At 65.8% G+C, this 115,343-nt stretch carries 89 protein-coding genes (2 of these 89 running past the window's edge); 53 read left to right on the top strand and 36 right to left on the bottom strand.

Annotation, left to right across the window (positions count from 1 at the left end; all coding sequences use genetic code 11):
• Positions 1 to 708: the 5' end (the start) of a SusC/RagA family TonB-linked outer membrane protein gene (locus tag HKW67_RS09730; RefSeq protein ID WP_206044668.1), read on the bottom strand. The gene continues 2,382 nt to the left of window position 1, outside the view; only the first 708 of its 3,090 coding nucleotides appear in the window; it begins with the start codon at positions 706 to 708; the stop codon falls past the left edge of the window.
• A 260-nt stretch (positions 709 to 968) separates the two neighbouring features.
• Between HKW67_RS09730 and HKW67_RS09725 the strand changes: the two genes are divergently transcribed.
• The 3 genes from HKW67_RS09725 (at position 969) to HKW67_RS09715 (ending at position 6,277) form a co-directional block, all read left to right on the top strand.
• The gene (locus HKW67_RS09725) at positions 969 to 4,352 is read left to right on the top strand and encodes an amidohydrolase family protein (RefSeq protein WP_171225201.1); all 3,384 of its coding nucleotides are present in this window, start codon (positions 969 to 971) and stop codon (positions 4,350 to 4,352) included.
• Positions 4,353 to 4,510: 158 nt separating this feature from the next.
• Positions 4,511 to 5,530, top strand: coding sequence for a fatty acid desaturase (locus HKW67_RS09720; protein ID WP_171225200.1), 1,020 nt, complete (start codon positions 4,511 to 4,513; stop codon positions 5,528 to 5,530).
• Between the two features lie 33 nt (positions 5,531 to 5,563).
• Positions 5,564 to 6,277: a DUF1499 domain-containing protein gene (locus tag HKW67_RS09715; RefSeq protein ID WP_206044667.1), complete on the top strand. Its 714-nt coding sequence runs from the start codon at positions 5,564 to 5,566 to the stop codon at positions 6,275 to 6,277.
• 4 nt (positions 6,278 to 6,281) lie between these two features.
• Here HKW67_RS09715 and HKW67_RS09710 read toward each other — a convergent pair whose 3' ends face one another.
• Both HKW67_RS09710 and HKW67_RS09705 read right to left on the bottom strand, forming a co-directional pair.
• Positions 6,282 to 7,205 carry a M23 family metallopeptidase gene (locus HKW67_RS09710; RefSeq protein WP_171225199.1) on the bottom strand — a complete coding sequence of 308 codons (924 nt, stop codon included), beginning with the start codon at positions 7,203 to 7,205 and terminating at the stop codon, positions 6,282 to 6,284.
• Positions 7,202 to 8,359 carry a flavin monoamine oxidase family protein gene (locus HKW67_RS09705; protein ID WP_171225198.1) on the bottom strand — a complete coding sequence of 386 codons (1,158 nt, stop codon included), beginning with the start codon at positions 8,357 to 8,359 and terminating at the stop codon, positions 7,202 to 7,204. Before HKW67_RS09705 ends, HKW67_RS09710 begins: the two co-directional genes overlap by 4 nt.
• A gap of 96 nt (positions 8,360 to 8,455) precedes the next feature.
• On the opposite strand from HKW67_RS09705, the gene HKW67_RS09700 reads away from it, so the two are divergent.
• Together HKW67_RS09700 and HKW67_RS09695 are read left to right on the top strand one after the other, a co-directional pair.
• Entirely contained in the window at positions 8,456 to 9,073 is a 618-nt protein-coding gene (locus HKW67_RS09700) for a superoxide dismutase family protein (protein ID WP_206044666.1), read from the top strand.
• 8 nt (positions 9,074 to 9,081) lie between these two features.
• The gene (locus HKW67_RS09695) at positions 9,082 to 9,753 is read left to right on the top strand and encodes a cyclase family protein (protein WP_171225197.1); all 672 of its coding nucleotides are present in this window, start codon (positions 9,082 to 9,084) and stop codon (positions 9,751 to 9,753) included.
• Between the two features lie 7 nt (positions 9,754 to 9,760).
• On the opposite strand, the gene HKW67_RS09690 is transcribed toward HKW67_RS09695, so the two are convergent.
• The 3 genes from HKW67_RS09690 to HKW67_RS09680 are packed head-to-tail and all read right to left on the bottom strand — an operon-like array spanning position 9,761 to position 12,009.
• A complete protein-coding gene (locus HKW67_RS09690; RefSeq protein ID WP_171225196.1) occupies positions 9,761 to 10,681 on the bottom strand; it encodes an L-lactate dehydrogenase in 921 nt (306 codons plus the stop codon).
• Positions 10,682 to 10,718: 37 nt separating this feature from the next.
• Positions 10,719 to 11,645 (bottom strand): alpha/beta fold hydrolase, encoded by a 927-nt coding sequence (locus HKW67_RS09685; RefSeq protein WP_171225195.1) that lies wholly within the window; start codon positions 11,643 to 11,645, stop codon positions 10,719 to 10,721.
• 13 nt (positions 11,646 to 11,658) lie between these two features.
• Positions 11,659 to 12,009 carry a hypothetical protein gene (locus tag HKW67_RS09680; protein WP_171225194.1) on the bottom strand — a complete coding sequence of 117 codons (351 nt, stop codon included), beginning with the start codon at positions 12,007 to 12,009 and terminating at the stop codon, positions 11,659 to 11,661.
• Positions 12,010 to 12,223: 214 nt separating this feature from the next.
• Between HKW67_RS09680 and HKW67_RS09675 the strand changes: the two genes are divergently transcribed.
• Positions 12,224 to 14,617 (top strand): glycosyltransferase family protein, encoded by a 2,394-nt coding sequence (locus HKW67_RS09675; protein WP_171225193.1) that lies wholly within the window; start codon positions 12,224 to 12,226, stop codon positions 14,615 to 14,617.
• Here the strand turns inward: HKW67_RS09675 and asd are convergent, their stop codons facing one another.
• Entirely contained in the window at positions 14,618 to 15,463 is an 846-nt protein-coding gene (gene asd / locus HKW67_RS09670; protein ID WP_171225192.1) for an archaetidylserine decarboxylase, read from the bottom strand.
• Positions 15,464 to 15,486: 23 nt separating this feature from the next.
• Between asd and HKW67_RS09665 the strand changes: the two genes are divergently transcribed.
• Positions 15,487 to 16,278: an energy transducer TonB gene (locus tag HKW67_RS09665; RefSeq protein ID WP_171225191.1), complete on the top strand. Its 792-nt coding sequence runs from the start codon at positions 15,487 to 15,489 to the stop codon at positions 16,276 to 16,278.
• On the opposite strand, the gene HKW67_RS09660 is transcribed toward HKW67_RS09665, so the two are convergent.
• Positions 16,275 to 16,763 (bottom strand): hypothetical protein, encoded by a 489-nt coding sequence (locus HKW67_RS09660; protein ID WP_171225190.1) that lies wholly within the window; start codon positions 16,761 to 16,763, stop codon positions 16,275 to 16,277. The genes HKW67_RS09665 and HKW67_RS09660 overlap by 4 nt on opposite strands.
• 204 nt (positions 16,764 to 16,967) lie before the next feature.
• Between HKW67_RS09660 and HKW67_RS09655 the strand changes: the two genes are divergently transcribed.
• From HKW67_RS09655 to HKW67_RS09640, 4 genes are all read left to right on the top strand, one after another.
• On the top strand, positions 16,968 to 17,795 hold the full coding sequence (locus HKW67_RS09655) for a hypothetical protein (RefSeq protein ID WP_171225189.1): 828 nt from the start codon (positions 16,968 to 16,970) through the stop codon (positions 17,793 to 17,795).
• 9 nt (positions 17,796 to 17,804) lie between these two features.
• Positions 17,805 to 18,815, top strand: coding sequence for an alpha/beta hydrolase (locus HKW67_RS09650; RefSeq protein ID WP_171225188.1), 1,011 nt, complete (start codon positions 17,805 to 17,807; stop codon positions 18,813 to 18,815).
• A 134-nt stretch (positions 18,816 to 18,949) separates the two neighbouring features.
• Complete coding sequence (locus tag HKW67_RS09645; RefSeq protein WP_171225187.1) at positions 18,950 to 23,113, top strand: serine hydrolase; 4,164 nt, start codon at positions 18,950 to 18,952, stop codon at positions 23,111 to 23,113.
• A 71-nt stretch (positions 23,114 to 23,184) separates the two neighbouring features.
• A complete protein-coding gene (locus HKW67_RS09640) occupies positions 23,185 to 24,726 on the top strand; it encodes an N-acyl-D-amino-acid deacylase family protein (protein ID WP_171225186.1) in 1,542 nt (513 codons plus the stop codon).
• Between the two features lie 10 nt (positions 24,727 to 24,736).
• On the opposite strand, the gene HKW67_RS09635 is transcribed toward HKW67_RS09640, so the two are convergent.
• Positions 24,737 to 25,957 carry a methyl-accepting chemotaxis protein gene (locus HKW67_RS09635; protein ID WP_171225185.1) on the bottom strand — a complete coding sequence of 407 codons (1,221 nt, stop codon included), beginning with the start codon at positions 25,955 to 25,957 and terminating at the stop codon, positions 24,737 to 24,739.
• Between the two features lie 2 nt (positions 25,958 to 25,959).
• Positions 25,960 to 26,490 (bottom strand): PAS domain-containing protein, encoded by a 531-nt coding sequence (locus tag HKW67_RS09630; protein WP_171225184.1) that lies wholly within the window; start codon positions 26,488 to 26,490, stop codon positions 25,960 to 25,962.
• A gap of 162 nt (positions 26,491 to 26,652) precedes the next feature.
• Between HKW67_RS09630 and HKW67_RS09625 the strand changes: the two genes are divergently transcribed.
• The gene (locus HKW67_RS09625; protein ID WP_171225183.1) at positions 26,653 to 30,189 is read left to right on the top strand and encodes an amidohydrolase family protein; all 3,537 of its coding nucleotides are present in this window, start codon (positions 26,653 to 26,655) and stop codon (positions 30,187 to 30,189) included.
• Between the two features lie 67 nt (positions 30,190 to 30,256).
• Here HKW67_RS09625 and HKW67_RS09620 read toward each other — a convergent pair whose 3' ends face one another.
• Positions 30,257 to 30,778, bottom strand: coding sequence for a pyridoxamine 5'-phosphate oxidase family protein (locus HKW67_RS09620; RefSeq protein ID WP_171225182.1), 522 nt, complete (start codon positions 30,776 to 30,778; stop codon positions 30,257 to 30,259).
• A 79-nt stretch (positions 30,779 to 30,857) separates the two neighbouring features.
• On the opposite strand from HKW67_RS09620, the gene HKW67_RS09615 reads away from it, so the two are divergent.
• Positions 30,858 to 31,667 (top strand): hypothetical protein, encoded by an 810-nt coding sequence (locus tag HKW67_RS09615; RefSeq protein ID WP_206044665.1) that lies wholly within the window; start codon positions 30,858 to 30,860, stop codon positions 31,665 to 31,667.
• 94 nt (positions 31,668 to 31,761) lie between these two features.
• Here HKW67_RS09615 and HKW67_RS09610 read toward each other — a convergent pair whose 3' ends face one another.
• Positions 31,762 to 32,982, bottom strand: coding sequence for an amidase (locus HKW67_RS09610; protein ID WP_171225180.1), 1,221 nt, complete (start codon positions 32,980 to 32,982; stop codon positions 31,762 to 31,764).
• A 121-nt stretch (positions 32,983 to 33,103) separates the two neighbouring features.
• Here HKW67_RS09610 and HKW67_RS09605 point away from each other — a divergent pair, with 121 nt between their 5' ends.
• The 7 genes from HKW67_RS09605 to HKW67_RS09575 all read left to right on the top strand — a co-directional run bounded on the left by HKW67_RS09605 (position 33,104) and on the right by HKW67_RS09575 (position 42,259).
• Positions 33,104 to 34,186, top strand: a complete 1,083-nt coding sequence (locus HKW67_RS09605; protein ID WP_171225179.1) for a beta-propeller fold lactonase family protein — start codon at positions 33,104 to 33,106, stop codon at positions 34,184 to 34,186.
• 9 nt (positions 34,187 to 34,195) lie between these two features.
• Positions 34,196 to 35,467 (top strand): TolC family protein, encoded by a 1,272-nt coding sequence (locus tag HKW67_RS09600; protein WP_171225178.1) that lies wholly within the window; start codon positions 34,196 to 34,198, stop codon positions 35,465 to 35,467.
• A gap of 68 nt (positions 35,468 to 35,535) precedes the next feature.
• Entirely contained in the window at positions 35,536 to 36,600 is a 1,065-nt protein-coding gene (locus HKW67_RS09595) for an efflux RND transporter periplasmic adaptor subunit (protein WP_171225177.1), read from the top strand.
• Between the two features lie 10 nt (positions 36,601 to 36,610).
• Positions 36,611 to 39,700 carry an efflux RND transporter permease subunit gene (locus HKW67_RS09590; protein ID WP_171225176.1) on the top strand — a complete coding sequence of 1,030 codons (3,090 nt, stop codon included), beginning with the start codon at positions 36,611 to 36,613 and terminating at the stop codon, positions 39,698 to 39,700.
• A gap of 84 nt (positions 39,701 to 39,784) precedes the next feature.
• Positions 39,785 to 40,111, top strand: coding sequence for a PepSY domain-containing protein (locus HKW67_RS09585; RefSeq protein ID WP_206044664.1), 327 nt, complete (start codon positions 39,785 to 39,787; stop codon positions 40,109 to 40,111).
• A gap of 32 nt (positions 40,112 to 40,143) precedes the next feature.
• Positions 40,144 to 40,836, top strand: a complete 693-nt coding sequence (locus HKW67_RS09580; protein ID WP_230981160.1) for a response regulator transcription factor — start codon at positions 40,144 to 40,146, stop codon at positions 40,834 to 40,836.
• Entirely contained in the window at positions 40,826 to 42,259 is a 1,434-nt protein-coding gene (locus HKW67_RS09575; protein WP_171225174.1) for a histidine kinase dimerization/phospho-acceptor domain-containing protein, read from the top strand. The genes HKW67_RS09580 and HKW67_RS09575 overlap by 11 nt, the downstream gene beginning before the upstream one ends.
• Here HKW67_RS09575 and HKW67_RS09570 read toward each other — a convergent pair.
• Positions 42,256 to 43,434, bottom strand: coding sequence for a YncE family protein (locus HKW67_RS09570; protein WP_171225173.1), 1,179 nt, complete (start codon positions 43,432 to 43,434; stop codon positions 42,256 to 42,258). The genes HKW67_RS09575 and HKW67_RS09570 overlap by 4 nt on opposite strands.
• Positions 43,431 to 45,464, bottom strand: coding sequence for an Ig-like domain-containing protein (locus HKW67_RS09565; protein ID WP_171225172.1), 2,034 nt, complete (start codon positions 45,462 to 45,464; stop codon positions 43,431 to 43,433). Before HKW67_RS09565 ends, HKW67_RS09570 begins: the two co-directional genes overlap by 4 nt.
• A gap of 195 nt (positions 45,465 to 45,659) precedes the next feature.
• Here HKW67_RS09565 and HKW67_RS09560 point away from each other — a divergent pair, with 195 nt between their 5' ends.
• The 4 genes from HKW67_RS09560 to HKW67_RS09545 are packed head-to-tail and all read left to right on the top strand — an operon-like array spanning position 45,660 to position 48,171.
• Positions 45,660 to 46,046, top strand: coding sequence for a VOC family protein (locus HKW67_RS09560; RefSeq protein ID WP_171225171.1), 387 nt, complete (start codon positions 45,660 to 45,662; stop codon positions 46,044 to 46,046).
• Positions 46,043 to 47,281, top strand: coding sequence for a hypothetical protein (locus HKW67_RS09555; protein WP_171225170.1), 1,239 nt, complete (start codon positions 46,043 to 46,045; stop codon positions 47,279 to 47,281). Before HKW67_RS09560 ends, HKW67_RS09555 begins: the two co-directional genes overlap by 4 nt.
• A gap of 54 nt (positions 47,282 to 47,335) precedes the next feature.
• A complete protein-coding gene (locus HKW67_RS09550; RefSeq protein ID WP_171225169.1) occupies positions 47,336 to 47,539 on the top strand; it encodes a DUF350 domain-containing protein in 204 nt (67 codons plus the stop codon).
• Positions 47,536 to 48,171 carry a transglycosylase SLT domain-containing protein gene (locus tag HKW67_RS09545; RefSeq protein WP_171225168.1) on the top strand — a complete coding sequence of 212 codons (636 nt, stop codon included), beginning with the start codon at positions 47,536 to 47,538 and terminating at the stop codon, positions 48,169 to 48,171. The genes HKW67_RS09550 and HKW67_RS09545 overlap by 4 nt, the downstream gene beginning before the upstream one ends.
• 1 nt (position 48,172) lies before the next feature.
• Here the strand turns inward: HKW67_RS09545 and HKW67_RS09540 are convergent, their stop codons facing one another.
• The 4 genes from HKW67_RS09540 to HKW67_RS09525 form a co-directional block, all read right to left on the bottom strand.
• A complete protein-coding gene (locus HKW67_RS09540; RefSeq protein ID WP_171225167.1) occupies positions 48,173 to 48,625 on the bottom strand; it encodes a hypothetical protein in 453 nt (150 codons plus the stop codon).
• A gap of 112 nt (positions 48,626 to 48,737) precedes the next feature.
• Positions 48,738 to 49,409 carry a TetR/AcrR family transcriptional regulator gene (locus HKW67_RS09535; RefSeq protein WP_171225166.1) on the bottom strand — a complete coding sequence of 224 codons (672 nt, stop codon included), beginning with the start codon at positions 49,407 to 49,409 and terminating at the stop codon, positions 48,738 to 48,740.
• A gap of 60 nt (positions 49,410 to 49,469) precedes the next feature.
• Complete coding sequence (locus HKW67_RS09530) at positions 49,470 to 50,849, bottom strand: carboxypeptidase-like regulatory domain-containing protein (protein WP_171225165.1); 1,380 nt, start codon at positions 50,847 to 50,849, stop codon at positions 49,470 to 49,472.
• Positions 50,850 to 50,875: 26 nt separating this feature from the next.
• Positions 50,876 to 52,261, bottom strand: coding sequence for an alginate export family protein (locus HKW67_RS09525; protein ID WP_171225164.1), 1,386 nt, complete (start codon positions 52,259 to 52,261; stop codon positions 50,876 to 50,878).
• A 96-nt stretch (positions 52,262 to 52,357) separates the two neighbouring features.
• Here HKW67_RS09525 and HKW67_RS09520 point away from each other — a divergent pair, with 96 nt between their 5' ends.
• Both HKW67_RS09520 and HKW67_RS09515 read left to right on the top strand, forming a co-directional pair.
• On the top strand, positions 52,358 to 54,271 hold the full coding sequence (locus HKW67_RS09520) for a glycoside hydrolase family 3 protein (protein WP_171225163.1): 1,914 nt from the start codon (positions 52,358 to 52,360) through the stop codon (positions 54,269 to 54,271).
• A 40-nt stretch (positions 54,272 to 54,311) separates the two neighbouring features.
• Positions 54,312 to 54,698, top strand: a complete 387-nt coding sequence (locus HKW67_RS09515) for a hypothetical protein (RefSeq protein WP_171225162.1) — start codon at positions 54,312 to 54,314, stop codon at positions 54,696 to 54,698.
• A gap of 29 nt (positions 54,699 to 54,727) precedes the next feature.
• Here the strand turns inward: HKW67_RS09515 and HKW67_RS09510 are convergent, their stop codons facing one another.
• From HKW67_RS09510 to HKW67_RS09490, 5 genes are read right to left on the bottom strand one after another with little or no spacing between them, the layout of a single operon-like run.
• The gene (locus tag HKW67_RS09510) at positions 54,728 to 55,705 is read right to left on the bottom strand and encodes an alpha/beta fold hydrolase (RefSeq protein ID WP_171225161.1); all 978 of its coding nucleotides are present in this window, start codon (positions 55,703 to 55,705) and stop codon (positions 54,728 to 54,730) included.
• Positions 55,706 to 55,710: 5 nt separating this feature from the next.
• A complete protein-coding gene (locus HKW67_RS09505) occupies positions 55,711 to 58,809 on the bottom strand; it encodes a WD40/YVTN/BNR-like repeat-containing protein (RefSeq protein WP_171225160.1) in 3,099 nt (1,032 codons plus the stop codon).
• Positions 58,810 to 58,813: 4 nt separating this feature from the next.
• A complete protein-coding gene (locus tag HKW67_RS09500; protein WP_206044663.1) occupies positions 58,814 to 59,899 on the bottom strand; it encodes a zinc ribbon domain-containing protein in 1,086 nt (361 codons plus the stop codon).
• Positions 59,899 to 60,612, bottom strand: coding sequence for an alpha/beta fold hydrolase (locus tag HKW67_RS09495; protein WP_171225159.1), 714 nt, complete (start codon positions 60,610 to 60,612; stop codon positions 59,899 to 59,901). Before HKW67_RS09495 ends, HKW67_RS09500 begins: the two co-directional genes overlap by 1 nt.
• A 4-nt stretch (positions 60,613 to 60,616) precedes the next feature.
• A complete protein-coding gene (locus tag HKW67_RS09490) occupies positions 60,617 to 61,402 on the bottom strand; it encodes an enoyl-CoA hydratase/isomerase family protein (protein ID WP_171225158.1) in 786 nt (261 codons plus the stop codon).
• Between the two features lie 62 nt (positions 61,403 to 61,464).
• Between HKW67_RS09490 and paaA the strand changes: the two genes are divergently transcribed.
• The 4 genes from paaA to paaD are packed head-to-tail and all read left to right on the top strand — an operon-like array spanning position 61,465 to position 64,048.
• A complete protein-coding gene (gene paaA / locus HKW67_RS09485; protein ID WP_171225157.1) occupies positions 61,465 to 62,436 on the top strand; it encodes a 1,2-phenylacetyl-CoA epoxidase subunit PaaA in 972 nt (323 codons plus the stop codon).
• A gap of 17 nt (positions 62,437 to 62,453) precedes the next feature.
• A complete protein-coding gene (paaB, locus tag HKW67_RS09480) occupies positions 62,454 to 62,741 on the top strand; it encodes a 1,2-phenylacetyl-CoA epoxidase subunit PaaB (RefSeq protein ID WP_171225156.1) in 288 nt (95 codons plus the stop codon).
• A gap of 7 nt (positions 62,742 to 62,748) precedes the next feature.
• Positions 62,749 to 63,549, top strand: a complete 801-nt coding sequence (gene paaC / locus HKW67_RS09475; RefSeq protein ID WP_171225155.1) for a 1,2-phenylacetyl-CoA epoxidase subunit PaaC — start codon at positions 62,749 to 62,751, stop codon at positions 63,547 to 63,549.
• A 10-nt stretch (positions 63,550 to 63,559) separates the two neighbouring features.
• A complete protein-coding gene (paaD, locus tag HKW67_RS09470; RefSeq protein ID WP_171225154.1) occupies positions 63,560 to 64,048 on the top strand; it encodes a 1,2-phenylacetyl-CoA epoxidase subunit PaaD in 489 nt (162 codons plus the stop codon).
• Between the two features lie 145 nt (positions 64,049 to 64,193).
• Here the strand turns inward: paaD and HKW67_RS09465 are convergent, their stop codons facing one another.
• The 3 genes from HKW67_RS09465 to HKW67_RS09455 form a co-directional block, all read right to left on the bottom strand.
• Positions 64,194 to 65,774, bottom strand: a complete 1,581-nt coding sequence (locus HKW67_RS09465) for an Ig-like domain-containing protein (RefSeq protein WP_171225153.1) — start codon at positions 65,772 to 65,774, stop codon at positions 64,194 to 64,196.
• Between the two features lie 192 nt (positions 65,775 to 65,966).
• Positions 65,967 to 68,105, bottom strand: a complete 2,139-nt coding sequence (locus HKW67_RS09460; RefSeq protein ID WP_171225152.1) for a transketolase C-terminal domain-containing protein — start codon at positions 68,103 to 68,105, stop codon at positions 65,967 to 65,969.
• A 49-nt stretch (positions 68,106 to 68,154) separates the two neighbouring features.
• Complete coding sequence (locus HKW67_RS09455) at positions 68,155 to 68,430, bottom strand: hypothetical protein (protein ID WP_171225151.1); 276 nt, start codon at positions 68,428 to 68,430, stop codon at positions 68,155 to 68,157.
• 157 nt (positions 68,431 to 68,587) lie between these two features.
• Here HKW67_RS09455 and HKW67_RS09450 point away from each other — a divergent pair, with 157 nt between their 5' ends.
• The 7 genes from HKW67_RS09450 (at position 68,588) to HKW67_RS09420 (ending at position 76,325) form a co-directional block, all read left to right on the top strand.
• Complete coding sequence (locus HKW67_RS09450) at positions 68,588 to 69,385, top strand: enoyl-CoA hydratase-related protein (RefSeq protein WP_171225150.1); 798 nt, start codon at positions 68,588 to 68,590, stop codon at positions 69,383 to 69,385.
• Positions 69,382 to 70,596, top strand: coding sequence for a 3-hydroxyacyl-CoA dehydrogenase NAD-binding domain-containing protein (locus tag HKW67_RS09445; RefSeq protein WP_230981159.1), 1,215 nt, complete (start codon positions 69,382 to 69,384; stop codon positions 70,594 to 70,596). Before HKW67_RS09450 ends, HKW67_RS09445 begins: the two co-directional genes overlap by 4 nt.
• Positions 70,596 to 71,015: a hydroxyphenylacetyl-CoA thioesterase PaaI gene (gene paaI, locus HKW67_RS09440; RefSeq protein ID WP_171225149.1), complete on the top strand. Its 420-nt coding sequence runs from the start codon at positions 70,596 to 70,598 to the stop codon at positions 71,013 to 71,015. The genes HKW67_RS09445 and paaI overlap by 1 nt, the downstream gene beginning before the upstream one ends.
• Before the next feature lie 10 nt (positions 71,016 to 71,025).
• Positions 71,026 to 72,249, top strand: a complete 1,224-nt coding sequence (pcaF, locus tag HKW67_RS09435) for a 3-oxoadipyl-CoA thiolase (protein WP_171225148.1) — start codon at positions 71,026 to 71,028, stop codon at positions 72,247 to 72,249.
• A 5-nt stretch (positions 72,250 to 72,254) separates the two neighbouring features.
• The gene (locus HKW67_RS09430; RefSeq protein ID WP_171225147.1) at positions 72,255 to 72,860 is read left to right on the top strand and encodes an acyltransferase; all 606 of its coding nucleotides are present in this window, start codon (positions 72,255 to 72,257) and stop codon (positions 72,858 to 72,860) included.
• Positions 72,860 to 74,917: a phenylacetic acid degradation bifunctional protein PaaZ gene (gene paaZ, locus HKW67_RS09425; RefSeq protein WP_171227607.1), complete on the top strand. Its 2,058-nt coding sequence runs from the start codon at positions 72,860 to 72,862 to the stop codon at positions 74,915 to 74,917. The genes HKW67_RS09430 and paaZ overlap by 1 nt, the downstream gene beginning before the upstream one ends.
• A gap of 70 nt (positions 74,918 to 74,987) precedes the next feature.
• The gene (locus tag HKW67_RS09420) at positions 74,988 to 76,325 is read left to right on the top strand and encodes an MATE family efflux transporter (protein ID WP_171225146.1); all 1,338 of its coding nucleotides are present in this window, start codon (positions 74,988 to 74,990) and stop codon (positions 76,323 to 76,325) included.
• 127 nt (positions 76,326 to 76,452) lie between these two features.
• On the opposite strand, the gene HKW67_RS09415 is transcribed toward HKW67_RS09420, so the two are convergent.
• The 3 genes from HKW67_RS09415 to HKW67_RS09405 form a co-directional block, all read right to left on the bottom strand.
• Positions 76,453 to 77,103, bottom strand: a complete 651-nt coding sequence (locus HKW67_RS09415) for a hypothetical protein (protein WP_171225145.1) — start codon at positions 77,101 to 77,103, stop codon at positions 76,453 to 76,455.
• A 188-nt stretch (positions 77,104 to 77,291) separates the two neighbouring features.
• Positions 77,292 to 78,443: an LIC_10091 family protein gene (locus HKW67_RS09410; RefSeq protein WP_171225144.1), complete on the bottom strand. Its 1,152-nt coding sequence runs from the start codon at positions 78,441 to 78,443 to the stop codon at positions 77,292 to 77,294.
• A gap of 1 nt (position 78,444) precedes the next feature.
• Complete coding sequence (locus HKW67_RS09405) at positions 78,445 to 79,191, bottom strand: TonB-dependent receptor (protein ID WP_171225143.1); 747 nt, start codon at positions 79,189 to 79,191, stop codon at positions 78,445 to 78,447.
• Between the two features lie 260 nt (positions 79,192 to 79,451).
• On the opposite strand from HKW67_RS09405, the gene HKW67_RS09400 reads away from it, so the two are divergent.
• The 4 genes from HKW67_RS09400 to HKW67_RS09385 all read left to right on the top strand — a co-directional run bounded on the left by HKW67_RS09400 (position 79,452) and on the right by HKW67_RS09385 (position 87,630).
• The gene (locus HKW67_RS09400) at positions 79,452 to 82,535 is read left to right on the top strand and encodes a SusC/RagA family TonB-linked outer membrane protein (RefSeq protein ID WP_171225142.1); all 3,084 of its coding nucleotides are present in this window, start codon (positions 79,452 to 79,454) and stop codon (positions 82,533 to 82,535) included.
• A 26-nt stretch (positions 82,536 to 82,561) separates the two neighbouring features.
• Entirely contained in the window at positions 82,562 to 84,130 is a 1,569-nt protein-coding gene (locus HKW67_RS09395; protein ID WP_171225141.1) for a hypothetical protein, read from the top strand.
• A 135-nt stretch (positions 84,131 to 84,265) separates the two neighbouring features.
• The gene (locus HKW67_RS09390; protein ID WP_171225140.1) at positions 84,266 to 85,267 is read left to right on the top strand and encodes a hypothetical protein; all 1,002 of its coding nucleotides are present in this window, start codon (positions 84,266 to 84,268) and stop codon (positions 85,265 to 85,267) included.
• Between the two features lie 29 nt (positions 85,268 to 85,296).
• On the top strand, positions 85,297 to 87,630 hold the full coding sequence (locus tag HKW67_RS09385) for a S9 family peptidase (protein ID WP_171225139.1): 2,334 nt from the start codon (positions 85,297 to 85,299) through the stop codon (positions 87,628 to 87,630).
• Positions 87,631 to 87,639: 9 nt separating this feature from the next.
• Here the strand turns inward: HKW67_RS09385 and HKW67_RS09380 are convergent, their stop codons facing one another.
• Both HKW67_RS09380 and HKW67_RS09375 read right to left on the bottom strand, forming a co-directional pair.
• Positions 87,640 to 90,603, bottom strand: coding sequence for a gamma-glutamyltransferase (locus tag HKW67_RS09380; protein ID WP_206044662.1), 2,964 nt, complete (start codon positions 90,601 to 90,603; stop codon positions 87,640 to 87,642).
• A gap of 5 nt (positions 90,604 to 90,608) precedes the next feature.
• Entirely contained in the window at positions 90,609 to 92,552 is a 1,944-nt protein-coding gene (locus HKW67_RS09375) for a peptidylprolyl isomerase (protein ID WP_171225137.1), read from the bottom strand.
• 145 nt (positions 92,553 to 92,697) lie between these two features.
• Between HKW67_RS09375 and HKW67_RS09370 the strand changes: the two genes are divergently transcribed.
• Positions 92,698 to 94,509 (top strand): M28 family peptidase, encoded by a 1,812-nt coding sequence (locus tag HKW67_RS09370; RefSeq protein WP_171225136.1) that lies wholly within the window; start codon positions 92,698 to 92,700, stop codon positions 94,507 to 94,509.
• 39 nt (positions 94,510 to 94,548) lie between these two features.
• Here HKW67_RS09370 and HKW67_RS09365 read toward each other — a convergent pair whose 3' ends face one another.
• Positions 94,549 to 95,220: an acyloxyacyl hydrolase gene (locus HKW67_RS09365; protein WP_171225135.1), complete on the bottom strand. Its 672-nt coding sequence runs from the start codon at positions 95,218 to 95,220 to the stop codon at positions 94,549 to 94,551.
• A 117-nt stretch (positions 95,221 to 95,337) separates the two neighbouring features.
• Here HKW67_RS09365 and HKW67_RS09360 point away from each other — a divergent pair, with 117 nt between their 5' ends.
• Positions 95,338 to 97,695, top strand: coding sequence for a TonB-dependent receptor (locus HKW67_RS09360; protein ID WP_171225134.1), 2,358 nt, complete (start codon positions 95,338 to 95,340; stop codon positions 97,693 to 97,695).
• Positions 97,696 to 97,855: 160 nt separating this feature from the next.
• On the opposite strand, the gene HKW67_RS09355 is transcribed toward HKW67_RS09360, so the two are convergent.
• Together HKW67_RS09355 and HKW67_RS09350 are read right to left on the bottom strand one after the other, a co-directional pair.
• A complete protein-coding gene (locus HKW67_RS09355; RefSeq protein WP_171225133.1) occupies positions 97,856 to 100,492 on the bottom strand; it encodes an alpha/beta hydrolase family protein in 2,637 nt (878 codons plus the stop codon).
• A gap of 218 nt (positions 100,493 to 100,710) precedes the next feature.
• Positions 100,711 to 101,502, bottom strand: coding sequence for a DUF2490 domain-containing protein (locus tag HKW67_RS09350; RefSeq protein ID WP_171225132.1), 792 nt, complete (start codon positions 101,500 to 101,502; stop codon positions 100,711 to 100,713).
• Positions 101,503 to 101,607: 105 nt separating this feature from the next.
• Between HKW67_RS09350 and HKW67_RS09345 the strand changes: the two genes are divergently transcribed.
• The 9 genes from HKW67_RS09345 (at position 101,608) to HKW67_RS09305 (ending at position 111,069) form a co-directional block, all read left to right on the top strand.
• Positions 101,608 to 102,066 (top strand): hypothetical protein, encoded by a 459-nt coding sequence (locus HKW67_RS09345; RefSeq protein ID WP_171225131.1) that lies wholly within the window; start codon positions 101,608 to 101,610, stop codon positions 102,064 to 102,066.
• A gap of 83 nt (positions 102,067 to 102,149) precedes the next feature.
• Complete coding sequence (locus HKW67_RS09340) at positions 102,150 to 103,253, top strand: S41 family peptidase (protein WP_171225130.1); 1,104 nt, start codon at positions 102,150 to 102,152, stop codon at positions 103,251 to 103,253.
• Entirely contained in the window at positions 103,240 to 104,409 is a 1,170-nt protein-coding gene (locus tag HKW67_RS09335; protein ID WP_171225129.1) for an NAD(P)/FAD-dependent oxidoreductase, read from the top strand. The genes HKW67_RS09340 and HKW67_RS09335 overlap by 14 nt, the downstream gene beginning before the upstream one ends.
• A gap of 233 nt (positions 104,410 to 104,642) precedes the next feature.
• A complete protein-coding gene (locus HKW67_RS09330; RefSeq protein WP_206044661.1) occupies positions 104,643 to 105,404 on the top strand; it encodes a hypothetical protein in 762 nt (253 codons plus the stop codon).
• A gap of 4 nt (positions 105,405 to 105,408) precedes the next feature.
• Positions 105,409 to 106,758: a hypothetical protein gene (locus HKW67_RS09325; RefSeq protein ID WP_206044660.1), complete on the top strand. Its 1,350-nt coding sequence runs from the start codon at positions 105,409 to 105,411 to the stop codon at positions 106,756 to 106,758.
• Complete coding sequence (locus tag HKW67_RS09320) at positions 106,755 to 108,332, top strand: hypothetical protein (protein ID WP_171225128.1); 1,578 nt, start codon at positions 106,755 to 106,757, stop codon at positions 108,330 to 108,332. Before HKW67_RS09325 ends, HKW67_RS09320 begins: the two co-directional genes overlap by 4 nt.
• A 12-nt stretch (positions 108,333 to 108,344) precedes the next feature.
• Positions 108,345 to 109,448 carry an aminotransferase class I/II-fold pyridoxal phosphate-dependent enzyme gene (locus tag HKW67_RS09315; RefSeq protein WP_171225127.1) on the top strand — a complete coding sequence of 368 codons (1,104 nt, stop codon included), beginning with the start codon at positions 108,345 to 108,347 and terminating at the stop codon, positions 109,446 to 109,448.
• Positions 109,445 to 110,215, top strand: coding sequence for a GIY-YIG nuclease family protein (locus HKW67_RS09310; RefSeq protein ID WP_171225126.1), 771 nt, complete (start codon positions 109,445 to 109,447; stop codon positions 110,213 to 110,215). The genes HKW67_RS09315 and HKW67_RS09310 overlap by 4 nt, the downstream gene beginning before the upstream one ends.
• Positions 110,215 to 111,069 (top strand): amidohydrolase family protein, encoded by an 855-nt coding sequence (locus HKW67_RS09305; RefSeq protein WP_171225125.1) that lies wholly within the window; start codon positions 110,215 to 110,217, stop codon positions 111,067 to 111,069. The genes HKW67_RS09310 and HKW67_RS09305 overlap by 1 nt, the downstream gene beginning before the upstream one ends.
• On the opposite strand, the gene HKW67_RS09300 is transcribed toward HKW67_RS09305, so the two are convergent.
• A complete protein-coding gene (locus HKW67_RS09300; RefSeq protein ID WP_206044659.1) occupies positions 110,995 to 112,299 on the bottom strand; it encodes a sigma 54-interacting transcriptional regulator in 1,305 nt (434 codons plus the stop codon). The two genes, HKW67_RS09305 and HKW67_RS09300, sit on opposite strands and share 75 nt — an antisense overlap.
• A gap of 506 nt (positions 112,300 to 112,805) precedes the next feature.
• Between HKW67_RS09300 and HKW67_RS09295 the strand changes: the two genes are divergently transcribed.
• Positions 112,806 to 114,485, top strand: a complete 1,680-nt coding sequence (locus HKW67_RS09295; RefSeq protein WP_171225123.1) for a beta-N-acetylhexosaminidase — start codon at positions 112,806 to 112,808, stop codon at positions 114,483 to 114,485.
• Between the two features lie 219 nt (positions 114,486 to 114,704).
• On the opposite strand, the gene HKW67_RS09290 is transcribed toward HKW67_RS09295, so the two are convergent.
• On the bottom strand, positions 114,705 to 115,343 hold the 3' portion of the coding sequence (locus HKW67_RS09290) for a DUF4249 domain-containing protein (protein ID WP_171225122.1). Its footprint extends 246 nt past the window's final position; 639 of the gene's 885 nt are visible here — the last part of the coding sequence; the start codon falls outside the window, past its right edge; its stop codon occupies positions 114,705 to 114,707.

Below are 115,343 nucleotides of genomic sequence, written 5' to 3'. Positions count from 1 at the left end.
CTTCAGCACGACCATGCTTTCGATGTCTTCCGGGTTGATGTCGGCGGCGCGGTTCGTGAAGTCGAGTCCGCGGTTGTTGAAGGCCGTGAGTGAGCCCGGCGCATCGGAGGCCAACGAGCCGGTGTTAAGCGTCTTGTTGTCCATCGGCAGGCCGTCGATGATCATGAGCGGCTGGTTGCTGCCGCTGATCGAGCTCACGCCGCGAATGGTGATCGACGACGAGGCGCCGGGAACGCCCGACGTGCTCGTGACTTCGACGCCGGCCACGCGACCCTGCAGGCCGTTGATGAAGTTTTCGCGGCCGGTCTGCGCCACGTCGGCGCCGGAGACGGTCTGTTGCGACGTGCCGAGGTTGCGTTGCGTGGTGGTCTGGCCGAGCGCGGTGACGACGACCGCGTCGAGGTTCGCGGCGGCCTTCGTCAGCTGCACGCTCATCACGTCAGCCGTGCCGACGGTGCGCTCCTGCGGGAGGTATCCGATGAGGCGATACTGCAGCACCTGGCCGACATCGGCGCGGATGCTGTAGTCGCCGCTGTTATTGGTCTGAACGACGGTCGGCGTGCCTTTCACGACGACGGAGACGCCGGAAAGTGGAACGCCGACGTCGCGGGTCACTTTGCCCGTCACGGTTTTCGTCTGGGCGAACGCCTGTGACGCGCACAGGAGTGTCCCCATGAACACCGTGAGTATTCGTTGCTTCATCATCATGAAGGGTGCCGGGTGGTGGTGATCAGCGAGTCGGGCGTGGCACGTCCGCGGAATAGCACAGGCGCTGAAGTCACTTTGGTGGGAGTACGATAGCCTAGGTTATCCCGGGACTAGAGGCCTGTCAAACGTGGGACAAACGGCTAAATGATTGTTGCGACACGTCTTTGCGGTGAGGGATGTGCCCCGTTGCTCTTACCGTGGTGTGTGACACGCGCGTAGCATTGGCGGAGTTTCGTCGCCCAACTCCACACCAGACGCTCATGCTCACTCGACGACTGTCCCCTCCCGTCGTGGCCTGCTGTCTCTCGGCTGTCACCCTGCTGGCGGGGCGACCGTTGGTCGCGCAGACGCCTGCGAGTGAAACAACCGCCCGCGCCCCATGGGACGTCACAGCGCCGCGGGGCACGACACGCGATGTCGATTTCTCGACCAGCGAGGGCACCTGGATGTCGGCCGATCTCTCGCCCGATGCGAGTTGGATCGTGTTCGACCTGCTGGGCCATGTGTACCGCATGCCGAGCACGGGTGGCGCGGCCACGGTACTCACGCAGAACAGCGGCGTGGCGCTGAATTTCCAGCCGCGCATCTCGCCCGATGGGAAGACGATCGCCTTCATCAGCGACCGGCGTGGGCAGTACAACCTTTGGGTCATGAATGCCGACGGCAGCAATCCGCGCCCCGTGTTCACTGATCTCAACGCCACGGCCTTCGAGCCGGCCTGGACGCCCGACGGGCGGTTCATCGTGGTCCGCAAAGGCGGACGCGGCGGTGGGGAAGGCGCGGCGCCCGCTGGCGGCCTCTGGATGTACCATAAAGACGGCGGCACCGGCGTCCCGCTCGTGGCTGCGGGGGCGGCCGGCGTGAACGGCGCACCAGCCTGGCCGTCGGTGTCGGCCGATGGGAAATACCTGTTTTATCAGGTGTCGATGCCGGTCGTACCGCGTGAGCCGCTGGGGGGCTCGATGCAGTTGCGGCGCTTCACCTTCGCCGACGGTGAAATACTCGACATCACCAACGGCGAAAGCGGCGATGCGGCCGCGTCCCGCTTCTCGAGCGGTGGTGGTGCGGCGCCGGAGATCTCCCCCGATGGGCGCTACCTCGCCTTCGCCCGCCACATCCCCGATGGCACGCTCGAATTCAAAGGACATCTGTTCGGACCGCGCACCGCGCTCTGGCTGCGCGACCTCAAGACGGGTGCCGAGCGGTTGCTGATGGATCCGATCGATCCGATGGTGGCGAGCGGATCCAAGACGTTGGGCGTATTGCCGCGCTACAAGTGGGCGGCCGATGGCAAGTCGATCGTGTTGGCGCAGGGCGGTAAGCTGCGACGCGTGGATGTGGCCACTCGCGTCGTGTCCACCATTCCGTTTACGGCAACGGTACATCGCACGCTCTCGCAGATGGCGCGGAAGGAGTTCCGCATCACCGACGACGCCGTGCAGGCGAAATTCTTCCGCTGGCCGTCGTCGAGCCCTGATGGTCGCGTGATCGCGTTTCAGGCGCTCGGCCGCATTCATCTGCAGAACGGCGCGACCGGCGCGCCACGTCGTGTCACGCCGGCGACCTTCGGTCCGTTGGAATTCGCGCCGGCTTGGAGCCCTGATGGGCGCAGCATCGCTTTCGTGACGTGGGATGATTCATCGCGCGGTCATGTGTGGACGGTGCCCGCCGCCGGCGGTGCGCCGAAGCGTCTGTCGCGCGATCCTGGCGACTACACGGATCCGACCTGGACGGCCGACGGGCGCAGTGTGATCGTCGCGCGTGGTGAAGGCGCGACAGCCCGCGGACGCACGATGACGCACAACGTCTGGTTCGACATCACGCGCTTCGATGCAATGGCGCTGGCAGCGGGTGATACGGGTCGCGCGATCGCGTTGATCAACCGGCCGTCGGGCGTCTCGGTGGGCGGCGAAGCACGTCGGCAGTTGCCGCGTCCGTCGGTCGGGCCCGATGGTCGCGTGTTCTGGCCGGAACAGCGCGCGGGTGGCAACGGACGCGCCAGTGGCACCACGCTCCGCTCGGTGAAGCTCGACGGCAGCGATCTGCAGGATCATCTCACCTTCCCCAATGCCGACGAAATCCTGCCGTCACCGAATGGCAGCTACGTGGCGTTTCAGGAAGGTGACAACGTGTATCTCACGCCGATGGTGTGGGGCGGTATCGGCAGTGCGGTGCCACGCGTGGAGAAACGCCGCGGACAGCTGCCGGTCACGCAGCTCACGCGCGATGGTGGTTTGTTTCCCCGCTGGCGCGACAGCCTTACGCTGGAGTACTCCAACGGTGCGGCGTATTACGTGCACCACGTCGCGACCGGGAAGACCGACACCCTCACGCTCAAACTGTCGGCGCCACGCGCCGTGCCGACCGGCACGATCGCTATTACCAACGCGCGCATCATCACGCTCAACAAGCGCGCGGTGATCGAGAACGGCACGATCGTCGTGAAGGGCAGTCGAATTGCGTGCATGGGCACCTGCAGCACGGCCGGCGTCGATCGCGTGGTCGATGCCGCCGGGAAGACGATCATTCCCGGCTTGGTCGACATGCACTCGCATCACTATCGCGAGTGGCGTGGCATGCGCCCGCGTCACGACTTCGAACAGGCGATCTATCTCGCCTACGGCGTCACGACGACGATGGACGTGTCGATGTACAGCCAGAACATGTTCCCGACGGCAGAACTGGTCGAAGTCGGCGAGATCGTCGGACCGCGCGGCTTCAGTACCGGCGACAACATCACCGCAGGAGATGCTGCGCGCGCTAACGAGATCAACAGTCCGCGCGATGCACTCGCCATGGTCACGAAGATGGCCGGTTGGGGCGCGACGGCGATCAAGCAGTACGCGCAGCCGCGTCGCGATCAGCGGCAGTGGACCGCCGAGGCTGCCCGTTCCGTCGGCACCAATCTCACCTCCGAAGGCGGCTTCTTTTTCGAGAATCTCGGCTTCATCATGGACGGGCAGACCGGCTGGGAGCACTCGTTCAGCGAAGTTCCGATGTACGGCGATGGCGCCAAGTTCCTGGGCAAGGCGGGCGCGACCTACTCACCCACGCTGGTCGTGGCGGGCCCGAGTGCCTGGAGTATCGAATACTGGTTTCAGGAATCGGACGTCTGGAAGGATCCGAAGCAGCGTAAGTGGTTCCCCTGGCGCGCGTTGGTACCCGATACGCGTGTCCGCACCCTGCGTCCAAAAACGGATTATTCCTATCCGCTGGTCGCGCAGTCGATGGCGGATATCATCGCCGAAGGGGGCTGGGGCGCGCTCGGCAGTCACGGTGAGCACCATGGTCTCGCACCGCATTGGGAGCTCTGGATGGGGGCGTCGGCGCTCGGCAATCATGGCGCGCTCGAAGTGGCGTCGCTGCACGGCGCGCGATTCCTCGGTGCCGACAAAGACATCGGGAGTATCGAAGTCGGGAAGCTGGCGGATCTCGTGATTCTGAATGGCAACCCTCTCGAGAACATCCGCGCCACCGCCGACGCGACGTTCGTCATGAAGGGCGGCACACTCTATGACGCCATGTCACTCGATCAGCTCTGGCCTAGGACCGTGCCGTTCGGACCAACCTATTGGGTGAACGACGATATGTTGCAGAACAACACGAAGCGATCCGACGTGTTCGATCGTGACAAACGACCGTAACTGTCGGGATTACGGGTGTATCACGTCAGCGGGAACCACTGGCGGCGCGTATTCCTTGCACTAGGACTATCGCCGAGTTCGGTGTTCCTGCGATAGTTCATACGTATCGGCGCGCCGTTGCTGCGCCTTCCCGCCCTCGTTTTCAGGTCATTGCCTGCATGGCTGAGTTGCTCCAGTCCCGCACGTTGGAGGTCCCCCGCTCGGAGTGGACCGCGATCGTTGCCAAGTATGCCGGTGCGGATGTCCGTCGCGCCTTGTGGCAAGTGGTGAATACGCTCGTTCCTTTGGGTGCGCTGTTGTGGGCGATGTACTACTTCATCGACGTCGCCCCCTGGGTTACGGCGTTGCTCGTGTTGCCCGGCGCCGGTTTGCTGGTGCGCACGTTCATCATTATGCACGACTGCGCGCATTCGTCGTTTCTCCCGTGGCCCAAGGTGAACGATGCGCTGGGCTTCGTGACGGGTGTGCTGACACTGACGCCGTTTGCGCAGTGGCGCCGTGACCACGCGTTGCATCATGCCTCGTCGGGTGATCTCGATCGTCGCGGTCATGGCGACGTACCCACGATCACGGTGAAGGAGTATCTCGAGCGCGATGCGCGCGGGCGCCTCATCTACCGGCTCATTCGTCATCCGCTGTCGCTCATGCTGGTCGGTCCGCTCCACCTCATGCTGAATCAGCGATTCCGTGGTCGCAGCAAGGCCACGAAAACCAAACAGCTGTACAGCGTGTGGTATACGAATCTGGCGATCGCCGCAGCGATCACCGTGTCGATTCTGCTGTGGGGGCCGCGCGCGTTCCTGCTGGTCTATCTGCCATGCATGTACGTGGCCGCCGCCGCCGGTATCTGGCTGTTCTACGTGCAGCACCAGTTCGAGGATGCATACTGGGAAACGCATGATGAGTGGGACTACGCGACGGCCGCGATCACGGGCAGCTCGCATTTGCGTCTCCATCCGATCCTGCAGTGGTTCACCGGCAGCATCGGCTTGCACCACGTGCACCACATCGGCCCGAAGATCCCGAACTTCCGGTTGCAGGAAGCGCACGACGACAATCCGATCTTCGAGGCCGCGCCCTTGATGACGATCGGCATGGGTGTGAAGGCGCTGCGTCTGGCGCTGTACGACGAGGAAACGAAGCGTCTGGTGCGCTTCAGCGACGTCCAGGCGGCGTAATTCCGTGATGCATGCCAACGCCGGAGCCGTCACGTGAAACCGCTCCGCGCGTTGGCTGTGCTGCTTGCGGTGGCCGGCATCGTGATGCTGGCCGCGTCGGGCCTGGGGACGCGCTTCGGTGTGTGGCACTACCGCACCGGGCTGTCGATGCTGCGCTACTCGGCCTACGTTGGCGTCGCGGCCGGCATTGCCTGTGTGTTGGCGCTGATCGTTACAAGGCGTAGCGGAAGCAGTCGTGTCGCGCTGGTGTTCGGCTTGGTGCTGGCGGGAATCACGATCGGCGTGCCGTATCGTTTTTCGCAAACCGCGAAGCAGGTACCGCCGATCCATGACATCACGACGGACATGACGGACCCGCCGGCATTCGTGGCGGTCTTGCCGCTGCGTGCGTCGGCCACGAACTCCGCCGTGTATGCCGGCGACAGCATCGCCGCGCTGCAGCGGGCGGCGTACCCCGACGTGCAGCCACTCATGCTGCCCGTGCCGCCGTTGGCCGCCTTCGAGCGTGCCGTCGCCGCCGCGAAGGTGATGGGATGGGAGATCGTCGCCGGAGACTCGCCCAGCGGTCGCCTCGAAGCCACCGCCACCACGACCTGGTTCGGCTTCAAGGACGACGTCGTCGTGCGTATCCGCGCAGAGAACGGTGGCTCTCGCATCGATGTACGGTCGGTGTCCCGCGTGGGCCGCAGTGATGTCGGCGCCAACGCCGCACGCATCGCGCGTTACCTGCGCGAACTGCAGCGCTAGTCGCTCAGCGCGAACGCGCGAGCGAGCTGAGTCCCGCCGGATCCACGGTGATGGTGCCGTAGCGCGCAATGAAGTGCAGGTGCGGCCCCGTCACGCGACCCGTGGCACCGACGCGTCCGATCGTGTCGCCACGCGCGACGGTGTCACCGACCGACACCAGTTGTTTACTGAGATGCAGATACGCCGTGACGAGTCCTTCGCCGTGATCGAGATAAACCACGTTGCCGCCGAGTGTGAACGCATCGACGATGCGGACCACGCCGCGGTTGGCCGCGCGCACCGGCGCGCCCACCGCGCCGGCGTAGTCGGTGCCCATATGACGACTGGTCACGGCACCGTTGAAGGTGCGACCGCCGCCGAACGGACTTGTGATGCGCGACGGCCGCGGCGCGAGAAATGCCGTCGACCAGAGTCGCGGCGTGTCGTGCGCGTTTCGTGAGACGGCGGCCGCACGCTCGGCTTCCACGCGCATGCGTTCGGCCGTGGCCGAATCGGGTGGCGCGCCAAAGCGCGGTGCGACTCGCAGGCGCTCGAGCGTGTAGCTCCCGGCGGTCGTCACGATGCGCACGTTCCCCCACGCCTCGCCAGCACAGGGCCACGCCATCGTGATGCCGGTCGTGGAATCAATCGGCACCGCCGCGATGGCGATGGCCGAGTCACCGGTGACGCGGAAGTGCAGGGGCTCACCGGCAATGGTGGCGGTGAGTGCCGTCGTCAGTGCAGCGCGTGTAGCTGCAAGCGTGCGCGCGGAGGTCGTCACGCGAAAGAGCGAGCCAGCCTTCGGCGACGCCGGTTGCCAGACGAAGTCGGAGGGCGCTGGACAGGCCGTCGTGCGTTCACGAAACGCAGGGTCGCTCGAGAGCCACATCGCGACCAACAGCGCGGCGGTGTGCAGCGGGGCGGTGTGCAGCGGGGCAGACACGTTCACGACGACTCGGCGAAGGAGAGCACTGCGCGAGCGGCGCGCGAACCCGACGCCACGGCTCCATCGAGATACCCGCCACCAATCGCGGAGGTTTCCGAGCCGGCCCAGATGAGGCGACCATTCCATGCATCGCCGCTGAAAAGCGCATGCCCGTAGTCGGGATGCGTAGACGGCGGCATCTCGTCGAGCGGTCCGCAGCTGAGCGGATCTCGCGTCCAGTCATACTCGTCATAGCCTATGGCGTTGAGCGCTTCCTGGCCGAATAACCGAGACAGTTGGGCCAACACCGCTGTGCGGCGTTCGTCGAGGCTCGCGTCGCGGAATGCCCGTGCGGCGACAGTGGTGCGCGCTGTCACGAAGCCCATGAGCGCGTAGCCGGCCGACGATCCGTCGTGCGGCGCCATGCACGCGTCGTGAATTTCCTGCAGCGGTCCGCCCCAGCTCACGGCGTATCCCGAGCGCCCTGCGTGGCGCCAGAACGGCGTGTCGTAGGTCACGACGCACTTCATCGCATGACCCATCCACGTCACCGTGTCGGTGAGCGTCGCCCGCATCGCGTCGGAGAGCGGCGGCGCGAACAGGATGTCACGCGCCACGACCCGCGGCGGAGCGGCGACGATGACGCGACGGGCCGTTGCGCTGAAGCCAGTGCCGTCGATGGTTACGCCGTCGGGTTGCAGGGTCAGCGTGTGCACCTCCGCGTCGAGATGCACGGTGACCGGTGTCGGCCCGGTCTGCGTGGCGGCATACAGCGCCTGCGTGAGCGCCGTCATGCCGCCGGCCAGGCGATACGACGCGTCGGACTGTCCTGAAGCATCGAACGACTCCGGGGCGCGTCCGGCTCCGGCTTCGTACCTCGCGAGCCCGTCGCGGTGCTGCGCGAACACGGGGAGCTCGAAGCGCGCCACGAGCGCGCGAATGTGCTGCTGATGCGGCCAGAACCACGCGGGGCCGAGATCCAGCCAGGCGCGGTCGGCGAAGGGGGCGGCCGGGACGGTCAGCACGCGGCCGCCAAGGCGCGATCGGGCCTCGAACAGGGTCACGCGCTGTCCCGACGCCGCGAGCTGCCAGGCGGCCGTGAGACCGGCCAGACCGCCGCCTACAACGGCGACGTCGGCGTGGACGGGTATGGATGCTGGGAGGCGGCTGTCGTTCATCGGGCGGGCAAGCTACCGCAAGTCGGCTCGCCTAGCACGGCCCGTGCAGTAGACTTGTACCTCTGCCCCCATCTCCCAATCAGCCAGGACACGCCTATGCGCCCCCACTCGCCCCGCTTCGCCACCCGCGCCACCGCCGCGCTCGGTGCCGCGCTCCTCTTCGCGGCCTGCAGCAAAGCCGAGGATGCCTCGGCCAAGGATTCGGCCATGGCGGCCGATTCCGCCGCGTCGCTGACCCTCGACTCCACCGCGACGGCAGGTGCCAGCACCGGCGTGACCGCGAAGGTCGTCGATGCCGGTGGCCGTGAACTCGGCGTGCTCACGCTCGCCGACGCGGGTGCCGCGATTTCGGTGGATGGCACGTTGCGCGGCCTGCCACCGGGCGTGCACGGCATGCATATCCATGCGGTCGGCCGTTGCGACGCTCCTGATTTCGCCAGCGCCGGACCGCACTGGAGCCCGACGCCCAAGCAGCACGGCAGCACGAACCAGGCTGGCCCGCATCACGGTGACTTGATGAATCTCACGGTCGGTGCCGACAGCAGCGTCGTCGTGAAGATGTCGACGCCGGCCGGTTCGCTGCGCGGCGAAAACCCGCTGCTCGACGCCGATGGTGCGGCCATCGTGATTCATGCGACCGCCGACGACTACAAGACCGATCCGTCGGGAAACTCGGGCGCGCGCATCGCCTGCGGCGTGGCCTCCGGCTCCTGAGCACGCCCATGCACACGCTGGTAGACCTGAGCCACGCGATCGAAGATGGTGTGGTGTACTACAAGGGTCTGCCAGCGCCGGTCATCTGCGACTACCTGAGTCGCGACGCGTCACGTGCGCTGTACGAGCCAGGCACCGAGTTTCAGATCGGTCGGGTGGAGCTGATCACGAACACGGGTACTTATATCGACTGCCCGTTTCATCGCTATGCCGACGGACGCGACACGGCGTCCATGCCGCTCGAGCGGTTCGTCGATCAACCCGCTCTCGTGGTGCGAGCGACCGAGCGTGATGGACGCGCGATCGATGTGGCGCAGCTGTCGGCGCTGCTCTCGCGGCCCGACGTGCGCGGCAAGGCGGTACTGGTGCATACCGGCTGGGACGCGCACTGGGGCACCGACGCGTACTTCGAGGGGCATCCGTATCTCACCGAGCAGGCGGCAATCTGGTTGCGTGAGGCCGGCGCGGTATTGGTCGGCATCGACTCGTTCAACATCGACAACACCGACGGCGGCTCGCGCCCGGTGCATACGGTGTTGCTGCGCGAAGAGATCCTGATTGCCGAGCATCTGTGCAACCTGCAGTCGCTGCCCGACGCCGGTTTCACCTTCACGGCCGTGCCGCCCAAGCTTGTCGGGGTGGGGACCTTTCCCGTGCGCGCTTTCGCGACGGTCGGCTGATAAGCCCCTAGGCGTCGCGCACACTCGCGTATGCATCGCGCAGCACCTGCGCCGAATGCTCGAGGCGCTCGCGTTCCTGCGGTACCATCGCGGGTTCGAGCACGAGCTCGGCGCCGCCGCTGCCCACGATGGTCGGCATCGACAGCGCCACATCGCGGACGCCAGACGCGCCCTCGTGCCAGCGTGACACCGTCAGCACGCGTCGCTCCCCGCGCAGCACGGTTCGGAGTAAGGTCGCCGTGACCAATCCGATCGCGTGATTCGTCGCGCCTTTACGCTTGATGATCTCGTAGGCGGCGGTGCGTACCTCGTTGGCCAGCGACGATTCGCGGTCGGCACTCCATCCTGGCCACTGCGCCAGCGGCACTCCGCCGATCTGCACACCGGACCAAAGCACCACCTCGGAGTCGCCGTGTTCGCCGACCACCTGCGCATGCACCGAGCGCGGATCGAGGTCGAGGGCGCGCCCGAGTGCTTCGCGGAGTCTGGCCGTATCGAGCATGGTGCCGGTGCCGATCACGCGAGCGGGCGGCAGCCCCGAGGCTTCCAGTACCACGCGCGTGAGTACGTCGACCGGATTGGTGACGACGACAATCACACCGCGCGCAGCCGAGAGTCGCGCGCCGAGTTCACGCGCGAGTATCGCGTTGTCGCGCAACAGGGCCAGTCGCGATTCGCCCGGCTTGCCGTTGCGCCCGGCCGCGATCACGACCGCGTCGGCGTCGATCATCTCCTCGATCGACGCCGTGCGCACGGTGGCGCCCGGATAGAACGAACTCCCCTGCGCGAGATCCATCGCCTCCCCCTCGGCGACCTCGGTGCGCGCATCGTACAGCAGGAGCTCGTCGGCCACGCCCAGCTGCAGCGTGGAAATGGCGACGCTCGATCCTACCCAGCCGGTGCCGATGATGGCGACGCGTCGAGCCATGGAATCTTCTCAGTGGGAGAGGCGGTGCGACACCCGCTTAGTTCGCGCCCCTGAGAAACCGGAGCAACGGAACCAGCGACGCGTCGGGGGACTCCTCGAACGGCAGATGTCCCACGTTGGGCAGCGGGACAAGCGTCGCATGCGGCAGCGCCTTCGTGTAGTCGGCGGCGTTGCTGAAGGGGATCATCGCGTCCTGCTGCCCCCACAACAGCAACGTTGGTGCCTGAATCTTTTGGAGCTGCGGCACGGGATCGGTCAGGATCGTCTGACGCATGCGCTGCAGCATCGCGTCACGGGCGCCCGGCGCGAGCATGAGGTCGTAATAGCGCGTCGCCAGACTGTCGGTCATGGTGCGGCGATCGGCATAGGCCGGTTCGAGACTCATGCGCAGCAACGGCATCGGCATCACGTACCGCATCATCGACAGCGCGAACGGTACCTCGGCGGGCTTCCCATACTCGAAGCCCGGACTCGCGAACCCGTCGGGCGAGATCAGCACCAGCTTCTCCACGCGCTCGGGATAGCGGGCGGCGAACGACCAGGCGATGCGGCCGCCCATCGAGTTGCCGATCAAGGTGGCGCGCCGCAGCCCAAGCGTGTCCATGAGCGTGGCCAGCAGCTGCATGCTGCGCATGTCGGCGTAGTCGCCGGTGGGATCAGGGGCGCTCAGGCCGCTGCCGGGCAAGTCGAAGCGAATCACACGATACGTGCTGTCGAGCGCGCGGGCCCACGGTTCCCACGTGTGCAGGCTCGAGCCGAAGCCGTGCAGCAGGATCAGCGCCGGCGCATCACGTGGTCCGGTATCGCGCACGTGCAGCGACGTACCTTCGATCGTGCGCAGGTCGCCGGGGCTCGCCAGGTAGCGGGCGCGCAGCGTGTTCTGATCGGCATCGGGGGTGTACAAGGCAACGCCGGCGGCGATGATGGCAACGGCGACGGCGGCTGCAAGAATGCGTCGTATCATAGTGCGGCGGAACTTACTCCACGCGCCACACGCGATTCCACCCGTCGGCGAAGGCATAGCAGCCGCAGCGAGCCACCCAACGTGCTGCCACACGCTGTCGCCGCTCGTGGCAGGTGCCGGCGAAGTTGCAGACCATGTCGGTCACGATGAGATCGCGCTGCGACTGCACCGGGGAGAGCGTGGAGTCGATGACCCAACGCGGCTTCTCGGCCGTCGGCGTCCAAGTCAGGCGACGCGGGGCGCGATCGGAGGCGCGATCGGAGGCGCGATCGGAGGCGCGATCGGGGGCACTGGAGCTCGGGCTGACGGAGACGCCGGAGCGGGCCAACGGGGCGTCGGCCACGCGGTAGGGCAGGTACCCCATTCTCGGCTCCCCCCGTGGAAGAGGACGAGAGGTCAGGCCTCCGATCGGCTTGGGCGCCGGTGCGGGCGGTCCGAATGCCTGTGGCCCCACGCTGCCCACGAGTGGCCGACTTTGGCCACCCAGCGAGGCGGCGGTCATGAGCCAAAGCGCGAAAACGGCGGCCGGTGGAGGGTAATGCATAGATGAATCATATATGGCGGTCTACTTTTCCCCGATGCCTTCCGCCAATTCCACGATTTCGACCTCGCCGAGCGCGGCTTCGCCGAGCGCCGGGCCGACGCGTTCGTATACGCTCGACCACACGCTTGCCTTTGCGCTTTGTCTTGGCGCGGCGATGCTGTTGCTCTGGCCGCTCCTCACCGGACAGATGCTGTTCGGCGGCGGTCGCTCCGACATGTTCATCGCCGGCTACTCGTTCCGGTTGTTCGGCGCCGAGTCGTTCCTGAAAGACGGCGCGATTCCGCAGTGGAATCCGTATCTGTTCGGCGGTCTGCCGTACATCGCGGCCATGCACGGCGACATCTTCTATCCGACCGCCTGGCTGCGATGGATCATGCCGGTGGACGTGGCGATCACGCTCGGCATGGCGATCCACTTCGTGTTGACCGGCTGGTTCACGTATCGCTTCTGTCGCTCGCTCGGACTCTCGTGGAATGCGAGCGTGATCGCGGGTGTGGCGTACGAACTCACGGGCATCGTGGCGTCGCAGATGAGTCCGGGGCATGACGGGAAGTTGTTCGTGTCGGCACTGACGCCGCTGGCCTTCTGGACGCTGCTGCACGCCATTCGTCATGCGAAGTTGTGGTGCTACGGTGCGTTTGCGTTCGTGGTCGCACTCATCGTGCTCGGCCACTATCACATGGCGTATTTCCTGTTGTTGGCGCTTGGCTTGTGGGCGATTTACCTCGCTTTCTTCGACGCGGAGCGGCCAGCTGATCTGAATCCGTGGAAGGCGCTCGGCTTCTCGGCGATCGCAGTGGCGGTCGGTGGCGGGATCACGGCATTACAGGTGATGCCGTTCCTCGAGTACATCCCGTTCTCGCCGCGCGCCGAAGGCGGTCCGGACACGGGATGGGAATTCGCGACCAGCTACGCGCTGCCGCCGTCGGAGATCTTCACGCTGCTCTTGCCGCAGTTCAACGGCGTGCTCGACCAGTACTGGGGACAAAATGCGATCAAGTTCCACACCGAGTACATGGGATTCCTGCCGCTCGCGCTAGCGGCGCTGGCGCTGGGTGACACGGCGCGTCGTCGGTTCGTGATTGCGTTCGGCATTGGCGCGCTGTTCTTCCTGATGCTGTCATTCGGCGGTTACACGCCGTTCTATCGTCCGTTCTACGAGCTGTTGCCGCTAGTAAAGAAGATCCGCGCGATGGGCATGGTGTTCTATCTGCCGGCGTTCATGCTGTGTGTGCTGGCGGGCGTTGGCTTCGATCGACTGCTGGCGCGGGCGGTGCCGATGCGCACGGTGTTGATCGTGGTGGGTGGCGCCGTGGCGTTCGCGCTGCTGGGTACGGTGGGTGGGTTGCAGGGGCTCGCCGAATCGTTGGCGATCCCTGAGCGGATCGATGCGGTGGCGGCCAACGCGCCGTATCTGCAGAGTGGCGCGCTGCGGTTGCTGGTATTCGTGGTACTGGGCGGCGCGGTGCTCTGGGCCGTGGCGGCGGGTCGCATCGGGGCGCGCGTGGCCACGGCGGCGCTGGTGGCGATCGTAGGGCTCGACCTGTGGAGCGTCGACAAGCAGTTCTACACCTTCTCGCCGCGTGCCAGTACGCTGTTCGCGGATGATGCGGTCACGACGTATCTGAAAAAAGTGCCGGCGCCGTACCGCGTGATCGACGGCGGCAACAGTTACGGGCAGTCGATCCTGATGGCGTATCGCATTCCGAACGCGATGGGGTACCACGGATTCCAACTGCGTCGCTACAACGAGTTGGCGGGAGCAAAGGAAGGATTCCGCAACCTGCTCACGCCGAACATGTTCGACCTGCTGTCGGTGCGCTACATCATTCTCCCCGACACGCAGCCGGTGCCCGGCTTCCATCAAGTCGTGCCGCCGTCACCCACGGCGTTCGGCACGACGGCCACGCTGTACGAGAGCGACGTCACGCCGGCGTATGCGCGTGTGCTGCCCGTGTCTGCCAAGCTCACCGAAGAGCAGGGGCTGGCCACGGTGATCGATCCGCGCTTCCCGATCAGCAACGTGGCGCTGCTGCCCGATACGTCCACGGCCACGTCGCCGAACGCCACGCCGCCGTTCCCCACGCCACAGGTGAAGGCGACCGTGACAGAGTGGAGCGCGGGCAAGATGCGCATCGCGCTCATTGGTGCCGACGCGGCCACCAGTCAGTTGCTGGTGTCGGAGAATTGGTATCCCGATTGGCACGCCGAAGTCGATGGCAAGCCGGGCATCGTGCGTCGCGCCGACCACACGTTGATCAGCGTGGATGTGCCGCCGGGTGCGAAGGACGTCCGGTTGTGGTTCGACTCGCCGACCTACGCGCGCGGCAAGATGATCAGTGTGATCTCGTTGCTGCTCGCGGCGGCGATGATGTTCGTGCCGATGTTCATGACTGGCGGCAGGAAGAAGACGGCGAAAGCCGCGTAATTACGGTCGGCTTCCCATCGGTTCACCCATGCGCACGGGCCGTTCGGCGGCCCACTGCGCGGTGAACGCGACGGTCTTCGGTGGGAAGAGCATCACCACCGTAGAGCCCAGCAGAAATCGTCCCATCTCGTCGCCCTGGGCGAGATGGATGGACTGGTCGGTGTAGTGCCACTCGCGCACCGTGCCCGGGCGCGGCGGGTTCACGATACCGTGCCACACCGTGGCCATGCTGCCTACGATCGTGGCGCCCACCAGCACCATCACGAACGACCCGTGCGCGCCCTCGAACACGCACACCACGCGTTCGTTGCGCGCGAAGAGTCCCGGTACGCCGCGCGCGGTGGTGGGATTCACCGAGAACAAGTCGCCCGGCACGTGGATCATGCGCACCAGGCGACCATCGCACGGCATGTGAATGCGATGGTAGTCCTTGGGACTCAGATAGATCGTGGCGAAGTCGCCGTTGGCGTAGGGCGCGGCCAGTGCAGCATCGCCACCGATCAACGCCGTGGTAGAGTAGCTGTGCCCCTTCGCCTGAAAGATCTGATCGCCGGTGATGGGGCCGAGCTGACTGATCGCGCCGTCCACCGGGCACACGAACTCGGCTTCGGCGATGGGTCGTGCGCCGGCCTTCAGCGCGCGCGTGAAGAAGTCGTTGAACGTGGCGTACGTGGTGATGTCGGGTTCCGCCGCTTCGCTCATGTTCACGCCGTACTTGCCCACGAACCAGCGGATCACCGAGGTCGTCTGTTCGCCGCGCTTGGCCCGCGCGAAGGCGCCGGCCAGCGACGTGAGGGCCTGCTTGGGCAGCAGGTACTGGGCGATGACGAAAAGAGGCGAGGACACGGGACAGAATGTAACGTACGGTCATGAAATATTGGCCCTATTCCGTTCTCGCGGCGGCATTGTTGATTACGGCCGCGTCCGCATTCCCCGACAGGCTCTCCGCTCAGGTCATCGCCGGCCGCGTGACCGACGACCGCACGATGAAGCCGGCCGTCGACTACGTCGTGCGCCTCGTGCAAATGGCGGACACCGGCCTGGTGGCGCTCGACGAAGCGACCACCGATACCAAAGGGCAGTTCACCGTGGTCGCGCCGAGTGCGGGGAGCTACGTGCTGTCGTTCGGGCGGACCGCGCCGCGCGTGCATCGCGTACCGGTCGAAGTGGCAGCGGGAGTCGCGCCGGCGCCGAAGGATTTCCCGTTGCCGATTCAGCGCGAGTCGGATACGCGGCCGTACGTGGATGTGGATGTGGACTCCGTACTTCTGCTGCAGCGCGGTTCCGCCGGCATTATGTATCCGCAGGCCAAGCGGGAAGCGATGGAGGGGGGCTCGTTGTTCGCCATGTTCGTGGTGGACACGACGGGACACGTTGAGAAGAACACAGTGCGTCTCTTCTCCGGGACGCACGCCGACTTTACCAATGCTGTGAACGAGTGGATGAGTAAGGCATGGTTTCGACCGCCCACCATTGGCGGTGTGCTGGTCCGCCGGCATGTGTGCCTCCCGCTGGTCTTCCGGCCCAGCACCGCAGGACGGCGAGTGGTCGCCAGTACGCCGCCACGCATCCCGGCGGCGGGGCTCTCCAACTCTGCCAGAGAGCTCTGTGCGCGTGCCCTCGAGAGCAACGCGACCATGACCGTCTTTACGCTCCGCTAGAAGTAGTTGCTCACGTACGCGAAGTTCGAGTCGGTCACGAACATCTCATAGAACCAGTACGGATTACTCATGCCGGCGTTGAGCAGGTAGCGATTCGGCGAGAGGCGAAAGACCACAATGCCAGGCAGTTGCGTGCGAAGTGCCTGGCGCTTCCGCGAGTCGGCCGGTTCGCTCAAGTTCGCGTAGGCGACAATGGCCGCCGCGCACGTGCTCGAGTCGGTCACGGCGACCACGTTCGCCGCACGCAGTCCCGTCAGGCCGAACCGGCTGAGGAAGTTCACATTTGCCGTGTCGGTGTTCGTCGGATCGAACCGCTCCTGAATCCGCGAAAGCGTGGACGCATGGAACTGGGGGTGCGTGGAACAGGGGTCGCTGGGCGAGACGCGCGTGGGCAGGAGCGCTTTCGTCGCGTGCATGGCCGCTCCCGCCGGCGCCACCGCCACGCCGATAAAGAGCACAAGCGCTCGAAGATCCAATCCGGTCATGGGAGTTTCGTGAGCGTGAGTGGCGTGGGGTCTGCGACGACGCGCCGCTTCGGACTCACGGGCGACGTGCGCTTGAATCCATATTAACGCCGTGCCCGGAGGCACGTTTATCACCGCGCGAACCGTATCCATCACGAGCTGGCCGTTCGCGCGAAGGCAGCGTGGCCGTTCGCGACACGCCGGCGAACGCGCTATCGTTCTCGCATGCCCTTCCGCCGCATCCAATCATTGCGTCCCGAATCGCGGCGGCTCGCCGTCGCCAGCCTGGGTGCCGCGTTCGGCGCGCTGTCCGCCCACGCGCTCCCGGCCCAGGTCGTCGCCGGCCGCGTGACCGACGACCGCACGATGAAGCCGGCCGTCGACTTCGTCGTGCGGCTCGTGCAGATGTCCGACACCGGCCTCGTAGCGCTCGACGAGTCGACCACCGATACCAAAGGGCAGTTCACCGTGGTCGCGCCGAGTGCGGGGAGCTACGTACTCTCGTTCGGGCGGACCGCGCCGCGCGTGCATCGCGTACCGGTCGAAGTGGAAGCGGGCGTGGCGCCGGCGCCGAAGGATTTCCCGTTGCCGATTCAGCGCGACTCGGATACGCGGCCGTACGTCGATGTGGATGTGGACTCGGCAGCCATTATGCCGGTCGGTGCTCGGGGCCCTGCGTTCCCGGACAATCGGCGAGCGATTGATGAGCGAGGTTCTGTGTTCGCCATGTTCGTGGTCGACACGATTGGCCGGCTCGAAAAGAACAGTCTGCGTCTGTTTGCAGGCACACACGCGGACTTCGTGCATTCGGTCGAACGGTGGCTAGAGGTCGGGAAATTCCGCGTCTCGCACGTGGGCAACGTCCCCGTGCGGCGACAAGTCTGTCTGGCCGTCGCGTTTCAAGTCGAGAACAACCCGCGTCAGCCGCGCCGACTCTCCAAGCCGGACGTGCCACCCGCAGGACTTGCGAACTCGTCTAGAGCATTGTGTTCGCGCGCGGTCGAGGGGCCGGGGATGATGACCATCACGGCCAATCCAGCGCCATCGCGCTAGAATAGCCGCATGCGCCGATCCCTCGCGTTCGCCCTACGCCTCCTGTTTCTCGCACTCTGCCTCCCCGCGACCGCCACCGCGCAGGGGCGTATTCTCGTCGACACCATCCGCTCGAAGGCCATCGCCGGCAACGCCATCGGCGACACGCCGAATCGCGAAGTGTTCGTCTACACGCCGCCCAGCTACGACCGCACGCCCAACCGCCGCTTTCCCGTGTTGTACCTGCTGCACGGCTTCACCTCGCATCCCCGCGAGTGGCTCGACGGATCGTATCAGGGACTCGACCTGCAGAAGACCATGGACAGTCTCTGGCGCGTGGACGCCGGCGACTTCCTGGTGGTGATGCCGAACGCCGACAACGCGATGGGCGGCACCTTCTACGTGAACTCGGCCGCCTTCGGCAAATGGGACGACTTCGTGTCGCAGGAACTGGTGCAGTACATCGACGCGCGGTATCGCACGCGCACCGATCGCGCGTCGCGTGGACTGGCCGGTCAATCGATGGGCGGCTTCGGCGCACTGTATCTCGCGCAGAAGCACAGCGACGTGTTCGGCTCGGTGTACGCCATGAGCCCGTGCTGCACGGGCATGGTGGGTGAACTCGCCCCGACGAGTGAGGTGTGGCGCTACCTGCGTGACTCCACACTCACGCCGCCACCAACGATGGCCGGCAGCGTACGCCTCGCACGCACGATGACCGCCGCGTTCGGCGCGCCGTACGACAAGGCCGGGGCGTGGTCGCCGTTTCTGCCCGTCGACATACTTACGAAAGATGCCTCCGGGCTGCGCCGCAGCTGCGCCGTGGTCCTCGAGTACGGGCTCGATGATGCGATCGCCAGTGTGCCGTTGGGATCGCGCGCCTACGCCGACGGACTGGCGCGCGCGAAGATTCCGTATCGGCTCGATGCGTTCGCCGGTGGGCACACCGATCGCACGCGACAACGGTTCGAACAGCGCGTGTTGCCGTTCTTCGCGCAGCAATTCTCCGGCGCGGCGCCGAGCGGGAGTTGCACGCCGTAGGCTGGACACCGTGAACGGTCTCCGCGGCATGACGTCAGACCTCGCGGCCTGGTGACAGACTCGTGATGCGCACACGGGCGCCGTACTTTGGTCCCATCCGCTCTCTTTCGCGTCCGACGCCAGCACCCCGCCGCATGAGCCATCGCCGTCGCTCCTTCGCCGCCACCGGCGTTACGCTGGCCAGCACGTTGTTGGTCAGTAACGTCGCCGCCCAGACACCCTCGACGCCGCCAACACGTTCGGTGGCCTTCACCACCACTGAAGGCACTTGGGTCTCGCTCGATGTCACCCGTGATGGCCGAGCGCTCGTGTTCGAGTTGCTGGGCGACATCTACCGGGTGTCGGTGGACGGGGGACGCGCGCAACCGCTGATCATCGGCCGCGCCTTCCAGTCGCAACCACGGCTTTCTCCCGACGGCTCGCAGCTCGTCTTCATCAGCGACGAAACCGGCTCCGACAATGTCTGGATCGCTTCCACCGACGGCCGCAACGCGCGCGCGGTGACGCAGCTTCCCCGCGCCGGCATGCAGTCGCCGGCATGGGCCACCGATGGGCGGTCGATTGTCGTGACCGTGACCGATCCGCATGTCACGCGTACCGCTGAACTGTGGCGCTACGACGTGGCCAGCGGTCAGGGTACCCGACTCGTGCCCAACGGCAACGGCCCGGCGCAACCGCTGGTCTCCTCACCGGCGCCGGGCCCGTATAGCGCCTGGCCCACCCCCGATGGCGCGAGCCTGTTGTTCACCGCGGTCACGCCGCGCCCGTATGGCAGCCGCAACGGCGCTACGAGTGCACTCATGCGCGTCCCCGTGAGCGGCGGGGCCGCCGAACCGATGGTGGTGGAAGGGCTGCCAGCCATGAAGCCCATGCTCTCCCCCGACGGGAGCACGCTCGTGTACGGCACCGTCCGCGAAGGGAAAACCGGCCTCCGTCTGCGCACGCTCGCCACCGGCGCCGAGCGATGGCTGGCGTACCCGGTGGATCGCAATCAGCTCGAAGCTCGCGCCTCCCGCGACGTGCTCCCCAACGCCGCGTTCTCCCCCGATGGACGCTGGCTATACGCGGCGTTCGGCGGCAAGATCCACCGGCTGGGGGTGCAGGACGGCAGTGATACCGCCATCCCCTTCTCCGCTGATGTCGCGCTGGAGGTCACCCCAACGCTGCACTTCCCACAGCGGCTGGCCACCGGGCCGGTGCGCACACGCCGGGTGCAGCAGCAGACCACCGCGCCCAACGGATACGTCGCCTTTTCGTCACTGGGGCGCATATGGATTGCCGACCTCACCGGCGCACCGCGCCGTCTCACCGCCACGGCGCGCGCCCGGGAATTCATGCCCGCCTGGTCCCCCGACAGCCGGTGGGTAGCCTTCGTGACCTGGGATGAAACTGGCGGCGCCCTCTGGAAAGCCCGCGCCGACGGCCGCGAGGCGCCGGTGCGTCTCACGACCGCGCCCGCGTGGTGGGCTGACCCTGCGTGGACGCCGGATGGTCGCACGATCATCGCCAGCACCGCGCCACTCCGCGCCACGCTCATGGCGCCGCCCGGCGCGCTTCCCCCAGACGCCCAACGCGCCGAAGTGCCCGCGACCGGCGGCCCCGTGCGCATCACCGGACCGGTGCCTCGGCCATCGGCCGCGGCGCCGACGCTCGGAGCACCGCTCCCCGTGCCGGCAACGCCGGCCGCCTCGGCGCGCACTTTCGAGGTGTCGCTGCCACGCGCGACCACGACCGGCACCATCGTGCTCCGCGGCGCGACGGTCATCACGATGCGCGGCACCGAAGTGCTCCGTGATGCCGACGTGATCGTCACCGACGGACGCATCGCGAGCGTGGGCGCGCGGAGTGCGACGACCACGCCCGCCGGCAAAACCGTGATCGACGTGACCGGCAAGTACATCGTGCCGGGCTTCATCGACATCCACGCGCATTGGGGCGGTGCCGGCGCCCTGTTGCAGCCCGAGTCCACCAACGGCTTCGCCAACCTCGCGATGGGGATCACCACCATCCGCGACCCGCAGGTCACGCCAGACATCTTCGACATCGCCAACCTCGTAGAGGTCGACGGTGTCCCGAGCCCACGCGTCTTCTCCACCGGCCCCGGCATTGGCGCCGGCACCAACTTCCAGTCGCTCGACGACGCCCGTCGCCTGTTGCGAATGTACCGCGACGACTACGGCACGGCGTACCTCAAGTCGTATCAAACGGGGACGCGTCAGCAGCGACAGTGGCTAGTGGAAGCCGCGCGCGAGCTGGGGCTGATGCCCACGACGGAAGGCGGCGCCGACGGCAAAGAGGACCTGACGCACATCATCGACGGCTTCAGCGGGCTCGAACATGCGATCCCGGAAGCACCCATCCATGATGACATCGTGCAACTGATGTCGCGTACCGGCATCACCAACACGCCCACCCTCGTGGTGGCGTTTGGTGGCGCGCTGCCGATCTATAGGTTGCTCGCCGAGGAACGGCCGCACGAGGATCCACGCATCAACCGCTGGTTCCCAGACGGCGCGCTGTTTCAGCGAACCTCCACGCGCTTGCTCTGGTTTCCGCCCGAAGAGTTCAACGAGCGCGAAGCGGCGGCCGGTGCGGTGGCTGTCCTGCGTGCCGGTGGCCACATCGGACTTGGCGGGCACGGTGAAGTGCAGGGGCTCTCCAATCACTGGGAGATGGGCTTGCTCGCCGATGGCGGCATGTCGCCGCACGAGGTCCTGCGCGTGGCTACCATCGAAGGCGCGCGTGCGATCGGACTCGACGCCGACCTGGGGTCGATTGAATCCGGGAAGGTCGCCGATCTGGTGGTACTCGACGCCAACCCGCTGCAGTCCATTCGCAACAGCCGCGCCATCGCGTATGTCATGAAGGGCGGCACGCTGTATCGCAGCAGCACGCTGGAGCGCGTTTGGCCGAACCCGGCACCACTCGTGCTGCCATGGTCGCTGCGCCGTGAGATGCTGCCGGCGGCCGCCGCGGTGGATACGCTGGTGCGACGCACGATGGAAACCGCTCGCATTCCCGGACTCGCGATCGCCGTGGTGCGTCGCGGCGAGCTGCTGGTGTCCCGTGGCTTCGGTGTGGCCGAACTGGAGAACCGTGCGCCCGTTACCGATGCCACGATGTTTCAATCGGGTTCGCTGGCCAAACAGTTCACCGCGGCCGGTGTGCTGTCGCTGGTCGAGGAAGACAAGATCGCGCTCGACAGCTCCGTGCGGCGTTATCTGCCCGAGGTGCCGGCCAGCTGGCAGCCCATCACCATCCGGCATCTGCTCAGTCACCGCGGCGGTGTTCCCGACTACACCAGCGATCGTTTTGATTATCGCAAGGACTACGGCGACGCCGAGTTGATCGCGATGGCGTCGGCGTTGCCGCTCGAATTCCCCGCTGGCACCCGCTGGAATTATTCGAATACCGGCTACGTGTTGCTGGGCATTATCGTGACGCGCGTGACGGGACGTCCGTATGACGAGTTTCTCCGCGAGCGGATCTTCACGCCGGCCGGGATGCCCACGATTCGCGTGATCACCGAAGCCGATGTCGTGCCGAATCGCGCGCACGGCTACCTGCTCACCGCCTCGGGGTGGGAACATGCCGCATGGGTCGCCCCACGACTGAATACCACGGCCGATGGATCGATGCTCGTCTCGCTGCGCGACCTCATCGCGTGGAACGAGGTGGTGAGCACACGACGAGTGCTGCGCCCGGAAAGCTGGACGCTGATGCTGTCGGCCAGCCGTCTTCCCAGTGGACGCGACTATCCCTACGCCCTCGGCTGGTTCCTGGGCGAGGCCGGCGGACATCCGATGCAGGAGCATGGAGGGACGTGGCAGGGATTCGTGTCACAGTACACGCGCTTCCCAGATCAGGACCTGGCCGTCATGGTACTCTCGAATGCTCGCGCCATGGCACCGGCCACGCTCGCCATGCAGGTCGCCGCGCTCTACGACTCGTCGCTGGTGCCCACGCGGCCACCCACTGCCGCCATTCCTGATCGCGAGCCGCAGGCCACGGCCGCCGTTCAGGCCATCCTCACGCGCGTTGCCGCCGGATCGCTGGCGCTCGATGATTTCGAAGTCGTGCGACAAACCATTTTCCCGCGCATGCGCGCCGCCCTCACCGCGACCGTGCAAGGGAAAGGCCCGCTCACCCGCCTCGAGCTGCTGGCGCGACGCGTGGTCGGTGACGATGTCGAACGACAGTACTTCGCCTGGTTCGGCACACAACGTTTCCGCGTGCTCGTCACCTTGGGACCGCTTGGGAAATTGACGGGATTGCGCATTGCGCCTGAGCAGCCGTGAGCATCGCACCCGTTGCAGGTACATCGCGCCACGGGCGTCGCGGCCGGACTCTCGTTGCGCTTCTGACCGCGATGAGTACAGCCTGTGGCCCGGCGGCACCGACGTACGATCTGCTGCTCGCCGGTGGCACCGTGGTCGATGGTACCGGCGCCCCGCGCCGCGTAGCGGATGTGGCGATCCGCGGCGATCGCATCGTAGACATCGGGGCATCGCTTCCGCGGCGTGGCGTGGCGCGCGTGATAGATGTGAGCGGACAGATCGTGTCGCCGGGCTTCTGGGACAATCACGCCCATCTCGTCACGCTCGCGGATCATGCGCTCGCCGAGAATTTCGTGCGGCAGGGGATCACCACCGTGCTGGCACCGCTGCATTCGCAGGATCAGCCATTCCCGATGGATCAGTATCGGGCACAGGTGAAGATGGCGCCGAATGTGGGGCTCTTCGCCGGTCACACGTGGATCCGGAAGCGCGTTATGGGTCTCGCCGACCGCGCGCCCACTGCGGCGGAATTGACGTGGATGCGCGCGTTGGTGGACTCCGCCATGACACAGGGCGCCCTCGGGCTGTCCACTGGACTGGAGTACGTGCCGGCGACCTATGCGAATGTCGACGAGGTGGCGGCGCTTGCCGAAGTGGCATCACACTACGGCGGGATCTACGTGACCCATCTGCGGGACGAAGGACCGGCGGTGATGGACGCGCTGCACGAAACGCTCGAGGTGGGGCGCCGTGCGCGGATCCCGGTGCAGGTCAACCATCTCAAGGTGACCGGTGCGGCGCAGTGGGGATGGAGTACGCGCATGCTGTCGCTGCTCGATTCCGCACGAAATGCAGGGATGGAGGTGGCCGTCGATGTGTATCCGTATACTGCGTACAGCACCTACTCCGACCTGATGTTTCCGCCGTGGGCGTTGGCCGATGGAGCACCGGCGTTCGCCGAGCGTGTGGCAGACCCGGCCACCCGCGCTCGGCTCGTGCAGGAGATGCGCGTCCGCTTTCCGCAGCAGGCTGGCGCTGAGCCGTCGTCGATTCAGTTTCGTGAAGTGTCGTTCGATGCCTCGCTCGCGGGGAAGACGCTGGCCGACTATCTCGTGGCCGCCGGACAGCCAGTCACGCTCGACGCAGCCGTCGAGGCATTGATCGCGTTGCAATTGCGCGGTGGCTTCATCGGGATCTTTCACGGTATGGACGACGCCGATGTGGCGCGCTTTCTCACGCACCCGGGCACCATGCTGGAAACCGACGGGGATCTCGTGACCTTTGGGCGAGGCTTTCCGCACCCACGGAGTTACGGGTCCTTTCCGCGCGTGCTGGGGACAAACGTGCGCGAGCGGAAACAGCTCACCCTCGAAGCGGCGGTGCAGCGCATGACCTCACTGCCTGCGCAGTGGCTCGGCATTCGCGATCGCGGCACGCTCGCCGTTGGCCAGCGAGCCGATATCACGGTGTTCAACGCCGGACAGATCGCCGATCGGGCGACGTACACCGCGCCGCATCACTGGCCCGACGGGATCCAACTGGTGGCGGTGAACGGCACGGTGGTGTTTGAAAACGGGCGCATGACCGGCGCGCTCCCGGGTACGTTCCTCGCTCGGGTGCGCGCCGCGCGTTAGCCAATCCGTTTCAGCCGGTGCGAATCACGTTCAGGAACTTGTCGACTTCAGCTCGCATGCGATCAGCCATGAGCGCGAGGTCGTCGGCGGCGCCGAGCATCTGACCCGCCGCATCGCTCGTTTCGCGGATGGCCGTTGATACCGTGGTGATGCTCTGCGCCACGTCACGCGTGCCGAGCGCGGCTTCCTGAATGTTCCGGCTGACCGAGTCGTTCGCCTGCCGCTGTTCCACGACCGCGCCACACACCGCCGACGACAGATCGTTGACGCGCCGCACCGTCGTGCCGATGCCTTCGATCGACTGTACGACGTCGTCGATGGCCGATTGGATCGTGAACACCTGCGCTTCGATCTCGCCCGTCGCTTCGCCGGCGCGGCCAGCAAGATTCTTGACCTCTCCGGCAACTACCGCAAATCCGCGCCCCAATTCGCCAGCGCGCGCCGCTTCGATGGCCGCATTGAGCGCCAGCAACCGCGTCTGACTCGAGATGTCGTTAATCAACTTGACGACCCGGGTGATCTGGGCCGACGCCTCGGCAAGGGTGCGAACTTTGTCGGTCGTCGATTCCGAGGCGACCACGGCGGTCTTCGAGATCTTCTGCGTTTCGAGCGCCTGGCGTTCGATCTCCGTAACGGTCACCGTGATCTCTTCGGCGGCTGCGGCCACCGAGTCGATGCCGCGACTCGCTTGTTCGGCGGCCGCCGCCACCGACGTGCTGTGTTGCGACGCGCTGTCGGCGGCGTATGAGAGACCTTGAGCAGTGGAACGTGCGCCGGTTGCAGCGGTGGCGAGATCATTCACGACGCCCTTGATGGCGACTTCGAACGTGTCGGCCAGCAGCAGGCGCGCCACCTCGGCATCCTTCAGCTGTCCGGCAGTGCGCGCCATCTGATCGTTGGCCGTGTTGATCACGACAGCCGCGTCACGATACGTGCCGAGCAGTCCGCGTGAGAGCACGCGACGGTAGAACTTGCCTTCGGAGGCATGCTGCAACGATGCGGTGCTCTCACGCACAAACGCATCCGAGAGATCGAGCAGGTGATTGACGGACTGGGCGAGCTCGCCGAGCGGACCCGCCGGGTCGATGCCCATGGCGCGTGGCTCGAGGTTGCCTGTGGCGGCCTGTTGGGCCACGAGGGTGATGGCCTTGATGCCTGAACGGTAGATCGCCAGTTCAGCTTGGAGCGCTTCGACGTCGGTGGCGACGTCCGGTGTGTATGCGGTAGTCATGATTACAGGCTCCAGATCCACTCGTCGTAAGTCTTGCTCTGATCTCGCAGCGCGTTGTCCAACTTGGCGGCAGAGGCGGCCAGTCCTGCGGGTCGGTCCAGCTGTCGGCGCTCTTCGGCGAGGAGCACGTCATAGAGCGGCAAGACCTTCGCGATCTTGTCGCGGTCTGGCACGCGGCGGCTCGAGTGAAAGCCGATGATCGATCCATCAGAGCCGCGCGACGGCGTCATGTGCGCCAGGACCCAGTAGTTATCGCCGTTGCAGGCCAGATTGTTCACGTAGGCGAAGATCTCGTGCCCGCCGAGCAGGCGATCCCACGCAAACTTGAAGATGGCGCGTGGCATGTCCGGATGGCGGATCATGCTGTGTGGCGCGCCAATGCAGTCCTCCTCGGCGTACCCCGACACCCGCAGAAACACGTGGTTGGCATACGTGATCTTGCCGGTGACATCAGTTTTGCTGACGATGATCTCGTCTTCACCGAACACGCGTTCGCGGCCGGTTGGCGTAATGGTGGATCGAGCGAGTCGCATCGGGAGGCACCTCAGGTAGGGACGAATGGGGCGTTAGGTAGAGGTAACGGTCCCTCCTGTGTCGTTCTTCATAGGGGAATGCCTGACACGAGACGGTCCGGCGGGCCGGACGGTAGCGTATCTTTCACGATCCCCCTTTTTCCTCTCGTCGGAGACGCTCGCGTGACGCATCGCCTGCCGCACCGCCGTACCTCACGTTTCGTCCCGCTCGCGGCATTGGCGCTGGTTGCGTCGAGCGCGCTGCCGGGCGAGTTGTTGCACTCTCAGGAGGCGCCGGCGTCGGGCGCCGAGACGCTGCCGCTCAAGACGGCACGAACGCACACCTTCACGACCACCAAGGGCAGCTGGTTGTCGCTCGACGTGTCGCCGGACGGCTCGCAGATCGTGTTCGATCTGTTGGGCGACCTGTACGCGATGCCGATCGCTGGCGGCAAAGCCACACGCCTGACGAGCGGCATGGGCTTCGACGCGCAGCCGCGATTCTCACCCGACGGCAAGAGAATCGTGTTCATTTCCGACCGCTCCGGCGGCGAGAACGTGTGGATCCAGTCGCTCGACGGCAAGGACACGACGCAGGTCACGAAGGGCAACAACAACATGTACGTATCGCCGGAGTGGACACCGGATGGTGCGTACGTGGTGAGCTCGCGCAGCAGCGGACTGGGCGGCGCGGCAAAGTTGTGGATGTACAACGTGAATGGCGGCAATGGTCTGCCGCTCACGACCGAGCCTACGCTACCGGCTACGCAGAAGCTGCTTGGTGCCGCCTTCGGCAAGGACCCGCGCTACATGTGGTTTGCGGCGCGCACCGGCGATTGGCAGTACAACAGCATCGGCGCGCAGTTCCAGTTGTATGTGTGGGACAAGGAAACGGGCCGTGTGTCGCAAACGACGACGCGCTTCGGCTCGGGCTTCCGGCCTACGCTGTCGCCTGACGGCAAGTATCTCGTGTACGCTACTCGCTTCGAAACGAAGACGGGGCTGCGCATTCGCAATCTCGACACGCAGCAGGAAGAATGGCTGGCGTTTCCCGTGCAGCGCGACGATACCGAATCGCGCGCGCCGATGGATGCGTATCCGGGCTTCAGCTTCATGCCCGATTCGAAGTCGGTGGTCGTGTCGTACGGCGGCGAGATCTGGCGGGTGCCCGTCGACAAGTCGGCACCGGTCAAGATTCCGTTTGAAGCGGAAGTGAAGCTCGAGATGGGTCCCGAAGTGAAGTTCGCGTGGAAGATCGATACGGCGGCCACGTTTACGTCGCGTCAAGTGCGTGACATTCAGCCGTCGCCCGATGGCAAGCAGTTGGCGTTTTCGTCCTTGGGGAAGGTCCACGTGATGGCGCTGCCTGGTGGAACCCCCACGCGCGTCAGCAAGGGCGGCACCGGTGAGTTCGGCCCCGTGTGGTCGCCCGATGGCAAGTCGCTGGCATGGGTCACGTGGGACGACGCGGCCGGCGGGCAGATCGTGCGTGCGAACTTCGACGCGAAGAAGGGCTGGACCACGCAGACGCTCACCGCGTCGGCAGGCTTGTACACCGATCTCGCGTGGTCGCCGGCGGGCGATCGCATCGTGGCCATGCGGGCGGCGGCGCGCGAGATGCAGGAAGCGGGTGCGGCATTCTTCGGTCCCGCGGCCGCCGACATTGTGTGGCTGCCAGTCACCGGCGGCACGCTCTCGGTGATCATGCCGAGCGGCGGATTGGGCACGCCGCACTTCACGAAGGACGCGACGCGCATCTTCGCGTACGGTCGCGCTGGTCTGCAGTCGTTTCGGTGGGACGGCACTGATATCAAGACGCATCTGAAGGTGACGGGTCCGTTGCCTCCGGGGGCTGGTGGGGAGCCGGGCCTCGACGCCGCACTCGTCGAGAAGGAATCGCGGCACTACATCGGTGGTCGCGCGGCACGACCGTTGGGAACGGAGACGCATCTCGATCCGGCCGAGCCCACGCCGCCGCAGCCGCCGCCAGCGTCGTTGGTGCTGATGGCGCCGAGTGGTGATCAAGCGTTGGCGATGGTAGGCATGGATCTCTACACCATCACGGTGGCACAGGCGGGCGCTGTGGCGCCCACGGTCAACGTGTCGATGCCGGCCGCAGCCTCAGTGCCGGTGAAGAAGCTGAACACGATCGGAGGCGAGTTCCCAACGTGGAACAGCACCGGACGCGTGGTGCACTGGGCCCTCGGCAATTCGGTGTGGTCGTACGACCTCGATCGCGCCAAGGTGGCCGAAGATTCGGCCAAGGCCGATGCTCGCGTGAAGGCGCGCCTGCGGGCCGACACCACGAAGTCGGTGAAGGACAGCATCATGCGCGCCGACTCGATCGCGAAAACCGACACCACGAAGAAGAAGCCGCTGCCCGCCTACACGCCGGCGGAGATGAAGATCACGGTGATGGCACCGCGGGACCTGCCGCGCGGCGTGGCGGTATTCCGCGGGGCGAAGGCGATCACGATGAAAGGCCAGGAGATCATCGAGAACGCGGACATCGTGGTGCGTGACAGTCGCATCGTGGCCGTCGGCGCGCGCGGCAGTGTGACAATCCCCGCCGGCGCACAGATCTTCGACGTGAGCGGCAAGACGATCATGCCGGGTATGGTGGATACGCACTACCACCCCCAGTGGCTCACGCCGCAGATCCACAATACGCAAACCTGGCAGTATCTCGCCACGCTGGCGTACGGCACGACGACGACGCGCGATCCGCAAACCTCGAGCACCGACTTCCTGGCGTATACCGATCGCGTGGAGTCTGGCGAGATGATCGGTCCTCGCATTTATACAACGGGACCCGGCGTGTTTTCCGCGGAGCCGGTGCGTGACTACGCACATGCGAAGGACATCATGACGCGCTACGCCAAGTACTACGATACGAAGACGCTCAAGATGTACATGAGCGGTAATCGTCAGCAGCGGCAATGGTTGATCATGGCGGCGAAGGAGCTCGGCATCATGCCGACCACCGAAGGCGGCCTCGATCAGAAGCTCAACCTGACGCACGGTATCGACGGCTATCCGGGCATCGAACACACGCTGCCGATCACGCCGAAGTTCGAAGACATCTTCGAGTGGTACAAGGCGACGCAGGTGACCAACTCGCCGACGCTGATCGTCGAGTACGGCGGTCCGTTCGGTGAAGGCTGGTTTTACCAGACGGAAGATCTGATCAACGACGTCAAGCTTCGTCGGTTCACGCATCCGGTCGATTTCGACGGCAAGGTGCGTCGTCGTGGTGCCGGCAACGCCCCCGGGCCGGCCGGCTTCGCCGTGAAGGAGGAGTACGCGATGTGGCAGCACGCCGAGGACATCGCGAAGACGGTGGCCGCGGGCGGTCGCATAGGTGTCGGCAGCCACGGCCAGTTGCAGGGACTGGGCATGCACTGGGAGCTGTGGCTCATTCAGTCGGGCGGACTTTCCACGCACGATGCGCTCCGCGCGGCCACGATCGTGGGCGCCGAGGCGATCGGACTCGGCAGCGAGATCGGCTCGCTCGAGGCCGGCAAGTTTGCCGATCTGATCGTGCTCGATCGTGATCCGCTGGTGAACATCCGCAACAGCAACAGCGTGTCGATGGTGATGGTCAACGGTCGCTTATTCGATGGCAACACGCTCGACGAGGTGTATCCGCGAAAGAAGCCGCTCGTGCGTCAGCCGTGGAGCTACACCGTGCCGACGGCGGCGGCGGGCATTCGGCAGTAGGGGCGCATACCTACCGATCGCACAGAGCCCCATCGCCACACGGCGATGGGGCTCTGGTGTTTTCAGGCTAGAGCGAAACCGACTTCACGCTGCCAAGCTCAGGGCGTTCACCGGTGATTCTCCCCTTGATGAGTTCGAAGAGAATCTCGGGCTTCGACTTCTCCCGCTTCATGTAGATCACGCTCTCTGCGTTCACCAGAATGAGCGCCAGTCGCGGATCATCGGGCCCACCGTTGCGCACGTCGTCGAGCTCGCCGAACCACATTTTCCAGTCGGGCTGGTAGAGCTCGCGAATCTTGGCGCGGTCGGTGGAGATGGTGGCGGATCCCGATACCGAGACCCATTCGTAAGACTTCGTGCTGAAATAGCTGAGGTTGATCAGCGGGTGCTCGTCGAGCTCGTCGATCTTGTTCGATTCGATATCGGTCACGAACCAGAGGTCGGCCACCGGGTTCCGCTTCTGCGTGGCCATCGGTCGCGAGACCAGCTGCCCGTCGTCGCGCTGCGTGACGAACATCGCGGTTTCGATGCCTTCGACCAGGTCATATAGTTCGTCGATTCGCTTCTGCTGTTCGTTCTGTTCGCTCATGTCAACTCCCGGAAATGTTCGAATGAGGTGCTCCGTACAGTGCAGAGCAGGTGCCGTGCCGCTCTTGGCCATTTGGGCCATGCTCGTCAGCGCGATTGCACCGGTGCGGGCACAATCCGGTACACGTGTGTCGACGGTCACCGGATGCTGGAAGGCGTCGCGACCGCTTGGCCCGACGGGCGGGGCACTGTCCGTTCCGCGGGACGCGCCGTTCACGTCGATCGTGCTGCGGGACAGCGGTCGCGTCGTGTTGCCGCTGCTCAACGACCGCGAGCGCGCGATGTGGGAGGCACGAAGCTACTGGAGTGCGAGCGGCGACTCCGTCGATCTCACGATCTTCACGGGGCTCCAGGGGTGGCGCACTCGACTGTCTACCCGTGCGCTGCCGAACGCCATGGCGGGTACAGCCACGTATCTCACCGACGTCATCGTAGCCAACGCGGCTCCGCTGCAGGTGGCAGTAACGCTCTCACGCGCGCCGTGTCAGGCGGACTGGGCCACGCTGCCGATCACGACGCGCATCCCGCGCAGCTGGGAACGTGGTCAGCAACCGTACTTCGAGTTCCAAGTGGAACGGGCGGCGGCGCTGGCTACCGGTGTGAAACTGCCGAAAGGTGTACGGTCGATGCGCGCGCTCGGGCGCAACGAGACGTCTGATGCGCGCGCCGATCGGCCGGAGATCGTGGTGGCGATGTTCATCGTTGAGTCGAATGGACGCGCGGACACGAGCTCGCTCAAGCTGCTCTATGCCGACGGCGCGCCTGGCACGGCCCGCGCACGTGATGCGGTCGCAGCAATACTGGCTTCGCTGCGATTCACACCGCCTATGGTGGGCGGGCAGGCGGTGAATCAGCTGGCGACGTGGCGGATTGAACTTGTCAAGAAATGATCACGCAGGGATGCAGAGTGCGCAGAGCACGCAGAGGGGTTGAGCGTAGTTCTCTGCGCCCCCTGCGCTCTCTGCGCCTCGGCGTGATCTTTCCCTAGGTCTCCGCGGTTCGCACGTCGATGTGCTGAACCGCCCCAAATCGCGCCGCGATATCCAGCAGCATCTCATCGTTCCCGCGCGCGGCGATCATCGATAGGCCGATGGGGCACTTGTTCAGCGTGCCGAACGGCAGGTTCACTTGTGGTAGCCCGCCCAGGCCAGCGATGCAAAGCAGGGCCAACGCGCGCTCGCGGAACGCGACTGTTTCCGCCGGCGGCCGCTTCAGCAGCGGAGCGATATCGGGCACGGTGGGGAGCAGCAACACCGCATTGCCCGCGAGCAGCTCATCCAATCGCGCCATGATCTCGGCGCGTCGATCACGCATCACCGCGACCTCCTCCGGCTGAACCTGCGCGACGGCTTCGAAGCGTGGCCCCACCTGCGGGCCGAACTTCGGACGCACTCGAGTGATCCATGCGCGATGCGTGCGCCAGATGTCGTCGTATTGCAGCACGCGAAACACGTCGAACCACGCGGGAAGTCCTTCCGCGCTCACCGTTACCGGTTCCGCGTCGCCCAGCAGCGCGGTCACACGGGCAACGGCCGGTGCCAGCGCGTCGGCCGCGCCCGGAAGTGCCAGCGCAAAGGCGTCCTGCGCCAGCAACACACGGCCAGCTGTCGCGGGAGCCCCGCCGAGTAGTACCTCGCCGACCTGCGCGACTAGCGCCGCGTCGCGGGCGAACCATCCAACCGTGTCGAAGATCGGGGCCAGCGCGCAGGCGCCGTCGAGCGAGATGCGCCCGTGCGTGGGCCGGATGCCGTAGATGCCACAAAAGCTCGCCGGTGCCCTCACGGAGCCACCCGTATCACTGCCGATGGCAAAGTCGACCAAGCGGCCCGCCACGGCCGCCGCCGAGCCGCTGGACGACCCGCCTGGCACCCGTTGCGGCGCCGCCGGATTCAACGGCGTTCCGTAGTGCGCGTTCTCCCCGGTGAGACTGAAGGCCATCTCTTCGGTGTGTGTCTTTCCCGCGAGCGTGGCACCGGCGTCGAGGAGCGTTCTCGCCACCGTCGCCGTGGTGGACGCCTCGCCGTGGGACGCGAACCAGTCCGGGCTGCCGAACCCCGTACGATGCCCCGACACGTCGAAGATGTCCTTGAGGCCGAACGTGAGGCCGCGCAGCGGCCCGCTGCCAGCGCCGGGGCGATACACGTGGGTGTGCTTGCAGAACGCGCCGAGGTGATCGCGTTCGAGGATGCTGTCCCGGAGAGGCATGCGAGAGAAGATCGAGTCCAACGTGCGTTTCGGGAATAGCGGCACCGGCTGTCACGATTCTGACATGCACGGGGCATAGCCTTGAGATCGTAAGATTTCCCCCATCCCGGCACGGACTCCGATGCAACGTACCTCCGCTTCTCAACGGCGAGCACTCCCCCGGTGGCTCACCACGATCGCCGCCGGCGGATTGGTCATGCTCCCGGCACTCTCCGCCCACGCACAGGCCGCGGCGGCTGCCGGCTATCACATCGTCAAGACGATCCCCGTCGGTGCCGAAGGAGGGTGGGACTATATCAGCATCGACGCTGCGGCCCGTCGGCTCTATGTGTCGCACGCGAGCAAAATGGTGGTAATCGATATCGATCGCGACACCGTGGTCGGAGAGATGCCTGACACGCCGGGCATTCATGGTATTGCGATCGCTCCCGCGCTTGGTCGCGGATTTACGAGTAATGGGCGTGACAGCTCGGTGACGATCTTTGATCTGAAGACGCTTGCGGTGCTCGGGCGCGTGAAGGTGACGGGGGCGAACCCCGACGCGATCCACTTCGATGCGGCAACCCGTCGCCTCTTCACCTTCAACGGACGCAGTGCGAACGCCACGGCACTCGATGCTGTGACCGGAGCGGTACTGGGGACGGTCGCGCTGGCGGGGAAGCCGGAGTTCGCACAGACCGATGGGAAGGGGCGCCTGTTCGTCAACATCGAGACGGACCCTGGCCAGATTCAGATTATCGACACCCGCAGCATCAAACTGACCGCGACGTTCACGCTCACCGGGTGCGACGCGCCCACTGGCCTCGCCTACGATCGCACCCGCGACCGCCTCTTCTCCGTGTGCGGGAACCGCGTCCTGATGGTCAGCAATCCAACGACGGGCAAGGTCGTCACGACAGTGCCGATCGGACCTGGCGTCGACGCGGTGTCGTACGATGAGACCGAAGGGCTCCTGTTTGCGTCGAACGGCGGTGACGGCACGATGACGGTCATCAAGCAGGACGGTGCCGACCGCTATACGTCGCTTGGTAACGCGACTACCCGGGTGGGATCACGCACGATGACGATCGATCCAAAGACGCACCGTGCCTATCTGGCGACCGTGCAGTACGGCCCAACGCCGGCACCCACCGCCCAGCAGCCGCGGCCGCGCGCACCGGTCATTCCTGGCTCCTTCGCGATTCTCGTGTTGGACCGCAAGTAGATGAGGCGTGTGTCGCCTGTCGTGCGCTGCGGCGTGTCGTCGATCGTGGCACTGGTCTGTGCGATGGCCCCCGGCGCGACGGCAGGGGCACAGGCACCTGTGATCACACGGCGGAACACGCCGGCGACCTCGCGGGCGATCTCGCGGGCCGAGGCCGTCGCGCTCGCGCTCTCGAGTTCCACGCGTCACACGCTGGCGCGATCCGATGTCGCGTCGGCCACGGCGCAACTCTCCGCCGCGCGACAGTACGAGAATCCGGCGTTGACGACGTCGTACAGTAGTGCGGCGCCGCAGGCGCATGTCACCCTCGATGTCCCGATCGACTGGCCTGGACTGCGCGCGCCACGCATCGCCGCCGCTCGCGCGCAACTCGGAGCCGCGACGGTGCGTCTCACGCTCGCCGATGTGCTGTTGGCCTTCGATACGGATACCGCCTACACACGGGCACAGGCGCTCGCGGCGCAGGCCGACTTGCTCGCCGCCACCGCGCGCGATGCGGATAGCCTGCTGGTCCTCGCCCGCGTTCGGCGCGACGCCGGCGACGCGAGCGATCTCGATGTCGAGATCGCGACGCTCTCCGCTGGTCAGCTCGCCAACGCCGCGAGCGTGGCATTCACCAGCACGGCCACGGCGCTGCTGCGTCTCCAGCGCATCATGGGCGTGTCGACAGACTCGGTGCAGTTCGTACTCGCGGACACGATGGGGTTTACGGCACCAACGCCGGTGGCGCCGCCCGACGTGACCACGGGCGTTCCGCTGACCGTTGCTGCGGCCGATCTCGATGTGCGCGCGGCGGAGGCGTTGGCGAGACTCGAACGTCGCCGGTCCGCGGGGGCGCCGTCACTCACCCTGGGTGTCGAAGCGGTCAATCCGGGTGGACCGGGCGGGCCGCTCCCGCTCGTCGGTGTGAGTCTGCCGCTGCCGCTGTTCAATCGCAATCGGGCGGCGATTGCCCGCGCGGACGCCGATCTCGTGCGCGGTCGGACGCAACTGCGTCAGGCCCAGCTCGAACAACAATTTGACGTGCGCCTCGCGCAGACGGAGGCGCTGGCGGCACGCAGGCGCGCCGAGCAATCGCTCCGCCTCCTCGCGTCCGCTGAACGCGTCGGTGCCCTCTCGCTCCTGGCGTATCGCGAAGGCGCCACGACGCTCGTGAGCGTCATCGAGGCGCAGCGCGTGGCGCGCGAGGCGCGCGCGCAATGGCTCGAGGATCTGGCGGCGGTGCAGATCGCTGAGCGCGTGCAGCAACTCCTCTCGTTTCGCCTTTCCACTACGCCGTGATGCCACGCCTGCACCCTGATCCGACGAGAGATCCTGGACACGCGCCGCGGCGCGTCCCACACGCGCGCGTGACGCTCGGCGCCGTCGTGTTGCTCGCCATCTTCATCGGCTGCCGATCCGGTGGAGATGACTCCGAGGCCACGTCCGAAGCCGATGCGGCACCACGTGCGTCGGCCGTGACCGCCACCACGACGCGCGTCGACACGGCCACCTTCACCGAGATAGTTGACGCCGTCGGTGTGGTCACGGCGCGGATGGGGGGCGAGGCGTCGTTGTCGGCACCGGCGCCCACCCGCGTGGTACGGATCCTGGTGACCGTGGGCGACCGCGTGACGCCAGGGCAGGCGCTCGTCGAGTTCGAACCCGCGCTCTTTGAGGCCGCGTGGCGGAGCACCGAGTCCGCCCGAGAGACGGCCGAACAGGCACAGGTACGCGCTGAACGTCTGGTGGCGGCGGGTGTCATGCCCCGACGTGAGCTGGAGCAGGCGAATGCCCAGCTGGCGTCGGCGCGGGCGGACGCCCTCGCGGCGGATCGGGCACGACAGCTCTCCACGCTGCGAACACCGATCGCCGGCGTCGTGACGCGTGTCGCCGCCGTGCGAGGCGCGAACGTGAACGAACAGCAGTCACTGGTGGATATCGCCGATCCCGATCATGTCGACGTGGTGCTGCAACTCGCTCCCGATGTGGCGCATCGCGTGCGCGTGGGACAGCCAGTGACGCTCCGCTTGAATGCCGCGACCGGCGCAGCATCGATCGGCACCGGCCGAGTGGCCGACATCGCGGCGCTGGTCGACAGCAGCAGTCGTGCGGTCGCCGTACGAGTCGCCGTTCAGCCCTCGTCCGAACAGCGGCGCTTGGGCGAAACGGTGTTCGGCTCCATCGTCGCCGAATCGCACCACGGCGCCGTGGTTCTTCCGGAGCAGGCCCTGGTGCCGCACGAGGAGGGCTACCGTGTGTTCGTGGTGGATTCGGCCGGCGTTGCGCACGCCCGTGACGTGTCGGTCGGCGGCCGCAGCGCACAAGGGGTGTGGATCCGCGACGGCGTGCGCCGTGGCGAGACGGTCGTGACCGCTGGTGCGTATGGTCTCGACGACGGCTCGTCGGTCGTGAGTGCCGGAGCGAAACGGTGAGTCGTTGCTGATGTCGTCACGCCGCACGCTCTTCGATGCGCTGCACGCGCAGCGTCTCTTCGTCTATGTCGTCGTAACCTTGCTCAGCGTGGCCGGCGTGTGGTCCGCGATGCGGCTGCCGTCCGCCGTGTATCCCGAACTCACCTTCCCGCGCGTCACGATCATCGCGCAAGGGTCCTCGCTCGGTGCGAGACAGATCGTGTTCTCGGTGACACGACCCATCGAGGAAGCGGTCAGCATCGTGCCCGGCGTCGAGCGGGTGACATCGCGGTCGATTCGAGGCGCCAGCGAGGTCAACATCACGTTCGCTGAAGGCACGTCGATGGAAAGCGCGCTGCAGCTCGTGCGCACGCGCGTCGAGCAGATCCGCTCGTCGCTGCCGCCGGCGGTGCAAGTCGAGGTCGAACGCCTGACGCCGGCACTCTTCCCGATCCTGTCGTACAACCTGGAAGGTGGTGACGCCGCCACGCTCTTCGACATCGCCCGCTACCAGCTCAAGCCGGTACTCTCGCGCGTGCCGGGTGTGGGTCGCGTCGACGTGCAGGGTTCGGATATGCGGGAGATCGAAGTCGTGGCCGACCCCGCGCGTCTCGCCGCGGCCGGTATGACGTACAACGACCTAGCCGCTGACATTCGGGCGGGTATCGCGGTGGACGCGGTGGGGCGGGTGTCGCGGGACTACAAAGAGTACCTCGTGGTCTCGAGTCAGGAGGCGCACTCCGTGGAGGACGTCGAGAACGTCGTCCTGCGCCGCGGCATGCGCGTGCGCGATCTCGCGCGGGTGCTGCTGGGCACGGAGGACCACGTGCGCCTCATCTCCGGGAATGGCCATCCGGCCGCGTTGTTGAATATCACGCGACAGGTTGGCGGTAACACGGTGGGGGTGGCCGACAGTGTCGCCACGGTGGTACGGGCGCTCGCCACGACGCTGCCGCCGGGCGTGCACTTCAGTCCGGTCTATGATCAGGCGGCGCTCGTCCGTGAAGCGGTGTCCTCGGTTCGCGACGCGATGCTGATCGGCACGTTCCTCGCCATCGTGATTCTCCTCCTGTTCCTACGGCACCTGCGCATCACCGCCATCAGCGCGATGGCCATTCCGCTCACGCTGGCGATCACCGTGCTGTTGATGTCCGCGTTCGGGCAGACCTTCAACCTGATGACGCTCGGCGCCATGGCGATCGCCATCGGTTTGGTGATTGATGATGCCGTGGTGATCACGGAGAACATCGTGCGGCATCTGGCGCTCACAACGGACCGTTCGATGGCGATTCGCGAGGCCGTCGACGAGTTGATCTGGCCCGTGACGTCGTCCACCGCCACCACCGTCGTCGTGTTTCTTCCACTCGGCCTGCTGCAAGGCGTCACGGGCCAGTTCTTCGCCGCGCTGTCGCTCACGTTGACGACGAGCGTCGTGGTGTCTCTGGTGCTCGCGCTGAGCATCATACCGTTGTTGAGTGCTCAGTTCCTCCGTGAGCAGGACGTGCCCGTCGTCGAGAAGACGCAGACGGTGACCGGTCGCGTCGGTGCCTGGCTCGATCGACTATCGACGCGCTACGCTGACCTGCTGGGCGGTGTGCTCCATCGTGCCGGGGCACTCTTCGTCGTCGCGTTGCTGCTCGTCGCCGGCGGCGTGCTGGCCTATCGCGCTGCGGGGAGTGGCTTTCTTCCCGATATGGACGAGGGCTCGTTCATCATCGACTACGTGACACCAGGGGGAACGGCGCTGGCGGAAACGGATCGGCAACTGCACATCATCGAGCGTATCCTCGCTGAGACGCCGGAGGTGAGCGGCACGTCCCGGCGGACGGGCGCCGAGCTTGGATTGTTTGCGACTGAACAGAACACGGGAGACATTGCGGTGCGACTGCTGCCTCATGCGCAACGCACCCGGCCGATCAGTGAGATCATCGACGACGTGCGGGAACGTGTGGAACGTGCCGTGCCGCGCGTGCGTGTCGAGTTCATCCAGATACTGTCGGACGTGCTCGACGATCTGTCTGGGGCGTCCTCGCCAATGGAGATCAAGCTGTTCGGCCCGGAACTCGCCGTGCTCGATGCCTATGCCGTGCGGATCGGACCGAAGGTCGAACAGGTGGCTGGACTGGCCGATTTCTATTCGGGGATTCCCGAATCGAGCGCCGAGCTGGCCATGCACGTCGATGGCGATGCCGCGCAGCGGGTCGGGCTGTCGGCCCAGGACATCAGCACGAGCGTCGGTGGCGCGCTGCTGGGAGTCGACGCGGGAGAAATCAGACTCGATGATCGGGCCATCGGCGTGCGGGTGCGAGCGCCCGATTCGGTCCGCTTCAGTGTTGCACGTCTCGCCACGCTGCCGGTGTGGACCCCTCGAGCCGGCCGTTCCACACCACTTGGCGGGTTGGCCAGCTTCATGCCTGGCGAGGTACGCAGCGAACACTTGCGCGAGAATCAGCAACAGCTGGTGATAGTCACGGCCGGAGTCGAGGGGCGCGCCTTGAGCGCCGTGATGGCCGACGTACAGGCCATTCTCGCGCAGAATCCCGCGCCGGCCGGAGTTCGCGTTGAACTGGGTGGACGGTACGCGAGTCAACAGGCCGCCTTCTCCACGCTCCTCCTCGTGCTGGCGCTCGCCGCCGTCTGCGTGGCGTGCGTGATGGTGTTGCAGTTCCGCTCGCTGGTGGAGCCGCTGGTGGTGTTGCTGGCCGCACCGCTGTCGTTCGGAGGCGCGTTCGGATTGCTCGTGGCGACCGGCGTCTCGCTCAACGTGTCGAGCTTCATGGGACTGATCCTGCTGGTCGGCCTGATTGTAAAGAACGGCATCATCTTGCTGGATTTCACACGGCATCGCATGCTCGTTGATGGCGTCGATCTTGAAACGGGAATTCGCGACGCGGCCCGCATTCGCCTGCGTCCCATTCTTATGACGACGTTGTGTACGCTGTTTGGGCTGCTGCCGCTCGCCCTCGGGATCGGCGCGGGTGGCGAAATGCAGAAGCCGCTGGCGATTGCCGTGATCGGAGGTCTGGCGTTATCCATGCCGATTACGCTCTTCGCTGTTCCCATTCTGCTCGTGGCCGTGCGCGGGCGGAGCTACCGACTCATTCCCACGGCGACTCTCTGATCGAGGAATTACTCCATGCGTAACCGGATTGCGTGCGGTCTTGTCGCGCTGACACTGACGGCGACTGTCGCGTCAGCCCAGGCTGTGACTGTAAAGGAAGAGAAGGCGGGGCTGCTAAAGCTGGCCAAGGTCACGCCCGCCACCGCCACGGCAACGGCACTGACGAAGGTGCCGGGTGGCAAAGTGCAGAGCGCAGAAATCGAAAAGGAAGACGGGAAGCTCGTGTACTCGTTCGACATCAAGGTCGCGGGCAAGAGTGGCATCGAAGAGGTGCTCGTCGATGCGCTGACGGGTGCCGTGGTCGGTGTCGAGCATGAAACACCGGCCGACGAGGCGAAGGAGGCGAAGGAGGACAAGGCAAAGGCAGCAAAGGCCAAGGTTCCGCCCGCGGTGAAGAAGCCGGGCGCGTAGCCGCTTCAGGTCTGCCTGCTAGCTTGATCCGTATGCGAGTCCTGGTGGTCGAGGACGATGCGGAGGTTCGCGACTTCCTGCTTCGGGTCATTCGCGAGGCCGCTTGGGCGCCCGACGGTGTGTCGGATGGTCAGGCGGCGCTCGCCGCGCTCGCGCGCGGCCCGTACGACCTCGTCGTACTGGATGTCGGCCTGCCGGACATGGATGGCTTCGCGGTGTGTCGTGCGGTGCGGGCACGCGGTGACCGCACGCCGGTGCTCGTGCTGACCGCGCGGAACGCGGTCAACGACCGCGTGCGGGGACTCGACGCCGGCGCCGATGACTATCTCGCCAAGCCGTTCGCGGTCAGTGAGCTGCTGGCCCGGCTTCGTGCCTTGGCGCGACGCCCGGCTGTCGCGCTCGAGCCCGTGCTGCGATTGGCGGATCTCGCGTTGGACAGCGCCACGCGTCAGGCGAATCGGGCGGGAATGCCGATCGTGCTCACGCCGCGCGAGGTCGCGTTGTTGGAGTATCTGCTGCGCAATGCGAGACGGGTCGTCAGCCGTTCGCAGATTCTCGATCACGTGTGGGATGACAACTTCGATCCCGTGGCCAACGCCGTCGATGTGCTGGTGGGCCGACTGAGGCGCAAGATCGATGGTGAGGGACTGCTCCCGCTCCTGCACACCGTCCGCGGCACCGGCTATCTCCTGACCGATCGCATCGGCGGTGACGATGGCCATTAGTCGGCTACGGCTTCGGCTTGCCTTTGGCTTCGCGATGGCGTTCGCCGTCGGCACGGGCCTGCTCGCCGCCGGCGGACTTGCGTTCATGGCGCGCGAGTCGACGCGACGCTTTGACACGCATCTTGACGGGATTGGCGCTGGACTGATCGCCGCGGTGGCGCGCGAGTACGCCGAAACGCCCGACTCGTCGTATGCGTTCGTGGCAGGCGAAGTCGCGGCCGAGTGGCCCGACAACGGTGACGCCTTTCTGCTGCTCGCCGTCAGCGGTACGCTGGCGGCGCTCCGAGACCCTGACGGGGCCGGGCAACGCGTGTTGGCCGTAATGCGGGACCGCCCCGCGACGCGCTTCGATGTTGATCGGGGCGGTCCGGATCTCCGCGGCCGCTTGATCGACACGACGATCGTCGTGACAGTCGACGCCGCGACGACCTCGCATCGAGTCCGCGTCGTCACGTTTGGTTCGACCGAAGGCATCGAGGCCGACACCGAGCTGCTCCTCGTCGTCATTGCCGTTGGCGTACCGCTCATTCTTCTGGCGAGCCTGCTGGTCGGCTACCTGCTCGCCGGGCGCGCCATGGCTCCGGTCCGGCAGCTATCGCAGGATATTGCGGCCATCGCACCAACCGATCTCTCTCGTCGGCTCTTTCCGCAGTATGGCGGCGACGAGCTCGGGGCGTTGGCCGCGGAGTTCGATGCGCTGATGATCCGACTCGACGAGGCGCAGCAGCGCAATCGACAGTTCGTGCGCGAGGCGGCACACCAGATTCGCACGCCACTCACGCTCGTGCTGGGTGAAGCCGGGCTGGCACTCGACCCGGTGGCGGGCACGCCCGCGGCCGCGCCGGACGCCGAACGGCTTCGATCGTCGCTGGCGCGCGTGCGCACAGCGGCCGAGCAGATGCGCCGTCGCGTCGATGAGCTCTTCCTCCTGGCTGAAGCGCGCGCCGGCGAGGTGGTGCGTCTCGAACAACGCGTAGAGCTCGACAGTCTCGTGCTCGAGTGTACGGATCTGATGCGGGCCAGAGCGTCGGTGACGGGACACGCGCTCGCGATCGGCGACGCGGAACCGGTCACGGTGCTGGGGAACGCCGCGCTGTTGCAGGAGGCACTGCTCGAACTGGTCGAGAACGCCTGCCGGCACGGGGTGCCGACGGCGCCGATCACCGTCTCGTGTCGCGCGGTGAGGGGCGAGGAGGCGCGAGGCGAGGTGGCGCACGCCGGTGAGGCCATACTCGAGGTCCGCAACGACGGCCAGCCATTGACCGAGGCGGCGACGCGTAGTCCGATGGCGCCAGCGAACGACCGAGGGCTGGGCCTCTCGATCGTGCGCTGGGTGGCCACTTCACATCATGGACGCGTCGAATTCCTGCATAGCGCCGGTCACAACGTCGTGCGCATCGTGGTGCCCGTGCTCGCGCGCTAGCGCTTTACCGGCTCCGACCGCAGAAAGTCGATGCCTCCCGCCTGCTGTCCGACGTCCACCGACGCCACCTTCTTGAGTGTGCCGAGGTCGATCACATCCACCGTGCCGGGTTCCGAGCCCACGCCCTCCACGGAAATGAACGCGTAACGGTCGTCGTCGGACACGGCGATGCCGTGTACGACCTTGCGCGTGGTGGGAATACGGGCGAGCTCCTTGGCCGACACCGCGTCGAACACCGACATCGACGCGTCGCGCTTATTGGTCGCGATGATCCGCGCACCATCGTGCGTGGTGGCCAGGTTGTACACGCCAGGTCCGGCGGGAATGCGACGGACCAGCGTCCACGACTTCGTGTCGATCTCCAACAAGTCGCTCGACTTGTTGCACGCGACCCAGACGCGTGAGCCGTTGCGCGATGGTTGCGCCCACGTGGGAGAGCAGGAGATGTCACCTGGCTTCGGTGGCTCCATGCCGTGACCCGACATGTCGGTGGCCGCACCGCCGTGCGCCGCATGATCACTCGCGCCGCGCTCAGCCGGCGCGCCCACCATGCCCATCTCCTTCCCCTTCGTGAGAAAGAAATGGCGGCTCACCGACAGCGTGCTGGCATCGATCTCGGCCAGCGTTTCATCCATCATGCAGGCCGAGTAGTGCTTGGTACCGTCACTCGAGAGTCGCGACCCGTGTGGCATCGTGCAGGTGCGGATGCGCGCGATCTCCACCATCTCCTTCGCGGCGACCACCGACACATCGCTCGTCTCCATGTCGCCGTGCAAATTGAAATTCACGACGAATACGAGCGCACCATCGGGCGAGACCTGCGCTGTCGCGGGAAAGTTTCCCAGCATCACGCTGCCCAACTGCGTGTCGGTCGCGGCGTCATACTTCACCAACTTTCCGAACGGCGTGCCGTGGGCGATCGTCACGAAGTACTCCTTTGCGTCTGGCGAGATCGCCACGCCGTGCGGACCAGCTACTTCCATCTTCGACCAGCCCACGTACTTCTCGCGCTCCACGCGTGCACCGGCGGGACCGAAACGCACCAGCGCCACGCGGTCCACCGATTCGCTGGCGACCAGTACGAGGTAGTCGCGCATCGGCGGCTGTGCACGCAGCGTGGAGCTCGCGCACAGCATCGTCGTCAGCAACGCCACGCGCATGGAGCGAGACGTCACGGAATGACCTTCTTCACCGGCTTGGGTTCGATGCGGATGATCCACAAGCCGTTGTTGTCGTCGTTCACGTAGGCGAGTCCGTCCTTCGGGTTCACGACGACGCCCCATGTCATCGCCGCGTTCTTCACGTGACCGTCCATGTCGGCGGTGTTGAGATGGCCGATTTCGCGTCCCTGCGCGCGCAAATCGCCGCGCAATTCCCCCGAGATGTCGAACACGCGGAAGCCGGCGTTGTACGCGCCCATGTAGAGCGAGTCACCAGCCACCCACACGTTGTGCACGCCGCCGTACTCCGGCTCGTAGAACGCCACCGCTTTCGGGTTGGCGATGTCGGACACGTCGACCACCTGCAGGCGACCGTAGGCGCGACCGGCAGCCGCGTCCTTTGTGCCCTTGGGCCCGGCGGCGGGGAAGACTTCGTCGGCAATGAAGACGTAGTTCTTGTGGCGCCACGCGGTGTGCGTACCGCGAATGAAGCCCGGGCCGCCGTCCACTTCCACCTGCTTGTACATCGCGTTCAGGTCGTACTTGAACTGCGACACCTTCACCGGATTCGACGGCGAGCCGCCCTTGATGCCGTTGCCCACGTCGAGCACGATCAGGCCGTCGTTCCAGTAGCTCGCGTACAACAGGCCATCGCGCAGGTCGATGTCGTGCAACGAGCGGCCGGCGTCGGGACGCCCTTCCGTTTTCCAGCGTGCCACTTCCTTCGGGTGATACGGATCGTTCACGTCGATCACGTGCAGCGCGCCGGTACCGTCGTTCGTGAGGAAGATGAACGTGCCGAACTTGTCCTGCTTGTACACGAACGCCGAGTGCACACCGCCGGTGACGCCATCGGTGAATTCGGCGATCGGCTTCGGATGCGCCGGATCATCGAGCGAGGCGATTACGATGCCGTTCTTGCGGTCGCTCGCGCCTTCGCGCGTGAACACCAGGAACTTGCCGTCGGGGAACGTCATCACGTCGTTCACGCGTCGCGTGTTCGAGATGATCGAGTCCGTCACCTTCGGATCGGCCGGGTTGCTGATGTCGAGCGCGTACAGCACATCGCCGCCGCCGCCCGAGCCCAGATAGGCGTGCTTGCCGTCGGGATGGATCCAGACTTCTTCCGTGGTGAATCGCGTACGCGGGAGGCGGCCCACCAGCGACAGCGGACGGCGTACGTCACGCGGCGCCAGCGTGATCGTGCTCTCCACGCTACGTGCGCCGAACGACGCGGTGATCGTGTAGTCGCCGGGCTCGTAGCCCACGAACGCGCCATCGGCGTCGATCTGTCCCTGTCCGGGTGAAAAGCTCCAGGTGGGCGTGAGCCCGGTGACGGCCTTACCGTTCGCGTCCTTGGCGTTCAGCGCGAAGCGCAGCACGTCGCCCGCGCGCGCTTCCACGTGCCCCGGGGTGAGTGTGAGCGACGACAACGATGACGCCGCCACCACCACGGGCAGTCGCTGCGTGACCGCACCGGACGTGGCGACGATCGCCGTCGTGCCGGCCCTGGCGGCGGTGATCAGCCCGGTGGTCGTCACACTCGCCACAGCCGGATTCTCGCTCTTCCACGTCACGCGATCGCCACGCGCATCGCCGCTGGCCGAATACGCCCGTGCGGTCGCCCGTACGCGTTGGCCGACCACGAGCTTGGGCGAACTCGGCGACAACTCGATGCGAGCCGCCGGCCCCGGCACCGCCGTGATCTCGATGACTTCAAACGTGGGTGCGGCGCCCGGCATGGTCGCCGTGACCGTGATCGGCAGAACGGCCGTCGAGCTGGCCGTCACCAGGCCGAGCGAATCCACCCGCCCTTCAAAGCGAGCCGAGCCGCCCAAACGGTATCGCACCGTGACGCCGGAGAGCACGTTGCCCTGCGCGTCGCGCGCTTCGGTGCGCAGGCGCATAGTGTCGCCTGCCACTACCGTACGGCTGGCCGGAGTGATCACGAGTCGGGCAATCTTCGGCGCTGCCTGCGCTGACAGAGCGGCGAGCGGAGTCGCCAGCGCCAGCAGGACCGGGGCGATGGTGAAGGAACGCTTCATGGGCAAAGAGGCTCGGGAAGGGGGCCAGCAGGACGTTTGCAGGGTGCGAGCAGCGGGCTGCGCAGCAGGTAATAATGGAACCTGCGCGTGCTCGCGGCGAGCGGCAACTCGCGACTTCCCTCGCCCTGCTTCCCGCCGCAGCTTAGGCAGTCGCTCACCGTGTCACCCCGACGGCCGTACCTCGCGAGGCATGCTATGCAGCTCAAGTTCATCAGCGTCATGGTCGACGATCAGTCGAAGGCGCTCAAGTTCTATACTGAGGTGCTGGGTTTTGAAAAAATGTCGGACCTCCCGTTTGGCGAGTATCGCTGGCTCACCGTGACGGCGCCCGATGGCATGGCGGGTGTGGAGTTGGTGCTGGAGCCGATGGCGTTCGAACCGGCGCGTGTCTTTCAGAAGGCGCTGTTCGACGCCGGAGTTCCGGCTACTGCGTTCATCTCCACCGACATCCACGCCGAGTTTGCGCGACTGAAGGCGGCCGGTGTCGCGTTCCGCGGAGAGCCGGCCGTCATGGGTTCGGTCACGGTCGTGCTGTTCGAAGACACCTGCGGAAATCTCATCAACCTCGTGCAGCCCGCATGAACGCCATACGCGCATGCGCGCTGGCATTGGCCGTCGCGCTCGTCGATCCCGCGATGGCGCAGACCACACCGCAGACCGCACCGCCGCGCCAAACGGAAGCCGACGCGTATACGCGATACGAGCTGCTGGCGCCCGGCACGGCCAAGTTTCGCATTGTCTACGACGTGACCGCCACGACAGCCGGCGCCACGTACTACTTCAATCCGATTCGCGCCGGCAGCATCGCCACCGACGAGCATGTGAGCGACCGCGCCACCGGCAAGCCGCTGGTGTTCGACGTGGTTGGTGCGGCCGTCGCGCGAGCCGGTGGGGTGCGTGTGTCCGACAGCACGCAGCAGTACATCCGGGTCACGCTGGCGCGGCCGGTGCCCCCCAATGGCGGCGAAGCGCGGGTGTTGATCGACAAGACGTACGAAGACGCCAAGAGCTACTTCACCGACGGCACGACCATCGTCTTCAACCGTCCGCTTGGCATCAAGCGCAACGCGGTGGTGCTGCCGAAGGGCTACGAACTCGAGTCGTGCAACTATCCGTCGCAGATTCTACAGGAGGCCGACGGGCGCATCGCGATCAGCTTCTGGAACAACACGCCCGCGGAAGCGCCGTTGATACTCCGTGCCCGTCCGGTGGCATCGATGGCCACGTCCACCGGCACTGTGCGATCGAGCGTGCAGGCGCGACTCGAGGAGCGCGCGGTGCAATCGCGGGAGATCGTGTACTTCCTGCAGCAGCCGGAGACGCACGCCTTCGACTTGTATCACGACTACACCGAGTCGCGTCCCGGCACGGATCACTACATCAACGTCGTGCGCGCCGGCAGCCGTGTGTCGAATCCCTCGGCTCGCAATCTCGATACCGGCGAACCGCTTCGGCTCGATGTGCTCAAGGGCGCTGCCATCACCGCGGCCAAGCTCGACATCGGTGAACCGGTCGCACCAACCACGGAGATCGTGGTCTTCCGGTTTGCGCCGGTGGCCCCCGGCGCGACGACACGTCTACGCATGTCGGAGACGTACACCGACAGCACCCGCTACCGTGTGGTCGGCAATGAGCTGGTGTGGGACCGCAGCTTTGGACGTCCGGCGAATGCCGTGGTACTTCCGGCGGGTTGGGTACTCGCCAACAGCGCCATTCCGGCAACCGTGAGCACCATGCCCGACGGTCGTGTGCGGCTCGACTTCATCAATCCGCGCCCCGATGACATCGCCGTACTGATCACGGCGCGCCGCCGCTGATTCCCGCGTATTATCCACCCGAGGCTTCGTTCATCTCCCTCTGCCAGTCCCTGCATGCAATGGTCGATCGTCGGGCTCAATATCCTGTACGCCACCCTCGGTGTGGTGCTCATGTTCGCGGCGTATCGCATCATCGACGCGCTGACGCCGCAGGTCGACTTCGCTGAGGAGTTGAAGAAGGGAAATGTGGCGGTCGGACTGTTTGTCGCGGCGATCTTCATCTCGGTGGCGATCGTTGTGGGCGGTGCGCTGAATTGACGCGGCGCCTGCGCTGGAGCGTGTTGGCGCTGTTTGCGGCGTGCGCGGTGCAGGTGCCGGCCGCATCGGCACAGCCGCACGATCCGGCCGACCGGTACGACGACACGTTTCGCAAGGCCGCGAAGCGCTCCTTTGGACCGGCCTTCGACTGGCGTCTGTTCAAGGCGCAGGGCATGGCGGAGAGCAATCTCGATCCGATGGCGCGCAGTCGAGTCGGCGCGCGCGGTCTGATGCAGCTCATGCCGAGCACGTATCGCGAGATCGCATCGGAGAACGCCGACCTCGCGCTGATCGACAATCCCGAGCTGAACATCGAAGCCGGCATTGCCTACGATCGTCGGCTCTGGCTGCGCTGGGAGAACGACTCCATTGCCGATGATCGGCGACAGTTCATGTTCGCGAGCTACAACGCCGGACGCGGCACGTTGCTGAACGCGCAGCGGCGTGCCCGCCAGCGTCAGCTCGATCCGCGACAGTGGCGCAATATCGAGAAGATCGCGCCGTCGGTGCCGCGCTGGCGTCACGTGGAAACGCTGGACTACGTGCGGAAGATCGAGGTGAACATCACCCGACTCGATGATCGCGGCCGCATCATGAAGGCCAGCGCGACGGCGCGTGGTCTGAAGCGCTAGCCTACTGGATCAGGTAAATCTGGCTTCGGGTCAGATCCGTGGTGCCGGTGGCGACTAGGTCGAGCTTCACCACGCCACCGCTGCTCACGAACACGGACGGTGAGGTCCACGTGGTGCGGCCGCCGATGGCGCGCGCCTGCAGCTGCAGCAGACCACCGGCCTGCAAATCCGTTTCACGCACTTTGAAGGTCACGGTCGCGCCGCCGTTCACCGAGCCGACCCGCGCGCCGCGGGCGCCCTCGCTACGCACGACGTACACGATGACATCCGAGTAGCCGCGGTTCTCCACGACCAGTGCCACGGTTCCCTGAGGAGCGCCTTTCCCGCCACGTTTCATCAGCGAACAGGCGCTGAGCAGCACGACGATCATGAGAGAGGCGACCCCCATCGACAGACGTCGCAATCGGGCGAGGTCGGGTGCGCGACGGTTCGGTACGGGCAGCATGGCAGACATCGGGCACTCCGACCAATTGGGAAGACGGGCGTCGCACCGGGAGACGGGGCAGCCCGTACGAATCGCTGTGGAACGCTGCGCTATTCTACCCCGCCGCGCGGTCGGCTGTTCGTCAGGGTACGGGTTCGACGATTGCGGGATGGCCTCCCGAGGCGGGGCGGCGGAGACCGGCGGCCATCGCCCGCACCCCGCGCGTGAAACCACCCTTGGGGCTGTTCGGGCCGAACATACCGGCACGTTCGAGCGTGATGAAGCCGTGGAGGAACGCCCACAGCGCGACGGCGGCCTCGGCGTCGTCGGCAGGGCCGGTGAGTTCGCCGACGACCTGCATCAGTCGCTTCGAGAGCGCGTCGCGTGCGGTCTGCGGAATGGCCGGCGCGGTCGCCTGCGGGACCGCTGCTGTCGCCTCCGACGGCGATGGCCCCGATGTCAGCAGGCCGCCCGGCGTGGTGAGCATGGCATACAGGGCAGGCTGCTCGCGGGCGAAGCGCAGATACTCGTTCGCCATGAACAGCATGGGCATTTTCTGTGATTCCAGGCCCGCCGCGCGAGGCGCGCGCGCGATCGCGACGTCGATCGCGGCGAGCAGTTGGCCGGCCGCGTGCTCAGCCAGCAACGCCTGCAGACCGGCCAGATCGATCACATGCTTGTACAGCGAGGCGGGGCGAACGCTCAGGCGCAGCGCCACGGCTCGCATGCCGAGCGAGTCGGCGCCCTGTTCCTGGATCAGGGACAGGGCCGCCCCGACAACGCGCTCGCGCGAGAGCTTCGACGGATAAACCATGTCACAGTGTGCGTCTTGGGCGCAGAAAGCTCAAGCGCGCACACCGACTTCGTGGTTCACTCAGCGGCGTTGCTTGCGCGGGCCCGTCCATACCACGATCGAGCCGCAGCCATTCCGAGAGTCGAACTGCGCAGGCACGCTGGCCGTGCGCGAGTACACTTCGACGGCCATGACTTCCTGCGAATTCATGATCGCATCGAGATTGCCATCAGGCACCTGCACGTTCATCCCGTTCAGGAACACCGCCGGCGCACACGTGCCGCCGTTGTTGCGCATCATCACACGGCCCTGCGGCGACTGACCGCTGGCGATCACCACACCCGGCACCGAGCGGAAGATGTCGGCCATGAAGATCGGTGCGCGTGAGTTCAACTGATTCTCGTCGATGAACGCACCGAAACCGGCGCGGCGACGTTTCTCGAATTCGACCATCTGATTGGAGACGCGGTCGCCGCGCACGCGCACGGTGTCCACCGTCGCTACCAGCGTTTCAAGCGTGATGTCGGCCGTCGCCGCGTTGCCCGCGGGGACATCAACCGCGAGACGCATGGGCTGATAGCCGATCGCGCGGGCTTCGACCATCTGCGTGCCGGTTGGCAGTCCATCGAGAGTGTACTGGCCGTTCGCGGTATTGGCGCCGTTGCCGCTGGCGCCCCACAGCACGACGCGCGCGCTCGCGATCTCCTTGCCGCTCGCGCTCTTGACGGTACCACGCAGCGCACCCGTGCCCTTGTTCGTCGAGCCGATCACGAGGTCCCGCACCAGCAAGCCGTTACGCGGTATGCGCAGCTCGATGAATCCGGTGGAGTCGGCGCCGGCATAGGCGCGCGCCGTCACCGGCGCGTTGCGCGGTACACCGCAGAGCGTGAACAGCCCGTCGTCGGTGCTGCTGCCGAAGCGAGACGGATACCGGCGCTCCACACCGCGCGATCCGACCGTGACCTCGGTGTACTGCGCGCGCACGCGTGCCGCCGGCACCTGTTGATTCGTGGCGGCACTGCGCACGAAGCCCATGTAGAGCCCCATCGGCTGCTCGGGGTCACCGGGACCGCATCGTTTGGTGATGATCGACTCGGCCGACGGAATCGCCATCGGCACTTCGAGCTCCTCCGGCGTCGTGATGTTCACGCGAAACAGCGGCGCTTCAATCCCGAGCTGGTCGAGCCGTTGATGAAAGAAGCCGATCAGATACGTGCCCACCGCCACCGAATCGATCGCAAAGCGTCCGTTGGCCGCGGCGATGGCCGTACGCACGTTCGACGGATTGGACGCATCCACCAATTGGACGGTCGCCCCGCCCAACCACTGCGTCGCCGCGCTGTCGAACACGGTACCGACAACGCGCGCGCGGATCAGTTGCGGCGCCGGCGTGGCCGGACGTACCTGCGCCGCGAGCAGCGCAGGTGCCGTCAGGATGAACACGAAAAGGGATCGAAACATCGAAGGCATGGACGGGAAGATGTGAACTAGAAGGCGAACGTGGTACCGAGATACCCCCAATGCTCCACGTGGGCTCCTCCGGGGGTGCTGGTGAGAAATGCGCCGGGCAGTACGGTGGCACCGCCAACGAGCACACGCAGATGGGTGGTCGCCTTCCAGGCAGCCGTGAGATCGACTTCGTCGGCCACATGTCGGGCGGTCGAGCCGCTGGCCGCGCGAAAGAGCGCGTTCTGTTTATTGTACACGCCATCGTCGAGTCGGCGCCGGTCGAACCGGTACCACGCCCCGCGTAGCGAGACCGACGGCATCGGGTCCCAGGTGGTGATGGCATGGACTTCGGTCACATTCGGCCGACCGATCACGTCGGCGAAGCCCCCGTGTTGATGCGCGGCCGGGTACAGGACCGCGAACGCTTCGTTCCCCGGCGTGGCCGGTCGGTCGCTGCTGGCTTTCTCGAGACCGAGGGCGAGTGACGGCGTGCCGCGCACGCGTCGCCATTGCAGCTGCGTTTCCGCCACCCAGAACCACGCGTGGAGCTCGCGCGCGCCGGCGTGTCCGCGCTGTAGCGCCCCCTCGAGTTCCACCGACGTCACGAGGCGCGACGCCGCCGGCGTGCCCCGTTGCCAGAGGGTGCGGGCGCCGGTCGTCAGTCGTCGCGTCAGCGACGACGACGTGCGGATCGTCTGTTCGTACCAGTAGCCGTTCCACTGCGTTGGCAACCCGCGCGCGAATCGCGCGGCACCGGGCGCGGAGCCCAGCGACACCGTGCGCAGTCGGGCGGTACTGTCGGGGCGATTGCCGCGATCGAGTCGTACGATCATCGGGCGGATGTCGGTACCCTCCAGCACGAGCCGGCCGCGCACGAGCTGCGCGCGTGTGCCCTCCGAGCCACGACGCGTGTTGGCCCAGTCGGGTACGCCCACCAGACGCTCGCGGTTCAGCGAGACCTCCTGACGCCCGTAACGCACGTACGAGCGCCCGTAGCCGAGGTCGGCGTAGAGATTCTGGATATCGTGACGGTCGCCGTCGGTGGTTCGCGTTCCGCCCGGCAACGTGCGGCTCAGCGCCTGCGCATCACGTAGTTCCGCGAGCACTCGCCCGTGCAGCCGTTTGGGATGGCCGGCCTGCACGTCCGCGCCAACCATGAGCCGCGTGAATCCGTAATCGTCGCGCAACGTGCCCACGTTGTAGGCCCGCATGAACTCTTCGCGCCAGCGCGCCTGACCCGAGAGCGTTAGGATGAGCGGCCACCCCTCGTGAAGCGGAATCGCTTTGAGCCGATCGCTCCAGTCACGCGCCGCAACTGGGGCTCCCGTTGGGGGTGCCGTCGGGGTCGATTGGGCACGCAACGCCCCCGCGGTGACGAGCAGGGCGCCGACGACGGTTCGGGGGAAGGGGACTCGACAGGCCATGGGGGACGATACTCAGATGGCCACGAATTGGCTCGGCCGGGGTACATTTCCGACAGATCACCGTCCATCCCCGCCCGACTTCGCCTGCCCTCAATCGTGAAGACTTCGCAACTCGCCCGCCTCTCCTTGTCGGCGGCGCTCGTGAGCGCCGCGTGTGCTACCGCCGCCCAGACCGGCCGCGGTCCGGTGGCCGCGCCGACCGCGCGTCGCCCGGAGCCGATCACCCCGATCATGGAGATTGCGGCGTCGCCGAAGAATGCCGCCGCCGACGCGGCGTGGGCCGACTCGGTGCTCAAGACCCTGACGCTGCGCCAGAAAGCGGCGCAGATGGTCTGGATCTGGACGCTGGGCGATTACACCGCCACCGACGCGTCCTCGTATACGAACATCGAACGTCTGGTGCGTGAGCAAGAGCTCGGCGGCATCATCGTGTCCGTGGGCGGGCCGCTCGATATCGCCGCCAAGGTGAACGCGCTGCAAGCGGTCGCCAAATTGCCCCTGTTGGTGGGCGCCGATCTCGAGACCGGTGCGGCGTTCCGCGCGCGCGGTGGGTGGTTCCTGCCCAATGCCATCGAACTCGGGGGGGCCACGTCGTTCCCGTATCAGATGGGAATCGGCGCCACGCGCGACACGATGCTCGCCTACGAGATGGGTCGCGTCACGGCGATCGAAGGACGCGCGATGGGCATCCACATGGCGTTCGCGCCGGTGCTCGACGTGAACAACAATCCGAAGAACCCGGTCATCGCTGCCCGGTCCTTCGGTGAGGATCCGGCGCTCGTGTCGCGCATGGGTGCCGCCTTGGTGCGCGGCATTCAAGAACACGGCATGCTTGCCACCGGCAAGCACTTCCCTGGCCATGGCGACACCGAGCAGAACTCGCACCTCGAACTCTCGCGCGTGAACGTGTCGCGGGCGCGACTCGACAGCGTGGAGCTGCGACCGTTTCAGGCGGCGATCAACGCCGGCGTGCGTGGCATGATGACGTTCCACGGCGATCTGCCGGCGCTCGACACCACGCACACGGCGGCCACGCTCAGCGCCGCGGTGATGACCGATCTGTTGCGTACCAAGATGGGCTTCAACGGTCTTTTGGTGACCGACGCGCTCGACATGAACGGCGTGCTCGGGAGCATGACGATGGCCGAAGCGACGCAACGTGCCGTGGTGGCCGGCAACGACGTGCTGCTGATGCCCAGTGATGCCAAGGTCTCGATTCAAGCGGTGGTGGATGGTGTGGCGTCGGGGCGGTTCACCGAAGCACGCATCGATGCATCCGTGAAGAAGCTGCTCATGGCGAAGCACGAATTCGGGCTCGACCGGGAGCGCTTCGTGAGCGTGGAAGGCGTACGCACCCGCGTCGGTGTGGCGGCCAACACGGTGCCCGCCCGCGTTGCCGCCGAGAAGGCCATTACGTTGGTGCGCGACTCGCTCGCGCTGGTGCCGTTCAGGATGCCGGCCGCCAGCCGCGTGGTCAGCATCACGGTGACGCCGCGGGTGGATCTCAGTGCTGGTCGTATCTTCGACGCTGAGCTGAAAGGCACGTTCGCCAACCTGTTGTCGCTCACGCTCAGCCCGGAAACGGTGGCGGACAACACGGCGGGCGCCGCAGCGGGCGGCACCGGGACGTACAAGATCAATCCGGAACCGGCGTTGCTGCCGGCTTCGGTGGAGAACGCGTTGGCCATCGCGCGCGGCGCCGATCTGGTGATCGTGTCGAGCTACATCGGGGCCAGCACCAACACCGCGTCGATGGTACCCACACGTGGTTTGCCCGAGCTGCTGAACGGCTTGCGTGCGGCCAACACCAAGGTCGTGTTGGTCTCCTTCAACAATCCGTATCTGCAGCTCGGCCTGCCGCTCACCGAAGCGCATCTGATCGCGTGGAGCCCGTGGACGCTGTCGCAGCGGGCGGCGGCGCGTGCGCTCCTGGGCAAAGCGCCGATCACCGGCCAGCTGCCGATCACGATTCCCGGCGTGGCGCCCTTCGGCGCCGGCCTGCGTCGCTGATCGTCCCACGCTCCGCTTTCCATCACACACGGATCCCGTCATGCATTTTTCGTCACGTATTCTCGCCGTTGCGTCGGCCTCTCTGATCGCCGTATCCACGTCCGTCGCTGCGGCAGCGCAGCGCATCGCCGTTGATCTCACCGGCAACTGGACCTTTGAAGTGGTCACCGAGAACGGAACCGGGGTATCCGCCGTCGCGATGACGCAGAAGGGAGATTCGCTCACCGGCACCTACACGTCGGGCCGCATGGGCACGCTGCCGTTCAAGGGGCTGGTGAAGGGGCAGACGTTTACCTTCGCCGCCAATACCTCAGGCGGGGCCACCTTCACGTTCAGCGGCGCGATCGTCGACGCCGATCACATCAAGGGTGATCTCGATTTCGGCGGACAAGGCGGCGCCACGTTCAGCGGCACGCGCAAGAAATAAATACGAAGGCGGCGCGCTGCTTCCGCGCGCTACTTCCGTGCGCCGCGCACCATCTCGTCGATCGCGCGGGCCACGTCGGCCGCGCGCTCCTCGTGGAGCATCGTGCCGCCCGGTCGCAGCGTGTCGACGGCGAACCGTTTCACGTGCGCTTGCAGCAGTGTCACCTGCGCTGCACTCGGGGCGCTGGCGGATGGCTTGTCGCCCACTAACAGACGTACCGGCACCGTAATGCGAGTCAGGCGGGACTCAATCGGGAACTGTTCGACCGACGCCTGCATCGCGCCGAGTGTGCGCAACAGTCCGCGCAGGTCGTTCTCGATGGGCGCGACGTACTGTTTGACGACCTCGTTGGTGAGCCAACGATCGTCGGCGCTCTGATCGCGCAGTGCCGACACGAATCGCCGCTTGGCGAAGCCGCGCCCGATGGGGTTGTCGAGCAACGCCGCAAAGGTGAGCGCCGTGCGCACGCCCGACGTGCCCTGCTTGTCGATCGGACCGCCCGCGATCGAGACCACGCCGCGCACACGCGCGGTATCGGTCGCGGCCAGATGGAAGGCGATCGTGGCACTCGTGCCCTGCGCCGCTACGATGACGGACACGCCGGCCGGTAGCTCCGACTCGAGCACTTTCGCGATGCGAACGGCCTGCGCGCTCAGCGTATAGTCGGCGCCCTTGGAACGAGTTGAGGCACCCATGCCGAGTGGATCAACCACGAACGGTTGGATGCCCCGGGCTTGCAGCTCCCGCACCACACTGCGCATGGAGAACGCCGAGCCCACGGGGCCTGGAAGGAGCAGGACCACCACGTCCCCGCGTGACATGCCCACCGCGCCACCGTTCACACTGAGCGTCTCGGCCGGTGCGACCACCACGCGGCGCTCTCCCGGAGCACGTCTGGCTCGCGCAGCAGACGACTCAGGCCCGGGCAGCAGGAGCCCGAGCGCGAGCAACGCCGTCGAACCAAACCCGGTCGCGAGAGTGAGCCGTGCGGTGAGTGATGTGATCAACGTGGTTACTGAAGCAACGAGAGTACCGCGAACGACTGGCTTGGTCCAACCGGCGTACTGGTCGTACCCACCAGCTTGGAGATGGTCGCTTTATATACGCCCATTGGCACGCGCTGGACTTGCCCACCGCGCCCGCCGAAGCCACCGCCGCCAGCGAATCCACCCGCGAATCCCCCAGGGCCGAGCGGGGCAGGGGGGACGCACAGCTGCAGCGTATTCTGCGGCGGTCGCGGCGCACGGGCGGCCGTGCTATCCGTCGCTGACGGCGTGGCGACGGTCGCTGTCGCTGGCGCAGTCGCTGGCGCTGTCGCGGTCGGGGCAGGCGCGGCTGGATCGCCATTCAGATTCCAGGTAAAGCGCCGCAGTCCAGCCGTCCTATCGAGCTCACACCGGCGCCACACCTTGCCAGCGTTGTCGCTGATCGAGAGCACGAGCTTCGCGTCGGCGGGGAGCGCGTCCTTCACGTGGTAGGTCACCCAGGCACCCACCGGCGGATTCGGCGTGCTGTAGTTGCCGCTGATCGCCAATACGCCCGCCGCACCGGCCGGTGCCAGTCCACCGGGCGTAAACGCGTACGCGTGCCGCATGGGATACAGTCGCGCCTCCTCGGTCATCGAGGCCGGCGTGATTTCGCGCAGCGACGAGTAGTCGTCGAGCACATAGAAGCCGCGGCCGAAGGTGGCCAGCACGACGTCGTTCTCGCGCTTCTGTAGCGTGAGATCGCGCACCTGCGTGATCGGCAGACCACCCTTGAGTTGCACGTAGCTCTTGCCACCGTCCACGCTCGTGAACAACCCGAACTCGGTGCCCACGAACAGCAGATCGCCGTTCACGTGGTCCTGCGCGATCGTCCAGACGTCGTGACGCACGGGCAAGTTGGCCGTGATGTTGGTCCACGTGCGACCTCGATCGCTGCTCTTCACGATGTACGGCGCGTAGTCACCGCGCTGCCAGTTGTTGAGCGTGACGAACACCGTGTTGGCATCGCGCGGCGAGGCATGCACATCGCTCACGTACGTGAACCTCGGCACGCCCGGGAACGCCTCGATACGGCGCCAGTTCTTGCCACCGTCTTCGCTGACCTGCACCAGGCCATCGTCGGTGCCAACCCACAACAGCCCTTCCATCACCGGCGATTCATCCACCGCGACGGCGTTGCTGAGCTCCGTGGTCGAGACGTTCAGTGCGACGGATCCACGCGGCCACACCTTGCCCATGATCGGCAAGGAGTCGCGATTCAGATTGCGCGACAGGTCTGGGCTGATGCGCGTCCACGTGTCGCCACGATCGTCGCTGCGGTACACGAACTGGCTCGCGAAGTAGATGCGGGACGGATTGTGCGGGCTCATCACGAACGGCGCATCCCAGTTGGTGCGGTCACGCACACGCGCCGTCGGCGCGGCGCGTGTGCTATCGGGCGTGGCGGCCGCGCCGGCATCGTCACCACCGGCCGATGCCGTCGTGGGGCGGATGGCCTGCCCGCGGCCCGTGCGCATGTCGAAGCGCGACAGGCCGCCATTCTGCGACTCACCGTAGAAGATGTTCTGGTCTTCCATGTCGCCGCGCGCCTGGAAGCCGTCGCCACCCACGATGTTGAACCAATCGCTGTTGCGGATGCCCCAGCTGTTCGTGGTGCGCGACGGACCGCACTGCGAAAAGTTGTCCTGCGTGCCGCCGCACACGAAGTAGAAGGGCTTCGCGTTGTTGATACCCACGCGATAGTACTGCGTGATCGGCAACGTGGCGTGGAACTTCCACGTCTCGCCCGCGTCGTACGTTTCGTACAGACCGCCATCGTTGCCGAGCAGCATGTGGTTCTTGTCGAGCGGATCGAACTCGAGCGCGTGGTGATCCACATGCACGCCCTTGTTCTCCCAATTCGTGTTGGCCCACGTGGCGCCGCCGTCGGTGCTGCGCGCCAGATTCGTCGCCACTTCGTAAATGTGCCCCACGCGATGCGGATCGATGAACAGTTCGCTGTAGTACTGTCCAAGGCCGCTCGTGAACCAGTTCTCGCGCACTGCCGCCGCCCGCGCACTGTCTACCGGGGCGCCCGGACGACCGCCGGCCGCACCCGCTCCACCGCCCGCGCCCGCCGCTGGACCACGGCCACCGGCCGCCGCCGCATTCTTGCCGAAGCGTGTCCAGGTCGCGCCTTCATCGGTCGAGCGATACAGTCCCGATTGCGTGCCCGAGGCCTCGACGAACGCGAACAGCTGCGTCGGTGACGTGCGGCCTTCTACCGCCAGCGCCGCGCGCCCCACGTCGCCCGTGGGCAAGCCGTTCGCCAGCTTCGTCCACGTCTTGCCGCCATCGGTCGACTTGTGCAGCCCGCCTTCCGGGCTGCCACCGATCGCCTGGCCGACGTGCCGTCGACGTGGATAGGCCGCGGCGTACACTACATCCGGATTCTTCGGGTCGAGTACGACATCGGTGACGCCGGTGTTCTCGCTGATGAACAGACTACGCGTCCACGTCGCGCCACCGTCGGTGGTCTTGTACAGGCCACGCTCGCCGCCCGCAGAAAACAGCGGACCCTGCGACGCGACATACACCACGTCGGAGTTGCGCGGGTCGACGACGATCTGGCCGAGATGCTCCGACTGCGCCAACCCGCTGCGTGCCCAGGTTTTGCCGGCGTCGGTCGACTTGTACAGGCCGTCTCCGAAGTGCGCGCTGCGCTGACTGTGATTCTCACCGGTGCCAAGCCAGAGCACGTCGCTGTTCTTTGGGTCGATCACGATGCAGCACGAGTTGTGCGTGCCGCCGTTGTCGAAGATCGGCGTGAATGAGGCGCCGCGATTCGTGGTCTTCCAGATGCCGCCGAACGCGGTGGCGATATACCACGTGCTCGGATTCTTCGGATCGATCTTGATGTCGGCGATGCGACCGGTGACCAGGCCGGGTCCGATCGAGCGGAGTTGAATCCCCTGCAGCGCTTCGGCTGTCAGGGCGGGTGCCGCCGGCGCGGCGTTCGCCGCCGGTCGCTTGGCGCTACGCTGGGCGACCAGCGGCGATGACCACATCGGAAGCGCGCACGCCAGCAGTGCGAGCGTGAGGGAGGCGCGCGGCGACGATTGTGTCAGAGCGGGGCGAGAGGGCATCGTGTCAGCGGGTAATGGAGGCGGTGTCGACCGGTGTCGATGAGTCGGCATCGGTCGCGGGAACACCGCAGGTGGGGCAATACGGGTAGAACGCATTCTTTCGCGTGTGACAGCTCTCGCAGGTGTCGTACAGGCGCAGACCGCAATGCACGCAGAAGTTGCTGGGATTCGCGGGTCCGCCGGCGATGGCTCGCTCGCATCCCGGGCAGACGCCCGCACCGATACGACGCAGCGCCTCTTCGTACGGCAGCGCCCGACGGCGCTCGCCTTCGCTTTGCTGTTCCACGTGCTGACGCTGCGCCAGATAGCGTCGCATGGCGCGAATCACGTACACGCCGGCCACGGCACTGGCGATGATGCCCACGCCATAGCGCACATAGCCGCCGTAACTCGGCAGGTACGGCACGAGCTCGACGAAGAAGGCGAACACGGCGAACAGCACAAAGCCACGCAAGAGCGGCCAGTACTCGCTGCGCCGCTTGCGGGCCACCAGCCAACCGGCGACGAGCAGCAGCGGCAACGTGAGCGCCAGCCGCACGCCGAACACGCGTAATTCCTGCGAGAAGCGCGCTTTCTCGAACTGTCCGCGCGCCGCGAGTTCGAGTTCGATCTCGCGCTCTCGGTTGTTCTCGATCGTCTGCGAGATGGCGAGCAGTCGCTCGTCGAGTTGTTCGACTGCCGACTCGGCATCCCGCTCGCTGCGCTTGAGCGAGTCGAGCAGACGGGTGCGTGACACCACCTCGGGATCCTGCGATGGATCTGTGGTCGCGGTACGCGTCGCGATCCACGTATCGAACGTCTCGCGCTGCGACGAGTACGCATTGCGCGCCACCAAGTGACTCTGCGAGGCGCGCTCGCGCTCGTCCTGCGTGGTGCGCTGCAGCGCGACGAGCGAATCGCGCGCGCTGATCAGCGGCACGCGCTTGAGCGGATCGACGAACTCCGACAGCGAGATCTGCTGATCGACGCCGGGCAGTTCCCCGACGATCTTGCCACCCAATCCGATCAGAAAGCCGGCGAACGTGATCGAGACGGTCCACATCGCGAGTGCGAACAGCTTCTCGGGAACGCGAAAGGAACGGAACATCATCAGCTCCGGGGAAAGTCGCGCAGGAGACCACCAACGAGCTCCACGACGAGGGCCGTCGGGACGCGTTCGATCGGATGCGGCACGTCCGGCAGCGACGTATACGTGGCGTTGGGCAACAGCGCCCCCAAGCGCGCGGCTTCACCGTCCGCGAGCGTGTCGTCGCGCGAGCCGGCGGCCACGCGGACTGGGATCGTCACCGCGGCCAACGTCTGCGCCGTGAGCCGCGGTCGTTGGCCGAGCGCGCCCAGTAGCGCCGCGGTGGAGGTCAGTACCTGCTCCCAACCACCCGCGTTCGCATGTCGCACCCGCAGCTGTTCGGCGAACACGGGCACCTTGGTCCGCAACACCGACGCATCGAGACGTGCGATCGCGCCGGCCGCCACTTCGGGCGTCCACTCGATTTTTGTGCCAAGCGTCACGATGCCGCCAAGCGTTCCGGGCGACAGCGACTCCAGCAACAGCGCGACATAGCCGCCCATCGAGTAGCCGAACACCAATGGCTGGCGCAATCTGCGCGACGCGATTCCAGCACGCAGCGCATCGATCAAGCTGTACATCGCGAACGGAACTACTTCGCCCGGCGGTGTCTCACCGTGGCCCGGGAATTCGATCGTGTGCACCTCGCCCAGTGCCGACAACGCATCGGCGACTGGCTGCATCTGCGCGGCGCTTCCCAGCGCGCCATGCACGACGACAATCGCTGGTTTCGTCACCGGGTCAACGGGTCTTGAAGGCGCCGATCGCGTTCCGCGTGAACTCCGAGAGCACCAGCGTCCCGCTCATGCCCGCGCGTTCGGCCAGCAGCGTCTCCCACTGCTCGGTCCCTGCCCAGAACACGCGCTTGAGCATCGCCATCGCTTCGGGATTCGAGGCGGCGAGCGTGGTGGCCAGCGCGGTGACGGCGTCATCCATGGCGGCCACGTCGTCGAACAGCTTGGCGTAAAGACCGTGCCGTTCGCCCCACGCCGCGTCGCGCCAGTCGGCGTCAACCGACATCGCGCCGAAAGCGGCCAGTCCGATCTTCTTTTCGATCACGGGACCGACCACGAACGGCCCGATGCCGACCGCGAGCTCGCTGAGTTTGGCCGACGCTTTGGTGACCGCCATGCTGAAGTCGGAGGCGGCGATGAGGCCGACGGCGCCGCCCGCCGCTTTCCCGTGCACACGGCTGATCACGAACTTGGGCGCACGGATCATGGCGAGGATCACACGGGCGAACCCGCTGAAGAACTCCTGACCCTGTTCCGGACTGGCAATCGCCGTGAGCTCGTCGAACGATGCGCCGGCGCAGAACGGACCCGTACCGCCACTCTGCAGCACGATCACGCGTACCGATGGATCGGCGCCGACCGCCGTGACCGCGGCCGCGAGATCGCGCAGAATGGCACTCGGCAGCGCGTTGCTTTTGGGGTGAAAGAATTCGATACGGCCGATACCATCGGCGATGTCGGTGCGGACGTAGCCGTCCGGACTGTTGGCGGGGCGGGGAGCGTCTGTCGTCATGCAGGGAAAATAGCGTCGCGCTCCGATTGTCGAACCCTGTTTCCGGTGGGTAGATTGCAGGCATGGACCAGAACCCGCCCGTCCCCACCGAGGATCCGGCCCTCCTGGCTGCCTTCGAAGCTCGCATCGCCGCTGGCGAAAGCATCGAGCCGAAGGACTGGATGCCGGAGCGCTATCGCAAGCAGCTGACACGGATGATGTCGCAACACGCGCACTCCGAAATCGTCGGCATGTTGCCCGAAGGCAACTGGATCACGCGCGCGCCGTCGCTGCGTCGCAAGATGTCGCTCATCGCCAAGGTGCAGGATGAGGCCGGGCATGGGTTGTACATCTACTGCGGCACGGAAACGCTGGGCGTCGATCGCCACGAACTCGTCGAAGCACTGCTCGATGGTCGCGCGAAGTACTCCAGCATTTTCAACTATCCCACGCTCTCGTGGGCGGACATGGGCGTAATCGGGTGGCTGGTCGACGGTGCCGCGATCGTGAACCAGACCGTGCTCGCTAAGGCCTCTTACGGGCCATACGCCCGCGCGATGGTCCGCATCTGCAAGGAAGAAAACTTCCACAAGCGTCAGGGCTACGAGATCTGCTCGGTGCTGGCCAACGGCACGCCGGAACAGAAGGCCATGGTGCAGGAAGCGTTCAACCGCTTCTGGTGGCCGTCGCTGATGATGTTCGGTCCGAGCGACACCGACTCGCCGAACAGCGCCGAGCTGCTCAAGTGGCGTGTGAAGCGGAAGACGAATGACGAGTTGCGTCAGCGCTTCGTGAATCTCACCGTGCCGCAGGCCATCGCGATCGGCATCACCGTGCCCGATCCCGACATGGCATTCGATGCCGACACCGGCAACTGGGAGTTCGGCGAGATCGACTGGAGTGAATTCTTTGAAGTGCTGAAGGGCAACGGTCCCTGCAATCGCGAACGTCTCGACGCGCGCCGCAAGGCGCATGCAGACGGCGAATGGGTGCGCGCGGCGGCGACGGCGCATGCCGAGAAGCAGAAGGCGCGTTCGTCCACGGCTGCGGCCTGACCCCAAGGATCCCGAACATGTCAGACAGTCAGTGGCCGCTCTGGGAAGTCTTCACGCAGCCCAACAAGGGTGAACCGTTCGAACACGCCGGTAGTGTGCACGCGCCCGATGGCGAGCTCGCGCTGCAGAATGCCCGCGACGTGTACGCGCGTCGCGGCGAAGCGGTGAATCTGTGGGTGGTGCCGAGCGCCGCGATCGTGGCTTCGGCGCCATCGGATGCGGGTCCGTTTTTCGACCCGGGGAATGACAAGCCGTATCGTCATCCGCAGTTCTATATCGCGCCGCGTGGCGTGCGCATCTTCTGAGTCGCTGATGACCGAACCGTCGTTCCAGGTAGCCGCGCCGCGCAGTACGCCGGTGGCGAATCCGCTGTTCGAGTACCTGTTGCGCATGGGCGACGATCGCCTCGTGCTCGGGCATCGGCTGTCGGAATGGTGCGGTCACGGGCCGATCCTCGAAGAGGACATCGCGCTCTCCAATATCGCGCTCGACCTGATCGGACACGCCAGCTCGTTGTTGGCGCTCGCCGGTGAAGTGGAAGGGCAGGGGCGCGATGCCGACAAGCTCGCGTACTTCCGTGACGCCGTGGCGTTTCGCAACGCGCTGCTGGTGGAAGTGCCGAATGGCGACTTTGCCGTCACCATGGTGCGGCAGTTCCTGTTCGACGCCTACAGCGTGCTGCTGCTCGATGCGCTGTCACGCTGCGAACACGAAGGACTCGCCGCCGTCGCCGCCAAGTCGCTCAAGGAAGACAAGTACCACCTCCGCCACAGCAGCGAGTGGGTGGTGCGGTTGGGCGATGGCACGGCGGAGAGTCACGAGCGCGCCCAGAAGGCGCTCGATTCGCTGTGGCGTTACACCGGCGAGCTGTTCGATCACGACGCCGTCGATGATGCGGTGGCGGCTGAAGCGTTCATCGCGATCGATCACGACGCGCTGCATTCGTTGTGGCTCACGATGGTAAAGGACGTGGTGCATCGCGCGACGCTGACGCTCCCCACCGATCCCGCCATGCGCCGCGGTGGCCGTCGCGGCTTTCACACCGAATCTCTGGGACATATGCTGGCGACCATGCAGATCGTGGCGCGCTCGCATCCTGGCGCCTCTTGGTAGGCCGCCACTCATGCTGAGTCCAGACGAGGTGTACGGGGTCCTCAACACGGTGATGGACCCCGAGGTGCCGGTCATCAGCGTCGTCGAACTGGGCATCGTGCGTGACGTCGCGATCCAGAACGACGCGGTCACGATCACGATCACGCCGACGTACTCCGGGTGCCCGGCCATGCGCGAGATCGAAGCCGACATCCGCACGGCCTTGGTCGCCCGTGGTGTGCACGACGTGAACGTGAAGCTCGTGCTCTCACCAGCATGGACGACCGACTGGATCGGCCCGGACGCGCGCGAAAAGCTGCGCGCCTACGGCATCGCCCCGCCAGGTCGCGCCGAACCGCAGGGGCTGATCACGCTCACGCGCTCGCGCGTGGCGGTCCAATGTCCGTTCTGCGGATCGAACGATACGCGCTTGCAGAGTGAGTTCGGCAGCACGGCGTGCAAGGCGATTCACGTGTGTAATTCGTGTCGGCAGCCGTTCGACGAGTTCAAGGCACTGTAAACTGCCAACGGCTTAGGAGGCAGGGAGGAGGGTGTCAGGGAGGAGGAGGCAGCAACCGCTCGCGCGGTCCACTGCATCCTCCTCCCTTTTCATCTCCGCCCTGCCTCCTAAGCCGTTGGCAGTTTCAGAACTTCAGTTCCAAGCCTTACTTGAGATCACCAAACGGCACGTGACCCGCACGTTCGTCGGCTGAGCGACACGCCGTCGGCGCACCCTTGCCGTCCAGCAGCTGCCAGATTTCCACGCGACGGTTTGGCGCCTGCGCGGCCTTGTTGGCCGCCGAGACGCGCGGACGCGGCGGGCCGGGATCGGCATCACCGTTCGGCGCGATGATGCACTGTTCGCCGAAGCTCGAGGAAACAATGCGATCCTTGATGGAGGCGGCATCCGGGCCAGCCATCTTGAGCAGCGTCGCCATCACGGCGGCGGCGCGGGTCTTGGCGAGGTTGTTGTTGTACCCTTCGTCGCCGTACCAGTCGGTGTGTCCTTCCACCGAGATACGCAGGCTCGGAATGCGCTTCATGGCGTCGAGCACGACCTTCAGCGTGTCCATACCCGACTTCAGCACGACGGCCTTGTCGAAGTTGAACAGCGTCTCGTCGAGCGCGACACGCGCTGCCGGAAGCGCCTTGCATGTCACCATCGCCGACTGCGTCTGCGTGGTCCCGTAGGCGGTCTTCGTGACCGTGATGGTCGTGCTGCCGGCCGCGTTACACGTCACCGTGCCGTTGCTGACCGACGCGATCGACGCGTTGGCCGAGCTCCACGTGATCGTGCCAAGATCGACGTTATCCGCGTCGGTGGCCTTCGACGAGAAGGAGAGCGTCTTGCCCACATCGGCCGAACCGCTCGTCGGCGTCAGCGTCAACGTCCACGCCGGCGCGGGAACCGTGACCGTGCTCGAGGCCGAGCGCTCGATCTTCTTCACGATGCCCTTGCACGTGATGGTGGCGGTGCCGTTCTTCACGGCCGTCACCTTCGCGGTGTTGTCTACGGTTGCGACGGACGCGTCGCTCGACGAGCACGTCAGGTTCATCACCTTCCGCATTTCGATCGGACGCGACTTCATGTCGGCGGCCGACAGCGCGAACTGACGATTGCTGCCGCGATTGATCGTGGCCGTGGCCGGATCGATCTTGAGTGCCCAGTCGAACTGCTCGACGGACGCGCAGCCACCGCGCAGCGCATACGTCACACCGGCGCGGACGCCGAAGTTGCGCGACGTGCCTTCGAGGTTCTGCTCGTTCGGCGACGGGTTGTTGTCCATGATGCCGTCCAAGCGAGCGCCCCATTTGCCGCTGCCGCACAGCTTCAAGCCGACGAGCGCCGAGAAGCCCTCTTCGTATTCGTTGGCCGTGCTGCGCCCGGAGTACACCGAGTTCACGTAACCGGCACCGAGCACCAGCGCGGCCTTCTTGGACGGGACGAACGGAACGGTCAGCGTGGCCAGACCGCGGAACGGGCGATAGGTGATGTCTTCGTTCGGGGCCCGGTTGGCCTTCGTGCTGCCGACCTGAATGTCACCTTCGACACCCAACCACTTATAGACGGAGAGACCCGCGCGCGCGCCGATACCGGCCACGTTATCGATGCGCAGCTTGTCGTCGATCTTGGTGTACTGCCCGAACACACCCACTTCGATGCGTTCGCCGAGGCTCTGAGCCTGGGCCGTGGGGACCGCCGCCATCGCCGTCAGCAGCGAGAGACCGATCAGTCGTTTTGTCATAGAATCCTGTGCGTAAGTGCCAAGGAACGGGCACAGCAATGGCCCGGACGCCCGCCCAGGAATTGTCCGGGCAGGGCGGTAGAATCGTAAGGCGTTTGGCGGCGGTGCGATACGTCACAGTTGGTCCCGGCCGTGATCTCGACCGGGACCAGAGGTGATATGGCTGGGGTCGGCAGGCGACCCCAAGGGCCACTACACGGCCAGCAGCGCTTCGATCTCGGCCCGGATCGACTCCACGCCAGGGACGACGGCGTCCAGTAGCACGGTGTGGTACGGGACGGGGATGTCCATCGGGGCGACGCGTCGCACCGGAGCGTCGAGATGCCAGAACGCCTCCTGCGCCAACACGCCGGCGATCTCGGCGCCAAAGCCGGCCGTCATGTTGTCCTCGTGCACGATCAGACAGCGGCCGGTCTTGCGCACCGACGCCAGCACCGCCTCCCGGTCCCACGGCGAGATCGTACGAAGGTCGATCAACTCCACCCGATCGCCGAAAGATTCTGCCGCCTCATCGCAGCGGTGCACCATGGCGCTCCACGACACCACCGTGAGGTCGGTACCTTCCCGCACCACGCGCGCCTTGCCGAACGGCACCACGTAGTCGTCGCCGGGATAGCGGGCACTGCCGTCGCCGGTCATCAGCAACGAGCGATGTTCGAAGAAAATGGTCGGGTTGGGGCTCCGCATGGCCGCCCGTAGCAAGCCCACTGCATCAGCCGCATTCGACGGCATCGCCACCTGCCAGCCGTACGCATGCGCAAATCGCACTTCGTCGCTGAGGCTGTGCCACGGATCGCCGACATCCTTGCCGAAACCTCCCGGCATGCGCACCACCATCGGCGCCGCAAAGCGGTTGGCCGTACGCCAGCGCATCGTGCCGGTATTGTTCAGCTGTTCCGTAGCCGGGTCAGCGTACTTGCGGAACTGGATCTCGGCCACCGGCATCAACCCGCTGATCGCCAACGCCACCGCGCGGCCAATGATGCCCTCTTCGGAGAGGCTCGTGTCGAACACGCGCGCGTTGCCGAACTGCTTCTGCAGCCCTTCGGTCACGAGGTGCACGCCACCCTTGCGACCCACATCCTCGCCGAACACGACGACCTTCGGGTTTACGGCAAGCTCGTGGCGCAACGTGCGACGGATCGCTTCCGCGTAGCGCAGCAGTTCGCCGTCGTCGCTCTGTGTCTCAGTGCTGGGCAGCGCAGCACGCTCGGCGCGCGACAATCCCCCCATCGCCTCCGCCACATCGGGCGACTCGTCGGCCATCACATGCTGCGCGATCGTGGCCGGATTCGGGATGGCTCGCGCACGCGCTTCCTCGAGACCGGCGGCGATGTCACGCGTCACTTCTGCCTCGAGCTCCGCCCATTCGGCCGCCGACATAAACGCCGGGACGAGGTAGTCGTGCAGCTTAGGCAGCGGGTCACGCGCGTGATCGGCCGCGATCTCGGCGTCGGTGCGATAGCCCTTCTGATTGTCGGGCCCGGAGTGACTGCTGAGGCGCGGTACCGTGAGACGTACCAGAGCCGGCCCGTCGCCGCTGCGCACGTGCGCGACCGCTTCCTGCAGGAGACCGGCCGCTTCGTGCGGGTCGGTGCCGCTGCCGTTGCGGATAAACAGATTCGTAAACGACGCAAGATTGCGCGCGATATCGCCACCAGGTGTCTGCATGTCGCCACGCACACTGATGCCGAGGTCGTTGTCTTCGATGTAGAACAACATCGGAAGCTTGAGCGTGGTCGCCATCGTGAGCGACGCCCAGAAACCGCTCGTCGCCACCGACGCGTCTCCGCCCAGTGCGACGCTGATGCAGCCCGCGTAGCTCGCATCTCCCAGACTGTCGCGATGATACGTGATCGACTGCGCCCAACCGGCCGCCGGCGTGTACTGCGAGCCCACGTCGCCCGACATCGGGAGTACCGTGCACCCCGCGCGATTCGGCAGGTTGCACACGACCCCGATATCGCGACCGTCACTGAAGCCGCCAGCGCGCCCGAGTGGACTGCCGAACGCATCCGGAATCGACAGGCCGACTGACAGCAAGAACGGACGCGATCGGTAATATGCCCCGGCGCCGTCATGCACGCCGCCGATCAGCGATCCCAGAATCACCTGGGCCATATCGTGGCCACGCGCCGAGAATTGGTAGAGCACCAGATGCTCACGCGGCACAGAATTGCGCAGCTTGTTCGTCGACTCTTCGACCTCGTCGAGCGAGCGCGAGACGAGCGTGTTGTAGGCGATGCGACGCCAGTCGAACCCGGCGCGGGGAGTCGTCAGCGAAGCAGACGAGGCGCGGGTGATTGGCCGGACAGCGGGCTTGGCAGACATAACCTATTAATCTGCCGAATGGGCCCGCAGATCGGGAGCGGAGCAGCCATCATTGCGAAGAGATCGAGATGCCGGGGATCACGCCGCGCATACCGATAATTGCCAGCCGCGCCACAGACGTGACCATCGGTACGCCGATGCCGATCGCGACGAGCACGATGTTGATGGCGAGCACCGGGCCGGTCCAGGCGTTCACCACCGATCGCTCGCGCTTCCAGATGAACGCGAACAAGGCCACGCCGTTCACCAGCAGCACGCCGCCGAGCGCCCAAGTGAACGCGCTCCAGCCGATGCTCCGTAGCCAGCTCAAAACGGTGACGTCCATGCGTAAACTCCAGGCCGATGTTGGTCCCGAACGTGTCGCTGACGGCTATCCTACCGCGACGCAGCTCACTTGGCGAGTGCAGGACGTTCAATTTCGAGGACGAAGCCGCGAATCGCGTTCGAGGCCCCCGCGGGCGGGGAGAATGGTATTTTTAGAGATGTCCTCACCCACTCCCTCCCTCCTGATCGACCAGCGTGAAGGTGTCCTCACCCTGACGCTGAATCGCCCCGACGTCCTCAATAGCTTCAATCGCGAGATGGCGGCCGCGCTGCATGCGGCGCTCGCCGACGCGGCGAGCGACAGCGCCGTGCGCGCCATCGTGCTGACTGGTGCCGGTCGTGGCTTCTGCGCCGGGCAGGATCTCGCTGAGGCGCTACCGCAGGACGACGGACCAATGCCGGACATCGGCGAGATCGTGCGGAGCTGCTACAACCCGATCATCCGCGCCATTCGCACCATCGAGAAACCGGTGTTGTGCGCCGTGAACGGCATCGCCGCTGGCGCCGGCGCGAATCTGGCCTTCGCCTGCGATCTCACGATTGCCGCCGACGACGTCAGCTTCGTGGAGAGCTTCGCGAAACTCGGACTCATCCCCGATACCAGTGGCACCTTCTTCGTGCCGCGGCTGGTAGGCACGCAGCGCGCGACGGGCATGTTCTTTCTGGCCGAAAAGCTTCCCGCGCTGAAGGCAAAGGAGTGGGGATTGATCTGGGACGTGGCGCCGAAGGCGGAGCTGATGGCGACGGTGCAGGCGATGGCCGCATCGATGGCCACGCAGGCCACGCGCGGCTTTGGTCTCACCAAGCGCGCGATGCTGACCAGCTTCTCGAACACGCTCGACGAACAGCTCGAGGTCGAGGCGCAGGCCATGCACGAAGCCGGACGTACGGCCGACTACGAAGAAGGGGTGCGCGCCTTCCTCGACAAGCGGGCGCCCATCTATCGCGGCGCATGAATGACATGACAGCAGGCGCGGAGAAGACTATCGTCGGCGTGATCGGTGCCGGTGCCATGGGCGCTGGAATCGCGCAGGTCGCGGCGGTGCACGGACACACGGTGGTGCTGGCCGACGCGCAGGCCGCGTCGATCGCGCGTGCGCGGTCGGGGCATGAAAAGGCATTGAGCCGCGACGTGGAGAAAGGACGCCTCACGCGCGAGCAAGCCGACGCCGTGTTGGCGCGCATCACGTACGTGGACGGCGTGAGTCCGGAGCAGCTCTTGGCCTTCGCCCCCTGCGGGTTCGTGATCGAGGCCATCATCGAGCAGCTCGCGGCCAAGCAGCAACTGTTGCGCGCGCTCGAAGCGATCGTGGCCCCCGCGGCCATTCTCGCGTCGAACACGTCATCGCTGTCCATCGCGGCGCTGGCCGGTTCGTGTACCCACACGGAGCGCGTCGTGGGTGTCCACTTTTTCAATCCGGCGCCGATCATGCCGCTGGTCGAGATCATTCCGGCGATCACCACCGCCGAGACGGTGATCGCCGACGCGCGCGCGCTGGCGATCGCATGGGGAAAGACCACAGTGCTCGCCGCCGACACGCCCGGGTTCCTGGTCAATCGGGTGGCGCGTTCCTTTTATGGCGAATCGCTGCGGATTCGCGAGGAAGGCATCGCCGACTGCGCCACGATCGACTGGGCACTGCGCACGATCGGGGGGTTTCGCATGGGACCGTTCGAACTCATGGACTTCATCGGACTCGACGTGAACTTCGCCGTCACGCGATCGGTCTTCGAGGGCATGTTCCTCGATCCGCGCTACCGGCCGTCGCACGCCCAACAGCGGCTGGTCGAAGCCGGCTGGCTCGGACGGAAAACCCAGCGCGGATTCTACGATTATCGAGAAGGCGCGGTCGCACCGGTGCCGCACGACGATCCGGCGCTCGGGCAACGTATTGTGGATCGCGTCCTGGCGATGCTTGTGAACGAAGCCGTGGATGCGGTGCATCTGCGGCTCGCGTCGGTGCAGGACATCGAACTCGCCATGACCACGGGCGTGAACTATCCGCGTGGCTTGTTGCAGTGGGGCGACGAGATCGGTGCGCCGAACGTGCTGGCCCAGATGCAGGTGCTGCAGTCGGAAACCGGTGACGATCGCTATCGCCCCAGCATCCGCTTGCGCCGGGCTGTGCAGGCCGGCGCCTCCCTGCTCGATCCTCGGCGGTACTGATGACCACGCCTTCGGCGGTAGACGTCGTCAACACCTTGATGGCGCGTGACCTCTATTCGCAGTGGCTCGGCATCGAAGTGCTCGAGGCCGCCGTGGGCAAGTCGGTGCTGCGCATGACCATTCGCGACGAGATGGTGAACGGTTTCGGCACGTCGCACGGTGGCATCATGTTTTCGCTGGCCGACAGCGCGCTCGCGTTTGCCACGAACGCCTGCGGCTTGCTGAGTGTCGCCGTCGACTGTTCGATCAGCTTTCCCGTCGCCGTGCGGCCGGGCGATGTGCTCACCGCTACCGCCGTCGAACAGAGCACCACGAAGCGTTTGGCGTTCTGCGATGTCAGCGTTCGCAATCAGGCCGACGAAGTGGTCGGACATTTTCGCGGCACGGTGTATCGTACGGCGACTCCTCATCAGCTGTGACCCGGACCTCATGAACGACGCATACATCATCGATGGCGTTCGTACGCCCATCGGCAACATCGGCGGCGCGCTCAGTCATGTACGCGCTGACGATCTGGCGGCGCATGCGATCGCCGCCCTGCTCGCGCGCGTGATGGCGACGTCGGCGAGTTTCGACCCGGCGCAAATTGCCGACGTGATTCTCGGCTGTGCCAATCAGGCCGGTGAAGACAACCGCAACGTGGCCCGCATGGCGTCGCTGCTGGCCGGATTACCGGTCACGGTACCCGGTGAAACGGTGAACCGATTGTGTGCCTCAGGGCTGAACGCGGTGGCCAGTGCGGCCCGCGCCATCAAGGCCGGCGAAGGCGAGCTGTATGTCGCCGGTGGCGTGGAGAGCATGACGCGTGCGCCGTACGTGATGTCCAAGGGCGCGACGCCCTTCGCCCGCGACGTACAGCTCTTCGATACCAGCCTCGGCTGGCGCTTCGTGAATCCGAAGATGAAACAGCTGCACGGCACCGACTCCATGGGCGAGACGGCCGAGAACGTGGCGGCGCAGTACGGCGTGTCACGCGACGATCAGGATGCCTTCGCCGTGCGATCGCAGCAAAAGGCCGCTGCCGCGCAGCGCGAGGGCCGGCTGGCCGAGGAGATCGTGCCGGTGTCGATCCCGCAGCGGAAGGGTGATCCGGTCGTGGTGTCTCAGGACGAGTTCCTGCGCCCCGACACCTCCATGCAGACGCTCGCCAAGCTCAAGCCGGCGTTTCGGCATGACGGCATGGGCTCGGTCACGGCGGGCAACGCCAGTGGCCTGAATGACGGCGCCGCCGCGTTGCTGATCGCCTCGGGCGGTGCGGCGTCGCAGTTTGGTCTCACACCGATAGCGCGGATAGTGTCGAGCGCAGCGGCCGGTGTTGAGCCGCGTATCATGGGCATGGGCCCGGTGCCCTCCACGCGGTTGGCGCTGTCACGGGCCGGGCTTCGGCTGGATCAGATGGACGTGATCGAGCTGAACGAGGCCTTCGCTGCGCAGGGGCTGGCCTGTCTTCGTGAGCTTGGCGTGGCCGATGACGACGCACGGGTGAACCCCAACGGTGGCGCCATCGCGCTCGGGCACCCGCTGGGCATGAGCGGCGCGCGGCTCGCGCTGTCCGCGGCCCGTGAGCTGCATCGTCGCAACGCACGCTACGCGCTCTGCACGATGTGCATCGGCGTGGGCCAGGGTTTCGCCATGATCATCGAGCGGGTCTGACCACCGTGATCTACGCGTTCGACGGTTTCATTCCCGTGGTGCATGAGTCGGCGTTCGTGCATCCGCAGGCATCGGTCACGGGCAACGTGATCATCGGCGCCGACGTATACGTTGGGCCTGGCGCCGCCATTCGCGGTGACTGGGGCGGCATTGTGATCGAAGATGGCTGCAACGTGCAGGAGAATTGCACGATTCACATGTTCCCCGGTGTCGTGGTGCGTCTCGAAGCCAGTGCGCACATCGGCCATGGTGCCATCGTGCACGGCGCGCGCATCGGGGCCAACGCGCTCATCGGCATGAACGCCGTCATTATGGACAACGCGGTGGTCGGCGCGGGGTGCGTGGTCGGTGCGCTCTGCTTCGTTCCCACCGGTATGGAGATTCCGCCGCGCAAAGTCGTGGTGGGGAATCCCGCCAAGATCGTGAAGGACGTGACCGATGATATGCTGGACTGGAAAACGTCAGGCACGCAATTGTATCAGCAGTTGCCGGCGGCCATGCGCGCGACTTGGCGCGAAGTCGAGCCGCTGCGCGAAATCCCCGTTGATCGCCCCACGCAATCGAGCGTGTTGAAGAACTGGAAGGACACCCGCGAGGGAGGAACCACGTGATGTACATGCTCAAGAACTATGCGATGGGTCAGTGGGTCGAAGGCACCGGCCGCAAGGCCGACCTCTTCGACGCGGTGACCGGTGAGAAGATCGGTGAGACGTCCAGCGACGGCCTCGACTTCAAGGCGATGATGCACTATGCCCGCTCGGTGGGCGGCCCGAAGATGCGTGCGCTCACGTTCCATCAGCGCGCGGCGATGCTGAAGGCGATCGCCAAGGTGCTGATGGAGCGCAAGGATGACTTCTACGCGCTGTCGTATCTCACCGGCGCCACGAAGACCGATTCGTGGGTGGACATCGAGGGTGGCATTGGCACCTTCTTCGCGTATTCCAGCCGCGGACGTCGCGAGTTTCCCAACGAGTGCTTCCACGTGGAAGGCCCCACCGAGCCGCTGTCGAAGAACGGCACGTTCGTGGGCCGGCACATTCTGGTGCCCATCGAGGGCGTGGCCGTGCACATCAACGCGTTCAACTTCCCGGTGTGGGGCATGCTCGAGAAGCTCGCCCCTGCGCTGTTGGCTGGTGTGCCGTGCATCGTGAAGCCGGCCACGGCCGGCAGTCATCTCGCCGAGGCGGTGTTCCGCACGATCGTCGACACGGGCATTCTTCCCGATGGCGCGATTCAGCTGGTGTGCGGCAGTGCCGGCGACATGCTCGATCATCTCGAAGAGCAGGACGTCGTGGCGTTTACCGGGTCGGCGGCTACTGGCCAAAAGCTCAAGAGTGGCGCGGCGGTGGTGAAGAATTCCGTGCGCTTCAACATGGAAGCCGACTCGCTCAACTGCTCCATTCTCGGCCCTGATGCCGTGCCGGGTACCGAAGAGTTCGATCTGTTCATCAAGGAAGTCACGCGCGAGATGACCACGAAGGCGGGGCAGAAGTGCACCGCCATCCGTCGCTCGATCGTGCCCGCCGGTCTCGAAGAAGACGTGATCAAGGCGCTCTCGAAGCGCCTCGCCTCCACGACCATCGGCGCCCCGACGGCGGAAGGCGTTCGCATGGGACCGCTGGCCAGTCGCGCGCAGGTGAACGCGGTGCGATCAGCCGCCGAGATGATCCGCCACGGCGCGGAACTGGTGTTCGGTGGTGGCGACTTCGACGTAGTCGGTGCCGATCGCGAGAAAGGCGCGTTCTTCGCGCCGATGCTGATGGTGTGCGACAATCCACTCACGCGCCTCGAAGCGCACGATATCGAAGCGTTCGGTCCAGTGAACACGGTCATGCCGTATCACTCGATCGAAGAGGCGGTGCAGTTGGCGCGGCTGGGCAAGGGCTCGCTGGTCGGCTCGCTGGTCACGGCCGATCCGAAGGTGGCGCGCGATGTCATTCTCGGAACGGCGGCCTTTCACGGCCGCATGCTCGTGCTCGATCGCACGAGTGCGAAGGAGAGCACGGGCCATGGATCGCCACTGCCGCAGCTGGTCCACGGCGGGCCTGGCCGCGCGGGCGGCGGCGAAGAAATGGGCGGCGCGCGTGGCGTGACGCACTACATGCAGCGTGTGGCGTTGCAGGGCAGCCCGAGCATGATCACGGCGATCACGCGCGAATGGACGAAGGGCGCCGAGGAGCACACCGACGCCGTGCATCCGTTCCGCAAGACGTTCGACGAGCTCGAGATCGGTGACACGCTGATCACGAAGTCACGTACGATCACGCTGGGTGATATCGAAGCGTTCGCCGATCTCAGCGGCGATACGTTCTACGCGCACATGAACGACGATGACGCGCGCAGCAACGGCGTGTTCGAAGGCCGGGTCGCGCACGGCTACTTCATCGTGTCGGCGGCGGCCGGATTGTTCGTGGAGCCGTCGTTGGGCCCCGTGCTTGCGAACTACGGGATGGAGAAGCTGCGCTTCACCAAGCCGGTGTATCCGGGCGACACCATTCATGTGCGTCTCACGGTCAAGCAGAAGACCGCGAAGGACACGCCGGAAGGCACCATTCCGCAAGGCGTCGTGGAGTGGGACGTGGAAGTCATGAATCAGGACAACGAGGCGGTCGCGGTGTACTCGATTCTCACGCTGGTGCGCCGGAGTGAGCCGGCGCTCGTTGGCTAATCCCACCGCGTCCGCACGAAAGCTGGATCGGTCCATCATTGATGGACCGATCGGCCCGGCTATGTGGCGAATGGCCTGGCCGACCGTGTTGCAGAATATGATCGGCGGGCTGCAGGGGATGATCGACCATGCCATGGTCGGTCACTTTGTGGGCTTCGCTGGAAACGCGGGTATTGGGGTAGGTCTGCAGATCTTTCTCGTGGTGATGGTCTTTCTAGCGTCGTTGTTCAGCGGTATGGGTGTGCTCATCGCGCGCTTCGCTGGCGCCGGTGACGAAGCCGGTGTGAACCGCGCCGCGTCGCAGGCCTTCTTGCTGGCCGTGGTGCTGTCCGTCGGCGTATTGGCGCCCATCGGCTACTTCGCCGCGCCCTGGTTGCTCGGGCTCGTGAACGCCACGCCGGCGGTGCTCAAGGAGTCGCTGCCGTTCCTGCGCATCATGTTCGTGTTCGGCTTTGGCATGATGCTGTTCTTCATGCTGGGTGGGGCACTGCGCTCCGCCGGTGACTCGCGCACGCCGCTTAAGCTTGGTCTCGCCGTCACCATCGGCAATATCGTGTTCAATGTGCTCTTCATTCGCGGCTTCGGGCCCGTACCGGCGTTTGGCACACGCGGGGCCGCGATGGGCACGGTGTTGTCGAGTGGCATCGTGGGCGCCTTCGCCATCTACAAGTTGTTCAACGGCAGCTGGGTGATCGACTTCCGCCACGTGAGCTGGAAGCCCGATTGGGAGATCATCCGCGCGCTGTTTCGCTTTGGATTGCCGACGGGATTGCAGGGCATCGCGATGAACGTCGCCGGCGTGATGCTGCTGCGTTTTATCGGCGCCACGAGCATGAGTGCCGAAGCGCAGGCGTCGTACGCCGTCGGATACTCACAGTTGTTCTCCCTGGTCACCTGGACCTCGGTAGGCCTCATGGGCGCTGCCGCGGCCATTGCGGGGCAGAATCTCGGTGCACGACAACCGGAGCGCAGCCGGCAGGCGGTGTGGCAAGCGGCGCGCATGGGACTCGGTATCGCGGTGGTGGTGGGCAGCCTGTTTCTCGCGATTCCGGGCATGCTGCTCGGACTGTTCGGCCTCACGCAGCCCGACACCGTGCGCATCGGCACCGAGCTGCTGGCCTATCTGAGTGTGTCTGGCTTGTTCATCACCGTGGCGCTCACCTTTACCGGTGGACTACAGGGCACGGGCGATACACGCAGTCCGCTGTTCATCACGCTGGTGTCGCAGTTCGCGCTGCCGATCGGCATGCTCACAGCGCTGCAGGCCACGCGACCGCTGCAGCCCCGCGACATCTGGTTGGCGATCGTGCTGGGCCACGCGCTCCGCTGTGCGCTCAGTGTATGGCGCTTCGAGCAGGGGAAGTGGAAGACGATCGAGGTGACGAACACAACCTCGAGCCTTCGGTGACTTGATGTGTTTGTAGAGTGCTCGACGAAGGCTCAACGGTCGCCGTGAGTCCTGCTCACGACGACCGCTGTTCCTGCGTGCGTGAAGACGTTGCCGCGCTCACGTCGCGATTAAAAGACATCGTGCGTCAGGGGCAGGCAATCGATGGATTCCACTGGCTGAACATCCCACTGGGATTCGTGTTCCAGAGCCACACATGCTTGTCGTAGTGCCACGGCATCCCAGGTTCATGGCCTGGCATGGGACCCTCGAACGCCTCGCCGAAGACTGATGGCCGCGGTGTAACCACCGCGTAGCTGGCGCCCCACGGAGTCATTTCAAACCAGGGAGACACGGCCCCGGTCGTAAGGTTGCGCACGAGCACTGGCACCAGATATTCGACGCCGACGAGCTTGAAGCCACCGTTGGCTTTCGGTAGGTAGAGCAGGAGTTCCGGTTCGTTCGGTCTCACTGCCTGATCCAGTAGCGATGCCTTCACGACATGCACGCCCATCGTGCCTTCTGGACTCTCTACGCAGGGAATTCCTGAGGGGCTTGCGTATCCAGCCGCGATGGCTGCGTTCACGTCGTGAAAGGCCGCCGTGGCGCTACGTAGTGATGCAAGCGACTTGGACACGTCGGCACCGAGGCGCGAAGCAGCCGGCGCAACGTCGGTGGCCGATGCGGCGTCATCCACGCTCGGCGCCGCCGGATCCGCCGGTGAACACGACGCGGTGAACGAGAGTGCGGCGCCTACCAAGAAAAACCAGTGCGCCGCGGATCGAGTGCGGGTCGTCATAAATTCTCCTCTGCATCCACAGGTGGGCGAACTGAGGGAGCGAAGCTTTAGACGCTACGTGAAATATTCGGAATCGCAAGATTGGGGTATACGATGCTCGCCTGGCTCAACGCTGAGATCGGCAACATGTAACGGACTCTTCGGGATGCTGTGAAGGTAAAATCATGCAGCGTACGACACGTGCGGTCCTACCGCTCCCACGTTCGCTGCACGAGTTCGCGATAGCTCCGTACACGGGGCACCGTGCTGTCGGCCGCGAACGAGGCAACGGTTTGCACGAGCTGCGTCGTGTAGTAGCCGGGCACCGACGCTGGATGTGATCCGGGACCGCCGAACCAGCTGCGGATGATCACGCTGTTGGCGCGACGCGGCAGGCGCCCGAGGTACGCGGCGTAGGCGGCGAAGCGACCGTCGCGAATGAGGTAGTCCTCGACGTTCGAGGCGTACAGCACCGAAAGTGATTCCGCGCGCTCGCGCAGCACGGCGCCGATGCGCGGCAACGTGTTCGGGCCGGACAGATCGCCCACCACCGGAATGATCAGGTTGCGACGCTCGAGGGACTTCACGATCTGGAACTGTCGATCGCTCGCCAGATAGCTCGCTTGTCGTCCCGTCAGATCCCGCTCGGTCATCAATTGCCCGAGCGTGGGATAGTAGTCGCGCGGTGCGCGTCCGGTGCTGGTGAAGCGCAACGCCGGCCCCTGCGCGATGAACGTGCGATGAAACCGTTCGATCGTGGCCAGCTCTCCGCTCGACAGGGCGAGGCCGTATCGCATCACGCGCGTGCGGACATCACGCACGGCGGCATCGGCGCTGGCCGGCGTGGCTGGCGTGCGCGCCGTCCATGCGACAATGGAGTCGATGGGTTGGTCGCGCAGTTGGTCGATGTTGGCCGGTACCGAGCGCCCGAGCCAGCGGGCCACGTATTCCGTGCGGTTGCGCGCCTGCTCGAAGAGCGCCTTGTACAGCAGGTGGTGCAGCAGGTTGTCGCGTCGGATGTCGGTAATGAATACGATCGACGGATTCACGCGCGCGATCACACTGAAGTTCTGATCTGGACCCACGCCGATGTAGGCGCCACCGCGCACGCCCAGACGCTCGAGTGTGGTGAGCGGGTGCAGATAGCTCGACTCGTTCGAGATCAGGTTGTCGGTGTCGAAATAGCCACCGCTGTCGGAGAGCCGACGCACGAGGGCGGCAAACTGATCGATGCCGAGGCTGTCGGGGGCGGCAGCAGGGCTCGCCGGCGCCGGTGCGGTACGCTGCGCCGACACGGGAGCGACGGCGGCGATGCTCCCCGTGATCAGTGCGGCAACGAGCGCCGTTGCCCGGCGCCGCACGCTACTTCCGTTTCGGCGCACGCCCGTTGGTGGTCCAGATGACGATCACGCCGCAACCGGCGTTGGTACCGGCAAACTCGCCCGGCACATCGCTCGCGCCGGTGTAGACCTCGATGGCTTGAATGTCGCGCACCGGCACCAGTGGGCCGAACATGTTGTCCACGCGCTCGTCCACCACGTAATCAGGCGAGCACCCCAGCGGCGCGCGCGCCATCGACACCAAGCAGGTCGATCCGGCACAGGAATACCGCACGCCACGCAGCGGGCGCATAGCATCCTGCAGCGTGCTGAAGTGTCCCTCTTCGAGCTGCGTGCGGGTGAGGTACTGCCCGCGACCGGTAGTACGTCGCCGCTCGAAGTCGTCGAACCGCCGTCCGGCCGACATTGGCGCCGTGACGGGCACCGTAGGCAGCACCTGCGCCTTGGCGCTGTCCTCGGCAGAGAGCGCACGCCCAACGGGATCGAGCTCGAGATCGCGCTCCATCACCTCCCGCTGAGCGAAGGCCAAGGTGACCGAGCCCCGATTGTAGCCCGCGGCGCTGACGAGAAAGCGATGAATGCCGACCTTGAGGCCCTCGATGCGGTAGCGACCGGCTGAGTCCGTCTGCACGCTCGCGCCGGTCGTGGTCGCCGCCACGGTCGCACCAACCAGCGGTGCGCCGGAGACGGCGTCGAGGATCCGGCCACGGAGGGTCGCCGCCTGACTGCCGCTCTGCGCGACGACCGGCTGCGCCAAGAGGGCGAACACCGCGCAGCACGTGATTACCCACCCGAGGCGCGGCGAACTCTGCCGTAAATCTTCGCCGTCAGATGCAGGTCGTAAAGCCGACATAGTTGGTCCCAGATTGGGGAGTCGAACCACGTTTATACACTTGGTCCCACAAAAGGGTCGACAAACAGTGACGAGAGTGTGACGTTCGTGGTTAACATAGCACCATGGTTCCAGACGGCTTGTACCTGCGACAAGCCGCACTCCACCGGGACGAACTCCCAAGGCCAGGAGCACGAATGCATCACGTCTCGCGGCGGATTCTCGCCGCCGCCGCCTCATTGATCTTCTTACTGAAACCCGACGCCGCGCAAGCGCAGGCGACGATGACCATCACCGGTCGCGTCACCTCGAACGGCCAGCCGTTGGGTGGCACCCAGGTCGGCATTACGGAGCTGTCGGCCGGCGCCGTCACCGACCAGCAAGGGCGCTTCTCCTTCACCGTCGACCCCGCGCGCGCCAGTCGACCGGTCAGCCTGCTCGCTCGCACCATCGGCTATCGTCCGATCCGTCGATCGATCACGCTGGCGGCTGGTCGGAGCGAGCAGAACTTCGAGCTCGAAAAGGACGTGCTCAACCTCGATGCCGTCGTCACGACCGGCGTGTCAGAAGCGACGTCGCAGAAGAAAACCACGTTCGCGGTGGCGGCGGTCGACAATGCGCAGATCAAGGAAGCGCCGGCCTCCTCTCCGCTTGGCGCACTCAGCGGACGCGTGGCCGGTGCCAGTGTGACGGCCGTGAACGGCGAGCCCGGCTCCGCGCCGCGCATCCGTCTCCGCGGTCCGACGTCGCTCACGGGTAGTCAGGATCCGCTCATCATCGTCGATGGCACGATCTCGCGCCTCTCGCTCGCCGACATCAACTCGGAAGACATCGAGCGCATCGAAGTCATCAAGGGCGCGGCCGCGAGCTCGCTGTATGGTTCTGACGCCGCCAACGGTGTCGTGCAGATCTTCACGAAGCGCGGTGCTGCACTCGCGTCCGGTCAGACCAGCGTGACGGTGCGCAACGAGATCGGCAGCAACGACCTCCGCAAGACGATCCCGAACAACTTCTCGCACCCGTACAAGGTCACGGCCACGGGCGAGTTCGCGCGCGATGCCAACGGCAACCGCGTTCAGGAAGACGACCGGATCTCCGACAACTCGTACCCGGTGGTCTACGACCAGCTGGGCGAAGTGTTCCGCTCGGGCCAGTTCATGACGAACTACATCTCGGTCGGCCAGCGCAACGAGAAGTCGAACTTCAACGCCTCCTTTCAGAACTCGAAGGATCAGGGCATCGCGAATCTGCTGAGCGGCTACAACCGCCAGAACTTCCGCATGAACCTCGATCTCGAACTGCACCCGAAGCTCGACCTGCAGACGGGTGCCTTCTTCGGCCAGTCGAAGGCCGATGCCGCTGACGACAGCTCGGGCGATGCGTTCTTCGGACTCCGCTTCCTCGAACCGAACATCAACCTGTTGGAGAACAACCCGAACGGCACGCCGTACAAGGCCGCCATCCGCCAGACGCCGGCATCGGGTAACGTGACGAATCCGCTGTACAACTGGTCGAACATTCAGAACCTGAATGACCGCAACCGCTTCACGGGCACGCTCAAGGTGCGCTACCGCCCGTTCCAGTGGCTCACGTACGAAGCCAACACGAACTTCGACCGCGGCTCGCGTGAGTTGCGCTCGTACACGCCGCTCGGCTACATCGGCTCCACGGGTACGGTCAGTAAGGGCAACATCTCCAGCAACGTCGATCAGACGAAGGCCTACAACCTCGGCAGCACGCTGACGGCCACCAAGGCGATGTCCTGGTTCACGAACACCACCAAGCTGGCGTGGGTATACGAAGACCAGAACAACACCGGCACCAGCATCTTCGCGTCGTCGCTCACGGTGCCGCGCGTGACCGAGTTCTCGGCCGCCTCGCGCGATCCCGAGAGCCCCATCATCCCGGGCTCGTACACGCAGCCCATCCGTAACCAGAACTTCTTCGCGATCACGACGTTCGACATCAAGGACAAGTTCATCGTCGACGGTCTCATTCGTCGCGACGAGTCCTCGCTGTTCGGCGCCGACCAGCGCTCGAAGCTGTTCAAGCGTCTCTCGGGTGCCTATCGCGTTTCGGAAGATATCAAGCTCCCCGGTGTCGACGAATTCAAGCTCCGCATGTCGTACGGCGAGGCGGGACTCCGCCCGGTGTTCGACGCGCAGTACGAGCAGTTCGCCATTCAGGGTGGCAGCCCGGTCAAGATCACGCTCGGCAACCCGGATCTGCGTCCGGCGTTCTCTCGTGAAATCGAAGCCGGCCTCAACGTGAACTTCCTCAAGAACTTCACGTTCGAGTACAGCTACTCCAGCAAGATCACCGACGACCAGATCCTGAACGTGCCGGTATCGGCCGCGACGGGCTTCCAGTCGCAGTGGCTCAATGCCGGCTCGCTCGGCGGCAAGACGCACGAGGTGCTGCTCGGCGCGGTGCTGGCCAGCAAGAAGGATTTCCTGTGGCGCGTGAACATCGCGGGTGACCGCACCCGCCAGGTCGTGCGCAGCCTCGACGTGCCGCCGTACCTCGTCGGACCGGTGGCGAACACCACCATCTTCCGTCTCGCCTCGGGTCAGCCCTTCGGCATCGTGTACGGCAGCAAGTGGCTCCGCAGCGCCGATCAGGTCAACGAAATGATCGCGTCGAAGCGTCTGTCCGGCACGGCCGCCGACTACGTGCAGAACGAAGAAGGCTACTACGTCGCCAAGACCGCCTACCGCACCGGCAACGAGCGTCCGCTCAAGTTCGCCGACGCCACCGGCAACACGCTGTTCCAGATCGGCGACGTGAACCCCGACTTCAATCTGAACTTCAACACCCAGATGAACTGGAAGAAGTTCTCGGTCACGGCGGTGGTGAACTGGGTGCAGGGCGGCGACATCTACAACTACACGCGTCAGTGGCCGTTCTTCGACCAGCGCGATCCCGCGTTCGACCAGCGCGGCAAGCCGGAAGTCGAGAAGAAGCCGACCACGTACTACGCGACGTTCTACAACAATTTCGACGCCAACGACTACTTCGTGGAAAGCGGCAGCTACGTGCGCCTGCGCGAACTCGCCGTGAACTACGAACTGCCGGCGTCTCTCGTGAAGCGTGTGGGCATGGGTGATGGACGCACGGCGCGCCTTGGCATCGTCGGTCGTAACCTGTTCACCTCCACCAAGTATTCCGGCTACGATCCAGACGTCTCGGGTGGCGGTTCCAACCCGTTCGCGTATCGCGTCGACTACTTCACGTATCCGATCTTCAAGACGTTCACGTTCATGCTGGAGCTCGGACTGTGAGCGCCTCCAACCGGAGTTTTGAATTCATGCGAAATCGCACACTCGCGGTCGGCATGGGGGCCCTGATCCTCGCCGGCTGCAACACGCTCGACGTCGAGAACCCGAACGCGCCCGATTCGAAGCGCGCGCTCGCGGATCCCGCCGCGATTGAAGCTGTCGCCGGTGGCACTATGCGGTCGTGGTTCAATACCTACGACGGCATGGAAGGCGGCGGCCCGCTCGTCACGATGGCGCAGACGTACGCTGCCTCGTGGAACAACTTCAACATGAACTTCTACTCGTCGATCGACGGAGACGGCACGCGCAATACGCGCGCCTATCAGAACGATCTGGCGTCGGCTGGCCGCACGACCATCATTGCGTACTGGCAGGGGTACTACACCACGCTGTCGTCGGCGGTGGACGTACTCACGGCCATCCGGAAGAACAACCTCGTGATCACCAACGCCGCCAACACCAAGCGAGCGGAAACGATCGCGCAGTTGATGCGTGGTGCCTCGCTCATGGGCATCGCGTTGAATTACGACAAGGGCTACGTGATCGACGAGACCACGGACCTCACGACGCTCGAGTACAAGACGCGGAAGCAGGTACGCGATGCTGCTGTCGCGTCGTTGGCGGAGGCGGCCACGCTGGCCTCGGCCAACGCGTTCACCACGCCGACGGGCTGGACCAACGGCACGTCATACACCAACGTCCAGATCGCGCAGTTGGCGAAGACGATGGCGGCCATGACGCTGGCCTACTATCCGCGCACGCCGGAAGAGAACGCGGCGGTCGATTGGGCCGCGGTGTCGGCCCTCGCGGCCGGCGGCATTTCCTCCGGCGCGAAGTTCGATTTCAATTTCACGGGCGACGGCTGCAGCTCGTGGTGCCACGAAATCCTGTACTGGTTCAACGCCTTCGACGGCGGTCGCGTGCACACGCGCGTGGCGAACCTCCTCGATCCGGCCAGCCAGCGCACGCCGTACCCCAACGGCGGAAACTCGCGTCCGAATTCGGCTGACAAGCGACTTGGCGACGGCTCGTTCGGTCCGGACGATCCGGATTTCGCCGGCTACTTCGGTGTCGTGCCCAAGACGGCGCGTGGCGGCACGGACTTCGTGTACTCCACCGAGGAAATCTTCCGTCCCGATCGCGGCATGTACCATCAGTCGAACATCGGCCACATCCGCTACGACCGGTCTGGTGAGCAGTCGCCGAACGCGATTTACGGCGGCTTCGGTGTCGCACCGGTCATCAGCCGCAACCAGAACGATCTGCTCTGGGCCGAGGCCGAACTGCGTCGGTCGGGTGGCAACCTGACCACGGCCGCGAACCTGATCAACAACACGCGCGTCGATCGTGGTGGACTCTCGGCCGCCACCGCGGGCGAAGGTCAGGCGTCTCTGCTCACGAAGCTGATCTACGAGCAGGAAGTTGAACTGCTCGGTCTGGGAGCGGCGCCATACTACCAGCGCCGCAGGGTCACTGGTGGTCTGCTGGTTGGCACACCGCGCGAAATGCCGGTGCCGGCCAAGGAGCTCGCCGTGAAGAACCAAGCGTTCTACACGTTCGGTGGTACGGGTATCGCCAACAGCCCGACCCCGCCGTGATGCATGGTGTGTGATCAGCAGATGATCACGTCGTGAGTACCGAGAGGCCGAGCGCACATGCGTTCGGCCTCTCTGGTTATTCCGGTCCCTTCTTGGTTTCTTATGCGCATGACACTCGGTCGTCGATCTCATCCCATGCGGTTGGCTGTGGCGCTCGCGTGCGCGGCAGCGTGCGCAGCAGCGTTCACGGGCTGTCGGGACAGCGCGCCGGCCGCCGCACGGGCTGAGGCGCAGCGGTCGTCGGCACCGGAAATGCCGTCAGCGCTGGCGCTCACCGTCGTCGCCACCGATGCGCGCTGGGAAGCCCGAGTGGCCGGCGACAGCGCCGTCCGCGTGCTCGTGACGCCCCGCCGCGACGATCGCATGACGGCGCGTCTGTGCGGTCACGTGGTGACGCGTAGCGTTGCGGCGTCAGCGATTCCCTTCGGCTTGCCGATCGACACCACGATGCCGCCGCTTGCCATCCGTTTGGTCGAAGGGGATCGTGTGACGGGGCTGCGCTATCTCGTGCCTGGTGCGCAGGGATACTACCTGTTCGAAGGGGTGAGCCAGGAGGGGTCACGGCGCATCAGCGTGCGGTGGCCCGTGACCTCAGACCCGACGCGTCCGATTCCGGCGGGTGCGGCTGATTCGCTCATCGAGGCGGCGGTCACGCCCAACCCGTACATGCTCGATAGCGCGATGCGCAGCATGCGACTCGGGGTCAGCCCAATAAACCGGGATCTGAGCGCGCTGCCGGCCGCCGACTCGGCGCGTGCGATGGCGATGCCCCTTGTTCGCGACTTCCCAGATCAGCCGCTCTTGCTGAGCGACGCCTGTCCACAGGCCACTGTGCTGCTGCCCATGCTGGCTCGGATCGATCAGAAGCTCCGTGTTCCGGTGCAGCGTGGCGACGCGGTACGGGCCCGCGCGTTGCAAGGCGAGGGGACGGTACAGCTCTCCTTTGACGAGGCGTCGCCCGCCGCGACTCCGCCGACCGTACGCGAAGCAATTCCCGATGCGTCGTTCACGTCGCCCGACAGTGGACGCGTAACGCTGCGGGTGCGCGTGCAGGTGGTGCCGCGCGTGCAGAAGGCCGAGCAGTCGATCGTGCTGTCGGTGGGTCGGACGTCAGCGAGGCGCAGCGGCGGGACGTAGTTTCGGGTAGACCTCTTACCCACCCGTCCATGACATTCGCGAGTTTGCACGTTCGCACGCTGCGTGGTGCGCTCACCGTCGGCGCGCTGGCGAGTCCCATAATCGCGTTGCCAACCCGAGCGTTTGCACAGTCGGCCGCCAAAGCGACCATCGAGCAGTTCATGTCGCCGGCGTCGCCGCTCACGCTCGCCTCCGCACGCAAGGCGGACCGCATTGCGTGGATGGTGTACGACCGCGGACTCCGGAACGTGTACACTGCCGCGGCGCCAAGCTTTCGCGCCGTGCGTGTGACGAACTTTCTGAAGGACGACGGCACCGATCTGAGCGACGTCGAGTTGTCGGACGATGGCAGCATCATCGTGTTCGTGCGCGGCTCGGCGCCGAATCGATATGGCTGGGTCGCCAATCCGTCGCATGACCCTGCGGGCGCCGAGCGCGCGATTTGGGCGGTGCGATCCACCGGCGGACCGGCGTGGCGCGTGGCCGTCGGCGCGGCGCCGGAGTTGTCACCGGACGGCCGTACGGTGCTGTTTACGCGCGATGGGCAGATCTACCACGCGCGCGTCATGCGCGGTGCACCGGTCACCGCCATGGATACGGGCGGAGTGCCATTCATTCAGGCGTGGGGCCGAAATGGCGCACCCAAGTGGTCACCCGACGGGAAGCGCATCGCGTTCGTGAGCGACCGTGAGAATCACGCGTTCATCGCCGTCTACGACGTGGCCACGCGCACGGTGAAGTACATCGCGCCTAGCGTGGACTGTGACGGCGGCGCGACCTGGTCACCCGACAGCAAGCGATTGGCGTTCTATCGCCGGCCGGGCACGCCGTTCGGCAATCAGCAGCAGCGCGGAACCGGCGGTATCGGGAATCCGGCGGGGCCTGCGGCGAACCTCAATGCTGCCCCAGTGGTCGGAAATCCCTCTGGTGGGTGCGCCGCGGGACCTGGCGGCGGTGGTGGCGGTGCGGCGCGCGCCGGCGCCGAAACGCGTCAGGATAGCGCGCGCGCCGGACTGCGTCGCTCGCCCGGCTTCTACAGTGCCACCTTCGCTGCGGGCCACACGCTCGAGCTGATGATCGCCGATGTCACCACGGGCGACGCGAAGCGGGTGTGGCGCAATGCGCCGCGCGACAGTGTGTTCACGTCGCTCAACAACATGGCGTGGGCCGGCAACAGCGTGATCTTTCCGGTGAATGTGCCGAAGGATGAGTGGGAGCGCTGGTACTCTATTCCGGTGAGCGGGGGCGAGCCCACGCTGCTCACCACGACCGACGGCATGATCGAAGACGCCACCTCGGTCGCGTTGTCGAAGGATGGCGGTAGCACGCTGTACTACTGCACGAATGCCACCGATATCGAACGCCGGCACATCTGGGCCGTGCCCACGTCGGGCGGCACACCGCGTCGTGTCTCGAGCGGTGAGGGCATCGAGACGTATCCGCAGCCGCTGGCCAGTGGCAAGTCGCTGGCCGTGATCTACTTCGATGCGAAGACACCGGCGTCGATTGCGATCGTCCCTACCGCGGGCGGGGCGCCAAATCGCGTCTTTCCCACGCTGGCTGCGAGCTTCCCGAGCGCCGCACACGTGGTGCCGGAGATCGTAAAAACAAAAGCGGCCGACGGGCTCGAGATCAGCAATACGCTGTTCATGCCGAAGGACATGAAGCCCGGTGAGAAGCGGCCTGCGCTGATCTTTGTGCACGGCGGACCGCGTCGGCAGATGATGCCGGGCTACCACTACATGCAGTTCTACCACTGGGCATATGCCGTGAATCAGTGGCTGGCTGATCAGGGCTACGTGGTGCTGTCGATCAACTATCGCAGTGGTGTGGGCTACGGCAAGAGTTTCGCGAATGCGCCGAATACGCAGGGACGCGGCAACTCCGAGTATCAGGACGTGGTGGCCGGCGCCAAGTATCTGCAGGGCCGCGCCGATGTCGATCCCACGCGCGTGGGTATCTGGGGATTGTCGTACGGCGGCCTGCTCACGTCGCAGGCGCTGGCGCGCAACTCCGACATCTTCGTCGCCGGTGCCGACCTGGCTGGTGTGCACATGTACGGCAACGTGATCGATACCGCCAACCTCGCCTTCAAGTCGAGCGCGGTCGGTGCCATCGACGGTTGGAAATCACCGGTGTTCCTGGTGCACGGCGACGACGATCGCAACGTGGACTTCGCACAAACGGTCGGACTCGTGCAGTTGCTCCGGGCCCGCGATGTGTATCACGAACTGATCGTGGTGCCGGATGACCTGCACGAGTCGATGCTGCACGCGAACTGGATCGACACCTTCGACCGCATGGGCGTATTCCTCAAGCGGTTCGAGTGGAACAAGGAAAAGGCGCCGAGCATGAAACAGTAGCGGCGTTGGTTACTTCTTGGTTCCCGTGATGGCGCCCGTGATCGCGCCCGCCGCGCCGGTCCGTCGTGGATCGGCGCCGGCGGTGACCACCTTGCCATCGATGCGTACCGCCGCCCCGTAGCCTTCGCGCAGTTCGCCCGGAAGCGACACGAAGTTGATGTCGTAGCCCAATGCGCGAAGGCGAGCGATCACCGTGGGTGAGAAGCCGTCCTCTAGTTGCAGCGTGTACGGAACGGGCGTTCCCGCGGCGGCTCCCGGTGCGCCGCCGAACCCACCGCCGGGCAGATAGCGCGGCAGCTCGAGCGCTGCTTGCGGCCCCAAGTTGTAGTCGAGCGCGCCAAGCAGCGTTTGATACACGGCCGACGTGATCCACGCATTCCCGGCGGCGCCCACCGCGAAGAACGGCTTGCCGTTTTTGTAGGCGATCGTGGGCGCCAGCGTGCTTCCATGCCGTGCGAAGGGCAGTCGTGATCCGTACTGCGTGGGGTCGGTGCCGTAGCTCGTGAGCTTGTCGTTACTCAAGAAACCGAGTCCGGGCGTGACGTAGAAGTTGCCTCCCCATGTCCCGAGGGTCTGCGTGACGGACACCGCATTGCCCTCGTTATCCGCCACGGCAAACGAGGTCGTGCCGGCCGCATGGCACACGGTCATCTCGGCGGCGTGCTCGTCGCCGCACGGCGACTCTGCTGCGGTCGCATTCGCTGCGGCGACATCCGTTGCGTCGGCCGGCTTGGTCGGTACGGCGGCGGGCGTCGCCTTCGGCAGGCACGGCAGGGTATCGCCGCGCACCGACGCCGGCGTGAGCGCCTTGTTGGCATCGAAGCAGCGCCAGCGCAATCGCGCCGTATCCTTGTCGACGATGGGCGCCACATCGATGGGCCACATGGCGGGATCGGCAATACGATTGCGCGACGACGGCACCAGGAACCATGCCGACAGCGCCGCGTGCAGCGACGCCGGATCGTCGGTGTACCGCTTGCCCGTGCGCGACGGGGCAGGGGACTGCTCGAGCAAATTGAGCCGCGCCACCAGTTCTGCGCCGCCACTCACCGGTGGTGCGCTGGAGTAGATCGTGTAGTTGCGATAGGTGCCGCTGATCGACTCACGCTCGGGCGCGAAATAGCGCGCGAGGTCGGACAGCTTCATGGCGTTGCCCTTGCCGCGCAGATCGGCCACCCACTTGGTGGCCACCTCGCCCTTGTAAAAGCCGTCGGCGCCCTTGGCCGCAATTTGCTCGAGTACCCAGGCCAAATCGGGATTCTTGAGCGTGTCGCCGGCCACCATAGGCTGTCCGTTGCGGAAGAACAGTGCGCGACTGCCCTCGTACTTCGCGTAGTGTTCGCGTTCCGTGGCGAGCGTGGTGGCGAGTCCCTGACTCACTTCGTAGCCGTTGCGCGCCGCACGGATGGCCGGCGCGAGCAAGTCGGCCCACGGCACCTTCTTGCTGCCGTACTTCTGCCAAGCGGTATACATGCCGGCGACGGTGCCCGGCACGTTCACCAGCACCGGACCGTCGCTCGGGTAACGACCATTCACCAGCAGCGACGTGTTGTTCAAGCCGCCTTCTTCCGGCACGCGGCTCATGAACTCGATCACCGTGGGCGTGGCGCGCCCCTTGAGCGCGATCACCATCTCGCCGTAGCCGGCAATACCGCTGGCATCGGGCTCCACCACGCCGAGGGCGAAGCTCACGGCCACGGCGGCGTCGATCACGTTGCCGCCACGACGCATGACTTCGAGGCCGGCCTCGGTCGCCACCGGATGCGCGCTCGAGACGGCAGCGCGCCCCGTCGCGTCGGCGCGCAGCGGCGGGCGCGCCTGCTGCGTGTCGTACAGCACCTGCTGCAGCGCGCTGTCGTTCGCGGCGGCCAGTGCGCGCGGGCGTTGCGTTGTGCGCACCGCGTCCCACTGCGCGCGGCGTGCAGCGGCGTCGGCCCCGCTGAAGTACGTGCGCGCGAGTCGCTCCCATAGCCGATCGAACGCGGCCGCGTTGCGCACCGCGCGGCCGTCGGGCAACGACGTCACCGCGGCCGTGCGCCCGGCATCCGGCGCCGCCGGGGCGAGCACGCGAACCATCGCATCGCCTTTCGTACTGGCGGCGGTAGCACCACTGAACCGTTCGACGGCGGTGCGATCGAGACCGCGATCGGGATCGCCGTTGTAGCCCACGACGACCTCGGAGTACTCGGCGATCATGATGAACAGGCCGTCGGCCGACCAGTCCACATCACCGTGTGTCTTCGACACCAGCGCGCTGAACGACCCATCCGTCGCCAGCGCATACACACCGCTGCGCGTCGACACTGCGAGCCGCCCATCGGGCGACCAATCCAGCGATTCCACCGTTGCGTCGCTGCTGGCCGTCGTATTCACCGTGGGGGAGGTGCCGTTCTCCACGGACCGGACGAGCACGCGTCGGCCCGCTTCGTTGATCACGATGAAGGCGATGCGCTTGCCGTCGGGAGACAAACGCGGCGCTCGCTCCGTTTGCTCGGTGGCGGAGAGACGCCGCTCCGTGCCATCGGCGTTGCGCATCCACACGCGCGTGGCCCCACCGCTGCCCCGCACGAAGGCCACGCGCGCATCCGGACCCACGCTCGGCGACGTCTCATGCGCAGCGCTGCTGGTGAGCCGCGTGATCGCGCCGATCTGCACACTCGCGCTGCCGGCGGCGGTGGTGTTCACTGGCATTTGCCACAGGTCGTAGTTGCCCAGAGAGTCGGAGGCGAACACGATCGCCCTGCCGTCGGTCGTGAATGTGGGATCGCGATGCCACGCCGAGCCGCTGGTAATGCGGACGGCCTCGGTGCCGATGCTGCGCTGCAGGTACAACTGCCCGTCGTGCGCGAAGACCACCGCGCCGTTCACTGAGGTGGCCGGTTGCCGCGCACCGCGCAGCGCCGCCGTGTCAGGCTGCACACCATCGTGTGCGGCAAGCGTGGCCGCCAGAAGCAACGGAGAGAGCACAGACATGGTGATCACGGACGACGAGGGGCGGAGGTGGAGGCACGGCGCACGGTAATCGACTCGATCACGTCGCCTTCCTGCACGCGGTCGATGAGGTCGAGGCCACGCGTGACGTTGGCGAACACGGTGTAATCGTGATCGAGGCGGAAGTTGTTCACGAGGTTCACGTAGATCTGCCCGTCGCCGGTGTCGCGGCCGCGGGTGCTGATGCCGAAGCTGCCGCGCGCGTTGCGGGCCAGGCCGACTTCGTCGCGCATGAACGTGTCCGTGATCGGGTCCACTTCGTCGGCGCCGGGGCTACCGCCCTGAATCACGAAGTTGGGCACGATACGGTGGAAGGTCAGTCCGTTGAACTTTCCGGCGCTCGCCAGGGTTACGAACGTGTGCACCGCCATCGGCGCGTCATCAAAGCGCAGCGCGAGTTCCACATCGCCGAGGCCTCGGAGTCGCATCGTGGCGGTGGCGCCCTCGAGGCCACGCAGCTCCTCGGCACCTGGAAAGGCCGGCGGCACGTACTCTTGTGTGATCGACTTCACTGGCTCCGGCACTAATGTCGAGAGAGCGCGCGCGGCGCTACCCGCGATGGCAGGATCCACGTCGCGCAAACGCTCGCGCATCCACACCACGGTCGATCCGTCGGCGACCTCGGCGATGCGCTCCAGCAGTGCCACGCGCGGATCGCGCATGGTGGCTCGCTGCATCGCCGTGAAACGATCGAAGGCGGCGAGTAGTTGGGGCAACGCACTCTTCAGGCCCGCGTACCCCTTCAGCTGTCTGGCCGCCGCGAGCACCAGGCCCGCGTGTGTGCTGGACAGCGCGCGCAACGCCTGCTGCGGCGTGGTCATGGCGGCGATCACGACGTTGGGTTCCGCGTCGAGGGCCAACGTGCGCAGCACGGCACTGTCTTTCAGCAGCTTGGCGGCGTCGGCCGCGTATACGCGCGCCTGCCACGTGCTCGACGCGGATAATCGTTGCACCAGGGTGGGTGCGCGCGCCGGTGCCACTTTGGCCATCGCCACCGCCGCGTGGGCCTGATAACGCCACGGGCGTTTCGCGTCGCTCTCGGCAGCGAGCGCGGGCAGCGACGCGGCGTCCGTGCATTTGAGGTCACCCAACTGGTCGATCGCGAGTAGCGCGACATGCTCGCTGCCGTCACGCACGAGTGACGCCGCGCGCGCACAGGTGCCGGCCACGCGAAGCGCCTGCCAGCGTACCATCGGCGCCGGGTCGTCCACCCACTGGCGACCCAACGCCACCGCGAGGCGGCGCACTTCCGGGCTTGTGTCGCGCAGTGCGATGGCAACACTGGCGGCATCGCGATCGTTGGCGGCCGTGAGCGCCAGCAAGAGCAGTTGACGTGTGTCCGATGTGTTGTCGGTGCGAATCACGTCGTGGATCACTCCCCGGACGGCGGCGCTCGGTGCATGCGCTCGCGCCGTCCGCCGGAACAACGCTTCGATGCCGCGGGCGGCGCCCGCGCGCACCACGGCGTCCGATTCACGCAAACCGTCGGTCAGTTTCTGCGCGGTGGCCGCATGCGTCGCCGCCACGGCCTCAGCAGGCACGCCGAGCTCCTTCGGTACGCGTCCCATGGTTTCATAGATGACCGCGCGCACCGAAGGGTCACGTTCGCTGGCGAGCAACGCGGCGAGATCGTATCGCGAACGCAGCTGCCCCAGTGCATTCACCGCTTCACGACGCACCGACGCAGCGCGCGCGGTGAGCAGCGGAATGACTTTGACCTCGAGCGGATACTGCTCGAACCGGCCGATCGCTCGCACGGCAAGGCGCTGCCGGACGGAGTCCCCACTCAATAGGGCGGCGTCGATACTGCGCATATCCGTGCCGCGCAGGTGCTCGGCCCGCAGCAGTTCGTACGTGGTGGGCGAAAGGGGCGCCTGCGCACGCAGCTGCGAGCCTGCCGCGAGCAAGAGAATCGGGACCAAGAGCCGCATGCACATGTCCGGGAAGGAGTCGACGCCCAATATGGCCCGCCGTCAGCCCCTCCGCCTCATCTCCCGGAATCAGCGAACACTGCGTGGTCGCCCTACGTATTGTTCAGGACGTCCCGCCCTCCCCAAAATCTCCCCTGGAGCAACCATGCGATCCTTCGGGCTCGCCCGCTTGTCCCTCGCTGCGTCCGTGTGCGGCCTGGTCACCCTTCCCGCGCTGCTCTCCGCGCAGGGTACCGCCAAAACCAACCAGTACGGCAATCCCGCCACGCTCAAGCCAGCGCCGACCAAGGCCGCCATCGACGTGCGTGACTTGCAGATCCGACTCTACCAGTTTGCCGATGACTCCATGCTTGGCCGTCAGGTCGGCCGCGTCGGCAACAAGAAGGGCACCGATATGATCGCCGCCGAGGTGAAGCGCCTGGGGCTGCTGCCGGCCGGTGACAACGGCACGTACTTCCAGACGCTGCCGTACCATCTGCGGAAGTTCACTGACCACTCGCGGATGACCGTCGACGGCAATCCCATCGAGTGGAACACGGAATTCGTGGCGGTGCCGGGCCAGCGTGCGCCGCGCCCGATTACCGGCGCGGACGTGGTGTTTGGTGGCACGCAGGGCGACTCCACCACGCAGATCTCGGCCGCCGATGCCGCCGGCAAGTTCGTGGTGTTGCTGCCCAATCCGAACGGCCCGCGCGGCGGACAAGGACAGGGCTTCGCCGTGCGCGGCGGAGGCGCGCCGGCCCGCTCGCGCTTCGACGATGCCGTGGCCGTCGCGACGATCGATCTCGACGCCCTGACGCCGGCACAGCGCGTGGCCGTCAACGAGCCGATCGTGGCTACGTCGAGCGCGCCGGGACGCGGTGCGCCAGCCGGTGGCGCCCGCGGTCCCGTGGACTCCATTGCGCTGCTGAAAGCGCAGATCGCCACGCTGCAGCCGCAGGCGACGATCCGCCTCACGCGCGATGCCGCGGCGCGCCTCTTCAAGCGCACGAACATCGACGGGCTCTCGGCCGGCCTCAAGGGCGGCACGGTGACCGCGTCGCTGGATTTCGTGGAGACGCCCACCGACTGGGCGCGCAACGTGGTGGCGGTGGTGCCGGGCAGTGATCCGCTGCTCAAGCACCAGTACGTCGCGATCGGCGCCCACAACGATCACGTGGGCATCACGACGCCGGTGGATAAGGACTCGATCCGTGCCTTCAACATCCAAAAGAACAAGCTCCTGCTGGCGAACAACATGCAGGGGCTTGGCCCCGATATTCTGACCACGATTCGCGTGAACATGGACAGCATCCGCAAGGTGCATCCGAAGGCGCGTCTCGATTCCATCAACAACGGTGCCGACGACGACGGCTCGGGCTCGATGGGCGTACTGGAGATCGCCGAAGCGATGATGGCGATGCCGGTGAAGCCCAAGCGTTCCACGCTGTTCATCTGGCACACCGGCGAAGAAGGTGGCTTGGTGGGATCGGCGTTCTTCACGCGTAATCCCACCGTACCCATCGACTCGGTCGTGGCGCAGCTCAACGTGGACATGATCGGTCGCGGTCGCGCCGAGGATCTGCCCGGTGGTGGCCCTGACTACGTGGGCGTGGTAGGCTCGTTCTTCGACTCCAAGGATCTGGGCGAGACCGTGAAGGCGGTGAACGGTAAGCAGAGCAAGCCGCTGACCTTCGACTACAAGTTCGACGAGCCGATCGAGTGGAGCGGCTACAACAACATTTACGGCCGCAGCGATCATTACAACTACGCGCAGCAGGGCGTGCCGATTGCGTTCTTCTTCACCGGTCTGCACGGCGACTATCACCAGCGCAGCGACGAACCCGAGTTCATTGACTATCCGCACTACGCGAAGATCGCGAACTACATCAAGGATCTCGTGGTGGAAGTCGGCAACGGTCCGCGTCCGCGGTTGAATGGATCGAAGCCGGCCAAGCCGAAGGTGATCGTTCCGTAAACACAACAGGGCCCGGAGATTTCTCAGGGCCCTGTTGTTTCATCGCAGCTTCGATACCCGCACCGAAAAAATGTGCGAGTTCATGCCGGGATTCGCGCCGCCCATGCTGGCGTTCGACAAGTGGTGCAGCTGATACCCCAGCGCCAGCGCCTGTCGGCTCCCGATACGCCGCTCGAGGAACAGCCCCGGCGCCACCGTAAAGTTGGCCTGCGTAGCCTTGCCGTACGGCACCACGCGCGAGAACCACGCCACGCCCGACGTCACGTTGAACAGGAAGTGGGTCTTCGCGCCGAGCGAGTAGGCCGCCTCCGCGCCGAGGGGCGCGAAACCCACTCCATACGCATCGCGCACCGCATAGCGGGCCAGTCGCCGCGGATCATTAGCCTCGGTGGGATTCGTGATAGGCGTCGGAATACGGTTGGGCGGCGCCCCCGCGGTGACCAGCATCACCGGCATAATCTCGCCCAGCCACGCCACGTGCATGCCGCCGACCGAAAACAGCGGACGCGAGACTTGCACGGCCAACGTGCGGAATGCGCCGTCGATGGTCTCGTTATGCGACGCCGTGCGCGTGTCGACCGCATCGCTGAGCATCACGCTGACATGCGGACGTTGGGGGGCGCCCTGCGCCCTGGCCGTTGATGGCACAAGCACGGGTAGCAACGCGACGAGCGCTGCGCCCGAGAGGGCGCGACAAACAGGAAACGACATCCTCAGCAGCTCCAAGAGAAGGCGGCGGTACCGTAGACGTTGGAATGATCATACCGTGCGCCGTAGCGAGGGAAGGTCCGTATGGGATCGTTTCAAACGTCACGGTACTTTACCACCATGATTACATGGCCTACCGCCGCGTCTCGAACGCGGATCCTCCTGCTCGCGCTCGTTGCGATGGGGTGCGCCTCGCCGTCGCTGCTCGCGGCACAGTCCACCGGAACGATCCTCGGCCGCGTGGTCAGCGCCGCCACCCGAGAAGCGATCCCCGGGGTGGTGATTCGTGTCCCGGCCACCGCGTCTGCGAATGCGCTCACCGCGCTCTCCGATTCGGTCGGCGGCTTCGTGCTTCGAAATGTGCCCGTCGGGGTAACGCGACTCGAATTGCGACGCATCGGCTTCGCCCCGATCGTGCGCAGTGATATCGTGGTCAGCACGGCGCGCAGCGCGGAGCTGCTCGTGGAGCTGACCCCGGTGGCCACCGAGCTCGCCGCCGTGACGGTGGCACCGACGTACTTCCCGCCACTGCCACCCGCGTCGTTTCCCGTGTCGACGCAGCGGTTCGGTGCCGAAGAAGTGCGACGTGCGCCCGGCGTGCAGGAAGACGTGGTGCGCGCCGTGAGCGTGCTGCCCGGGGTGGGCGTGACCACCGCCGGACGCAACGATTTGGTGGTCCGCGGTGGTGCGCCATTCGAGAATCTGTTCACGGTCGATGGTATCGAAGTGCCGAACATCAACCACTTCGGCACGCAGGGCTCCACCGGTGGTCCGCTGTCGCTCATCAACGTGGCATTCGTGGAAGACGTCGCACTGTCCGCTGGCGGATTCGGCGTGCGCTACAGCGACCGCACGGCGAGCGTGACGGCGATCCGCCTGCGCGAGGGCTCGCGCGATCGCATCAGTGGCTCCGTGAACATCTCGGCCACCGGCGGGGGTGCATACGTGGAAGGGCCGCTGGGGGCACGGGGATCGTTCCTGCTCGGTGTGCGACGCAGCTATCTCGATTTCATCTTCAAGGCCGCCGGCTTCGGTTTCATTCCGAGCTACCGCGATCTCACGGGCAAGGCGGTGTGGAGGCCGTCTTCGCGCGATCAGCTCTCAGCGGTGCTGATCGGCGCGCAGGGCACGGTGACGTTCAACAACGACACCGACGAGAACCGTTTCGAGAACTCGCGCGTGGTGGCTCCGCAGCAAGATCAATACTTCTCCGGACTGATCTGGCAGCGCACGCTGTCGAAGGGACTGCTCACCGCCACGCTCGGCCGCACGTTCACGCGATACACCACCACGCAGAACGATTCCGGAGGCCCCGGCCGCGAGCCCAGTGTGGTGTTCGCCGCCAACACCACCGAAGGGGAACAGTCGCTGCGCACCGACCTGCAGTGGCAGCTCGCGCCGCGCGTCGACGTGGAAACTGGCGTCGTGGCGAAATACGGCTCCGATCTGCGCTACGACCTCACGGTTCCGGGCGCATTCCGACGCGATGCGGCCTACGTGGAGCAACCGCTCCGGCGCGACACCTCGTTCACCGCCACACGCGGCGCCCTGTATTCGCAGGCGACCACGCGCGTCGGCGATCGGCTCCGCGTCACTCTCGGTGTGCGGGGCGACTGGTACCGCTATCTGAGCAACGCGGTGCGCGCGGCGCCGCGGGCGAGTGCCGTATGGCAGCATGATGCGCGTACGACGGCTTCGGTGTCGGTGGGTCGCTACTGGCAGCCGCCGCAACTCATCTGGCTGGTGGGCGACACCTCCAATGCTTCACTCAAGCCGTTCGCGGCCGATCAGGCGATTGCCGGCGTGTCGCGTACGCTGCGCGATGATGTGAAGCTGCAGGTCGAAGTCTACGGCAAGCGCTACCGGCAGTATCCGGCGCGCCGCTTCCGCCCGCAGGCGGTGCTGCAACCATCGGGATTCGACGACGCCACCAACGACATTCCCTTCGGTCTCGAGCCGCTGGCGAACGTCGGTCGTGGTACGGTGATCGGCGCCGAATTGTTGCTGCAGAAGAAGCTGTCGCAGGTGCCCGTGTATGCACTGCTCACCGTCAGCGCCAACCGCACGCGCTTCACCGCGATCGACGGCGTGGAACGTCCCGGTGCCTTCGATGCCCCGGTGGTCGCCAACGTGCTGCTCGGCTGGCGCCCCAACGCCAAGTGGGAGCTATCGACCCGCCTGCGCACGGCCACGGGATTGCTCACCACGCCGTTCGTGAATGCGGGTGTGCGTGAGGGCACGCTGGATTTCACGCAGTACAACGCCGGCGGGCGGCTGCCGCAGTTCTTTTCACTCGACGCACGCGTCGACCGCCGCTGGCAGGTCGGGAAGTCCCAGCTCATTACGTACCTCGACGTACAGAACGCCACCGCGCGTCAGAACGTGAGCGCGGTGGCGTGGAATGCCCGGTTGCGAGCACCCGAGCGCCAGACCTCCATCGGCGTGCTACCAAGCATCGGGATCGATTGGACGTTCTAGGCTCGGTGCGTTGATCCGGTGACGGCGAAAAGATCACGCGGAGTACGCAGAGAGCGCAGAGGCGCAGAGTAAAAAGCTTTGTATTTGCTTTTCTCTGCGTGCCCTGCGCTCTCTGCTTCTCTGCGTGAATTTTTTAGAGTGCTCGCCAAATGCGACGAGCCTACATCGTCGTGACTTTCGGCTTGGCACCCGCGTTCTTCACGTACTTGTCCAGCCACGCCACCCAGCGCGCCCACTGATCGAGCACGGTTTCACGGGCCACGGGGCCGTGGTCTTCGTAGGGGTACATGTACAGCGATGCCGTCTTGCCGAGTCCCTGCAGGGCGTGGAACATCTTGATCGAGTTGATCGGATCGGTACCCACGTTCTGGTCTTCGGTGCTGTGATACATGAGCAGCGCGCCGTTGAGCTGGTCGGCGTACAGGAACGGCGACATCTCGAGATACGTCTGACGGCCCTGCCACAGGTCGCGGCGTTCGCTCTGGAAGCCGTTCGGCGTGAGCGTGCGGTTGTAGGCACCGTCGCCGGCGATGCCGGCCTTGAAGAACGGCGTGTGCACCATGGCGTTCACCGTGCTGAACGCACCATAGCTGTGGCCACCGATCCCCAGGCGCTGGCGGTCGACGATGGCCAGCGTGTCGAGTGCGTCGATGACGGCCGCGAGATTATTGCGCAGATCGACCACGTAGTTGTCGTTCGGCAGCTGCCCTTCGCTGGCGAAGATCGGGGCGTCGGGCTCGATCAGCGCGTAGCCCTGCGTCACGATGAACGCGAGCGAGCGCGGTCCATACGTCGGGAAGCGATTGGCCGCGCCGGCGCCCTGCGTGAGACTGCGGTTGTACGCTTCCTGATTGTCGTACTCGCGCGGATAGAACCAGAACATCGCGGGCAGGCGCGTGCCGTCCTTGTAGTCGGCGGGAAGCGTGACCTTCACGTTGAACGAATAGCCGTCGGCACGACGCGCCACGATCGTCTTGCGCACCGCCTTCGTGATCTCGGGCATGAGGTCGACGTTGGTCGTGAGCTGCTTCACGTCGCGTGACGCCAACGTGAGCACGTACGACTGCGGCACGACCGTGGGCGACTCGCGCTGGATTACGGCCTTGGTGAAATCATCATCGAGGGGTGCGTTGATCGTTTCGAACACGTCGGCCGCGCTCTCGTAGATGCGGCTGCGCGTGCCCGTGCGGATCTCGATCTTCTCCACGAACGCGCGCGGCGTCTTGCCGGCGCTGTCGGGCGTGGTACCCTGCGTGAACACGTACTTACCGTCGGTGGAGACCACGACCACCGGCACCCCACGACGTCCCGGGCGCGTGACGAGCTCCGACGTGCGCGCGCCGCGACCGCCGGGGCCACCGGCAGGCGCGGTGGCGGGCCGTGCGGTGCTATCGGTACCGCGGCCACGCGCACGCGGCGCGATCACGGTGAACTTGGTGTTGTTCTCGTCGACGAAAATCGCCTGTTCGAACGTGCCGCCGGTGCCCGTCTCGCTCACGAACATGATCTTGCCGTTGTCGCTGAACTGCACGCTCGCAATGCGATTGGCGGTTTCATACAACTTCGTGCCACCGGCGGAATCGAACGGCGCCTTCCAGTGCATGAGGCGATCGGCGCGACGGGCGGCTGCGGCGGCCGTGGCCGTCGAGTCGCCACGTGCCGCACCAGCCGTACCATTGGCCGGCGCGATCTGCGAATACAACAACCCACCGGCAAACGGATGCCACGCGATGTTGCGCTTGCCCGTATCCACGGGCGCTGCCCGACCAGCCGCACCTGCACCCGCCGCGGCGGCCGTGCGCGGCTGCGGATCGGTGGGGTCGGCCGGCTCTTCCCCTTCGCGCAACGGGCGCTTCACCAGTTCACGCAGCACCGTGCCGGCGCCGTCGATCACGACATCGCGCGTGCCGTAGCTCGCGACGGGCAGCAGATACGAGAACGGCTTCTCCACGTACGTCACGCGGAAATACTGGCCATCGGGCGACGGATCGATGCTGCGAATCAGCCCCGGCGCGCCGACCTTCTTCACCGCGCGCGTCTTCACATTCACCACCGCCAGCTGGCCCGTCGTGTGGTACTCCAGCAGCGCCTTCTCGTAGGGCGACGACAGCAAGTCGGGATAGGTGCGTGTCTTGAGCTTGTTGTTCTCATTCAGACGCACCATCGGACCCGTCGCCAGCTTCGGCTCCTTGGGCTCAGGTCCACGCGCGTCGGGCACTAGCACCGTCACGATCGTCGTGCCGTCGGCGGTCCATTCGGGGGCGGTCACGCCGGTCGACAAGGTGGAGCGGGTGGTCACGGCGCGCGACTTTCCGGTCGCGGCGTCGGCCACGTAGATCTGCGTGCCGTCTTCGAACAGCGCGAGAAAGGCGAACTGCGTGCCGTCGGGCGACCATACCGGCGTGCTCACGCGGGCGCCGGCCGGAATGCTCACCGGAATCTTGCGGCCACTGGCCCACTCGGTGATCTCGAAGCCGGCGCTGCTGCGCATGGTGAGCGCGCGATCGCGGTTGCCCCGATAGTCGACCTGGAAGCCACCCAGATTGTGGTGCTCCTTGCCAACGTTCTGCAGCGACGGCAGTCCGTCGCTCATCGTGCGCAGGAAGTACTGACGGCTCCCGGGATTCGGTGCCGTGAAGTTCACGTTCTGCTCGCGCGGCGCGGCCACCAGACGTGCGATCGACGGCGGCGGCGCCACGTAGCCTTCATCCGCCAGCGGGTTCGGCTCCGCGGGCTTGGCGTCGGCCGATTTCGGTCCGCGGTTTTGCGCGGAGACCGCGGCGAGCGGCAGGAGCATCCCGGCCGTCAGGGTTCGAGCGAAGAACGCGGTGCGTCGCGCAGAAACGGAGGGTACGCGCATCGGTGAGCTGCCTCGGGTGGGCGGTCGGATGTCAATCAGTGGGTCGCCTTCGCATTGACCGGGGCGACACCCCCGCCGATGCTACGCGACCCCTATCCGTAACGCAACGCACCGTCGAAACGCTCGACCGTGGGACGAGCGCCCCGAGCGCGCGCCTAGCGTGCCTTGCCCGTGTGGTTCAGCACGATCCAGAGCGTCCGGTTGTTCTCGCTGGCGCGGGCCCGCGACACGGGGATCCACTGCTGCAGCCAGAGCACGTCGAGCCGCTTCGTGGTCGATAGCGGCAGGCCCGCGCCGAAGGAAAAGCGATTCTGGTCGACCGCCACGCCGCGATCGGCGCGCGAGAGCCCCACGAACAGCTCATTCTGCACGATGCCGATCACCGGCTGCTTTCGGAGCGTCAGCCCGCCAAGGGGCCGCGATCCCCGCAGCATGTACCGGGCGCGTTGCGCGAAGCGCGAGTCACTGAGCGAATCGTCGCCGGTCGCGTTGGCCAGCACGTCGGCGAGCCACCGGTTCTCGAACCGATAGCGATGCATCACGTCGACGCCGCCCAGCTTCTGGTTGATCTGCGCGATGTAGAAGATCTGGCGATCGCGGAGTGGCCGGGCTGACGGCAGCTCACCGTACGGCGCCGTCGCCACATAGTTGAGGCCGGCACCGAGGCGGAAGCCCGGCGTCACGCGATACGTGATCGATCCGCGCGTGAGGAGCTGTTGCGGCTTTTGGCCGCCGTCAGTGCGCCGCCACTGCACGTCACCGAGAAACGCCCAGCGCGTGGTGATCGGCTGATCGATGAAGGTGGCCAGCCACAGATGCTCCTGCCGTACCGTGCGCCACGGGGTCGGCGACTGCGACCGACCGACGGTCGGTGAGAGCGCGGACAGCGAGGCCAGCAGTAGGAAGACCCGGGCGTGCGAGCGTGGTGGGGCGGGATGATTGCGCATTCGGGAAGTATCGACTGCTACGCCGACCATCGCGATCGTGTCGCGATATCTTTCACCAATCTCTCACAGAATCACTCGCGCCCTCGGGCGCGTTCGGAGGCTTGCTTGACCGACTCGACCGCTGACTTCGCGCCCGACCTGCCGCCCTCGCATATCGAGGTCCCGGAGGCCACGGCCACCGACCTTCGTCGTCTCGATACGGTGCGAAACGACCTGCTAAGAGTGCACCGCGGCCTGCTGGAGGCCGAGCGGAACCGGTACGAGAAGCAGCATGGGCGGATCGCGAATAACAGCGCCTTTCTGCAGCTCGTGATCAACGATCCTTGGTTCGATTGGCTGCGGCCGATGGGCCAGATGGTGCTCCTGATCGACGAGCGGACTTCCGACAAGAAGCAGCCGCTCGGCAGCGTCGAAGCCAACGCCTTGTTCGAGCAGGCGCTCGCGCTGCTCAAGGCCGATGCCGACGGTGACGCCTTCCAGCGGCTCTTTCTCCAGTCGATTCAGAGTTCGCCGGAGCTGGCCGTGCTGGTGCGACAGGTGGCCAAGGGAATCGCCGGGCTCTGAGAGCGCCGGCGTCATTCCGATTTCAGGGACGAATGGCGCTGGCGCACTTTACCTCTGTGGGTCTGGACTCGATGTTACAGAGTATGAGACGCGCAGGGCACTGGAAAGTGTGGCTCGCGCTGGGCGCTGCCGCGTCGAGTGCGGCGTGTGTTGTCCCCTCGCTTGGCGCGAACGCGGCGTCGAGTGCGCCCACGGCACAGTCCCGCTCGTACGTGGCGCAGTTCGACACGCTGTGGACGCGATTCGACGAGGTGTATCCGTCATTCGCCTACAAACAGGTCGACTGGCGTGCCCAGCGCGCCACGTACCGCGCCCGCGCACAGCGGGCCCGTTCGCAGGACGAGCTCATTGCCGTGCTCGTCGACATGCTCACACCGCTGCGCGATTTGCACGTGTGGCTGGTCGACCCGCGAGGGCAGGTGGTGCCCACCTTCCGGCCTGCCGCGCTCGCCAACTTCGAGCGGGCGCGATGGGAGTCGGCGATGCGTGACGCGAGCTACCTCGCCCACAATCGTGATTTCGGCGAAGGCACCGTCGGCGGGTACGCGTACCTCTACATCGGCTCGTGGAAAGAGCCCATCAATCAGGAGGCGCTCGATCTCGCTCTGTCGCGCATGCGTGAAGCCCCGGGCCTCATCATCGATGTGCGCAACAATGCCGGTGGTACCGATCAGACCGCGCTCGCCTTCGCCAGTCGTTTCACGACACGCGCCTTCACGGCGTCGTATGTCGAGATCCGGATGGATTCGCTGGTGAAGGACATCGAGATGCCGCTGGCGCGCACGATCGGACCGCGTGGGAGCTGGCAATACACACGGCCCGTGGTCGTGCTGTCGGGACGCGGTGGATTCAGCGCCACGGAAAGCTTCGTGGCCGCGATGCGCACCTTGCCGCAGGTCACGGTGGTGGGCGACACCACCGGTGGGGCGTCGGGCAATCCGGCCACCTTCCCCCTCGGCAACGGATGGCGTTTCACCGTGCCGCGTTGGCTCGAGTTCGGTCCGGACAAACGGCCCATCGAGGGACGCGGCGTGGCGCCGCATCTGGCCATGACGTGGGATCCGGCCAATTACGACAGCGCGCGTGATCCGCTGATCGACGCCGCGGTGGGATTGCTGGGCGAGCGCAACGGCGTGTACCGTATCGCTCCCGCGTCCGCGCATGAGGCGCGCGATGACAACCGATAACCAGCCCGTCTGGGATGACGGCACGTGGACAGCATTCCCGTCGTTGCAGGGCGCGATCACGACGGGCACCTGCGTAATCGGACTGGGCGGTTCCGGTCTCACCGTGATCGACGAACTGCTCGCGCGCGGTGAGGCGGTGGTCGGACTCGACGCGAGCGACGTGGCGGCCGGTGCGGCCGGACGAAACGGCGGCTTCCTGTTGGCCGGCGCGTACGACTTCTATCACGACGCGGTGCGCAAGCACGGTCGCGATCGGGCGTTCGCGATTTATCAGGCCACTCTCGTGGAGATGCAGCGCCTTGCCGAGGCCGCGCCGGAGACGGTGCGGTTCGTGGGCTCGCGCCGCATCGCCGCCGATGCCTGGGAGATCGAAGACTGTCGGGCGCAGATGGACGCGATGCTGGCCGATGGCTTGGCGTGCGAATGGTACGAGGCGGCCGATGGCGTGGGACTCACGTTCCCTTCCGATGCGTCGTTCAATCCGCTGGCGCGCTGTCGCATCCTGGCGCGCACTGCGGCGCAGGCGGGTGCGCAGCTGTTCTCGCGATCGCCCGTAACCGCGGTGCAGGGTACGCGCGTGGACACCGCCGAGGGGACCGTGCATTGCCGGCGGGTGATCGTGGCAATTGATGGCCGGCTCGAAGTGCTGCTGCCCGAACTCACGGGTCGCGTACGGACGGCGCGACTGCAAATGCTGGCCACCGCACCCACCACCGAGATCACGGTACCGTGCCCGATGTATTACCGCGAGGGCTACGAGTACTGGCAACAGTTGCCCGACGGCTCGCTCACGATCGGCGGGTTTCGCGACCAAGGCGGACCCAGTGAGTGGAGCTTGGACGCGCGGCCGACGGCTCCAGTGCAACACCTACTGGAATCGTTCGTGCGCACGCACCTCGGCGTGACGGCGCCGATCACGCACCGCTGGGCGGCGTGTGCGGGCTACACGGAGAGCGGGTTGCCGGTCATCGAGCAAGTGCGCGGCAACGTGTGGGCGCTCGGTGGCTACTCAGGCACGGGAAACGTGATCGGCGCGCTGGCGGCGCGTGCCGTCGTGTCCGCGGCGCTGGATGGGGAGCCGGCCGGCGTGCGCTTGCTGCTCGGCGAGCATTGGTCGCCGGACTTACCAACAGTGACCGCACCGTCACTGTCCTGAGCCGGTGGCGCCGCGCCCCCGAATATCATCGCGGCGCGGCCGAAACGATGGTGGGCGGCAGCGAAATCTCCTTCGCACTCCCCCCGCGAAGCTCGCGTCGCCCGCGAAGCCCGCTTCGCCCCGCAAAACCTGAATGCGTTGCCATGAAATGACTTAGCCTTTGGCACCACTCGTGCTTTAGTCCCCGGCGTGGCCGACACGAGCCATCGACCTTCACCTGTCAGGGGGACCTCATGCACGACATGGATCGCATGCAGCAGCAGATCGCGCGTGGCATCGACGCGCTTGAAAGCACGGGCTACGAAACCGAATACTCCAACGAGTACAGCGGCGAAACGTTCGGCGAGTACGGCGCGCAGGAAATGGAGAGCTTCGAGTTCGAAGGTGAGGGTGAGTACGAAAGTGTCTTCTCCGAAGAGATGGAGGCCGAACTCGCGGCCGAACTACTGGAGATCACCAACGAAGCCGAGCTGAATCAGTTCCTCGGCAAGTTGATCAAGAGCGCCGGGCGCTCACTTGGCAAGGTCGTGCGCGGCCCGATCGGACAAGCCCTGGGCAGTGCACTCAAGAAAGTCGCCAAGACCGCGCTGCCGATGGCGGGTGCGGCCCTCGGGAATCTCATCGTGCCGGGCATTGGTGGTGTGATCGGTGGCAAGCTCGCGTCGGCGGCGGGCAGCGCGTTCGGGCTCGAGCTCGAAGGGCTGAGCCACGAAGATCAGGAGTTCGAAGTCGCGCGTCGTTACGTGCGTCTCGCCGGTGCGGCCACGCAGGGTGCCGTTGCCGCGCCGCAGAACGCGTCGCCACAGCGTGCGGTGCAGGCGGCACTCTCGCAAGCGGCCCGCATGCACGCTCCGGGACTTGCCGCGCAGATGAGCGGGCGTGCGCCGTCGGTGATCGGCACCGCGGGGAATGGTGCGTCCGTCGGCCACGGTGCCCGCCCGCAACGCGGCACGTGGTACCGTCGTGGGCGCCGCATCATCCTGACGGGTATTTGATCCCGTGTCGGCGTTTCTCGCGCCCAAGCAGCTGATCGAGCTCGAAGCGCGCGCGTTGCTCACACGCGCGCATCGCGTGCGGCCGTTCGCGCTCACCGAGACCATGGTGGTCGCGGCGTCGTTCTCCGTGGAAGCGCAGGCGGCGATCGAGCGACACATGTCGGCGGGCCGACACGAAGTGCGCCGCAAGGTGAGCGAGTTCCTCGCGTGGCTGCTCGGCGCCGAGGGACGCGCCGCAACACCGGCACAGGCGCAGCAGCGGTTCGTGTTTCTGCGCTTGCGATTCAACGCCGTGCTCACGCAGTTCGATCTCTTCTCCGAAGTGGTCACGCAGCGATCGGAGCACGAAACGGGTGTCTTTCTCGGCGGGCTCGACGTGTTCGCCAAGGACGCGTTGCAGGTGCCCGGTATGCCGTACGAAGCACCACCCGTGGTGTGCTACCTGCAGCGAGGGCAGGGCGCCGCGATTCGCCGGGCGCGTACGCGATTGCCGGGTGGCGGGGAAAATCCCGTGGCCATCATCAAGGTGCCTCGCGAGCGCATGGTGGGTGCCGGTATCGCGAGTTCGTTGGTACACGAAGTCGGGCATCAGGGCGCCGCGCTGCTTGAATTGGTGGAATCGTTACGCCCCGCACTGCAGGCGCGCGCGGTGAACGCGGGCCCCGACGCAGTGGCGTGGCAGGCGTGGGATCGCTGGTGCTCGGAAATCGTGGCGGATCTGTGGAGTGTGGCGCGAGTGGGCATTGCCGCACCGCTGGGGCTGATGGGCGTGGTATCGCTTCCGCGGCCGTTCGTGTTTCGCAAGGAAATCGACGAGCCACACCCCATTCCGTGGATACGCGTGCTGCTCTCAGCCGCGATGGGGGCGCAGCTGTATCCGCACCCACAGTGGAGCGCGATTGCCGATACGTGGCGCGCGCTCTATCCGCCCGCTGATCACCCGGACGAGTACGCCGCGCTGCTCCAGACGCTGGTGCGCACACTGCCCGACGCTGCCAAGGCGTTCGTCGAGCATCGTCCACCGTCGTTGGGTGGGCGCAGCATTGGCGCGGCGTTGGCCACACCAGACCGCGCACCGGCGCAACTCGAAAAGCTCTATCAGCGATTCGGGTCCGCACCACTCGAGATGCGGAAGACCACGCCGTCGCTGGTGTTCGCGGCGCTGGGCCAGGCGCGCGCAGATGGCGCGATCACGCCCGAAGTGGAAAGCCGCGTCGTCGCGCATTTGCTCACCAATTGGGCACTGCGCGGGGCCATCGACATGACCGACATCTGCTCCGCGCGCATGCCGAACCGGCTGCAGCCCAAGACGGCAGATCGCACTTCAACCATACGAAGGAGGCTGACAGCATGACCGATCCCAAGAAAGGGCTAGCCGATGCAAAGAAGGCGCCTGCCGGCAACGGCATTCAACCGCTGTATACCGTGCGCCTCGCGCGAACGGAACTCGAGGATGTCGATGCCGCGGTGCTGTGGGTGCATACACTGACCCAGTCGGAGACGCTCTCGTTTGACAGCTACAACCGGTTCATCAATCGCGTGCTGTGCAACGCAGACGACGAGTCGGCGAGAATCACCGGCATTCAGGTGCAGAGCGGTCTCGATCCGTACGAGCTGCTCAAAACCGCGACCGAAGCGTTCCTGCTCACCAACGTGGGTACGTGGGACGGCCAGGATATGTCGAACGGGGCGCTCGCGACGATGCTCGAGCGCAACAAGTGGCTCGGCGGTCTGAAGGAGTCCGGCGTCGGGCTCACCGAAGGCGCGACAGAGGAGGCCGAAGCGCGTGGATACGGTATCGGCGCCGATGATCTCGGTCTCAATTCGCTGCAGCGGTATCTGAGTAGCCATCACACCAGTTATCTCGACGCCATTCTGCCGCATCTGGGCGCCAGCTCGAGCGCACAAGGTGGCGGTCCTTGCCAGTTCATCGCCGCGACGGACGCATCGCTGCCGTGTCTCCTCGAACTGATCTGGTCGTACTGGCACGAAGAGGGGATGCTTTCGCAGACGCTCAACGCCATCGCGCGTCGCTTCCAGAACGTGCGGCGCCCTGGTGGCGCGAACGATCCGCTGGCGGAGCTGGAGCTCGCCCCATTGCGTCCGCTCAGCACGTTGCTGTGGGGCTACGTGAATGATGAGCAGCAGCGTTTGTCGGTACGGCGCCGGGCGTACGAGTACCAGCATCACTACGGGCTGTCGCTGGTGGGCAAGGCCACCGAAGGGCTCTCGCCGGCCGACTCGCGCAGTCGCTTCATCGAAGCGTTCCATGAGCTGTTGCGTCGCTGTGCGCAGTTCTACCTGCAGGATGACGATGCCACGGTGACGGCCGATGCGTTCCCCATTCTGCAGGCGCTCAAGGAAGTACATCTCGTGCTCGCCGAGGGCGCACACAATCAGTTCCGGGATCTGCCGTGGACGGCGCGTGCCGAGATGCTGATGGAACAGTGGCTGCTGGCGCGGCCGGAGATGCGCGACTTCCTGCGTGGGCGTTGGATGATGCCGTATCCCGAACCCTGGATGGGCGGCGTGGACGCGATGAAGCGCGTGCAGGGGTGGAGCGACACCAGCGTGTTGCACTTCCGCGATCTCGGCACGTACGGTGAACGGCTGCTGCTGTCCATCCGTTACTACGCCTGGATGAACACCAACAACCAACAGGTGGCGCGCACGTGGGCGCGCTTCTGGCGGCCGGAGGTGCAGAGCTACCTGCATGCGTACCGGGTGGTTACGGGAGTCGATCTCGCAGGGCTCGACTATGCCGACGCCACCATGCCGAGCGAACTGCTGCAGCGCCGGTTGGCTGAGCAGCGCCGCTACAGCATGGGCAACGGCATGGGCGGTAATGGTGAGACCGTTGGTGCGTTGTCCGCGGCGACGAGCGCCATGACGACGGTGCGGCTGCGTGGGCGGCGGGAGCGAACGTGAAAGGAGTGCGTCGTGCTCGACCTCACGTCGGCACTGTACCTCGGCTTTCGCCATCCGGCCGGGCTGCTGACCGGATGGGAGAGTCTTACGACGGGGGTGCCGGCCGCGCTGGCGGAGGCCCCCGTCGTCGGCACGGTCGCGTCGAGTCTCGCGCAGCTGCAGGGGTGTGCAGACGGTGTGCTGGCGCCCTCCACGCTGCATCTCATGTGGGACCTGCTTGGCGGCTTGGCGGGCGATGGTCGCGCACTGATCCTCGACGCCGGCGCATACGCTATCGCCCAGTGGGCGGCCGACTATGCGCGAGCGAAAGGCGCCACGGTGCACACGGCGCCTCACTTCGAGCCGGACGCCCTCGCGCGCATGCTGCGGCAGCTCGGACCACGCGCGCAACAGGCGGTGGTGGTGCTCGACGGGTACTGCACGGGTTGCGGGCGCGTGCTGCCGTTAGACCCCTACCAACAGATCGCACGGTCGTACGGTGCGCTGCTGGTGATCGACGATACGCAGGCGCTGGGTGTGCTGGGGCACACACCCGATGCGGCGGCGCCGTATGGCCGAGGCGGTGGGGGCATCCTGCAACGGAGCTCGCTGGACGCCAGGGCTGGGGTGGTACTCATCACGTCACTCGCGAAAGCGTTCGGCGTACCGGTGGCGTCGCTGAGCGGCGAGCGCCAGGTGGTTCAGGCGTTCCGGCAGCAGAGCGAGACGCGTGTGCACTGCAGTCCGCCAGCGATAGCGAGCGTGCTGGCGGCCAAGGCGGCGCTGGCCGTCAATACCACGCAGGGAGACGAACTGCGCGCGCGTCTTGCGACGAACGTCACCACCTTCCGCACGGCCATGCGCAGCGCTGGCGTGCCCCTGCAGACCCCCACGCTTTTTCCTGTGCAGTCCACACCGGTGATGGATGCTGGACAGGCGTCGCACGTGCATGCCTATCTAGCGGCGCATGACATCCATGTGGTGCGCCAGCGCTCGCGCTGCGGCGACGGCGTGCAGCTCACGTTTCTCATTTCCACCTCGCACCGCCCGGCGGCGCTGGTGCGTGCCGCGCGCCGTGTGGGTACGGCGCACCGTCTTTTCACTCGCGGGATGAAGCCCGCTGGGAGTCACTTGTGACGACGATTCTCACTCCGCAGCATTTGGCCGCGACCGGCCTCGCGCCGCAGCACGAAGACGAATTCGGCCGTGCGCGACGCGGGCGCTTTCGCCCGGTTCGTCCCCCCCGCCCGAAGCGTCGGCGTCGCACCTACGTGCAGAATATCATCTGGGGCGACAACGCCTGTCCGTGTGTGTACGGCGGCGGTGACAGCGCGCGCCGTGACGCGCCTGACGGTGCGTACGATGATGCGCCTCCGCCTACGCCGGACGGTGCCGAGGAGCATCCGCAGGACGAGATCGTCGCGCGAACCTCCGACGAACTGTACGAAATGCTCGAGGAGGTGCAGCGCACGTTTCACGCCCAGGTGGCGTGGAGCCAGCCCATCCCTCTTGCCAACGCGAGCCAGCTGCCGAGTACTCCCGGCGTGTACATGGTGCTGCGCGCTGGACGGCCACTCTACGTGGGGCAGTCGTCGAACGTGCAACGCCGGTGGCTCGGGCGGCTCGAGACACTAACGCAGTTGGCGATCGATCCGTCGCCGTACAAGGTACGCGTGGGTACCATCAACAAGACCGGCACGGAGACACGGTCGGCCGGAAGCGCATCCGTGCGACGTGATGTGGAAGCGGCGCTCATCACCACCAGTCCGGTGAAGCTCACCAATCGTTCGTCGATCAAACCGTTCACGGTCGGCAAGAAAGGCGCGACACTCACGCAGGTGGGGCCACGCGGCGGCATGCGCACGCGCCAAGGGGTAGTCGGAAAGAGTTTTCGAGAGTGGTGATGCGCCCGCTCACGGAGGTTTCGGGGCCCATCATCGACTGCCACTGTCACGCCGGCACCGGCGACGGCCTCACCGGTCCGTGGGATACGACGGCGCCGATCGTGGAACACCAGGCGCGGGCCAAGGCCTGTGGTATCGTGCACACCGTCATCTTCGCCGCCTTCAACAGCGATTACGCCGCGGCGAATGCGCAGGTGGCCGACCTCGTGCGTCAGGCGCCCGATCGACTCACGGGTTTCGTGTTTGTGCATCCAGCGCGTGACCGCGGACGCGTGTTGCCCATGGTGCGGCACTTCGTGGAGCGCGAGCGCTTCCGCGGCATCAAGGTGCACCGGCACGATGCGCCCATCACGCGCGAAGTGTGCGACGTGGCGCGCGAACTGCGCCTGCCGGTGCTCTACGATGTCACTGGCGAGGTGGCACAGATCGAACTGTTCGCCACCGAGTATCCCACGGTGAACTTCATCATTCCGCATCTCGGATCGTTCGCCGACGACTGGCGCGCCCAGGTCGCCTTTCTCGGCTTTCTGTCGCGGCACACGAATGTCTACACCGATACCTCGGGGGTGCGGCGCTTCGACCTCTTGCTGCAGGCCGTTCGTGAAGCCGGAGCACATAAGGTGCTCTTCGGGAGCGACGGGCCATGGTTGCATCCGGCGGTAGAACTCGCCAAGGTGCTCGCCCTGCCGCTTTCACCGCAGGATAAGCAGCTGGTACTGGGGGGCAACCTGCTGCGGCTGCTCCGCGCACGACGGCAGACCATCGCGATCGGCCACGATTCAGCGGCGCGGACGCATGCTCGGGGGAGTACTCGTTTGCTCACTCGCGCGCCGGAGCTGAAGCGCACGCGCTGAGACGCCGAGTCGGCGCGCTGCACTGCGAAGGGATGCCGATTCGTCCATGGCAATACGAATCGCCATACTACTTGCCTCACTGCTGATCTCGCGCAGACTCGCGCCTGCGGCGAGCGCGAGCCGGATGCCACGCGCGAACGCATCGCCGCGCCAGTCACCCACGGTGTCACTCGCCACCGGACGCTCGTCGATGGGAATGTCACCCACGGAAAGATGGCCCGCCCCCGGGTGGCGAGCGATCATGCGGGTCACGAGCTGCCGCAGATCGCGCACATTCCCGGGATATGCGCGGCCCACCAGATAGTCGCGCACCGCATCGTCCATCTCCACGCGGTCGGTGTCGAGGTCGGGGCGCACCTGCCGGATGAAGTGCTCCGCCAGCGGGATGATGTCGTCCGTGCGTTCCGCGAGCGTGGGAAGCGTGCAGGTGATGCCAGCGATGCGATAGAACAGGTCACGGCGGAAGGTGCCGCGCTGCACCTCGGCTGTGAGGTCGCGATGCGTAGCGCACACAAGGCGGAACTTCACCTGCTGCCAGCTGTTCGATCCGACCCGCTTGTAGGTGCCTTCCTGCACGACGCGCAACAGTTCGGCCTGCAGAGCCAGCGGCAATTCGCCGATTTCATCGAGGAAGAGCGTGCCGCCGTTGGCCAGCGCGCACGCCCCGTCGCGCGATGCGACTGCACCGGTAAAGGCGCCGCGCTCGTGGCCGAACAGCTCGCTCCCCGACAACTCGGGCATGAGCGTCGTGCAGTCCACCAGCACCAGGTCGCGCTTGGTGGGGCGGCGGTCGAGCGTGTGTACGAGGCGCGCGATGAGCTCCTTCCCCGTGCCCGTTTCTCCGCCGAGCAGTAGTGGCACATCGGTGTAGGCCGCGATCTCGGCGACTTCGCGGATGGTGCGGAGCCATGCGGGGCTGCGTCCCACGAGATTGCGCTTCACCACGTCCGACGTCACGATGGCATCGACGTCGGTCCAGCGGGCGAGACGCGCCGCGACCTCCCGCGCGCCGTCGCTGTCGTTGCGCCACACCACCACATCGGCGGCGCCATGTTCCAGCAACTGCCACGCCGTGCGAGGATGGGCAAACGGCGCGAAGGCGATCGCGAGTACTCGCCACGTGCCCGGTGCGGCAAGACGCGAGAGGCGCGAGAGCACTTCGTCATTTACTTCATCGAAGCCAAGCAGGCGGACAGACGTGGAGGCCGTATCGGCACGCGGCGGTAGCATGTCGATGCCGGCATTGCACAATGCCTGATGCGCGTGAAGGTGTCGCGGCGAAGCGGTATCACCAAGCTCATAATAAATCGCACACGTGAATGGTCTCATTTCCATCACTCCGATCACGATGACTCCGGTCAAGCGACACGCAGCGGTGGCACGACAGCCGGCCCGTTGCAGCACCGCTATTATCTGCGGAGCGCGTGGCGACGGCAAGCAGTGTCGGCCGTGCGTTGCGGTCGGGCTCGCAACGCTGCCGCATTACGCCCGCGTCGACACCCGAGTCATGCGCGAGATACAAATGCGTGGCATGCTCGTGACGATGTGCATCGAGAAGCTCCATCGTACCACACGATACAATGTGAGCGGCATCACTTGTGACGCCGTGAAGTCTCAGCGTCGCCCCACTTATTCGTTTTTCATGTCCCGCACGCGCGTGATGAGGGCAGCGTGCGGCGTCGGTGAGGTGATGGCGGCGCGAAGCGCGTCATGTTGCGAGGCGGTACATTTTCGCCATGTCCAACTTACGACGTGGTATAGTCGCGCCGGCTATCGTGCTGCTTCTGGCCGCCACTGCGGCACCGCTTTCCGCGCAGGCGCCGGCACAATCGCCAGCTGTATCGCAGCCGGTGCCGTCGCCGCCGCTCGCCACACTCGACGCGCACCGCGTGGTGCCGGTGCCGGCCAACGTCACCGTGGCGGCCGGTGAACCGTTCGTGTTCTCCGCGAACACGAAGCTGGTCACTGACGGCCCCGCTGAACTGACCCGAACCGGCGAGTACCTCGCGCGCATCCTGCGCAAGTCGACGGCGCTGCGGCTTCCGGTGTCGGGTTTCAAGCGAGGCTCCCCGAGTGCGGGGAATGTTGTGCTGTTGCGCGTAGACACGAGCGCCGTCGCGTCCGTCGGTACCGCGCCGACGGCACGCGACGAGGGCTACACGCTCGACATCGCTGCGGACACCATCCGCCTCGTGGCCCGTACGCCGGCTGGCGTGTTCTTCGGGGTGGCGACCCTGCGCCAACTGCTGCCGTGGGGCATTGAGGCGGAACAGAGTGCCCTGCGGCTCGCACCCACCGTATCGGTGCCGCCTGGTCGGATCGTCGACAGTCCGCGCTTCGCGTGGCGCGGCTCGATGCTCGACGTCGCCCGGCACTTCTTCACGGTGGACGAAGTGAAGCAGCACATCGACCTCATGGCGCTGTACAAATTCAATCGCTTGCACCTGCACCTCGCCGACGATCAGGGGTGGCGTATCGCCATCGCGAGCTGGCCTAAGTTGACGCAGGTGGGTGGGAGCAGCGAAGTGGGCGGCGCGTCTGGCGGCTTCTACACCAAGGCCGACTACGCGGAGATTGTGCGCTATGCGGCGGCACGGCACATCATGGTCGTACCCGAAATCGATATGCCCGGGCACAGCAATGCGGCTATCGCGGCCTATCCGCAGCTGGGATGCAGTCGCCCCACGCCGAATATTTATGGCGAGGGTACGCAGTCAGCTGGTGTATACACCGGCATCCGGGTGGGGTGGAGCGCCCTGTGCCCAGATAAGGCGCTCACGTGGCGCTTCGTGAACGATGTGGTGCGCGAGATCGCTTCCATAACACCGGGGCCGTACTTCCACATCGGCGGCGACGAAGTGGAGGTGCTGAACCACACGCAGTACGCCCGCTTCGTGGAACGTGTCCAGGCCATCGTGCACAAGCACGGCAAGACGATGGTGGGGTGGGAGGAAGTGGGGAAGGCGACCCTGCGCCAAGGTAGCATTGCACAGTTGTGGCGTAGCGATACCGCGCTGCTGGCGGTCAAACAGGGCAACCAGCTCATCATGTCACCGGGACCGCGCACGTATCTCGACATGAAGTACACGCCCGCCACCGAAGTGGGGCTACGCTGGGCGGGGTATATCGAGCTGCGCACTGCGTACGACTGGGATCCGGCCACATACTCGGCCGGTCTCAGTGAGCAGGCCATACTCGGCGTGGAAGCGCCGTTGTGGAGCGAAACCGTCAGGAATCTGAACAGCGCACAGTACCTATTGGTGCCGCGCCTGCCGGCGCTGGCCGAGGTGGCGTGGAGTGCGCAAGCGGCGCGCAGCTGGGAGGGGTTTCGCACGCGAATCGCCACGCACGCCGCGCGGTGGCGGCTGCTGGGGATCAACTTTTATGCGTCGCCGCAGGTGGAGTGGGCGCCGTAACGCGAGATCTTCCCTTGGCCGGTCGGCTGCAGGCGCGAATCGTCCGCGCGAGCGCCTACGAAACGTTTCAGAATTGACAGCAGTTGCCCAACGAACACCGATCGCCCGCGGCTGGCCGGCGTGCGCCGGCTCGGTATAGGGCGGGTTGTTGGCCGTCGAGCAGGTCCGTGCGGGCTTGTGGGCGTTGGGGGGCAACTCCGACACTGGCACTGTGATCGCTCAGGGCACGCGTGCACGTCGCTCCGACACCTCGCTCGCGACGAAGTATCCCAACGCCGGCTTCGACGGTGACGTGAGATTGGCGACGTTCCCACGCACACTCGACGGCGGCACGCCGAACGGGGACCCATCGCCGTCCACCTGACGGTTGAGCGCGTCGTAGTAGCGCCACACCGCCTCGGAGATGGAGTACTGTCGAACGAGCACCTCCTGCCGGCGTCGTACCGCGCGTCCATCGAAGGGCTGATAGGCTCGAACGCGTCGTCCCTCATAGAATTCGTCATTGGTCACCACGCGATAGCGAATCACGGTGTCTGGGGAGACGAGGCGCTCGCCGTCCACATACTGATCCCATAAGTAGTAGTTGCGCGTGACCGGCGGGTCGCGCAAATCGATCGTGGCGCGCAGCCCGTCGATGGCCGGATCCTTCTTTGGGCGCGGCATGAAATACAGCGAGTCGATCGGCGCGACACTGCTCAAGCTCTCTACGGCCTCGTAACGGTCGCCTTGCCACTCGATGCGCAATGTGTACGTGCGGCCAGCGCGCGCCACCAGACTGTCGGTTCGATACGTTCCTGGCGTGCTCGACTCCGGAAACGCGACCACGCGACCAAGATCATCGCGGACCGTCACGACCGC

Origin of the sequence: Gemmatimonas groenlandica, assembly GCF_013004105.1 — a bacterium.
Taxonomy (GTDB): domain Bacteria; phylum Gemmatimonadota; class Gemmatimonadetes; order Gemmatimonadales; family Gemmatimonadaceae; genus Gemmatimonas; species Gemmatimonas groenlandica.
This window is presented reverse-complemented; position numbering and strand designations above follow the sequence as displayed.

Excerpts from the sequence above, each read along its gene's own strand:
- paaB (WP_171225156.1), top strand. The coding sequence starts at position 62,454 with ATGTCAGACAGTCAGTGGCCGCTCTGGGAAGTCTTCACGCAGCCCAAC.
- HKW67_RS09680 (WP_171225194.1), bottom strand. The coding sequence starts at position 12,009 with ATGGGGTACCTGCCCTACCGCGTGGCCGACGCCCCGTTGGCCCGCTCC.
- HKW67_RS09615 (WP_206044665.1), top strand. The coding sequence starts at position 30,858 with ATGCTCGTCAGCGCGATTGCACCGGTGCGGGCACAATCCGGTACACGT.
- HKW67_RS09540 (WP_171225167.1), bottom strand. The coding sequence starts at position 48,625 with ATGTCTGCCATGCTGCCCGTACCGAACCGTCGCGCACCCGACCTCGCC.
- pcaF (WP_171225148.1), top strand. The coding sequence starts at position 71,026 with ATGAACGACGCATACATCATCGATGGCGTTCGTACGCCCATCGGCAAC.
- HKW67_RS09370 (WP_171225136.1), top strand. The coding sequence starts at position 92,698 with ATGCGATCCTTCGGGCTCGCCCGCTTGTCCCTCGCTGCGTCCGTGTGC.
- HKW67_RS09355 (WP_171225133.1), bottom strand. The coding sequence starts at position 100,492 with ATGCTCCTGCCGCTCGCCGCGGTCTCCGCGCAAAACCGCGGACCGAAA.
- HKW67_RS09650 (WP_171225188.1), top strand. The coding sequence starts at position 17,805 with ATGCGCCGATCCCTCGCGTTCGCCCTACGCCTCCTGTTTCTCGCACTC.
- HKW67_RS09295 (WP_171225123.1), top strand. The coding sequence starts at position 112,806 with ATGTCCAACTTACGACGTGGTATAGTCGCGCCGGCTATCGTGCTGCTT.
- HKW67_RS09380 (WP_206044662.1), bottom strand. The coding sequence starts at position 90,603 with ATGTCTGTGCTCTCTCCGTTGCTTCTGGCGGCCACGCTTGCCGCACAC.
- paaI (WP_171225149.1), top strand. The coding sequence starts at position 70,596 with ATGACCACGCCTTCGGCGGTAGACGTCGTCAACACCTTGATGGCGCGT.
- HKW67_RS09575 (WP_171225174.1), top strand. The coding sequence starts at position 40,826 with ATGGCCATTAGTCGGCTACGGCTTCGGCTTGCCTTTGGCTTCGCGATG.
- HKW67_RS09455 (WP_171225151.1), bottom strand. The coding sequence starts at position 68,430 with ATGGACGTCACCGTTTTGAGCTGGCTACGGAGCATCGGCTGGAGCGCG.
- HKW67_RS09305 (WP_171225125.1), top strand. The coding sequence starts at position 110,215 with ATGCGCCCGCTCACGGAGGTTTCGGGGCCCATCATCGACTGCCACTGT.
- HKW67_RS09300 (WP_206044659.1), bottom strand. The coding sequence starts at position 112,299 with ATGCTACCGCCGCGTGCCGATACGGCCTCCACGTCTGTCCGCCTGCTT.
- HKW67_RS09580 (WP_230981160.1), top strand. The coding sequence starts at position 40,144 with ATGCGAGTCCTGGTGGTCGAGGACGATGCGGAGGTTCGCGACTTCCTG.
- HKW67_RS09645 (WP_171225187.1), top strand. The coding sequence starts at position 18,950 with ATGAGCCATCGCCGTCGCTCCTTCGCCGCCACCGGCGTTACGCTGGCC.
- HKW67_RS09450 (WP_171225150.1), top strand. The coding sequence starts at position 68,588 with ATGTCCTCACCCACTCCCTCCCTCCTGATCGACCAGCGTGAAGGTGTC.
- HKW67_RS09635 (WP_171225185.1), bottom strand. The coding sequence starts at position 25,957 with ATGACTACCGCATACACACCGGACGTCGCCACCGACGTCGAAGCGCTC.
- HKW67_RS09525 (WP_171225164.1), bottom strand. The coding sequence starts at position 52,261 with ATGGCCTGTCGAGTCCCCTTCCCCCGAACCGTCGTCGGCGCCCTGCTC.
- paaC (WP_171225155.1), top strand. The coding sequence starts at position 62,749 with ATGACCGAACCGTCGTTCCAGGTAGCCGCGCCGCGCAGTACGCCGGTG.
- HKW67_RS09550 (WP_171225169.1), top strand. The coding sequence starts at position 47,336 with ATGCAATGGTCGATCGTCGGGCTCAATATCCTGTACGCCACCCTCGGT.
- HKW67_RS09685 (WP_171225195.1), bottom strand. The coding sequence starts at position 11,645 with ATGATACGACGCATTCTTGCAGCCGCCGTCGCCGTTGCCATCATCGCC.
- HKW67_RS09465 (WP_171225153.1), bottom strand. The coding sequence starts at position 65,774 with ATGACAAAACGACTGATCGGTCTCTCGCTGCTGACGGCGATGGCGGCG.
- HKW67_RS09620 (WP_171225182.1), bottom strand. The coding sequence starts at position 30,778 with ATGAGCGAACAGAACGAACAGCAGAAGCGAATCGACGAACTATATGAC.
- HKW67_RS09565 (WP_171225172.1), bottom strand. The coding sequence starts at position 45,464 with ATGAAGCGTTCCTTCACCATCGCCCCGGTCCTGCTGGCGCTGGCGACT.
- HKW67_RS09630 (WP_171225184.1), bottom strand. The coding sequence starts at position 26,490 with ATGCGACTCGCTCGATCCACCATTACGCCAACCGGCCGCGAACGCGTG.
- HKW67_RS09535 (WP_171225166.1), bottom strand. The coding sequence starts at position 49,409 with ATGGTTTATCCGTCGAAGCTCTCGCGCGAGCGCGTTGTCGGGGCGGCC.
- HKW67_RS09400 (WP_171225142.1), top strand. The coding sequence starts at position 79,452 with ATGCATCACGTCTCGCGGCGGATTCTCGCCGCCGCCGCCTCATTGATC.
- HKW67_RS09605 (WP_171225179.1), top strand. The coding sequence starts at position 33,104 with ATGCAACGTACCTCCGCTTCTCAACGGCGAGCACTCCCCCGGTGGCTC.
- HKW67_RS09390 (WP_171225140.1), top strand. The coding sequence starts at position 84,266 with ATGCGGTTGGCTGTGGCGCTCGCGTGCGCGGCAGCGTGCGCAGCAGCG.
- HKW67_RS09360 (WP_171225134.1), top strand. The coding sequence starts at position 95,338 with ATGATTACATGGCCTACCGCCGCGTCTCGAACGCGGATCCTCCTGCTC.
- HKW67_RS09590 (WP_171225176.1), top strand. The coding sequence starts at position 36,611 with ATGTCGTCACGCCGCACGCTCTTCGATGCGCTGCACGCGCAGCGTCTC.
- HKW67_RS09415 (WP_171225145.1), bottom strand. The coding sequence starts at position 77,103 with ATGACGACCCGCACTCGATCCGCGGCGCACTGGTTTTTCTTGGTAGGC.
- HKW67_RS09330 (WP_206044661.1), top strand. The coding sequence starts at position 104,643 with ATGCACGACATGGATCGCATGCAGCAGCAGATCGCGCGTGGCATCGAC.
- HKW67_RS09335 (WP_171225129.1), top strand. The coding sequence starts at position 103,240 with ATGACAACCGATAACCAGCCCGTCTGGGATGACGGCACGTGGACAGCA.
- HKW67_RS09560 (WP_171225171.1), top strand. The coding sequence starts at position 45,660 with ATGCAGCTCAAGTTCATCAGCGTCATGGTCGACGATCAGTCGAAGGCG.
- HKW67_RS09690 (WP_171225196.1), bottom strand. The coding sequence starts at position 10,681 with ATGGCTCGACGCGTCGCCATCATCGGCACCGGCTGGGTAGGATCGAGC.
- HKW67_RS09695 (WP_171225197.1), top strand. The coding sequence starts at position 9,082 with ATGCACACGCTGGTAGACCTGAGCCACGCGATCGAAGATGGTGTGGTG.
- HKW67_RS09385 (WP_171225139.1), top strand. The coding sequence starts at position 85,297 with ATGACATTCGCGAGTTTGCACGTTCGCACGCTGCGTGGTGCGCTCACC.
- HKW67_RS09530 (WP_171225165.1), bottom strand. The coding sequence starts at position 50,849 with ATGTTTCGATCCCTTTTCGTGTTCATCCTGACGGCACCTGCGCTGCTC.
- HKW67_RS09445 (WP_230981159.1), top strand. The coding sequence starts at position 69,382 with ATGAATGACATGACAGCAGGCGCGGAGAAGACTATCGTCGGCGTGATC.
- HKW67_RS09505 (WP_171225160.1), bottom strand. The coding sequence starts at position 58,809 with ATGCCCTCTCGCCCCGCTCTGACACAATCGTCGCCGCGCGCCTCCCTC.
- HKW67_RS09515 (WP_171225162.1), top strand. The coding sequence starts at position 54,312 with ATGCATTTTTCGTCACGTATTCTCGCCGTTGCGTCGGCCTCTCTGATC.
- HKW67_RS09660 (WP_171225190.1), bottom strand. The coding sequence starts at position 16,763 with ATGACCGGATTGGATCTTCGAGCGCTTGTGCTCTTTATCGGCGTGGCG.
- HKW67_RS09460 (WP_171225152.1), bottom strand. The coding sequence starts at position 68,105 with ATGTCTGCCAAGCCCGCTGTCCGGCCAATCACCCGCGCCTCGTCTGCT.
- HKW67_RS09725 (WP_171225201.1), top strand. The coding sequence starts at position 969 with ATGCTCACTCGACGACTGTCCCCTCCCGTCGTGGCCTGCTGTCTCTCG.
- paaD (WP_171225154.1), top strand. The coding sequence starts at position 63,560 with ATGCTGAGTCCAGACGAGGTGTACGGGGTCCTCAACACGGTGATGGAC.
- HKW67_RS09655 (WP_171225189.1), top strand. The coding sequence starts at position 16,968 with ATGCCCTTCCGCCGCATCCAATCATTGCGTCCCGAATCGCGGCGGCTC.
- HKW67_RS09700 (WP_206044666.1), top strand. The coding sequence starts at position 8,456 with ATGCGCCCCCACTCGCCCCGCTTCGCCACCCGCGCCACCGCCGCGCTC.
- HKW67_RS09320 (WP_171225128.1), top strand. The coding sequence starts at position 106,755 with ATGACCGATCCCAAGAAAGGGCTAGCCGATGCAAAGAAGGCGCCTGCC.
- HKW67_RS09350 (WP_171225132.1), bottom strand. The coding sequence starts at position 101,502 with ATGCGCAATCATCCCGCCCCACCACGCTCGCACGCCCGGGTCTTCCTA.
- HKW67_RS09665 (WP_171225191.1), top strand. The coding sequence starts at position 15,487 with ATGAAATATTGGCCCTATTCCGTTCTCGCGGCGGCATTGTTGATTACG.
- HKW67_RS09395 (WP_171225141.1), top strand. The coding sequence starts at position 82,562 with ATGCGAAATCGCACACTCGCGGTCGGCATGGGGGCCCTGATCCTCGCC.
- HKW67_RS09365 (WP_171225135.1), bottom strand. The coding sequence starts at position 95,220 with ATGTCGTTTCCTGTTTGTCGCGCCCTCTCGGGCGCAGCGCTCGTCGCG.
- HKW67_RS09640 (WP_171225186.1), top strand. The coding sequence starts at position 23,185 with ATGAGTACAGCCTGTGGCCCGGCGGCACCGACGTACGATCTGCTGCTC.
- HKW67_RS09610 (WP_171225180.1), bottom strand. The coding sequence starts at position 32,982 with ATGCCTCTCCGGGACAGCATCCTCGAACGCGATCACCTCGGCGCGTTC.
- HKW67_RS09705 (WP_171225198.1), bottom strand. The coding sequence starts at position 8,359 with ATGAACGACAGCCGCCTCCCAGCATCCATACCCGTCCACGCCGACGTC.
- HKW67_RS09420 (WP_171225146.1), top strand. The coding sequence starts at position 74,988 with ATGGCCTGGCCGACCGTGTTGCAGAATATGATCGGCGGGCTGCAGGGG.
- HKW67_RS09340 (WP_171225130.1), top strand. The coding sequence starts at position 102,150 with ATGAGACGCGCAGGGCACTGGAAAGTGTGGCTCGCGCTGGGCGCTGCC.
- HKW67_RS09500 (WP_206044663.1), bottom strand. The coding sequence starts at position 59,899 with ATGATGTTCCGTTCCTTTCGCGTTCCCGAGAAGCTGTTCGCACTCGCG.
- HKW67_RS09490 (WP_171225158.1), bottom strand. The coding sequence starts at position 61,402 with ATGACGACAGACGCTCCCCGCCCCGCCAACAGTCCGGACGGCTACGTC.
- HKW67_RS09720 (WP_171225200.1), top strand. The coding sequence starts at position 4,511 with ATGGCTGAGTTGCTCCAGTCCCGCACGTTGGAGGTCCCCCGCTCGGAG.
- paaZ (WP_171227607.1), top strand. The coding sequence starts at position 72,860 with ATGTACATGCTCAAGAACTATGCGATGGGTCAGTGGGTCGAAGGCACC.
- HKW67_RS09675 (WP_171225193.1), top strand. The coding sequence starts at position 12,224 with ATGCCTTCCGCCAATTCCACGATTTCGACCTCGCCGAGCGCGGCTTCG.
- HKW67_RS09375 (WP_171225137.1), bottom strand. The coding sequence starts at position 92,552 with ATGCGGCTCTTGGTCCCGATTCTCTTGCTCGCGGCAGGCTCGCAGCTG.
- paaA (WP_171225157.1), top strand. The coding sequence starts at position 61,465 with ATGGACCAGAACCCGCCCGTCCCCACCGAGGATCCGGCCCTCCTGGCT.
- HKW67_RS09555 (WP_171225170.1), top strand. The coding sequence starts at position 46,043 with ATGAACGCCATACGCGCATGCGCGCTGGCATTGGCCGTCGCGCTCGTC.